The sequence below is a fragment of the Pseudomonas sp. NFR09 genome (assembly GCF_900111535.1).
Taxonomy (GTDB): domain Bacteria; phylum Pseudomonadota; class Gammaproteobacteria; order Pseudomonadales; family Pseudomonadaceae; genus Aquipseudomonas; species Aquipseudomonas extremorientalis.
Window position 1 is genome coordinate 56294 of record NZ_FOIH01000002.1, and the last position, 115343, is coordinate 171636.

The 115343-nt window shown below is 60.7% G+C and carries 103 protein-coding genes and 1 pseudogene (2 of these 104 running past the window's edge); 54 read left to right on the top strand and 50 right to left on the bottom strand.

Features of this window, described 5'->3' with window-relative positions:
* The 3 genes from BMX59_RS04230 to coxB form a co-directional block, all read right to left on the bottom strand.
* On the bottom strand, positions 1 to 429 hold the 5' portion of the coding sequence (locus BMX59_RS04230) for a cytochrome c oxidase assembly protein (protein WP_071490934.1). The gene continues 123 nt to the left of window position 1, outside the view; only the first 429 of its 552 coding nucleotides appear in the window; its start codon is at positions 427 to 429; its stop codon lies beyond the left edge, outside the window.
* A 147-nt stretch (positions 430 to 576) separates the two neighbouring features.
* Positions 577 to 2163, bottom strand: a complete 1587-nt coding sequence (gene ctaD, locus BMX59_RS04235) for a cytochrome c oxidase subunit I (RefSeq protein WP_016978771.1) — start codon at positions 2161 to 2163, stop codon at positions 577 to 579.
* A 58-nt stretch (positions 2164 to 2221) separates the two neighbouring features.
* Positions 2222 to 3349 (bottom strand): cytochrome c oxidase subunit II, encoded by a 1128-nt coding sequence (gene coxB / locus BMX59_RS04240; protein ID WP_093120150.1) that lies wholly within the window; start codon positions 3347 to 3349, stop codon positions 2222 to 2224.
* A 367-nt stretch (positions 3350 to 3716) separates the two neighbouring features.
* On the opposite strand from coxB, the gene BMX59_RS04245 reads away from it, so the two are divergent.
* The gene (locus BMX59_RS04245; protein WP_058424413.1) at positions 3717 to 4364 is read left to right on the top strand and encodes a hypothetical protein; all 648 of its coding nucleotides are present in this window, start codon (positions 3717 to 3719) and stop codon (positions 4362 to 4364) included.
* A 52-nt stretch (positions 4365 to 4416) separates the two neighbouring features.
* On the opposite strand, the gene BMX59_RS04250 is transcribed toward BMX59_RS04245, so the two are convergent.
* The 6 genes and pseudogenes from BMX59_RS04250 to BMX59_RS04275 all read right to left on the bottom strand — a co-directional run bounded on the left by BMX59_RS04250 (position 4417) and on the right by BMX59_RS04275 (position 11993).
* Positions 4417 to 5958 (bottom strand): SulP family inorganic anion transporter, encoded by a 1542-nt coding sequence (locus tag BMX59_RS04250; protein WP_071490930.1) that lies wholly within the window; start codon positions 5956 to 5958, stop codon positions 4417 to 4419.
* Between the two features lie 85 nt (positions 5959 to 6043).
* Positions 6044 to 6775: a carbonic anhydrase gene (locus BMX59_RS04255; RefSeq protein WP_071490929.1), complete on the bottom strand. Its 732-nt coding sequence runs from the start codon at positions 6773 to 6775 to the stop codon at positions 6044 to 6046.
* Between the two features lie 227 nt (positions 6776 to 7002).
* Positions 7003 to 8061: a PA0069 family radical SAM protein gene (locus BMX59_RS04260; RefSeq protein WP_093120153.1), complete on the bottom strand. Its 1059-nt coding sequence runs from the start codon at positions 8059 to 8061 to the stop codon at positions 7003 to 7005.
* Positions 8062 to 8131: 70 nt separating this feature from the next.
* Positions 8132 to 9447: pseudogene (locus tag BMX59_RS04265) on the bottom strand (c-type cytochrome).
* A gap of 6 nt (positions 9448 to 9453) precedes the next feature.
* A complete protein-coding gene (locus BMX59_RS04270; protein WP_092241449.1) occupies positions 9454 to 11238 on the bottom strand; it encodes a GMC family oxidoreductase in 1785 nt (594 codons plus the stop codon).
* Positions 11239 to 11240: 2 nt separating this feature from the next.
* A complete protein-coding gene (locus BMX59_RS04275; RefSeq protein WP_093120160.1) occupies positions 11241 to 11993 on the bottom strand; it encodes a gluconate 2-dehydrogenase subunit 3 family protein in 753 nt (250 codons plus the stop codon).
* Between the two features lie 226 nt (positions 11994 to 12219).
* Between BMX59_RS04275 and BMX59_RS04280 the strand changes: the two genes are divergently transcribed.
* Positions 12220 to 12870 (top strand): phosphatase domain-containing protein, encoded by a 651-nt coding sequence (locus tag BMX59_RS04280; protein ID WP_093120163.1) that lies wholly within the window; start codon positions 12220 to 12222, stop codon positions 12868 to 12870.
* A gap of 43 nt (positions 12871 to 12913) precedes the next feature.
* Here the strand turns inward: BMX59_RS04280 and BMX59_RS04285 are convergent, their stop codons facing one another.
* Positions 12914 to 13189, bottom strand: a complete 276-nt coding sequence (locus BMX59_RS04285; RefSeq protein ID WP_003187322.1) for a YheV family putative zinc ribbon protein — start codon at positions 13187 to 13189, stop codon at positions 12914 to 12916.
* On the bottom strand, positions 13186 to 15237 hold the full coding sequence (prlC, locus tag BMX59_RS04290; protein WP_093120165.1) for an oligopeptidase A: 2052 nt from the start codon (positions 15235 to 15237) through the stop codon (positions 13186 to 13188). The genes BMX59_RS04285 and prlC overlap by 4 nt, the downstream gene beginning before the upstream one ends.
* Positions 15238 to 15339: 102 nt before the next feature.
* Between prlC and BMX59_RS04295 the strand changes: the two genes are divergently transcribed.
* Positions 15340 to 15882, top strand: coding sequence for a gamma carbonic anhydrase family protein (locus BMX59_RS04295; protein ID WP_092241455.1), 543 nt, complete (start codon positions 15340 to 15342; stop codon positions 15880 to 15882).
* Positions 15879 to 16538: an HAD family hydrolase gene (locus tag BMX59_RS04300; protein ID WP_092241457.1), complete on the top strand. Its 660-nt coding sequence runs from the start codon at positions 15879 to 15881 to the stop codon at positions 16536 to 16538. Before BMX59_RS04295 ends, BMX59_RS04300 begins: the two co-directional genes overlap by 4 nt.
* Before the next feature lie 41 nt (positions 16539 to 16579).
* Here BMX59_RS04300 and BMX59_RS04305 read toward each other — a convergent pair whose 3' ends face one another.
* Complete coding sequence (locus tag BMX59_RS04305) at positions 16580 to 17665, bottom strand: aminopeptidase (RefSeq protein ID WP_093120170.1); 1086 nt, start codon at positions 17663 to 17665, stop codon at positions 16580 to 16582.
* A gap of 141 nt (positions 17666 to 17806) precedes the next feature.
* On the opposite strand from BMX59_RS04305, the gene BMX59_RS04310 reads away from it, so the two are divergent.
* Positions 17807 to 18229, top strand: a complete 423-nt coding sequence (locus tag BMX59_RS04310) for a PA0061/PA0062 family lipoprotein (protein ID WP_071490919.1) — start codon at positions 17807 to 17809, stop codon at positions 18227 to 18229.
* Here BMX59_RS04310 and BMX59_RS04315 read toward each other — a convergent pair whose 3' ends face one another.
* Together BMX59_RS04315 and BMX59_RS04320 are read right to left on the bottom strand one after the other, a co-directional pair.
* A complete protein-coding gene (locus tag BMX59_RS04315) occupies positions 18230 to 18469 on the bottom strand; it encodes a DUF1161 domain-containing protein (RefSeq protein ID WP_092241461.1) in 240 nt (79 codons plus the stop codon). It lies immediately after the preceding gene.
* Positions 18470 to 18615: 146 nt separating this feature from the next.
* Positions 18616 to 19047 (bottom strand): OsmC family protein, encoded by a 432-nt coding sequence (locus tag BMX59_RS04320; RefSeq protein ID WP_017253980.1) that lies wholly within the window; start codon positions 19045 to 19047, stop codon positions 18616 to 18618.
* A gap of 218 nt (positions 19048 to 19265) precedes the next feature.
* Here BMX59_RS04320 and BMX59_RS04325 point away from each other — a divergent pair, with 218 nt between their 5' ends.
* Positions 19266 to 20267, top strand: a complete 1002-nt coding sequence (locus BMX59_RS04325; protein WP_071490918.1) for an LLM class flavin-dependent oxidoreductase — start codon at positions 19266 to 19268, stop codon at positions 20265 to 20267.
* A gap of 61 nt (positions 20268 to 20328) precedes the next feature.
* Here the strand turns inward: BMX59_RS04325 and BMX59_RS04330 are convergent, their stop codons facing one another.
* Together BMX59_RS04330 and BMX59_RS04335 are read right to left on the bottom strand one after the other, a co-directional pair.
* The gene (locus tag BMX59_RS04330; protein WP_012721486.1) at positions 20329 to 20556 is read right to left on the bottom strand and encodes a DUF1161 domain-containing protein; all 228 of its coding nucleotides are present in this window, start codon (positions 20554 to 20556) and stop codon (positions 20329 to 20331) included.
* 115 nt (positions 20557 to 20671) lie between these two features.
* Positions 20672 to 20887: a dodecin gene (locus tag BMX59_RS04335; protein ID WP_032885105.1), complete on the bottom strand. Its 216-nt coding sequence runs from the start codon at positions 20885 to 20887 to the stop codon at positions 20672 to 20674.
* A gap of 156 nt (positions 20888 to 21043) precedes the next feature.
* Between BMX59_RS04335 and BMX59_RS04340 the strand changes: the two genes are divergently transcribed.
* Complete coding sequence (locus BMX59_RS04340) at positions 21044 to 21370, top strand: ElaB/YgaM/YqjD family protein (RefSeq protein ID WP_003170746.1); 327 nt, start codon at positions 21044 to 21046, stop codon at positions 21368 to 21370.
* Here BMX59_RS04340 and BMX59_RS04345 read toward each other — a convergent pair.
* Positions 21367 to 22263 (bottom strand): LysR family transcriptional regulator, encoded by an 897-nt coding sequence (locus tag BMX59_RS04345; protein ID WP_093120173.1) that lies wholly within the window; start codon positions 22261 to 22263, stop codon positions 21367 to 21369. The two genes, BMX59_RS04340 and BMX59_RS04345, sit on opposite strands and share 4 nt — an antisense overlap.
* Positions 22264 to 22373: 110 nt before the next feature.
* Here BMX59_RS04345 and trpB point away from each other — a divergent pair, with 110 nt between their 5' ends.
* The 3 genes from trpB (at position 22374) to BMX59_RS04360 (ending at position 26241) form a co-directional block, all read left to right on the top strand.
* Positions 22374 to 23600 (top strand): tryptophan synthase subunit beta, encoded by a 1227-nt coding sequence (trpB, locus tag BMX59_RS04350; RefSeq protein ID WP_092241468.1) that lies wholly within the window; start codon positions 22374 to 22376, stop codon positions 23598 to 23600.
* Positions 23600 to 24409, top strand: a complete 810-nt coding sequence (gene trpA / locus BMX59_RS04355) for a tryptophan synthase subunit alpha (protein WP_092241470.1) — start codon at positions 23600 to 23602, stop codon at positions 24407 to 24409. The genes trpB and trpA overlap by 1 nt, the downstream gene beginning before the upstream one ends.
* 173 nt (positions 24410 to 24582) lie before the next feature.
* Positions 24583 to 26241, top strand: a complete 1659-nt coding sequence (locus BMX59_RS04360; protein WP_093120177.1) for a BBE domain-containing protein — start codon at positions 24583 to 24585, stop codon at positions 26239 to 26241.
* 39 nt (positions 26242 to 26280) lie between these two features.
* On the opposite strand, the gene BMX59_RS04365 is transcribed toward BMX59_RS04360, so the two are convergent.
* From BMX59_RS04365 to BMX59_RS04390, 6 genes are all read right to left on the bottom strand, one after another.
* Entirely contained in the window at positions 26281 to 27585 is a 1305-nt protein-coding gene (locus BMX59_RS04365; RefSeq protein WP_092241474.1) for an MFS transporter, read from the bottom strand.
* Between the two features lie 67 nt (positions 27586 to 27652).
* The gene (dgoD, locus tag BMX59_RS04370; protein ID WP_003170741.1) at positions 27653 to 28801 is read right to left on the bottom strand and encodes a galactonate dehydratase; all 1149 of its coding nucleotides are present in this window, start codon (positions 28799 to 28801) and stop codon (positions 27653 to 27655) included.
* 47 nt (positions 28802 to 28848) lie between these two features.
* Positions 28849 to 29469, bottom strand: a complete 621-nt coding sequence (locus BMX59_RS04375) for a 2-dehydro-3-deoxy-6-phosphogalactonate aldolase (protein ID WP_092241476.1) — start codon at positions 29467 to 29469, stop codon at positions 28849 to 28851.
* Position 29470: 1 nt separating this feature from the next.
* On the bottom strand, positions 29471 to 30430 hold the full coding sequence (locus BMX59_RS04380) for a 2-dehydro-3-deoxygalactonokinase (protein WP_092241478.1): 960 nt from the start codon (positions 30428 to 30430) through the stop codon (positions 29471 to 29473).
* Between the two features lie 96 nt (positions 30431 to 30526).
* On the bottom strand, positions 30527 to 30856 hold the full coding sequence (locus BMX59_RS04385) for a DOPA 4,5-dioxygenase family protein (protein ID WP_058424390.1): 330 nt from the start codon (positions 30854 to 30856) through the stop codon (positions 30527 to 30529).
* Positions 30857 to 30887: 31 nt separating this feature from the next.
* Entirely contained in the window at positions 30888 to 31838 is a 951-nt protein-coding gene (locus tag BMX59_RS04390; RefSeq protein ID WP_093120181.1) for a choline sulfate utilization transcriptional regulator, read from the bottom strand.
* Positions 31839 to 31941: 103 nt separating this feature from the next.
* On the opposite strand from BMX59_RS04390, the gene betC reads away from it, so the two are divergent.
* The 3 genes from betC (at position 31942) to BMX59_RS04405 (ending at position 36116) form a co-directional block, all read left to right on the top strand.
* The gene (gene betC / locus BMX59_RS04395; protein WP_071490909.1) at positions 31942 to 33456 is read left to right on the top strand and encodes a choline-sulfatase; all 1515 of its coding nucleotides are present in this window, start codon (positions 31942 to 31944) and stop codon (positions 33454 to 33456) included.
* Between the two features lie 16 nt (positions 33457 to 33472).
* Complete coding sequence (gene choX, locus BMX59_RS04400; protein WP_092241482.1) at positions 33473 to 34387, top strand: choline ABC transporter substrate-binding protein; 915 nt, start codon at positions 33473 to 33475, stop codon at positions 34385 to 34387.
* 160 nt (positions 34388 to 34547) lie between these two features.
* Positions 34548 to 36116, top strand: a complete 1569-nt coding sequence (locus tag BMX59_RS04405; RefSeq protein ID WP_093120894.1) for a SulP family inorganic anion transporter — start codon at positions 34548 to 34550, stop codon at positions 36114 to 36116.
* Between the two features lie 114 nt (positions 36117 to 36230).
* Here the strand turns inward: BMX59_RS04405 and aroE are convergent, their stop codons facing one another.
* A complete protein-coding gene (aroE, locus tag BMX59_RS04410; RefSeq protein WP_092241484.1) occupies positions 36231 to 37049 on the bottom strand; it encodes a shikimate dehydrogenase in 819 nt (272 codons plus the stop codon).
* Positions 37049 to 37981: an oxygen-dependent coproporphyrinogen oxidase gene (gene hemF, locus BMX59_RS04415; RefSeq protein ID WP_092241486.1), complete on the bottom strand. Its 933-nt coding sequence runs from the start codon at positions 37979 to 37981 to the stop codon at positions 37049 to 37051. The genes aroE and hemF overlap by 1 nt, the downstream gene beginning before the upstream one ends.
* Positions 37982 to 38140: 159 nt before the next feature.
* Between hemF and BMX59_RS04420 the strand changes: the two genes are divergently transcribed.
* Positions 38141 to 39118, top strand: coding sequence for a quinone oxidoreductase family protein (locus BMX59_RS04420; protein WP_093120187.1), 978 nt, complete (start codon positions 38141 to 38143; stop codon positions 39116 to 39118).
* A gap of 131 nt (positions 39119 to 39249) precedes the next feature.
* Here the strand turns inward: BMX59_RS04420 and BMX59_RS04425 are convergent, their stop codons facing one another.
* The 3 genes from BMX59_RS04425 to BMX59_RS04435 all read right to left on the bottom strand — a co-directional run bounded on the left by BMX59_RS04425 (position 39250) and on the right by BMX59_RS04435 (position 41796).
* On the bottom strand, positions 39250 to 39807 hold the full coding sequence (locus tag BMX59_RS04425; protein WP_071490904.1) for an L-threonylcarbamoyladenylate synthase type 1 TsaC: 558 nt from the start codon (positions 39805 to 39807) through the stop codon (positions 39250 to 39252).
* A gap of 54 nt (positions 39808 to 39861) precedes the next feature.
* The gene (gene dprA / locus BMX59_RS04430; RefSeq protein WP_093120190.1) at positions 39862 to 40956 is read right to left on the bottom strand and encodes a DNA-processing protein DprA; all 1095 of its coding nucleotides are present in this window, start codon (positions 40954 to 40956) and stop codon (positions 39862 to 39864) included.
* 63 nt (positions 40957 to 41019) lie between these two features.
* Entirely contained in the window at positions 41020 to 41796 is a 777-nt protein-coding gene (locus BMX59_RS04435; RefSeq protein WP_092241490.1) for a peptidoglycan-binding protein, read from the bottom strand.
* Positions 41797 to 41931: 135 nt separating this feature from the next.
* On the opposite strand from BMX59_RS04435, the gene def reads away from it, so the two are divergent.
* The 5 genes from def to BMX59_RS04460 all read left to right on the top strand — a co-directional run bounded on the left by def (position 41932) and on the right by BMX59_RS04460 (position 46491).
* The gene (gene def / locus BMX59_RS04440; RefSeq protein WP_029290229.1) at positions 41932 to 42438 is read left to right on the top strand and encodes a peptide deformylase; all 507 of its coding nucleotides are present in this window, start codon (positions 41932 to 41934) and stop codon (positions 42436 to 42438) included.
* A 69-nt stretch (positions 42439 to 42507) separates the two neighbouring features.
* Positions 42508 to 43458, top strand: coding sequence for a methionyl-tRNA formyltransferase (gene fmt / locus BMX59_RS04445; RefSeq protein WP_092241492.1), 951 nt, complete (start codon positions 42508 to 42510; stop codon positions 43456 to 43458).
* On the top strand, positions 43455 to 44765 hold the full coding sequence (gene rsmB, locus BMX59_RS04450) for a 16S rRNA (cytosine(967)-C(5))-methyltransferase RsmB (RefSeq protein WP_093120196.1): 1311 nt from the start codon (positions 43455 to 43457) through the stop codon (positions 44763 to 44765). The genes fmt and rsmB overlap by 4 nt, the downstream gene beginning before the upstream one ends.
* Positions 44766 to 44787: 22 nt before the next feature.
* Positions 44788 to 46161 (top strand): Trk system potassium transporter TrkA, encoded by a 1374-nt coding sequence (gene trkA, locus BMX59_RS04455; RefSeq protein ID WP_071490899.1) that lies wholly within the window; start codon positions 44788 to 44790, stop codon positions 46159 to 46161.
* Between the two features lie 18 nt (positions 46162 to 46179).
* Positions 46180 to 46491, top strand: a complete 312-nt coding sequence (locus BMX59_RS04460) for a hypothetical protein (RefSeq protein ID WP_093120199.1) — start codon at positions 46180 to 46182, stop codon at positions 46489 to 46491.
* 62 nt (positions 46492 to 46553) lie between these two features.
* On the opposite strand, the gene BMX59_RS04465 is transcribed toward BMX59_RS04460, so the two are convergent.
* Positions 46554 to 47441, bottom strand: coding sequence for a lysophospholipid acyltransferase (locus BMX59_RS04465; protein WP_071490897.1), 888 nt, complete (start codon positions 47439 to 47441; stop codon positions 46554 to 46556).
* Between the two features lie 40 nt (positions 47442 to 47481).
* On the bottom strand, positions 47482 to 48039 hold the full coding sequence (locus BMX59_RS04470; RefSeq protein WP_071490896.1) for a DNA-3-methyladenine glycosylase I: 558 nt from the start codon (positions 48037 to 48039) through the stop codon (positions 47482 to 47484).
* Positions 48040 to 48120: 81 nt separating this feature from the next.
* Here BMX59_RS04470 and glyQ point away from each other — a divergent pair, with 81 nt between their 5' ends.
* From glyQ to BMX59_RS04490, 4 genes are all read left to right on the top strand, one after another.
* Positions 48121 to 49074 (top strand): glycine--tRNA ligase subunit alpha, encoded by a 954-nt coding sequence (glyQ, locus tag BMX59_RS04475; RefSeq protein WP_093120202.1) that lies wholly within the window; start codon positions 48121 to 48123, stop codon positions 49072 to 49074.
* Entirely contained in the window at positions 49071 to 51125 is a 2055-nt protein-coding gene (gene glyS, locus BMX59_RS04480; protein WP_071490895.1) for a glycine--tRNA ligase subunit beta, read from the top strand. Before glyQ ends, glyS begins: the two co-directional genes overlap by 4 nt.
* A 2-nt stretch (positions 51126 to 51127) precedes the next feature.
* Positions 51128 to 51664, top strand: coding sequence for a D-glycero-beta-D-manno-heptose 1,7-bisphosphate 7-phosphatase (gene gmhB, locus BMX59_RS04485; protein WP_170856039.1), 537 nt, complete (start codon positions 51128 to 51130; stop codon positions 51662 to 51664).
* Positions 51665 to 51746: 82 nt separating this feature from the next.
* A complete protein-coding gene (locus BMX59_RS04490; RefSeq protein ID WP_093120205.1) occupies positions 51747 to 52517 on the top strand; it encodes a lysophospholipid acyltransferase family protein in 771 nt (256 codons plus the stop codon).
* Positions 52518 to 52698: 181 nt separating this feature from the next.
* Here BMX59_RS04490 and BMX59_RS04495 read toward each other — a convergent pair whose 3' ends face one another.
* Positions 52699 to 54978, bottom strand: coding sequence for a CHASE2 domain-containing protein (locus BMX59_RS04495; protein ID WP_093120207.1), 2280 nt, complete (start codon positions 54976 to 54978; stop codon positions 52699 to 52701).
* Between the two features lie 3 nt (positions 54979 to 54981).
* Positions 54982 to 55914, bottom strand: coding sequence for a FecR family protein (locus BMX59_RS04500; RefSeq protein ID WP_093120209.1), 933 nt, complete (start codon positions 55912 to 55914; stop codon positions 54982 to 54984).
* 287 nt (positions 55915 to 56201) lie between these two features.
* On the opposite strand from BMX59_RS04500, the gene BMX59_RS04505 reads away from it, so the two are divergent.
* Positions 56202 to 56927: a response regulator transcription factor gene (locus BMX59_RS04505; protein ID WP_071490891.1), complete on the top strand. Its 726-nt coding sequence runs from the start codon at positions 56202 to 56204 to the stop codon at positions 56925 to 56927.
* 105 nt (positions 56928 to 57032) lie between these two features.
* On the opposite strand, the gene gyrB is transcribed toward BMX59_RS04505, so the two are convergent.
* The 4 genes from gyrB to dnaA are packed head-to-tail and all read right to left on the bottom strand — an operon-like array spanning position 57033 to position 63238.
* The gene (gene gyrB, locus BMX59_RS04510) at positions 57033 to 59450 is read right to left on the bottom strand and encodes a DNA topoisomerase (ATP-hydrolyzing) subunit B (RefSeq protein ID WP_025854386.1); all 2418 of its coding nucleotides are present in this window, start codon (positions 59448 to 59450) and stop codon (positions 57033 to 57035) included.
* A gap of 4 nt (positions 59451 to 59454) precedes the next feature.
* The gene (gene recF / locus BMX59_RS04515) at positions 59455 to 60558 is read right to left on the bottom strand and encodes a DNA replication/repair protein RecF (protein WP_058424369.1); all 1104 of its coding nucleotides are present in this window, start codon (positions 60556 to 60558) and stop codon (positions 59455 to 59457) included.
* A 20-nt stretch (positions 60559 to 60578) separates the two neighbouring features.
* Positions 60579 to 61682 (bottom strand): DNA polymerase III subunit beta, encoded by a 1104-nt coding sequence (gene dnaN / locus BMX59_RS04520; protein ID WP_058424368.1) that lies wholly within the window; start codon positions 61680 to 61682, stop codon positions 60579 to 60581.
* Positions 61683 to 61720: 38 nt separating this feature from the next.
* The gene (gene dnaA / locus BMX59_RS04525) at positions 61721 to 63238 is read right to left on the bottom strand and encodes a chromosomal replication initiator protein DnaA (RefSeq protein WP_092241502.1); all 1518 of its coding nucleotides are present in this window, start codon (positions 63236 to 63238) and stop codon (positions 61721 to 61723) included.
* Between the two features lie 585 nt (positions 63239 to 63823).
* Between dnaA and rpmH the strand changes: the two genes are divergently transcribed.
* The 5 genes from rpmH (at position 63824) to mnmE (ending at position 67752) form a co-directional block, all read left to right on the top strand.
* Entirely contained in the window at positions 63824 to 63958 is a 135-nt protein-coding gene (gene rpmH / locus BMX59_RS04530) for a 50S ribosomal protein L34 (RefSeq protein WP_003213577.1), read from the top strand.
* A gap of 13 nt (positions 63959 to 63971) precedes the next feature.
* The gene (gene rnpA, locus BMX59_RS04535) at positions 63972 to 64379 is read left to right on the top strand and encodes a ribonuclease P protein component (RefSeq protein ID WP_020302575.1); all 408 of its coding nucleotides are present in this window, start codon (positions 63972 to 63974) and stop codon (positions 64377 to 64379) included.
* Entirely contained in the window at positions 64372 to 64617 is a 246-nt protein-coding gene (gene yidD, locus BMX59_RS04540; RefSeq protein ID WP_003213574.1) for a membrane protein insertion efficiency factor YidD, read from the top strand. The genes rnpA and yidD overlap by 8 nt, the downstream gene beginning before the upstream one ends.
* A gap of 2 nt (positions 64618 to 64619) precedes the next feature.
* On the top strand, positions 64620 to 66302 hold the full coding sequence (gene yidC, locus BMX59_RS04545; RefSeq protein ID WP_071490889.1) for a membrane protein insertase YidC: 1683 nt from the start codon (positions 64620 to 64622) through the stop codon (positions 66300 to 66302).
* A 79-nt stretch (positions 66303 to 66381) separates the two neighbouring features.
* The gene (mnmE, locus tag BMX59_RS04550) at positions 66382 to 67752 is read left to right on the top strand and encodes a tRNA uridine-5-carboxymethylaminomethyl(34) synthesis GTPase MnmE (protein WP_093120213.1); all 1371 of its coding nucleotides are present in this window, start codon (positions 66382 to 66384) and stop codon (positions 67750 to 67752) included.
* 19 nt (positions 67753 to 67771) lie between these two features.
* Here mnmE and BMX59_RS04555 read toward each other — a convergent pair whose 3' ends face one another.
* From BMX59_RS04555 to BMX59_RS04565, 3 genes are all read right to left on the bottom strand, one after another.
* A complete protein-coding gene (locus tag BMX59_RS04555) occupies positions 67772 to 70210 on the bottom strand; it encodes a TonB-dependent siderophore receptor (RefSeq protein ID WP_093120215.1) in 2439 nt (812 codons plus the stop codon).
* 91 nt (positions 70211 to 70301) lie between these two features.
* Positions 70302 to 71246, bottom strand: a complete 945-nt coding sequence (locus BMX59_RS04560; protein ID WP_092241510.1) for a FecR domain-containing protein — start codon at positions 71244 to 71246, stop codon at positions 70302 to 70304.
* On the bottom strand, positions 71246 to 71752 hold the full coding sequence (locus tag BMX59_RS04565) for a sigma-70 family RNA polymerase sigma factor (RefSeq protein WP_092241513.1): 507 nt from the start codon (positions 71750 to 71752) through the stop codon (positions 71246 to 71248). The genes BMX59_RS04560 and BMX59_RS04565 overlap by 1 nt, the downstream gene beginning before the upstream one ends.
* 564 nt (positions 71753 to 72316) lie before the next feature.
* Here BMX59_RS04565 and mnmG point away from each other — a divergent pair.
* The 16 genes from mnmG (at position 72317) to glmS (ending at position 88131) form a co-directional block, all read left to right on the top strand.
* Complete coding sequence (gene mnmG, locus BMX59_RS04570; protein WP_025854394.1) at positions 72317 to 74209, top strand: tRNA uridine-5-carboxymethylaminomethyl(34) synthesis enzyme MnmG; 1893 nt, start codon at positions 72317 to 72319, stop codon at positions 74207 to 74209.
* Positions 74206 to 74850: a 16S rRNA (guanine(527)-N(7))-methyltransferase RsmG gene (rsmG, locus tag BMX59_RS04575; RefSeq protein ID WP_092241515.1), complete on the top strand. Its 645-nt coding sequence runs from the start codon at positions 74206 to 74208 to the stop codon at positions 74848 to 74850. The genes mnmG and rsmG overlap by 4 nt, the downstream gene beginning before the upstream one ends.
* 18 nt (positions 74851 to 74868) lie before the next feature.
* Positions 74869 to 75666: a ParA family protein gene (locus BMX59_RS04580; protein WP_010207696.1), complete on the top strand. Its 798-nt coding sequence runs from the start codon at positions 74869 to 74871 to the stop codon at positions 75664 to 75666.
* Between the two features lie 9 nt (positions 75667 to 75675).
* On the top strand, positions 75676 to 76548 hold the full coding sequence (locus BMX59_RS04585) for a ParB/RepB/Spo0J family partition protein (RefSeq protein ID WP_016970690.1): 873 nt from the start codon (positions 75676 to 75678) through the stop codon (positions 76546 to 76548).
* 148 nt (positions 76549 to 76696) lie between these two features.
* Complete coding sequence (locus tag BMX59_RS04590) at positions 76697 to 77104, top strand: F0F1 ATP synthase subunit I (RefSeq protein ID WP_010565865.1); 408 nt, start codon at positions 76697 to 76699, stop codon at positions 77102 to 77104.
* A gap of 16 nt (positions 77105 to 77120) precedes the next feature.
* Positions 77121 to 77990 carry a F0F1 ATP synthase subunit A gene (atpB, locus tag BMX59_RS04595; RefSeq protein ID WP_016970691.1) on the top strand — a complete coding sequence of 290 codons (870 nt, stop codon included), beginning with the start codon at positions 77121 to 77123 and terminating at the stop codon, positions 77988 to 77990.
* 134 nt (positions 77991 to 78124) lie between these two features.
* Positions 78125 to 78382: a F0F1 ATP synthase subunit C gene (atpE, locus tag BMX59_RS04600; RefSeq protein WP_002555987.1), complete on the top strand. Its 258-nt coding sequence runs from the start codon at positions 78125 to 78127 to the stop codon at positions 78380 to 78382.
* Positions 78383 to 78440: 58 nt separating this feature from the next.
* Positions 78441 to 78911 (top strand): F0F1 ATP synthase subunit B, encoded by a 471-nt coding sequence (locus BMX59_RS04605; protein WP_071490883.1) that lies wholly within the window; start codon positions 78441 to 78443, stop codon positions 78909 to 78911.
* 12 nt (positions 78912 to 78923) lie between these two features.
* Complete coding sequence (locus tag BMX59_RS04610; RefSeq protein WP_003195833.1) at positions 78924 to 79460, top strand: F0F1 ATP synthase subunit delta; 537 nt, start codon at positions 78924 to 78926, stop codon at positions 79458 to 79460.
* Between the two features lie 21 nt (positions 79461 to 79481).
* A complete protein-coding gene (gene atpA / locus BMX59_RS04615; protein WP_003177064.1) occupies positions 79482 to 81026 on the top strand; it encodes a F0F1 ATP synthase subunit alpha in 1545 nt (514 codons plus the stop codon).
* 50 nt (positions 81027 to 81076) lie between these two features.
* Entirely contained in the window at positions 81077 to 81937 is an 861-nt protein-coding gene (gene atpG, locus BMX59_RS04620) for a F0F1 ATP synthase subunit gamma (RefSeq protein WP_003233565.1), read from the top strand.
* A gap of 27 nt (positions 81938 to 81964) precedes the next feature.
* Entirely contained in the window at positions 81965 to 83341 is a 1377-nt protein-coding gene (gene atpD, locus BMX59_RS04625) for a F0F1 ATP synthase subunit beta (protein ID WP_015886645.1), read from the top strand.
* A 44-nt stretch (positions 83342 to 83385) separates the two neighbouring features.
* Positions 83386 to 83802, top strand: coding sequence for a F0F1 ATP synthase subunit epsilon (locus BMX59_RS04630; RefSeq protein WP_058424358.1), 417 nt, complete (start codon positions 83386 to 83388; stop codon positions 83800 to 83802).
* Positions 83803 to 83925: 123 nt separating this feature from the next.
* A complete protein-coding gene (glmU, locus tag BMX59_RS04635) occupies positions 83926 to 85293 on the top strand; it encodes a bifunctional UDP-N-acetylglucosamine diphosphorylase/glucosamine-1-phosphate N-acetyltransferase GlmU (RefSeq protein WP_092241517.1) in 1368 nt (455 codons plus the stop codon).
* 227 nt (positions 85294 to 85520) lie between these two features.
* Entirely contained in the window at positions 85521 to 86288 is a 768-nt protein-coding gene (locus tag BMX59_RS04640; RefSeq protein WP_093120221.1) for a DeoR/GlpR family DNA-binding transcription regulator, read from the top strand.
* Positions 86289 to 86298: 10 nt separating this feature from the next.
* Positions 86299 to 88131 (top strand): glutamine--fructose-6-phosphate transaminase (isomerizing), encoded by a 1833-nt coding sequence (glmS, locus tag BMX59_RS04645; RefSeq protein ID WP_092241519.1) that lies wholly within the window; start codon positions 86299 to 86301, stop codon positions 88129 to 88131.
* An 86-nt stretch (positions 88132 to 88217) separates the two neighbouring features.
* On the opposite strand, the gene pbpC is transcribed toward glmS, so the two are convergent.
* From pbpC to BMX59_RS04685, 8 genes are all read right to left on the bottom strand, one after another.
* Positions 88218 to 90518, bottom strand: coding sequence for a penicillin-binding protein 1C (gene pbpC / locus BMX59_RS04650; protein WP_093120225.1), 2301 nt, complete (start codon positions 90516 to 90518; stop codon positions 88218 to 88220).
* On the bottom strand, positions 90499 to 96303 hold the full coding sequence (locus tag BMX59_RS04655) for an MG2 domain-containing protein (protein ID WP_093120228.1): 5805 nt from the start codon (positions 96301 to 96303) through the stop codon (positions 90499 to 90501). The genes pbpC and BMX59_RS04655 overlap by 20 nt, the downstream gene beginning before the upstream one ends.
* Before the next feature lie 225 nt (positions 96304 to 96528).
* Positions 96529 to 97461 carry a phosphatidate cytidylyltransferase gene (locus BMX59_RS04660; protein ID WP_017528659.1) on the bottom strand — a complete coding sequence of 311 codons (933 nt, stop codon included), beginning with the start codon at positions 97459 to 97461 and terminating at the stop codon, positions 96529 to 96531.
* A 1-nt stretch (position 97462) separates the two neighbouring features.
* Positions 97463 to 98083 carry a lysophospholipid acyltransferase family protein gene (locus BMX59_RS04665; protein WP_071490877.1) on the bottom strand — a complete coding sequence of 207 codons (621 nt, stop codon included), beginning with the start codon at positions 98081 to 98083 and terminating at the stop codon, positions 97463 to 97465.
* 9 nt (positions 98084 to 98092) lie between these two features.
* Positions 98093 to 98536, bottom strand: a complete 444-nt coding sequence (locus tag BMX59_RS04670; protein WP_071490876.1) for a hypothetical protein — start codon at positions 98534 to 98536, stop codon at positions 98093 to 98095.
* Positions 98526 to 99824 (bottom strand): phosphatase PAP2/dual specificity phosphatase family protein, encoded by a 1299-nt coding sequence (locus BMX59_RS04675; protein ID WP_093120231.1) that lies wholly within the window; start codon positions 99822 to 99824, stop codon positions 98526 to 98528. Before BMX59_RS04675 ends, BMX59_RS04670 begins: the two co-directional genes overlap by 11 nt.
* Positions 99825 to 99826: 2 nt before the next feature.
* Complete coding sequence (locus tag BMX59_RS04680; RefSeq protein ID WP_093120233.1) at positions 99827 to 101575, bottom strand: bifunctional alpha/beta hydrolase/class I SAM-dependent methyltransferase; 1749 nt, start codon at positions 101573 to 101575, stop codon at positions 99827 to 99829.
* Between the two features lie 11 nt (positions 101576 to 101586).
* Positions 101587 to 102210 carry a CDP-alcohol phosphatidyltransferase family protein gene (locus BMX59_RS04685; protein ID WP_071490873.1) on the bottom strand — a complete coding sequence of 208 codons (624 nt, stop codon included), beginning with the start codon at positions 102208 to 102210 and terminating at the stop codon, positions 101587 to 101589.
* Positions 102211 to 102530: 320 nt separating this feature from the next.
* On the opposite strand from BMX59_RS04685, the gene hflK (BMX59_RS04690) reads away from it, so the two are divergent.
* The 8 genes from hflK (BMX59_RS04690) (at position 102531) to cfaB (ending at position 111683) form a co-directional block, all read left to right on the top strand.
* Entirely contained in the window at positions 102531 to 104435 is a 1905-nt protein-coding gene (gene hflK, locus BMX59_RS04690) for a protease modulator HflK (RefSeq protein WP_093120235.1), read from the top strand.
* Between the two features lie 12 nt (positions 104436 to 104447).
* Positions 104448 to 105437, top strand: a complete 990-nt coding sequence (gene hflC, locus BMX59_RS04695) for a protease modulator HflC (RefSeq protein WP_071490871.1) — start codon at positions 104448 to 104450, stop codon at positions 105435 to 105437.
* Positions 105434 to 106468 carry a protease modulator HflK gene (gene hflK, locus BMX59_RS04700; protein WP_092241533.1) on the top strand — a complete coding sequence of 345 codons (1035 nt, stop codon included), beginning with the start codon at positions 105434 to 105436 and terminating at the stop codon, positions 106466 to 106468. The genes hflC and hflK (BMX59_RS04700) overlap by 4 nt, the downstream gene beginning before the upstream one ends.
* Entirely contained in the window at positions 106465 to 108351 is a 1887-nt protein-coding gene (locus BMX59_RS04705) for a cation-translocating P-type ATPase (RefSeq protein WP_093120238.1), read from the top strand. The genes hflK (BMX59_RS04700) and BMX59_RS04705 overlap by 4 nt, the downstream gene beginning before the upstream one ends.
* 118 nt (positions 108352 to 108469) lie before the next feature.
* A complete protein-coding gene (locus tag BMX59_RS04710) occupies positions 108470 to 108721 on the top strand; it encodes a BufA2 family periplasmic bufferin-type metallophore (protein WP_071490868.1) in 252 nt (83 codons plus the stop codon).
* A 65-nt stretch (positions 108722 to 108786) separates the two neighbouring features.
* The gene (locus tag BMX59_RS04715) at positions 108787 to 109632 is read left to right on the top strand and encodes an MNIO family bufferin maturase (protein WP_092241537.1); all 846 of its coding nucleotides are present in this window, start codon (positions 108787 to 108789) and stop codon (positions 109630 to 109632) included.
* Positions 109623 to 110411, top strand: a complete 789-nt coding sequence (locus BMX59_RS04720) for an HvfC/BufC N-terminal domain-containing protein (protein WP_093120240.1) — start codon at positions 109623 to 109625, stop codon at positions 110409 to 110411. The genes BMX59_RS04715 and BMX59_RS04720 overlap by 10 nt, the downstream gene beginning before the upstream one ends.
* 87 nt (positions 110412 to 110498) lie before the next feature.
* Positions 110499 to 111683: a C17 cyclopropane fatty acid synthase CfaB gene (gene cfaB / locus BMX59_RS04725; protein WP_093120242.1), complete on the top strand. Its 1185-nt coding sequence runs from the start codon at positions 110499 to 110501 to the stop codon at positions 111681 to 111683.
* 74 nt (positions 111684 to 111757) lie between these two features.
* On the opposite strand, the gene cls is transcribed toward cfaB, so the two are convergent.
* Complete coding sequence (gene cls, locus BMX59_RS04730) at positions 111758 to 113197, bottom strand: cardiolipin synthase (RefSeq protein ID WP_092241543.1); 1440 nt, start codon at positions 113195 to 113197, stop codon at positions 111758 to 111760.
* A gap of 131 nt (positions 113198 to 113328) precedes the next feature.
* Here cls and BMX59_RS04735 point away from each other — a divergent pair, with 131 nt between their 5' ends.
* Complete coding sequence (locus BMX59_RS04735) at positions 113329 to 113850, top strand: DUF3617 domain-containing protein (protein WP_092241545.1); 522 nt, start codon at positions 113329 to 113331, stop codon at positions 113848 to 113850.
* Here the strand turns inward: BMX59_RS04735 and BMX59_RS04740 are convergent.
* Together BMX59_RS04740 and BMX59_RS04745 are read right to left on the bottom strand one after the other, a co-directional pair.
* Complete coding sequence (locus tag BMX59_RS04740; protein WP_093120245.1) at positions 113847 to 115184, bottom strand: dihydroorotase; 1338 nt, start codon at positions 115182 to 115184, stop codon at positions 113847 to 113849. The two genes, BMX59_RS04735 and BMX59_RS04740, sit on opposite strands and share 4 nt — an antisense overlap.
* A 3-nt stretch (positions 115185 to 115187) precedes the next feature.
* Positions 115188 to 115343, bottom strand: partial view of a gamma carbonic anhydrase family protein gene (locus tag BMX59_RS04745; RefSeq protein ID WP_093120247.1) — the end only. It continues 405 nt past the right edge of the window; 156 of the gene's 561 nt are visible here — the last part of the coding sequence; the start codon falls outside the window, past its right edge — the gene reads right to left on this strand; the stop codon is at positions 115188 to 115190.

The window sequence follows — 115343 nt, forward strand, 5'->3', positions numbered from 1 at the left end:
TTCGATCCGCTGGCCCGGCTGCAGCACTTGCTGGGTGAAGCAAAAGCATTCGGTCTTGTGGAAATACATCGCCGCTTCGGCCGGGGAAATGCTCGGTACGGCCTGGGCAGTCATCGGCTTGTCGGTCGGGTTGTGGGCCACGAACAGCATCTCGGTCACCGCGCCCGGGTTGACCACCACTTCGTCCGCCTTGGCATAGAAGTCCCAGACCATGTCGATGGCATTGGTAGACAGGAACTGCACGCGCACCTGGCGCGTCGGGTCGACAACCTGCTCGCCCTCATACTGCCCGGCGGTCTTACCGTTGATGCCGAACGCCTTGCACATCACGTCGTAGATCGGCACCAGCGCAAAGCCGAAGGCGAACATCGCCACCACCAGGATCAGCAGCCGTGTGACCAGGCGCTTGATCGGCAAGTATTCAGCCATGACGCCCACCCAATGTGAATGAGGCCATTGTGGGAGGGGGCTTGCCCCCGATAGCTGTTTTACAGCCAATCATGATGTCGGCTGACACACCGCCATCGGGGGCAAGCCCTCTCCCACATTGGCCGTGTAAGCAGTGCCAAGGCGTGTTCATTTGACCTCCGGCGGCGTGGTGAAGGTGTGGTATGGCGCCGGCGAAGGGATGCTCCACTCCAGGCCTTCAGCGCCATCCCAAGGCTTGGCCGGCGCCGGCGGGCCGCCACGGATGCACTTGATCACGATAAACAGGAAGAAGATCTGCGTGGCGCCGAACATGAACGCGCCGATCGACGAGACCATGTTGAAGTCAGCGAACTGCAGGTTGTAGTCCGGCACCCGGCGCGGCATGCCCGCCAGCCCGACAAAATGCATCGGGAAAAACGCCATGTTCATGCCCACGAAAGACAGCCAGAAGTGCAGCTTGCCGAGGGTTTCGTCGTACATGTGGCCGGTCCATTTCGGCAGCCAGTAGTAGGCCGAGGCGAAGATGCCGAAGATCGCGCCGGGCACCAGTACGTAATGGAAATGCGCCACCACGAAATAGGTGTCGTGGTACTGGAAGTCCGCCGGGGCAATCGCCAGCATCAGCCCGGAGAAACCGCCAATGGTGAACAGGATCACGAAGGCCACGGCGAACAGCATCGGCGTTTCGAAGGTCAGCGAGCCCTGCCACATGGTGCTGACCCAGTTGAACACCTTCACCCCGGTGGGCACGGCAATCAGCAGGGTGGCGTACATGAAGAACAACTCGCCCACCAACGGGATGCCCACCACGAACATGTGGTGCGCCCACACGATGAACGACAGGAATGCAATGCTCGCCGTGGCGTAGACCATCGAGGTGTAGCCGAACAACGGCTTGCGCGAAAAGGTCGGGATGATCGAGCTGACGGCGCCGAAGGCCGGCAGGATCATGATGTACACCTCGGGGTGGCCGAAAAACCAGAACACGTGCTGGAACAGCACCGGGTCACCGCCGCCGGCCGCGCTGAAGAAGCTGGTACCGAAGTGGATGTCCATCAGCATCATGGTCACACACCCGGCCAGCACCGGCATGACCGCGATCAGCAGGAACGCGGTGATCAGCCAGGTCCACACGAACAGCGGCATTTTCATCAAGGTCATGCCCGGGGCACGCAGGTTGAGGATGGTGGCGACCACGTTGATCGCGCCCATGATCGAGCTGATACCCATCAGGTGGATGGCGAAGATAAAGAACGTCACGCTTTCCGGCGCGTAGGTGGTGGAGAGCGGCGCGTAGAAGGTCCAGCCAAAGTTCGGCCCGCCGCCTGGCGTGAACAGCGTCGAGACCAGCAGCAGGAAGGCCGCCGGCAACAGCCAGAAACTGAAGTTGTTCATGCGCGGCAGGGCCATGTCGGGCGCGCCGATCATCAACGGGATCATCCAGTTGGCCAGGCCGACAAACGCCGGCATCACTGCGCCGAACACCATGATCAGACCGTGCATGGTGGTCATCTGGTTGAAGAACGCCGGCTGCACGATCTGCAGGCCGGGCTGGAACAGCTCGGCCCGGATCACCATGGCGAACGAGCCGCCGAGCAAGAACATGGCAAAGGCGAACCACAGGTACATGGTGCCGATGTCTTTGTGGTTGGTGGTCAGCACCCAGCGCATCAGGCCCTTGGCGGGGCCGTGGGCATGGTCGGCGTGACCATGGTCGTCGATCACAGCGCTCATGGTCGTTCTCCTGCAAGCGAGTGGGCGGGGCGGGTCGCGGTCAATGCCATGAGAGAGGTCATTTGCTTTCCGCCTGCTTGATGGCCAGCACGTCTTTAGGCGTGACCATGTCGCCTTTGTTGTTACCCCAGGCATTACGCTCGTAGGTCACCACGGCGGCGATATCCACTTCCGAGAGCTGCTTGCCGAACGCCGCCATCGCGGTGCCGGGCTTGCCGTGGTACACGAGGCTCAGGTGATCGGCGGCGGGACCGGTGGCGATCTTGGAACCCTTGAGCGCCGGGAACATCGGCGGCAGGCCCTGGCCTTCGGCCTGGTGACAGGCCACGCAGGTGGTGTGGTAGACCTTGTCGCCACGGGCCACCAGCTCTTCCAGGGTCCACTCTTTGGAGGTCAGCTCCTTGAGCTTGGCGGCCTCTGCCTTGCGCTCGCCGAGCCAGGTGTCGTAGTCGGCCCTGGACTTGACCTCGACCACGATGGGCATGAAGCCGTGGTCCTTGCCGCACAGCTCGGCGCACTGGCCACGGTAGATGCCGGGCTTCTCGACACGGGTCCAGGCCTCGTTGACGAAGCCGGGAATCGCGTCGCGCTTGACCGCAAACGCCGGCACCCACCAGGAGTGGATCACATCGGCGGCGGTCACCAGGAAGCGCACCTTGGCCCCCACCGGCAACACCAGCGGCTGGTCGACTTCCAGCAGGTAGTGTTCGCCCTTGGTCGCCTGGTTGTGGATCTGTTCGGCGGGCGTGGCCAGGTTGCTGAAGAACTCCACATCCTGGCCCAGGTATTTGTAATGCCATTTCCACTGGTAGCCGGTGACCTGGATATCGATATCCGACTCACTGCTGTCGTAGATATTGATCAGGGTCTTGGTGGCCGGAATGGCCATCGCGATCAGGATCAGCAAGGGCACGACGGTCCAGAGGATCTCCACGGTAGTGCTCTCGTGGAACTTGGCCGCGACCTGGCCCGTAGACCGGCGATGAACGATCATCGACCAGAACATCGCGCCAAACACGATGATGCCGATCACCACACAGATCCAGAATATGGTCATGTGCAGGTCGAACACAGCGTGACTGACTTCTGTCGCCCCTGGCGCCATATTCGTTGTCCAGGCGGCATGTGCCTGGCCGAATACCGACCACAACAGGAGGCCCATCCAAACATGTGGATGTCGCATCATTGCGGGTTCCCCTTATCGTTCTTGTTATCCCGCCGGTTTGCACCTGCGTCGAAGGGAGCGGCTTCCATACTGCTTACAACCGCCTGGCCTTGCCTGCTTATGCAGTCTGGCGTCATCAGCTAATCGCGTACAAATCCGAGTATAGACAGGCTCTGCAACCCCGCAATGTGTAGGGGCAAATGAGTAGAAATGACTGGCTGGAGTCAATAGAACCGGGCACGGAATCGTTTATCCGACGAACGATGGCAATTCGATATAACGCGGGCGCATAACCATGAAATAATTATGACAAATGCGTCTGAGGCGCTCGTATAAACGAGCTACCTTATCTTCTCCCTTTTCCTACGCCTGCATCACTGGAGCTTTCATGAACACCGCCGCATTGCGCGAGCAGATTTCCCGTGCCCATCAACACGAAGCCAGCACTGGCCAGCTTGCCCTGCAACTGGAAAAACAATTGCCGCACCTGCATTCGGCCATCTCCCTGGCTGACGGTGATCGCAACATTGTCATGACCCGCTTTGTCACCGCCTACATCGACTTGGTCCCGGACTTGCTGGACGCCGCCAACGACGTGGCCCGCGAGGCCGGTATCGAAAGCCAGATCAAACCGGTACTGAAAATCGCCGAGCACTTCTTCCTGCAACCGCCTGCCATCCTGGCCGGCCATGAAGGTCTCGATGGCCTGCTGGATGAGGCCTACCTGGCTCATCGCCTGGTCGAAGAGGTCAACGATCTGTATATCAAGCACTTCGGCCAGCCGTTGATTCCGGCCGATACCACGGTGGCCAATGTCATTGCCCATCAGCTGATCGGCGAAACCTTCGCCAACCAGCTGGATGAAGCGGTACACCACGCAGTGGATGAAATGCTCAACGAAGAAAGCTTTGCGCTGGAGTCCGTGGAGGCTTATCGCGAACAGCTCAAGAGCCCCGACACGGAAGCCGCGTGGAAGCGCTGGCCATGCCTGTCGCGACAGCTGGGGGTTGAGTTGGCGCTGGATCAGCCGGCCTGATCCCGCCTTGTAGGAGCTGGCTTGCCGGCTCCTACAGGCGTTGTTTTGCTGTTCAGGCTGGCGCGGAGCCTATCCCCGTCGTCGTCCTCACCCGGCCTTCCAGCCGACGCTTCAACCCGCGCGCCTCGATCACCAACGTCGAGCCCTTGGCCGCATTGGCCCGCCCCCATTCCTCCAGCAGTTCCAGGCAGGAATGGTCGATGTAACTCAGGTTGCTCAGCGGAACATGCACGGTCGTCCCGGCAGGCACCGTCGACAATACTTGAGTCAACGCCGGCACTTTCAGAAAGGTCGCCGCACCGGTCAGGCGCAGCTCCATCTCACCGTCCTGAGGCAGGTCGATCAGGCTGACCTTCAACCGCGAAGCCTTGAACGCCAGCTTGACCAACGTCAGCCCGAAGCCCACCAATACGCCGGTCAGCAGGTCGGTAAAGATGATCGCCAGCGCCGTGGCCGCGTAGGTAAACATCGGCATCCGCCCATAGCGTCCCAGCGCCTTGAAGGCCTTGATGTCCACCAGCTTGATACCGGTGTACACCAGCACACCCGCCAGGCTCGCCACCGGGATGCTTTGCAGCACACTCGACAGCAACAGCACGAACGCCAGCAGCCACAGGCCATGGAACATCGCCGACAAGCGCGTGGTTGCACCGGCCTGCACGTTGGCCGAGCTGCGCACGATCACGCCGGTCATCGGCAAGGCGCCGACCAGGCCGCAGAGCATGTTGCCCACCCCTTGAGCAGACAACTCCTTGTCGAAATCCGAACGCTGACCGCTGTGCATGCGGTCGACCGCCGCCGCAGACAGCAGCGTTTCAGCGCTCGCGATAAACGCCACGGCAAATGCGGCGATCAACAGTTGGGGATCGGCAAGGTTCAGCAGGTCGCTGGGGCGTAGCCAGTCGATGGCATCGGCGAGGTTTTCCGGGACTTCGACACGCTTGACCTGCAACGCCAGCACCAGGCTGACAACCGTGGCCAGGCCCACGCCCAGCAAAGCACCGGGCACAAAGCGCAGTTGCTGCGGGCGCAATTTGTCCCAGGCGTACATCACCAGCATCGTCGACAAACCGAGCAACCCGGCCTGCCAGCCCAGGCCACCGCCCAGGGTCGGGATTGCGTCGGCCAGTGCCGCCGGGAAGCCTGCCAGATTGTCGAGCCCCGAAGGCTTGGGCGCGCCGTCGAGCATCACGTGGATCTGCGACAGTACAATCAGCACGCCAATCCCCGCCAACATGCCGTACACCACCGCCGGTGCCGTGACGCGAAACCAGCAGCCCAGGCGCAAACGCCCGGCAACCAGTTGCAGGAATCCCGCCAGCAGCAGGATCGGCCCGAGCATCAGCATGCCGTGCTGGCGCACCAACTCGAACACCAGCACCGCCAGGCCCGCCGCCGGGCCACTGACTTGCAACGGCGAGCCCGCCAACCAGCCCACCACCAGGCCTCCGATAATCCCGGTAATCAGGCCTTTGGCCGGCGGCATGCCAGAGGCGATCGCAATCCCCATGCACAAGGGCAGGGCGACCAGAAACACAACCACGGAAGCGAGCAGCTCCCTTGGCAATACAGCTTTCAATTGAGCAGCACGCATGATGACTCTCCCGAGGCATTCGCCGGGCGCGGTAAAGCCTGGCTGCGTCCATGGCAGCCACCGCTTTACCCGGCAGGGAAGTGTGTTAGAAGCGCGCTTTAGGCGTCGCGCAAGGGATCGGTCCGTCGCCGCTCAACGGTCGGAACGTCGACTGGTCGGCATCGTAGGCGCGGATTTCACTGGTCTCGATGTTGTAGATCCAACCGTGGATAAACAAATGACCATTGGCCATGCGCGAAGCCACGGAGGGGTGGGTGCGCAAATGTTGCAGTTGGGCGATGACGTTTTCTTCGGTGAGCACTTTCATGCTCTCGCCTTCATTGGCGCAGTCGCAGTTGTCATGGACCATGGTCTTGGCAACCTCAGCATGCCGCAGCCAGGCCTTGACCGTCGGCATCTTCTCCAGGCTGTCAGGGTTGAGCACCGCGCGCATGGCGCCACAATCGGAGTGCCCGCAGACGATAATGTGCTGCACGCCAAGGGCGAGTACCGCGTACTCGATGGCCGTGGAAACACCGCCGTTCATCTGGCCGTAAGGCGGTACGACGTTGCCGACGTTACGCGTCACGAACAGATCGCCAGGAGAGCTCTGGGTGATCAGCTCAGGCACGATGCGCGAGTCGGCGCAGGTAATGAACATCGCCCGTGGGCTCTGGGCCGTGGCGAGTTTTTTGAAGAGTTCTTCCTGCTGGGGGAAGACGTCGTGATGGAAATGCAAAAAGCCGTCAACGATATGCTTCAGCGCTGCATCGGCGGTTTCAGCCACCTGAGGGGCAGAAGCCGACGCAGCCAACGGCTGTTTATCCTTGTCACTCATGATTCATCCTCTTGATTAATGCAGGGGAGTTTTCAGGTCAGTTGGACGCTTGGCCAGTGGATTAGTTGTAAAACGCCAGGGGCCACAGTGCCGACTCATCAGTCACTCGCTGAACAAGGTAACCGCCGAAACTTAACTCAAACTGAATGAACCGCTCTAGATCGCGGGTTTCAGTGATGTCAAAACGCGACCACTCCTACAGGAACGGTGCGTTCTGCCCTGTCAGTCTACAACAATGCCATCTGTCTGCCCGGAGGACAGAACGCCGTGCAATCCAGGTCAAACCCTTCCCGCCGGTTGAGCCCCAGCCGCTTGATGGCTTTGCTGAAGCGCTGCGCCAGCAAGTCGGCAAACGGCCCTTCGCCACGCATGCGTACGCCGAAGCGGCTGTCATACACCTCGCCGCCACGCACCTGGCGCACCAGGCTAATCACATGGGCCGCACGCTGCGGGTAATGCGCCGCCAGCCACTCCTCGAACAACGGCGCCACCTCCAGCGGCAGGCGCAGCATCATGTACGCCGCACTTTGCGCGCCCGCAGCGTGAGCTTCGGTCAGCAGGCTTTCCAGCTCACTGTCATTGATCATCGGAATCATCGGCGAGCACAGCACGCCCACCGGGATCCCAGCCTCACGCATCACCCGGATCGCGCGCAGGCGCGCCTTGGGCGCCGCCGTGCGTGGCTCCAGGATCCGCTTGAGTTCGTCGTCCAGGCTGGTGAGGCTGATCATCACGGCGACCAGCCGCTGGCGCGCCAACTCGGTGAGCAGGTCCAGATCGCGCAATATCAGCGAGCCCTTGGTGATGATGGTCACCGGATGGCGATAGCGCAGCAGCACTTGCAGAGTTTGCCGGGTGATCTTGTACTCGCGCTCGATCGGTTGGTACGGGTCGGTGTTGGACCCAAGGTTGATCGGCGCGCACACGTAACCCGGTTTCGACAACTGCTGTTCCAGCACATCGGCAGCGTTGGTCTTGGCGATCAGTCTGGTTTCGAAATCCAGCCCCGGCGACATGTCCCAATAGGCATGGCTCGGCCGCGCGTAGCAGTAGATACAGCCGTGCTCACAGCCACGGTAGGGGTTGATCGAACGATCGAACGGCAAGTCCGGCGAGTTGTTGCGGGTGATGATGGTCTTGGCCGTTTCGATGCGCACTTCAGTGCCCTGGGTCGGCGGCACTTCCTGGAACCAGCCGTCATCCTCGACCACGCTGACAGTCGGTGCGAAGCGGTTGTGCAGGTTGGTGGCCGTGCCCCGGCCACGGGGCGGCAACGGAGTAGACATGAAAACGCCTCGATACTGTTTTTATATACAGTATCGAGGCGCAGGGCTTCTGACCAGTGCCGTTTGGCGGTCAGCCAGGGATCAGTGCCGTTGCGTGACCTGGCCCAGGTCATCGCCCGAGGTGGTGCGCATATCGTTCTTGCGCAGGTCCGCCACTTCGTTGGCTTTCACCGGCGCACCTTTATTGCCCCAACTGCCCCGAATGAAACTGACCACATCCGCCACTTCCTGATCCGACAGACGCCAGGCGAACGCCGGCATGGTGAAGGTCGAGGGCGCCGCGTGGGTAGCCGGCAAGGTGCCGCCATTCAACACGATGTTGATCAACGACGTGGCATCCGCCGTCTGCACTACGGGGTTGCCCGCCAGCGCCGGGAACACCCGCGTGTAGCCATGCCCATCAGTACGGTGGCAGGCCGCGCAGTTGTCGATGTATACCGACGCGCCCGGCTTGCGGTCATCGCCTTTCCACAGCGCCTCGGCCACCTGCTTGTCGTACTGATGCGGTTGGTCGTTGGGGTCCACCGCCGGCAAGCTCTTGAGGTAACGGGCGATAGCCGTCAGGTCATCCTCCGACATGTACTGCATGCTGTGGACGACAACGTCGCTCATGCCACCAAACACCGCGCTGCGATCACTGCGGCCGGTCTTGAGGAATTGCACCAACTGCTCCTCACTCCAACTGCCGAGGCCGTCCTTGTGGTCACCGCGCAGGCTTTTGGCGATCCAGCCCTCCAGCGGCGCACTGCCGGACAGGAAGGCGTTGCCGTCAGAGGCACTCAGGGCTTTTTCCTGCATGGTCAGGGCCCGTGGCGTGTGACATGCGCCGCAATGGCCAAGGCCTTCCACCAGGTAGGCGCCACGGCTGACCACCGGGTCGGCGGCGGCTTGCGCCTGATGCGCTTCGACAGCCGGCGCAAACATCCAACGCCACGCCGCCAGCGGCCAGCGCATGCTCAAGGGCCACGGAATATCGCTGTCCTTGTTCTGCTGAGCGACCGGCTCGACACCCTTCATGAAATACGCATACAACGCCTGCATATCGCTGTCGCTGACACGCGCATAAGACGGGTAGGGCATCGCCGGGTAAAGCGTACTACCGCTCTTGGCGACGCCATGGCGCACGGCCTTGTCGAAGTCTTCGAAGCTGTAGTCGCCCAGGCCGGTCTTGTCCGGGGTGATGTTGGTGGAATAGATCACGCCGATCGGCGTTTCCATCGGCAGCCCGCCGGCGAAGGGCTTGCCGCCTTTGGCGGTGTGGCAGGCCACGCAATCACCGGCGCGGGCCAGGTATTCACCTTGCTTGATCAAATCGGTTTCAGCCGCACTTACAGAGCAGCTGCTGAACAGGGCGAAGGTGGCGATAACAAGTGCTTTCATGATCATCGCTCCTTATGCCTGAACCAGTGGGCCGGGATTTTTAAGGTATTGCTCGCGAATGGCCCGCGCCGACCAGTAGGTCAGCGCCGCCACCAGGCCGGTAGGGTTGTAGCCCAGGCCTTGTGGGAAAGCGGACGCACCTGGGACAAACACGTTGTGCACATCCCAGCACTGCAGGTAGCGGTTCAACGCGCTGGTTTTCGGGTCGGTGCCCATGATCGCGCCGCCATTGAGGTGGGTGGTCTGGTAGGACGCCGTATTGAAATGCTCACCGACCTTTTTGCCGAGCAGGGCAATCGCCTTGGGGTTCATCGCCTCGGCGACCTTGCTCATTTTCTCGACCATGAAGCGGTTCATCTTGATGTCGTTTTCCTGCCAGTCGAACGTCATCCGCAGCAGCGGCAGGCCGTAGGCATCGCGATAAACAGGGTCCAGATCCAGGTAGTTGCCCCGGTAGGATTGATGGGCACCGTGGGCATCCATCGACACCTGGTGGGTGTAGTAATCAGCGGTGGCGCGTTTCCACGCGCTGCCCCAGGCCGGTGTGCCTGGCGGGTTGGACGTACCGGCAATCGGCCGGCTGCCGGCCTGGTTGACCCACATCGGCGAGCCACCCACGAAGCCATGGGGGCCGTGGTCGAAGTTGTCGGCGTTGAAGTCATCGATGGCCACGCCATTGCCGCCTGCACCGATGAAGTTGTTGGTATGAGTGTCTTTGTCGAAGAAAGCCTTGATGGTGGCCATGTTCTGGTAGGCGAAGTTCCTGCCCACCACGCCCTCATTGGTTATCGGGTCGTAGGGCTTGCCGATGCCCGACAACAGCATCAAACGCACGTTGTGGAACTGGAAGGCGCCGAGAATCACCAGATCTGCCGGCTGTTCGCATTCCCGGCCCTGGGCGTCGATGTAGGTCACGCCGGTGGCCTTGCTCTTGGTGCTGTCGAGGTTGACCTTGAGTACGTGGGAATTGGGCCGCAGCTCAAAGTTCGGTACCTGGCGCAACGCCGGCAGGATGTTCACGTTCGGCGAGGCCTTGGAATACATGTAGCAGACATAGCCGCTGCAGAAACCGCAGAAGTTGCACGGCCCCATCTGCGCACCGTAGGGGTTGGTATAGGGCCCCGAGGTATTGGCGGACGGCAGGTTGTAGGGTTTGTAACCCACCTCGGCAGCCGCTTTCTGAAACAGCTGTGCGGAGACCGTATTCTTCTGCGCTTCCAACGGGAACGGATTGGAACGGTCCGGTGCATACGGGTTGCCGCCACGGCCTTCGCCTACCAGCTGACCTTTTACGGTCCAGGCCTGGCCGGAGGTGCCGAAGACTTTTTCCGCGTAGTCGAAAAACGGCTCCAGCTCTTCATAGCTCACGCCGAAGTCCTGGATGGTCATGTCCTTGGGGATGAAGTTTTTGCCGTAGCGTTCCTCATAGTGGCTGCGCATGCGCAGCTCGATCGGGTCGACACGGAAATGCACCCCCGACCAATGCAGGCCCGCGCCGCCCACACCGTTGCCCGGCAGGAACGCGCCCAACTGACGGTTGGGCAGGGCGACGTCATTCACGCTATGGCGAATGGTCACGGTCTCTTTGGAAATGTCCTGGAAGAGTTTTTTACGCACGCTGTAGGTCAGTTCGTCGATGACCTGGGGATAGTTGCCGTCCGGGTAGGTGTCCTGCATCGGGCCACGCTCCAGCGCAACCACGTTGAGGCCTGCTTCCGTCAGCTCCTTGGCCATGATCGCGCCGGTCCAGCCGAAGCCTACGATCACTGCATCCACTTTCTTCATGATGGTCGCCACATTTATGCCCTCTCACCGCGGATGGAAACTGCCGGGAAGGGGTATTGCTCGTTGCGTTCAACCCAGTCCATGAAATCGGCACGAGCGCCAGGGAAGCCGATCATGGTCCAGCCGACCATGCCTTTGTTGCCACCGTGGATGGGGTCGCAAAAGAACCCTTCCTTGGTGTTTTGCAGCAACAGGTTGAAGAACATCTTGGGCGGCACCGCTTCAAAATGCGCCGTCACTTCACTGCCGCCAGCCTCCAGACGACGCAACATATCGTCTCGGGTAGCGCTGTCTTGCGCAGCAAAAGCTTTACCGTTGAAGGCTTTCGACCAGGCATCCGTCGCGGCAATGCCCAGGCGATAGATGTCCTTGGGCACCAGTTTGGACTGCCAGCCCATCTCTGGAGCGGCATCCGCGTTGAACGGGCCTTGCATGAACCACAGCGCGCCGCTGGCGTACGGGGTGTTCATCTGACGGTCGATATATTCCGGCGCACCGGCTTCCAGGGCGCCCGGGCCTTGCTCATCGGCGGGAATCAGGCGCTCGACGGCGGCGTTGATAAACGCCCACTCCTCAGCCGTGAAGTAAGCAGGCTCGTAGGCCTTTTCACTTACCGCAGGCTTGGCGGGAGCGGCCTGCGCCGGTTCAGGCGTTGCCATCAACATCGAGCCGCCAAGGCCAGTGCTGGCAACCGTGACCACCGGGATCAAGGTCAAGGATTTGCGCAAAAAGTCACGCCGGGGGTTGTCTTGATCTTGATCAGACATGGTGGCACCTCATCATGTGGTCACGGGAATATCGGCCGGCTTCTAGTGAGCGGCTTGGCCTTTTAGGCAATCAATAGTTACAAATGATAGCAGGCTATGAATTCACAGAACCGTTTCAGCGACTAAAGACTGAGGATTCACGATTCTTTGACGGCCTCCTCACGCCTCATTGACCCCCTCTGGACGAACCTGAGCACCACCCACTCCTTGCTCGGTTATGTCACCCATGCTCAAGAATCAATGGTTGTCGGGCCTCGGCCTCGCGATCATCGCGATGTTCACCTGCGCTTACGCTCAAGCCGACGACACCGTCTCCATCCGTTCACCGGAGTGGGCCCAGCCTGTGGGTAATCAATACAACTTGCACCAGATGACGCCCACCCTCTACCGCAGCGCACTACCGGATCGCAACGCCGGGCCGCTGTTGGAACAGCTGAAGATCGGCACCGTGATCAACTTCCTGCCGGAGTCGGATGCCGACTGGCTCAAATCGCCTGGCATCCGTCAGGTTCAACTGACGTATCGCACCAACCATGTAGATGATACGGACGTGTTGGCGGCGCTGAGGTCCATCCGGGAAGCCGAAGCCAACGGCCCGGTGCTGATGCATTGCAAGCACGGCTCTGACCGCACTGGCCTGATGGCGGCGATGTATCGGGTAGTGATTCAGGGATGGAGCAAGGAAGACGCGCTGAACGAAATGACCTTGGGCGGGTTTGGCACCAGTAATGGCTTCAAGGACGGCGTTCGCTACATGATGAGGGCCGATATCGACAAGTTACGCACGGCCTTGGCGAATGGCGATTGCAGCACCAGCGCGTTCGCGTTGTGCTCGATGAAGGATTGGATCACGACGACGGGAAAAGACGAGAAATAACTGCAGGAGCCCGGCTGGCCGAACTCCTACAGAGGGCCGCCCGTCAGTCTTTTTTCAACTTCGGATTAGGAAAGAACTGCACCGCCTGCACCTTCGGGTCCGCCGGAGCTTTCAACGCCGTGGTATTGACCCGCGTACCCAATTCCTTGGGCACCGACAACCCTTGATCATTCAGCGTGTCGGTATAGCCGCAGGCCACGCACTCACGGTGCGGCACGTTGTCCTCGGTCCACATCTTCAGCTTGTCCGGCTCACTGCATGCCGGGCAGACCGCCCCGGCGATAAATTGCTTTTTGGTAATCACAGGCCCTTCACTCATGCTGCCGCGTCCTCACTCAGGCCGCTGTGGCGCAAGAGTGCGTCAATCGACGGCGCGCGTCCGCGGAAGTCGACGAACAGCACCATCGGCTCCTGGGAGCCGCCACGCGCCAGGATCGCTTCGCGGAAGGCACGGCCGGTCTCGGCGTTGAGCACGCCGTCTTCTTCGAACTTGGAGAAGGCATCCGCCGACAACACTTCGGCCCACTTGTAGCTGTAATAACCCGCCGCATAACCGCCCGCGAAGATGTGCGCAAAGCTGTTGGGGAAGCGGTTGTAGGCCGGCGGACGCATCACCGACACTTCATCGCGCACTCCTTCCAGCACCTGCGCCACGCTGCGACCATCGCCGTGGGTGGCGTGCAATTCAAAGTCGAACAGCGAGAACTCCAGTTGGCGCACCATCATCAGGCCGGACTGGAAATTCTTCGCCGCGAGCATTTTTTCCAGCAGGTCCTGGGGCAGCGGCTCGCCGGTTTCATAGTGGCCGGAGATCAGCGCCAGGCCTTCCGGCTCCCAGCACCAGTTCTCCATGAACTGGCTCGGCAGTTCCACCGCATCCCAGGCCACGCCATTGATGCCGGACACGCCTGCGTGTTCTACGCGGGTCAGCAGGTGATGCAAGCCGTGGCCGAATTCGTGGAACAACGTGGTGACTTCATCGTGGGTCAGCAGGGCAGGCTTGCCGCTGTCGGCCGGGGTGAAGTTGCACACCAGGTTGGCCACCGGGCTTTGCAGCACACCGTCGATGGTGCGACGACGGTCGCGGGCACCGTCCATCCAGGCACCGCCGCGCTTGTTGGCGCGGGCATACAGGTCAAAGAAGAAGCGGCCCACGTGTTGGCCGTTTTCCTTGATTTCGAACAGGCGGACATCCGGGTGCCAGGTGTCGAAGCCTTTCTGCTCGGCGATCTCGATGCCGTACAGGCGCTGCACGATGGCGAACAGGCCGCCCAGCACTTTGTCGATCGGGAAGTAGGCGCGCAGGGCTTCCTGGGACACGCTGTAGCGCTGCTCGCGGAGTTTTTCGCCGTAGAAACCGCTGTCCCAGCTTTGCAGGTCGGCGCAGCCTTGTTCGGCGGCGTAGGCCTTGAGCTGTTGCAGGTCCTGGGCGGCAAACGGCTTGCTGCGCTTGGCCAGGTCACGCAGGAAGCTCAGCACCTGGTCACTGGACTCGGCCATCTTGGTGGCCAGGCTCAGTTCGGAGAACGACGCATAACCCAGCAACTGGGCCAGTTCCTGGCGCAGGTCGAGGATCTGTTCCATCACCGGGCCGTTATCGTTCTGACCGGCATTCGGGCCTTGGTCCGACGCGCGGGTGCAGTAGGCCGCGTAGACTTCTTCACGCAGGGCACGGTCCTGAGCGTAAGTCATGACGGCGTAGTAGCTAGGGAATTCGAGGGTGATCAGCCAGCCGTCGAGACCTTTGGCCTGGGCGGCGGCGGCCATTTGCGCCTTGGCCGAGTCGGTCAGCCCGGCGAGGGTGGCTTCATCGGTGACGTGCCTGGTCCAGGCCTGGGTGGCGTCCAGCAACTGGTTGGAGAACTTGCTGCCCAGTTCCGACAGCTTGCTCTGCACTTCAGCGTAGCGTTTTTGCTGCTCCGACGGCAGATCGATGCCCGACAGGCGGAAGTCACGCAGGGAGTGTTCCAGGATGGTTTTCTGCGCCACGTCGAAACCGGCGGCTTCCGGGCTGTTAGCCAGGGCTTCGAAGGCCTGGAACAGCGCACGGTTCTGGCCCATCTCGGTGGAGTAGGCGCTCAATGCCGGCAGGCAGCCTTCGTAGGCTTCGCGCAGTTCGGCGCTGTTGCACACGGCGTTGAGGTGGCTGACCGGGCTCCACGCGGCGCCCAGACGATCATTCAGCTCGTCCATGGCCAGCACCAGGCCGGCCCATGTCGGATTTTTGCCCTGGCTTTGCAGGATGCCTTCGATGGCAACGCGGTTGTCGGCGAGGATCTGTTCGATGGCCGGCTGGACGTGCTCGGCACGGATCGCCGAGAACGGCGGCAGGTCGTAGGACTGCAGAAGAGGGTTGTTCGCGCTCACGGTTGGCACCTTGGCTGAAGAAACATGTAAGAACAAAGATGGGGCCATCTTAATTACAATCAACACCCACCGCAGCTATCAGCAGAAGAGAGAGAGGCTATCGTGACCCTTCGCACCTATCAGAACCACACGCCGGCCCTGGGCGCCGGGGCTTTTGTCGATATTTCGGCGGTGGTGATCGGCGATGTCGAAATCGGCGCCGACAGCTCGGTCTGGCCGCTGACCGTGATCCGTGGCGACATGCACCGCATCCGTATCGGTGCGCGCACCAGCGTGCAGGATGGCTGTGTGCTGCACATCACTCACGCCGGGCCGTTCAACCCGAACGGTTTCCCGCTGCTGATCGGCGACGACGTGACCATCGCCCACAAGGTCATGCTGCATGGCTGCACAGTCGGCAATCGCATCCTGATCGGCATGGGCAGCATCGTGATGGATGGCGCCGTGGTCGAGGACGACGTGATCATCGGCGCCGGCAGCCTGGTGCCGCCGGGCAAGAAACTTGAAAGCGGCTTCCTGTATGTCGGCAGCCCGGTCAAACAGATTCGCCCGTTGACTGACAAGGAACGCGCCTTTTTCACCTACAGCGCCGCGAATTACGTGAAGCTCAAAGACCTGCACCTGGCTGAAGGATTCGACCGATGACCCTGCCTTACCAAACCGTCCTGTTCGACCTGGACGGCACGCTCACCGACCCACGCGAGGGCATTACCCGCTCGATCCAGTACGCCCTCGGCAAGTTGGGTATCGACGAGCCGGACCTGACCAAACTCGAACACTTCATCGGCCCGCCCTTGCTGCAGGCGTTCATGCAGTTCTACGGCTTCGACGAGGCCAAGGCCTGGGAAGCGGTGAATTTCTATCGCGAGCGTTTCAAGGTCACCGGCCTGTACGAAAACCGTGTGTTCGACGGCGTGATGCCGCTGCTGGAAGCATTGAACGATCAAGGCCGCCAGCTCTACGTCGCCACTTCCAAGCCCTGGGTGTTTGCCCGCGAAATCGCCCGGCATTTCGACTTTGCCAAGCACTTCAAGGTGATCTACGGCAGCGAGCTGGACGGGACGCGCACCAACAAAGTCGAACTGATCGCCCACCTGATGAGCGAGGAAGGCCTGGACCCGGCCACCACCTTGATGATTGGTGATCGCAAGCATGACCTGATCGGCGCGCACAAGAATGGGCTGGATTCGGCGGCGGTGGGGTATGGGTTCGGCAGTTTCGAGGAGCTGGATGCCGAGGCGCCGACCTGGCATTTCGAGACGTTGGCGCAGATGCACCAGGCATTTTTGCAGCGCACTTGAGGACGCTATCGGGGCAAGCCCCCTCCCACAGTGGAGTGTGTTCACAAATTAGCATGTGGGAGGGGCTTGCCCCCGATGAGGCCCTGAAGGCCAATACCTTGCAACTGCCTCAACGCCGTCTTGCGCTGCTCCATCGGCAATCCGCCCAGCTTCTCCACCGCCGCATAAAACCTCAGCCAATCCCCACCTTCCTGCGCAAACAACGCCGCAAACACAGGCACCCACTGGTCATACAGCCCGAACGGTAACAACCTCGCATTGTTCATGGGTTGATTGATCCACGCGTCATACCGTTTGTCCCCGCCCCACTGGCTGTCGCGCAGCTGCCGGTAATCGCGACGCAGACGCTCGAACTCGGCCGCCTTCGCCTGGCGCATCACATCAGTGGCCAAGGGTTGGGCATAGAGTTTTTCCAATCGTTGGCGGGTATCGAGGATCAGCTGAATGAACTCATCACGCTGCTTCGACGCCGACAGGCTCTGCGGCGCCAAGCCACGTGCAGCGCGCCACTGACGCGTACCTTCCTGCTCGACGAAATTGGCAAACGACTCATTGAACTCGGTGTCGTCCTTCACATAGAAACGCTGATGCGCCAGTTCGTGGAAGATCAACGTGGCCAGCCGCTCATCACCCCAGTTCATCATCGAATTCATGATCGGGTCATTGAACCAGCCCAAGGTGGAATAGGCCTCGACACCGCCGATCGACACGTCCATGCCTCGCTGCTTCAACAACGCCGCCTCACCACGCGCCGCACCCTGGTTGTAGTAACCGCGATAGGCCACACAGCCCGCAATGGGGAAGCAATGGGTTTCAGGAGACAGGGAAAACTCCTGCGTGGCGAAGACGTTCCAGACCACATAGGGTCGGCCAATGTCGGCGTACAACCTGTAACTCTGGTTGTCAGGCAGATGCAGGTGTTCACTGGCGAACGTACGCGCCTTTTGCGATTGCGCCAGGTGTTCGCGCAACAGCGGTGGGCGGGAAGGGTCGGCGATCACCTGCGCCACCGGCTCCCGGGCCCGCAGCAATTGCCACTGACCGCTGGCCAACTGGCTGTAATAGCTGACACTGGAACAGCCGCTGAGCAGCACAACCATCAACCCTGGAAGAAAACGCCTGACCATGCCCCGACCGCTCCTGGGTAATTTGCTCGCCAGACTATCGCGCCCAGGCAGAATTTTTCCATGGCGCGACGTGTTTATACTCATGAGAGGTCTGCCGCCGTCGCAGCAGGCTCAATTCTATCTTCCCGTTGAGTGCCTGCCATGCGCCAGCTCTTGTTACCCGTCGCCGCTTTGTTCCTCAGCGCCTGCACGACAACACCCGTACCACCGATGGATCCGCAACAGGCGTGGGTCGATTTCACTACGCCGACGCCGGGCTCCAAGCTGGTCATGGCGCAGCGCCTGGACGGCAAGAACCTGGACGACGGACGTTTCTTCCAAATGCCACCCGGCCATCATGAACTGATGGTGCGCTTCGACTTTGAAGTCCCGGCCGGCGGCGGTTTGGGTGGGCTCAGCCAGATGATGTATCGCACCTGCTTCATGACCCTGGAATATGACCACTTCCAGGCTGGCCAGCGTTATGTGCTGGAAGGACGCTCGCTGGCCTTCACGCCGAATATCCGGTTGTACGATTCGGCGCGTCAGTTGCTCGCGGAGGAACGCAGCGTCAACTGCATCTGATCAGTTGTTGTTTTTCTGGTAGATGATGCGCTTGGTGCCGTTTTCGCACGAACCGACAATCATCGCACTGTCGTGATTCTTGGCTTCTTCGGCGGTGATGATTTCCAGGGTGTACGAAGGAATCGCCTTGGCCTGGATCTTCACTTCAATCTCTTTCCTGAGCTCTTCGCAGTCTTTTGGCGCGGCCACAGCCGATGTGGCCAATACACCGCAGATGATCGCCAAGGCAAAACGTTTCATGTGTGAAGCTCCCTGAATGCATTGCGCACGGGTGTGCGCCTAGGCTGCATGGTAATAGGACCACACTTACAAAACACGAGTTCTGATCTAACGCAGGGCTAAATGTGGAAGGGGGCTTGCCCCCCTCCCACATTGGACGGGCTGTGTCAGCTGACCAAGGTGGCATCCAGGCTGATTTTTGCGTTCAGCACTTTGGACACCGGGCACCCTTCCTTGGCTTTTTTGCTCAGTTCATCGAACTGCGCCTGACTCGCGCCCGGAATCTTGGCCTTGAGGATCAGGTGCACAGCGGTGATCGCAAAACCACCGTCAACCTGGTCCAGAGTCACTTCGGCCTGGGTATCAATGCTGTCAGCCTTGAGCCCGGCATCGCCGAGAATCATGGAAAACGCCATGGAGAAACAGCCGGCGTGGGCCGCACCGATCAGTTCTTCCGGGTTGGTGCCCTTGCCGCCCTCGAAACGGGCCTTGAAGCCGTAGGGCGCTTCACGCAGTACGCCGGTTTCCGTGGAAATAGAGCCCAGGCCAGTCTTCAGGTCACCTTCCCAATGCGCGGATGCTTTTTTAACGATACTCATAGCGGTCTCCTCGAACGGTGGTTTTGCGTCAGTAAGGGTTCTGAGGATAGTCGGCCCGGCAAAGTTCATCTTGTGAGAAAAACCTAGCGATTCAGTAGGAAATTTCCTGGCCTGCTATTGAATCTCGGGTATATGCCCTCATTGCATAGAGCATGCACATGAAGCGGCAGGTTTTGGTTCGTCTAAAAAGCCTGCGGCCCCTTTGGAGAAGCAGGCTTATGAAATCGCTGTCCGACGTAAAGTTCTCGACCCTCGACCTGGTGCCCGTGCGCGCCAACGGCAGTCCGGCGCAGTCACTGCGCAATTCCCTGGACCTGGCCCAGCATGTAGAAAAGTTTGGCTACACCCGTTTCTGGGTGGCTGAACACCACAACATGGACGGTATCGCCAGTTCGGCCACCTCGGTGCTGCTGGGTTACCTGGCCGGTGGCACCTCGACGATCCGCGTCGGCTCTGGCGGCGTGATGCTGCCCAACCATGCGCCGCTGGTGATCGCCGAACAGTTCGGCACCCTGGAAAGCCTCTACCCCGGCCGTATCGACCTGGGCCTGGGCCGCGCACCCGGCTCCGACCAGATGACCGCCCGCGCCCTGCGCCGTGAGCGCTCCGGCAGTGCCGACGATTTCCCCGAAGATGTGGCGGAGCTGATGGCCTACCTCGGCCCACGCACCCCCGACCAACGGGTAATCGCCGTCCCCGGTACCGGCACCAACGTACCGGTCTGGCTGCTGGGCTCCAGCCTGTTCAGCGCGCAATTGGCAGGTGAACGCGGTCTGCCTTACGCCTTCGCCTCGCATTTCGCACCGCGCCTGATGCATGAGGCGATTCGCGTGTATCGCAATCACTTCAAGCCTTCGGCCGTGCTGGACAAGCCTTACGTGATGCTTGGCATTCCGCTGGTCGCTGCAGATACGGATGAACAGGCTGAATACCTCGCCACCTCGGTCTATCAGCGCATCCTCGCGCTGATGCGCGGGCAAAGCCTGGTGCAGCGCCCACCGGTGAAAACCATGGACGGCCTGTGGCTGCCCCATGAAAAAGACGCGGTCGGCAGCTTCCTCGGCCTGGCCATGGTCGGTAGCCCGGCGAAGATCCGCGCCAAGCTGGAGGTGCTGATCGAACAAACCGGCGCCGATGAGCTGATCTTTACCTGCGACCTGTACGAGCACGCCGATCGGATTCATTCCTACGAACTGCTGGCGCAAGTGATGAAGGGCTAAAACCCTCAGGCGAAAAAAAACCGACGCACTCGCGTCGGTTTTTTACGTCTGCAACACGGGATTAACCGCGCTTGTAGGCGATTTCCTTGGTACCGGCTTCGCAGCTGCCGACTACCGTGTAGCCATCGGCTGCAGCGCCTTTATCCACAACTTCCAACGAATAACCCGAAGCGCCCTTGGCGTCGATTTTCGCCGCAATCTCGCTTTTCAGCTCTTCACAAGGCTTGCCTGCCGCCAGGGCTGTGCCTGCAATGCTCAACAAACCTACCGCTAACAGGAACTTCTTCATCCGTTACTTTCCTTGCGCTGATCAAAAAGAGCGTGCCGACGCTTGCGGCATCGGCACCCATTGGTTGTAGCGCAGGTTATGGCAATCGGCCAGTCAGCAAGTTCAACCGCTGCGATCAACTACTGGCAATTCGGAACCCTACCTTGAGGGTGACCTGATAGTGCGCAACCTTGCCATTCTCGATATGGCCACGTGTTTCAGTCACTTCAAACCACTCGAGATGCTTGATGCTCTTGTTGGCTTCAGCGATGGCATTGTTGATCGCGTCTTCGATGCTGGTGGTCGACGAGCCAACCAATTCGACTTTCTTGTAGGTGTGATGATCACTCATGGCAGTTCTCCTAAGGGTCGTTAAGCAAGCGTAGCAGTCAATGTTCGTACTGCTTCTGGCGACCGTTCCTACCTGAAAGTTCAGATTAACTGCACTTTCTGAAACGGCCGCAGTCGGTATCTACACACGCCACTCAATCACTTCAGGAGAGTCCACATGGCCAACACTTCTTTACGCAAAGCGTCGCTGGAAAGCATGGAAGCCGAGATTTCGAGCCTGCTCAAGTCTCTGGAAAGCCTCAAGGACGATGCGTCTGACGAATCGCGCAAAACCTTGAAGGCCCTGAAAAGCAATGCCGAGAATGCCCTCAAGCACTCCCGCCACCTGATCAGCGATGCCTACGAAGAAAGCAAAGTCAAAATTCGCGAAACCGGTGTTGCAACCCGGGACTACGCACAAGAACACCCATGGACTACAGCCGGTGTTGCCGTAGGCGCACTGGGCCTGCTGGCCGCCTACCTGCTGTGCAAGCGCGGTGACTAATCTGGCTGGCGCAACAGCTCAGCCTTGAGCCACTGCGCCAGTTGCCCGGCGCGTCCGTCCGCGGCGCGCTTGGGTAGCCACAATGCCAGGTGCGCCGGGGTTTCACTGAAACCCCATGGCGCCACCAGGCGACCCGCGCGCAAGTCTTCGACCACCAGCGGTTCTGGCGCAATCGCAACGCCCAGCCCGGCCACTGCGGCCTCCAGCAAATAATACAAATGCTCAAACCCCTGGCCGTGTTTCAACGCGCCGGGTTCGATGCCGTGTTGCCGCGCCCAACTGGGCCAGGCTTGCGGACGTGAGGTGGTGTGCAACAGCGCTTCACCACACAATGCCGACGCGGGTGCCCGGCGCAGCCGCTCGTAGCCGGCGAAACGCGGGCTCATCACCGGGCCGATGCGTTCGCTGGCCAGTTCATACACCTGCATATCCGCAGGCCAGGGTGGCTCGGCGAACACCAACAGGGCATCCAGGCCGGGGCGGCGCGGGTCAAGGTCACCGTCACCCGCCGACAGGTGCAGACGCAGGTCCGGCAGGTCCGCGTTCAAGCGCCCCAGGCGCGGGATCAGCCAGCGCGCCAGCAAGCTGCCCGAGCAACCCAGCACGAACGGTGCGTCGGCACTGCTCTGGGTCAGTTCGGCGCACACGTCCCTTAGCCGCTCGAACGCCTCGGCGCTGGCGTCACGCAAACGAGTACCGGCATCTGTGAGTTTAAGGCCGCGCCCCTCCTTGACGAACAAACTCACGCCCAAGTGCTCCTCCAGCACTTTCAACTGCCGGCTGACAGCCCCATGGGTCACATACAATTGCTCGGCTGCCTGGCTGACGCTGTTCAAACGGGCGGTGGCTTCAAAGGCACGCAAGGCATTGAGGGGTGGAAGGTCTCGACTCATCTGTGAGTTTTCCTGACAGGTTGCGGCGATCTTATCGGTTTTCAGCGCAGGACGTCAGGGGTAGAGTGGCCCTCATTGCTTCCTACACCCATTCTCTCCTGGAGCGTCCCATGACTCAGTCCCAGACCGATCTACGCAACGGCCCAGACGTCAACGGCCTGTTCGGCGCGTTCGGCGGCCGTTACGTCGCTGAAACCCTGATGCCGTTGATCCTAGACCTGGCCCGAGAATACGAAGCGGCCAAGATCGATCCGGCGTTCAACGAGGAATTGGCCTACTTCCAACGTGACTACGTCGGTCGTCCAAGCCCGTTGTATTTTGCCGAGCGCCTGACCGAGTTCTGCGGCGGCGCCAAGATCTACCTCAAGCGCGAAGAGCTGAACCACACCGGCGCACACAAGATCAACAACTGCATCGGCCAGATCCTGCTGGCGCGGCGCATGGGCAAGAAACGCATCATCGCCGAGACCGGCGCCGGCATGCACGGCGTGGCGACTGCCACCGTGGCTGCGCGCTTTGGCCTGCAATGCGTGATCTACATGGGCACCACTGATATCGAGCGCCAACAGGCCAACGTGTTCCGCATGAAGCTGCTGGGCGCCGAAGTGATCCCGGTGGTCGCCGGCACCGGCACCCTCAAGGACGCGATGAACGAAGCCCTGCGTGACTGGGTAACCAACGTCGACAGCACCTTCTACCTGATCGGCACCGTGGCCGGCCCGCACCCGTACCCGGCCATGGTGCGCGACTTCCAGGCCGTGATCGGCAAGGAAACCCGCGACCAACTGCAAGCCCAGGAAGGCCGCCTGCCGGACAGCCTGGTGGCGTGCATCGGCGGGGGGTCCAACGCCATGGGTCTGTTCCACCCGTTCCTGGATGACACGAGCGTGGAGATCATCGGCGTGGAAGCTGCCGGCCACGGCATCGAAACCGGCAAGCACGCCGCCAGCCTCAACGGTGGCGTACCTGGCGTACTGCACGGCAACCGTACTTTCCTGCTGCAGGACGACGATGGCCAGATCATCGACGCCCACTCCATCTCTGCCGGCCTGGATTACCCCGGCATCGGCCCGGAACACGCCTGGTTGCATGACATCGGCCGCGTCCAGTACACCTCGGTGACCGATGACGAAGCCCTCGACGCCTTCCACAAATGCTGCCGCCTGGAAGGGATCATTCCGGCCCTGGAAAGCGCCCACGCCCTGGCCGAAGTGTTCAAGCGCGCCCCGACCCTGCCGCAGGATCACCTGATGGTGGTCAACCTGTCGGGGCGTGGCGATAAAGATATGCAAACCGTCATGCACCATATGGAACAGTCGCAGCAGGAGAAACACTGATGAGCCGCCTGCACACCCGCTTCGCCCAGCTGAAAGAACAGAACCGTGCCGCCCTGGTAACCTTCGTCACCGCTGGCGACCCTGGCTATGACACCTCCCTGGCGATCCTCAAAGGCCTGCCGGCCGCCGGTGCCGATGTGATCGAGCTGGGCATGCCCTTCACTGATCCGATGGCGGACGGCCCGGCCATTCAGCTGGCCAACATCCGTGCGTTGAATGCCAGGCAGAACCTGGTGAAAACCCTGCAGATGGTCCGCGAGTTCCGCCAGGACAACAACGACACGCCGCTGGTGTTGATGGGCTACTTCAACCCGATCCACAAATACGGCGTACCGAAGTTCATCGCCGACGCCAAGGAAGCCGGGGTCGACGGCCTGATCGTGGTCGACATGCCGCCCGAGCATAACGGCGAGCTGTGCGACCCGGCCCAGGCCGCAGGCATCGACTTTATCCGCCTGACCACACCGACCACCGACGACGTACGCCTGCCTACCGTGCTCAACGGCAGCTCAGGCTTCGTGTATTACGTTTCGGTCGCCGGCGTGACCGGTGCCGGTGCGGCGACCCTGGAACACGTCGAAGAAGCCGTGACCCGTCTGCGCCGCCACACCGACCTGCCGATCAGCATCGGCTTTGGTATCCGCACACCGGAACAAGCGGCGGCCATCGCCCGGCTGGCCGACGGTGTGGTGGTGGGTTCGGCGCTGATCGATCACATCGCCAATGCCAAGAACGACCAGCAAGCCATCGACGGCGTGTTGAGCCTGTGTGCGGCGCTGTCGGAAGGCGTGCGTAACGCCCGTAAGTAAGCGCCCGGCGCTTTCAGCTTTTTCCGCTAGGCTTGAGGGTGGACATTGCGTCCTCCCTCAACGCACTTCATGCCTATTGCCGTCTAACCGCCTGCGCAAGCCCCGCATTCCTTGCCCTCCCGGTCGTTAAGTTAGTCGCATCAGAAGTCATTCTTGGCTCTTTGGAGTACATCATGGCATTTGATCTCATTACCGCTGCGGATCGTCGTCATTCAACGCTGCAAAAAGGTTTCAACCTGCGCTGGCCGCTGGGCAATGTGCAGGGTGAATCGTCGTCGAACGGCGCCAACTTGATTTATCTCTGTTACAGCCCCCAGGACATCATCGACGCCGCCGCCCAGGCGTTGGCGATCCCCGATGGCCGGATTACGGTGCGCAGCGGTGGCCACTGCTATGAGGGTTTTGTCGCGAACAAAATGCCCGACAGTCCCAACGAAGTGCTCTCGATCATCGATATCAGCCAACTGAACCAAGTGGTCTACGACGCCACGGGGCAGATTGCCTCACAACTGGTGCCCGCCTCGCCTCATCGCTACAGCTACCGCCTGGAAGCGGGCGGCCAGAACTGGGATGCCTATGTGGCGCTGTACAAACTGGCCAACACGAGCTTGCCCGGCGGCTCGTGCTATTCGGTCGGGCTGGGTGGGCATATTTGCGGCGGTGGCTACGGGCTGCTGTCACGCAAGGATGGCCTGGTGTGCGATTGGTTGAGCGGCGTCGACATCCTGGTGCCGAACGCCCAGGGCAACGGCCTGGTCCCTGTGCATGTCGCCCGCAATAGCACCCAACAGGACGAACTGGATCTGTTCGCCGCCTGCTGCGGCGCAGGCGGCGGGCAGTTCGGGATTATCACCAGTTACTACTTCGAACGTTTGCCACAAGCCCCCAAGGAAGTGCTGTGGCTGGTACTGGAATGGGACTGGTCCCTGCTGACCAAGCCAGCCCTCGACAGATTGCTGGCGGCCTATCAGGGCTGGTTTGCCCGCAACCAGGCCAACCCGGACACCTGGGGCCTGGCGACCAAACTTGAGATGCGCCATCAGAACACTGGCAACGTCACGATGGATGTTCATTACGTGGACAAGCAGGGCGAGCTGAATGATCAAGCGCCTTTTGAAGACTTTGTTAGCTCGATGCTCAATGCCATCGGCATTCCCGCGACCGAATGCCTGAGTCCTTCGCCGACGACCCACCTGCCACACAGCAACCCGCCAGGGCCGACGATCAATTCACTGGCGTCTGCCCTGGCGGCGACCCGTCGAATGGATTGGCTGCATTGCCAGCAGACACTCAACGGCTCAGGGCCCAACCAGCGTGGCCGGTATAAGTCGGCCTACCAGAAGGGTATTTTCACCGCCACTGTGCTGCAGGCGATCTGGGACACGCTGACGTGGGACGATCCCGATAAACGGCTGACTCAAAGCCTGATCCAGATCCAGTCCTTCGGCGGGCAAATCAATCAGGCCAGCGCCGCCGTGCGGCGGGAATCATCGGTTGCACAGCGTTCGTCCTACTTGAAGTGGCAACCACAATGCTACTGGCGTGACGAAAGCAGCGCTTCGGATCAAGCCCATGCGCAATGGATCCAGGGACTGTTTTTCGCAGCATTTGCCAGTGACAACGGCGTTCCAGTCAATGCCCAGTTCGAAGGGTGCTACATCAATTACCCCGACCGCGACATGCTGTTTATCGACGGCGATCCCAGCAAGGGACCCAACCCGCAGTGGTACAAGATCTTCTTCCCTGACCTGATGATCGAAAGCCGCCTGCGCCGCACCAAGCAGCGCTGGGACCCGCTGAATGTGTTCCGTAACGAGATGTCGGTGCCCTGAGCCAAAAGGAAAAAGGGCGACCGCAAGGGTCGCCCTTTTTTACAACTCGATCCGCTCGACTTTACCGACCAGCAACACGTAGGAAAGCGCCCCGAGCAAGGCCAGCACCGCGATGTAGGTAATCGCCGGCGCAAACGAATCACCGCTGGCCAAAAAGCCGATCACAATCGGCGTGGCAATCGCCGACAGGTTGCCGATGAAGTTGAACACCCCACCGGTCAGCCCCAACAGGCGGGCCGGTGCCAGGGTCGACACCAGCGACCAGGTAATCGACGCCAGGCCATTGCCAAAGAACGCCACCGCCAGGAACGCAATCACCCAGGCCGTCGAGTCCACATAGTTGGCGCCGATGATCGCCGTGGAAATCAGCAGCCCGCCAATGATCGGCAACTTGCGCGCAAACCCCACCGACGCACCGCGACGAATCAGCCAGTCGGAAAAGATCCCGGAACACAGCACGCCGACAAACGCCGCCAGGAACGGCAACGATGCCAGCAGGCCGGACTTGATGAAGTCCATCCCGCGATATTTCACCAGGTAGGTGGGGAACCACGTCAGGAAAAACCACAGCGTGGAGTTCAGGCAGAACTGCCCCAGGTAGATGCCCCAGAGTTTGCGCTTGCTCAGCACGATCCCCAGGTCGACCCAGCTGAACGGGGCCTTGGCGGTTTTTTCCTGCATGTCCACCAGGCCGCCGCCTTCGCGGATCAGCTCGATTTCAGCGGCGTTGGCGCCTTTGAAATCCTTCGGCTCGCGATACACCGCGTACCAGATGATCCCCCACAGGATGCCAACGCCACCGGTGACGACAAACACCATGTGCCAACCGAAGGCGTGTTGCAGCCAGGCCAGTACCGGCGTGAGGAATGCCAGCCCGACAAACTGCCCGGAGGTATAGAAGCCAATCGCCGTGGCGCGTTCGCGCTCGGGAAACCAGGTGGTGACCACGCGGCTGTTGATCGGATACGCCGGGGCTTCCAGGGCACCCACCGCCATGCGCAGCACGAACAACGCGATAAAGCTGGCAGCGAAGCCGAGCATCACGGTGGCGATGGACCACAAGATCAGCGCGGCGGTATAGAGAATGCGCGGCGGCACGCGGTCCACCAGCCAGCCGCCAGGGATCTGCATGGCTGCGTAGGTCCAGCCGAACGCGGAGAAAATCAGCCCGACCTGAACCGGGTCGATGCCCAGTTCGCTGGTCAGCGCCGGGGCTGCAATCGACAGGTTGCTGCGGTCGAGGTAATTGATCACCACGGTGATGAACAGCAGCACCATGATGAAAAAACGCTTTTTGGTAGGCGTGACTAAAGAAGCCTGCCCGGTGAAGGATTCAGGGTGCATGGGGGTTGCCTCTTCTTATGCTTATTGAGGGCTTGCAGGAGCCGGCATCCCGGCTCCTACAGGGTGCTTACCACTCGGCGAAGCTGCCGTCGGCATGCCGCCAGATCGGGTTGCGCCAGCGGTGGCCGATGGCCGCGCGCTCGATCACGTATTCCTCATTGATCTCGATGCCCAGCCCCGGCCCGTTGGGGATCTTCACGAAGCCCTGGTCATAGTCGAACACACCGGGGTCGCGCACATAGTCGAGCAGGTCGTTGCTCTCGTTGTAGTGAATGCCCAGGCTTTGCTCCTGGATAAACGCGTTGTAGCAGACCGCATCCAGTTGCAAACACGCCGCCAGGGCAATCGGACCCAGCGGGCAGTGCAGTGCCAGGGCCACGTCATAGGCCTCGGCCATGTTGGCGATCTTGCGGGTTTCGGTGATGCCACCCGCGTGGGAAGCATCGGGCTGGATGATGTCGACATAGCCTTCGCTGAGCACACGCTTGAAGTCCCAGCGCGAGAACAGGCGCTCGCCCAGGGCAATCGGGGTGCTGGTCAGCGGCGCGAGTTCCTTGAGCGCTTCGTAGTTTTCGCTGAGCACCGGCTCTTCGATAAACATCAGCTTGTACGGATCCAGCTCCTTCATCAGCACCTTGGCCATGGGCTTGTGCACACGGCCATGGAAGTCGACGCCGATGCCGACGTTGGGGCCGACCGCATCACGCACAGCGGCGACGTTTGCCAGGGCCAGGTCGACCTTTTCGAAGCTGTCGACGAATTGCAGTTCTTCGGTGCCATTCATCTTCACCGCGGTGAAGCCTCGAGCCACAGCCTCTTTGGCAGCGCGGGCGGTGTCGGCTGGGCGGTCACCACCGATCCACGAGTACACGCGGATCTTGTCGCGCACCTGGCCGCCGAGCAAGTCGCTGACGGACACGCCGAGGGCCTTGCCCTTGATGTCCCACAGCGCCTGGTCGATACCGGCGAGGGCGCTCATGTGCACCGCACCGCCGCGGTAGAAGCCGCCGCGATAGAGCACGGTCCAGATGTCTTCGATGTTGCGCGGGTCTTTGCCGATCAGGTAGTCGGACAGTTCTTCGACGGCAGCCGCCACGGTATGGGCGCGGCCTTCGACCACGGGCTCACCCCAGCCGGTCACGCCCTGGTCGGTCTCGACCTTGAGGAAGCACCAGCGCGGCGGGACGATAAAGGTCGTCAGTTTGGTGATTTTCATCTCTTGTCTCTCTTATAGATGCAGCGCCAGGGGCGCGGAACTTGATGTCAGCTCAGGACTTTCCAGGCGGCGACATAAGCCTGGGCACGGCTCGCTACCTGATCCACTGTCATACCCGGTTTGAACAACCCGGAACCCAGCCCGAACCCTTTGGCGCCGGCATCGACAAACACCTGCATGTTGTCCGGGGTAATGCCGCCGACCGGCAGCAGCAAGGTGCCTGCCGGCAGTACCGCCAGCCACGCCTTGATCACCGCCGGGCCCATCTGCTCGGCGGGGAACAGCTTCAGCACGTCAGCACCTTCGGCCAGGGCGGCGAAAGCTTCGGTCGGTGTCGCCACACCTGGCGACAGGAACAGGCCTGCGGCTTTCGCCGCTCGCAGCACCTTGGCATCGCTGTGGGGCATCACGATCACCTGGCCACCGGCCGCCTTCACCTGCTCGACCTGCTCAGGCAGCAACACCGTGCCGGCGCCGATCAGGCAATCGGCGGGCAGGCTGTCGCGCAGGGTGCGGATGCTGGTGTAAGGATCGGGCGAATTCAGCGGGACTTCGATCACACGAAACCCGGCCTCGTACAACACCTGGCCGACGGCCTGGGCTTCGTCCGGACGGATGCCGCGCAGAATCGCGATCAAACCGTTTTGTGCGAGTGCGTGCTTGAGCATGTCAGGCCTCCAATACAGGTTGAGTGAGCCCGGATGCCACCGCCAATTGCCACAGTCCGCGCTCGGTGGCCTCCTGCGCCAGACTGACGTGGGCGAAGCCGCAGAGGGCGAGGGCGCGTTGATAGCGGGCGCAGAGGGGCGCGGCGCCGACCAGGATGATCGGCTTGTGCCGGGCACTGCCGGGCAGGCCGGCGAGTTCATGGCCGATGAGCAAGCCGGAGAGGTAATCGGGCTGCTGCTCGGCAGTGAGTTCAGCGGTGAGGCCCAGGGTGCGCGCACTGAAAAGCGTCGACAGCACGCCGCGCTCGCCGTCTTTGGACAGCGCCACCTGCACGCCGCGGTCAAAGGCGTCAGCCTGGAATTGCGCGGATTGTTGCTGGGTACGCCCGAGGATGCTGTGCTTGCTCAACACCGCAAACAGCTCGCCGGTCATGAAGGTGTCGAAGTGAGTGATGCAGCCATCGACCACCTCGACCCACTTGGAATGGCTGCCGGGCAGGCCGATCAACCCATTGGTGCTCAGCCCTTGAAGCACGCCCAGCACTTGGGTTTCTTCGCCGCGCATCACGTTGGGCAAGCCGATCTGCTCGATCACGCCCGGCACGATATGCACATCCACGCCACGCAGGCTGCGCACCTTGTGCAGCGCCTGGCCAAGGCTGGCGACATCGACAGGGGTGTTGCGATAAGCCGCCTCGCTCCAGCCCTGGGCACTGCCGACCATGCCGCAGGCAATCACCGGCAAACCGGGCTCGGCGTCGAGCCAGTCACCACACGCCGCATCGAATGCCAACTCGAAGCCATCGCTGCAACGCACGCCAGCAATGTCCCGGGGTTCATTGGGCAAATGCATGATGCCCCACGCCAGCGAGCGCTGTTCCAGCACTGCGCCGACGGGGCCGAGTTTATAAGCACGAAGGGAACTGGTACCCCAATCGAGCGCGATCAATTGCGCCTGCATCGCTTCACCTGAGTTCTGAGCGGATGCAGCGAATATAAACCTACGGCGCAGAAAGTCTCAATATATAAATATCAATCCCATATTTAGGGATTTAATTTAAGAAAAGGCTGACAAGTTCAGCTCCCGCATTGCCCCCATCCAGACGGCATAGTCAGTGTGGTCCTTCAGGTCATCGCCGGTATCGGGGTGCAGGAACACCACCAGGCCATTGCGATGGATCACCAGCCACGGCAACACCACACCGATGTATTCCGGGTCGAACGCCAACTGGCAGCTCCAGTCCGGGTGCGGCCCTACAGGCCGCTCGTGCACACGGCCCATGCGCAGCGGGAACAGTTTGGCAGCGTCTTCACACAAGGTGCGCGCCTGTTCGATAGTGTTCGCGTCGAAGTAGATATGGGCGTGATAGCCCTTGATACGTTGCATGACGGACTCCGGATCCAATATGCGCCAGATGCTAGACCGCAATCGATGGCAGGGCCAGTCCGGTCAGCGACTGCGCGCTGCTGGCCTGCTCGGCCACCAGCCAGTCGACAAACCGCTCCACCAACTGCCCTCGGCGTTTGCGCTGGGGTTGCACCACGTAATAGCCGAAACGCGAGATCACCGTGTCGTGGATCGGTCGGCACAGCCAGTTCTGCTCCAGCAGGTTGTCCACTAGATGGCGCCAGCCGATGGCCACGCCCTGGCCGGCAATCGCAGCCTGGATCAACAGGGTGTAGTTATCGAAGCGCAGCTGGCCGGGAGTAGGCGCAGTGGTGATGCCCAGTTCGCGAAACACGCCACTCCAGTCGAACCACTGGCTGTTGTTTTCCTGGCGCAGGTGCAACAACGGAAAATCGTGCAAATTTTGCTTAGTCAGTGGCGTGGCCTGTTCTTTGAGCCACTGCGGGCTGCACACCGGGAACACTTCCTCGTTGAACAGCCACAGGCTATCGCCCTGCTTGAAACGGCCGTCGCCAAACAGTACCGCCACATCAATATCGCTGCGCAAGGTCGCGTGGTTGCGTTCGCTAGTCACCAGGCTGACGTCCACCTGGGGGTTGGCCTGGTGGAAGCGGTGCAAACGCGGCATCAACCAATAAGCGGCGAAGGCGAAGTCGGTCGCCACTTGCAGCACTTCATGCTGATCCTGCTGGGTAATCAGGCTCAGTCCCTGGTTGATGCCCTGCAAACCGCCCTGCACATGCTCGAACAACAGGGCGCCGGCATCGGTCAACTCAATGCCACGGTAGATGCGATCAAACAGGCGGATCGCCAGTTGTTCCTCCAGGCGCTTGATCTGCTGGCTGATCGCGGGCTGGGTGGTGCCCTGTTCCATGGCAGCGGCGGTAAAACTGCGGTGGCGCGCCGCTGCTTCGAACGCGCGCAGCAGATCGAGGGACAGGTCGCCAAGGGCTTCATACATAAGCGGTGCTTATCCTAGACATTGCTTTTCATGGGCTTTACCCCATTTTCCATGGGCTGCATGCTCATTCGCATAAACACCGCCTATGGAATGCCGATAGATCATGAAGCGCAAGAACATTCTTTTCATCATGGCCGATCAAATGGCCGCGCCGATGTTGCCGTTCTACGGACCTTCCCCCATCAAATTGCCCAACCTGAGCCGCCTCGCCGCACAGGGCGTGGTGTTCGATGCCGCGTACTGCAACAGCCCGCTGTGCGCACCGTCGCGCTTTACCCTGGTCAGTGGCCAGTTGCCGAGCAAGATCGGCGCCTACGACAACGCCGCCGATTTCCCCGCCGACGTGCCGACCTACGCTCACTACCTGCGCCGCCTCGGCTACCGCACCGCGCTGTCGGGCAAGATGCACTTCTGCGGTCCCGACCAACTGCACGGTTACGAAGAACGCCTGACCAGTGACATCTACCCCGCCGACTATGGCTGGGCGGTGAACTGGGACGAGCCGCACGTGCGCCCCACCTGGTACCACAACATGTCGTCGGTGCTGCAAGCCGGCCCGTGCGTGCGCACCAACCAGCTGGATTTCGACGAAGAGGTGGTGTTCAAGGCCCGGCAATACCTGTTCGACCATATCCGCGAAGACGGCGAACGACCGTTCTGCCTGACGGTATCGATGACCCACCCGCACGACCCGTACACCATTCCCAAGCCGTTCTGGGACCTGTACGACGACGCCGACATCCCCCTGCCTGCAACGCCTGCCCAGGCTGATCTCGACCCCCACTCCCAGCGCCTGCTCAAGGTCTACGACCTGTGGGACAAACCGCTGCCCGTGGATAAGATCCGCGATGCGCGCCGCGCCTACTTCGGCGCGTGCAGCTACATCGACAGCAATGTCGGCAAGCTGCTGCAGACCCTGGAAGACACCGGCCTGGCCGATGACACCATCATCATCTTCTCCGGCGACCACGGTGACATGCTCGGCGAGCGCGGGCTCTGGTACAAAATGCACTGGTTCGAAATGGCCGCGCGCGTACCGCTGCTGGTCAGTGCGCCGGGGCAATTCGCGGCGGGCCGAGTGACGCAAGCCGTGTCCACCGCCGACCTGCTGCCGACCCTGGTGGAACTGGCCGGCGGCGAACTGGACCCGCGCCTGCCGCTGGACGGCCGCTCGCTGGTCCCGCACTTGCAAGGGCAGGGCGGGCACGACGAAGTGTTCGGCGAATACATGGCCGAAGGCACCATCAGCCCGCTGATGATGATTCGCCGAGGCGCCTACAAATTCATCTACAGCGAAGACGACCCTTGTCTACTGTTCGATGTGCACAACGACCCGCACGAGCGGGAGAACCTCAGCCAGTCACCGGAACACCGGCCACTGTTCGAGGCGTTTTTGAGTGAGGCGCGGGCCAAATGGGACATCCCGGCGATCCACCAGCAGGTGCTCGCCAGCCAACGCCGTCGTCGCCTGGTATTCGAGGCACTCACCCAGGGCAAGCTGAAGAGCTGGGATCACCAGCCACTGGTGGACGCCAGTCAGCAATACATGCGCAACCATATCGACCTCGACGACCTGGAGCGCAAGGCACGTTATCCACAACCCTGCCAAAACCAATAAATACAGAGGGAAGGCCATGCAAAAGTTGACTGTGATGTTGAGCCTGTTGGTACTGACCAGCGCCAACGTGTACGCGGACGCCAGTTGTGAAACGGTAAAAATGGCCGATCCGGGCTGGAGCGATATCGCAGCCACCAACGCCATCGCCGGTTTCCTGCTGACCGGCATGGGCTACAAACCGAAGGTGGATACCCTGGCGGTGCCAATCACCTTCGGCGGGCTCAAGGACGGCCAGGTGGACGTGTTCCTCGGCAACTGGATGCCGGCACAGCAGGGCTTCTACGACAAGTTCGTGGCCAATGGCGATGTGGTGCAACTGGCGAAAAACCTCGACGGCACCGAGTTCACTCTCGCTGTGCCCGACTATGTGTGGGACGCCGGGGTGCATGATTTTGCCGACCTGAACAAGTTTGCCGACAAGTTCGACAAGAAGATCTACGGCATCGGCTCCGGCGCGCCGGCAAATATCTCGTTGCAGGAAATCATCAAGAAGAACGACTTCGACCTGGGCCAGTGGAAGCTGGTCGAGTCCAGCGAACAGGCGATGCTGGCCGAAGTGTCGCGAGCGGTGAAGAAACAGAAATTCGTCACCTTCCTCGGCTGGACCCCGCATCCGATGAACGTGCAGTTGAAAATGCGCTACCTCAAGGGTGGCGAGAAATACTTTGGTGACACTGGCAGCGTGTATACCTTGACCCGCAAGGGTTACGCACAGGCCTGCCCGAACGTAGGAAAACTGCTGACCAACCTGAGTTTTACCCAGGAGATGGAGAACGGCATCATGGCCGAGGTCGCCAACAACAAGGTCAGCAACGCCGATGCGGCGAAGGCGTGGATCAAGGCCAATCCGGCGGTATTGGATAAGTGGCTTGAGGGTGTAAAAACACTGGACGGTAAAGACGCACTCCCTGCAGTTAAAGCCAGACTCTGAGGCCTGATGCAATTCAAATGTGGGAGGGGGCTTGCCCCCGATAGCGGTGTCTCAGCCATGGATGTATCAACTGACACTCCCTCATCGGGGGCAAGCCCCCTCCCACATAGGCCCTGTGTGTACTGATACTCTGATGCAAACCTTCCGATCCGAGTCCGCGATGCCCCGGCCCAACCGCCACACACTCTTTCCCTTCCTCAGCTGGCTCCCGCGCCAAACCCGTGCCAGCGTCGGCCGGGATGCAATCGTCGGCCTCAGTGGCGCAGTCCTCGCCCTGCCACAGTCGATTGCCTACGCGCTGATTGCCGGTCTCCCACCCGAGTACGGCCTGTACGCCGCGATCATCCCGGTACTGATCGCTTGCCTCTGGGGTTCGTCCTGGCACTTGATCTGCGGGCCCACGGCGGCGATTTCCATTGTGCTGTACGCCAGCGTCAGTCCATTGGCCGTGCCGGGGTCACAGGACTACATCACCCTGATCCTGCTGCTGACCTTCCTCGCCGGCGTTTTCCAGTGGCTGTTGGGCATGCTGCGCTTCGGCGCGTTGGTAAATTTTGTATCGCACTCGGTGGTGCTCGGGTTCACCTTGGGTGCCGCCGTGGTGATCGCCCTCGGCCAGTTGCCCAACCTGATGGGGCTGGATCTGCCAAGCCAGGCCACCGCCATCAATAGCTTGTTGGCACTGATTCATCACAGCGGCGAATGGGACCACGCGTCCCTCTTACTGGGGTTTGGCACGTTGCTGGTCGGCGCGCTGCTCAAGTACCTGGTGCCTCGCTGGCCAACGCTGTTGATTGCGCTGGCACTGGGCAGCCTGGTGGCGTGGCTGTGGCCAGCGATGTTCGGGCACGTAGCGCTGGTCAGTTCGTTTGTGGGCAAACTGCCGCCGTTCAGCCCGTTGCCGATGGACCTGGACATGCTCCTGCGCCTGCTGCCGAGCGCCGTGGCGGTGGGCATGCTCGGGTTGGTGACCAGCCTGTCGATTGCCCGCTCGTTGTCGGCGCGCTCACAGCAATTGCTCGACGCCAACCAGGAAGTCCGTGCACAGGGTCTATCCAATATCGTGGGCGGATTTTTCTCCGGCTACCTGTCAGCCGGCTCGTTCACACGTTCCGGCCTCAGCTACGAGGCGGGCGCCTGCTCGCCGTTGGCCGGGGTGTTTTCCGCGTTATGGGTGGCGTTGTTCGCGTTATTTGGCGCGGCCCTGATCGCCCATATCCCGATCCCGAGCATGGCCGCGAGCATCTTGCTGATCAGTTGGGGGCTGGTGGACCGTCGCGGCATTCGTGCGCTGTTCCGCGTCAGTCGCGCCGAGTTTGTGGTGATGAGCTTGACGTGTGTGGCCACCTTGTTGCTGGAGCTGCAAACCGCCATTTATGCAGGGGTGCTGGCGTCGCTGTTTTTCTACCTCAAGCGCACCTCCCAGCCACGGGTACAACAGTGGCGAGATGGCGATGAGGATGTGCTGCGCGTGGGCGGCTCGATCTTTTTCGGCGCCAGCCATTACCTGCAAGTGCGTCTGCAAAGCCTGCAGGGCGAGCGGGTGGTGATCGAGGCGCAGCAGATCAACTTTATCGACTATTCAGGGGTGGAGATGCTGCACCAGGAGGCTCGGCGCTTGCGTGGGCTGGGCCGCAGTTTGACGCTGCGCCGGGCCAGGCCGCAGGTGGTGGAAGAGTTGAGAAAGCTGGAAGGGGCCGACAATTGCCCCATCCAGTTCCAAGACTGAAAACGATCAACAATGTGGAAGGGGGCTTGCCCCCGATAGCGGTGTGTCAGCCATGGATGTATCAACTGACACTCCCTCATCGGGGGCAAGCCCCCTCCCACATTTGGATCAGTGTCAGATCAACTGGCGGCGAAGTTCAGCCAATACAGGCGCCGAATCCGGGCGCACGCCGCGCCACAGGTAGAAGGCTTCCGCCGCCTGTTCCACCAGCATGCCCAGGCCATCCATCGCCACCGCTGCACCGTGCTCCGTCGCCCAACGGCAGAACGCGGTCGGTTCCTTGGCGTACATCATGTCGTAGCAAAAGGTCTTGCCCGGCTCGATCAGGCTACCCGCAATCGGCGGTACATCGCCTGACAGGCTGGCGGACGTGGCGTTGATGATCACGTCCACCGGCTCACGCAGCCAGTCGAAACCGCTGGCAGATACCGGGCCCAGGTCGTCGAACAGCTCGGCGAGCAATTCGGCCTTTTCCACGGTGCGGTTGGCGATGATCAGCGAGCCCGGCTGCTCGGCCAGCAACGGTTCCAGCGCGCCACGCACCGCACCACCCGCGCCCAGCAGCAGGATGCGTTTGCCTTGCAGGCTCAGCCCGGCGTTGATGGTGAGATCGCGCACCAGGCCGGCGCCATCGGTGTTGTCGCCCAACAGGCTGCCGTCTGCCAGCTTGCTCAAGGTATTCACCGCACCGGCACGTTGGGCGCGCTCGGTCAGGGTGTCGGCCAGTCGGTAGGCGTCTTCCTTGAACGGCACGGTGACATTGGCGCCACGGCCCTGCAGAAAGAACTCACGGGCACAGCCGGTGAAATCATCCAAGGGCGCCAGCAGTGTGCTGTAGTCCAGTTGCTCGCCGGTCTGCTCGGCGAACATGCGGTGGATCAGCGGCGACTTGCTGTGGCCGATGGGGTTGCCGAAGACGACATAACGGTCCATCAGACAGCCGCCTTGGGTGCGTCAAGGCCAAGCCAGTCGCGGTCTTGCAGGAAGTAGTCGGTGAGGCGTGCTTCTTCGCTGCCGGCCTCGGCCTTCCAGTCGTAGCTCCAGCGCACTTGCGGCGGCAGCGACATCAGGATCGACTCGGTACGCCCGCCCGATTGCAACCCGAACAAGGTGCCACGGTCGTAGACCAGGTTGAATTCAACGTAGCGGCCTCGGCGGAATTCTTGGAATTCGCGCTGTTGCTCGGTGTAGGCGATGGCCTTGCGGCGCTGCACGATCGGCAGGTAGGCGTCGAGGTAGGCATCGCCGATGGCACGGATGAAGGCGAAGCAGGTGTCGAAGCCCCACTCGTTCAGGTCATCGAAAAACAGGCCGCCGATACCGCGCGGTTCGTTGCGGTGCTTGATGTGGAAGTAAGTGTCGCACCAGGCTTTGTAGCGCGAATACACGTCAGGACCGAACGGCGCACAGGCCTGCTCGGCCACCCGGTGCCAGTGGATGCAGTCTTCTTCGTTGCCGTAGTAAGGCGTGAGGTCGAAGCCACCGCCGAACCACCACACCGGTTCTTCGCCTTCTTTTTCTGCGATGAAAAACCGCACGTTGGCGTGGGACGTCGGCACATGAGGATTGTGCGGGTGGATCACCAGCGACACGCCCAGGGCCTCGAAACCGCGACCGGCCAGCTCGGGCCGATGCGCACTGGCAGAAGGAGGGAGGCCGCTGCCAAACACATGGGAAAAGTTAACGCCGCCTTTTTCGATCACCGTACCGTTCTCGATCACACGGGTGCGACCGCCGCCGCCGGCAGGCCGGGTCCAGGCGTCTTCGATAAAGCGAGTGTCCGTCTCGAAGGTTTCCAGGGCGCTGCAAATGCGGTCTTGCAGGTCAAGCAGGTAGGCCTTTACAGCCTCGGTGCGGGTAGTCATGGCATCACCTTGAATCGGGCAAAGCTACGCGAGGCCATTGGGCGTCGGCGGCAAATGGGCGCACAGGATAACACCGCACCCATGTGCGTCGCAGTTGACGAAGATCAAGCTTAGGAGTCCGATAGGGGGCTACGCGATTCGAACCCAGGAGAAGTGCAGATGGCCAAACGTATCCAGTTCAGCGCCCATGGCGGCCCCGAAGTGCTTGAGTATGTGGACTACACGCCGGCCGAGCCTGGCCCGCAGCAGGTTCGCGTGCGTAACGAGGCGATCGGCCTGAACTTCATCGACACCTATTTCCGCAGCGGCCTGTACGCGCCGCCGGCCTTGCCATCGGGGCTGGGCGCAGAAGGCGCCGGCGTGGTCGATGCCGTCGGCAGTGAAGTCACCCAATTCAAAGTCGGCGATCGCGTGGCCTACGGCAGTGGCCCGCTGGGCGCCTACAGCCAACTACATGTGTTGCCCGCCGCCAACCTGGTGCACCTGCCGGACGATATCAGCTTCGAACAGGCCGCCGGCGCCATGCTCAAGGGCCTGACCGTGCAGTATCTGCTGCGACAGACCTATGAACTCAAAGGCGGTGAAACCATCTTGTTCCACGCAGCTGCCGGCGGCGTAGGCTCCCTGGCGTGCCAGTGGGCGAAGGCCCTGGGCGTCAAGCTGATCGGTACGGTGAGCTCGCCGGAAAAGGCCGCCCTGGCCAAATCCCTCGGTGCCTGGGAAACCATCGATTACAGCAAGGAAAACGTCGCCCAGCGCGTGCTGGAGTTGACCGACGGCAAAAAAGTCCCGGTGGTGTATGACGGCGTCGGCAAGGACACCTGGCTGACCTCGCTGGACAGCGTAGCGCCCCGCGGGCTGGTGGTGAGTTTCGGCAATGCGTCGGGCGCGGTGGATGGGGTGAACCTGGGGATCCTGTCGGCCAAGGGTTCGCTGTACGTCACCCGGCCGACCTTGGCGACCTATGCCAATAACCCGCAGAACCTGCAGGCGATGGCCGATGACCTGTTCTCGATGATCAAGAGCGGCAAGGTGCGCATTGATATCAACCAGCGGTACTCGCTGGCAGAGGCAGCCAAGGCGCAGACTGAGTTGTCGGCACGGCGCACGACGGGGTCGACCGTTCTGCTGCCGTAAGGCAACCGATATCTGGAGTCTGTAAGGGCCTCATCGCGGGCAAGCCCGGCTCCCACATTTGACCGCGTTGTCATGAAAGACGCGGATCAGGTGTGGGAGCCGGGCTTGCTCGCGATGGCCGCACCTCGGTCTCAGGAAGGCCGCACAACCTCGCCGGTCACCAGGTCGCGAATCAGGCTGGGGTTCTTGCGCCCCCCCAGGGCGCCGCCCAACACCAGGTCCACCTGGCCACGGAAGTACTGCTCCACGCGAATCCGCGTACGCGCAGCCGGGCGACCCTGAGGGTTGGCCGAGGTGGAAATCAACGGCCCCACCAGCGAGCACAAGTCCCGCACCAGCGGATGGTCCGTCACCCGCAGCGCCACCGTGTCATGCACACCTGTCACCCATTCCGGCAGCAAGTCCTGATGGGGCACCAGCCAGGTATTCGGCCCGGGCCAGGTGGCGGCCATGCGGTCGATCCATTCCTGCGGGAAGTCTTCGAAGAGAAAGTCGAACTGGCGGATGCTGTCCGCCACCAGGATCAGGCCCTTGTCCACCGAGCGATTCTTGATGGCGAGCAAACGGTCCACTGCTTCTTCGTTCCACGGGTCGCAGCCCAGGCCCCAAACCGCTTCGGTTGGGTAGGCAATCACCGCGCCTGCGCGAATTTCTCGTGCGGTTTCCAGCACACGCCACCGGTTGACCATTGTTCACTCTCCAGTCTAAAGCTCTGCGCAGTTTACCGATCTTCGTTACAAAACCTAGCAGCGCGCAAGCCAGCGCCCGCTTTCGCAGATGACCTGGCCTTCAAGCTCCAGCTCCGTAAGCGTCGCCAACACCTGGGACAACGGCCGCCCGCTGGCAATCGCCAGCGCTTCACTGGTGTGCGGCGCCGCGTGCAGCAGCGCTACCAGCGGATGGGTCACCGGCATCGGCGCCGGACGGGACAGCGCCTGCCAGCCGCGCAAGCCTTCAAGAATGTGCTCGATGGTCTCCACCAATACCGCACCGTCGCGAATCAACTGATGGCAACCCTTGGCGCCGGGATGATGGATGGAGCCCGGAATCGCGTACACCTCGCGTCCCTGCTCGGCCGCCAGCTTGGCCGTAATCAGCGAACCACTGGCCATGCTCGCCTCCACCACCAATACGCCAAGGGACAGCCCGCTGATGATGCGGTTACGCCTGGGAAAGTTGCCGGCCTGAGGCGGGGCGTCCAGCGGAAACTCGGAAACCACGGCGCTGCCCTGGTCAATCATCGCCGCCGCCAGCCGTCGGTGGCGCTGTGGATAAAAATTTTCGAGCCCGGTGCCGAGGACGCCGATTGTCTGGCCGCCCACGTCCAATGCGGCTTGATGGGCGGCGCCGTCAATACCCAAGGCCAGGCCGCTGGTGATGACAAAACCCGCGCTCGCCAGGCTGCGGGAAAATGCAGCGGCGGTGTCCATGCCAGGACGGGATGCGCGGCGGCTTCCCACCATCGCCAGTTGCGGTTTTTCCAGGATCAGAGGGTCACCCGCGACGAACAACAGCGGCGGCGCGTCGTCAATCTGGGCGAGCAGTGCGGGGTACTCCGGTTGGTCCCACATCAGCAAATGCTGGGTAGGGCACCCCAGCCAGGCCAATGCCGCGCTGGCGCCCTCGCGGATTTCATGGCTGCGCCGGGCATCGGCGCTGATGGCCGGCAACCCGAGCGAACGCCAGGCACTGGCGGGAGCACTGATGGCCTTTGACGCAGAGCCGAACGCTTCGATCAATAAGCGAAAACGCTTGGGGCCCAGTTCCGGCAGCCTGTGCAAGCGTAGTCGGGCTTCCAGTTCTGACGGGGATATTTCATGACTGTTTATCGGATTCATTTGATCATCCTTGACCGGAACAAGCTGTGGATAACTCTGTTGGTAACTTATTTAGCAACCTATTCATTGTGTTTGATGCGCAGTCTCGAAACGGTCCATCACCGCCAGTGGTCGCGAGGCATTGAGGATCAGGCCGTAACTGAGCTTTTCGTAGGTGCGAAATACCAGCAGGGTGCCGGCACGTTCATCGGGGAGTCGGGTCGGCGTGCCGGTGAGGCTGTCGCGCACGGTGGCGCCAGCCTTGATCACGCTGAGCAGTTGGCCTTCGACCAGGCCGTCACGGCGGCCTTTGTTCAGGGTGACAGCATCGAGCACGCCGATCTGGGTGACACCCTTGGGGATATCGATGATGTGCCCTTCGATGAAGGGTGCCGTTGAAATAACCTCAAGGATGGCCGGATCGACAGGAGATTGCGCGCGTAGCAAGCGGTCACCCGGGCGCACCTCCTGGGTCACTCGCTGCACGGCCAGGGTGGTGAGGTCGCCAGCCGTGACGAAACGGGCAGTGCCGATATCGTCGGCGTTGATGCCCAGTAGTTCTTGGGTCTGCGGGTCGGTGTAGACCTTGCCGCGTCGGAATATTCCGTAATGGGGTTGGGAAGGATCCAGGTTGCCCCTGGCATGCACCCGCTCACCGTTGCCCCCCAGCACTCGACCCGCATCAGCGGCAACAATGTACGGCGCGCTGTCCAGATCCTGTGGCGAATCAAGAATGCGGTTGTGGAGTAAAAAGCGCTGGATGGCCTGTTGTGTCGATTGATCCAGGCGCTGGACGGGCTGGGGCAGCAGGGCCATGGCAAACGGGGCCCACAGCAGCAAGACGAGTAGCGATTTCCTCATGGGGTGAATCTCCTTTATTATGTGCGTTCGCGTGAAATGCCAGGGCCTTCGCGGCTTCGGGGCGTTTCACACCGGCTGTCTGGGTCCATCCCAACGCCGATTTGCCTTTACCTCACATGTGCAGCAATTACGCTTATGGCTATTTTGAACATCCTCGAATTTCCCGACTCGCGTTTGCGCACGATCGCCAAGCCGGTGGCCGTAGTGGACGACAAGGTTCGTCAGTTGGTCGATGACATGTTTGAAACAATGTATGAAGCCCCGGGCATCGGCCTCGCCGCGACCCAGGTCAACGTACACCTGCGTGTCGTGGTCATGGACCTGTCGGAAGATCGCAGCGAACCGATGGTGTACATCAACCCCGAGTTCGAACCGCTGACCGACGAGATGGGCGAGTATCAGGAAGGCTGCCTGTCGGTGCCCGAGTTCTACGAGAACGTCGAGCGCCCGCTGCGCGTGAAGATCAAGGCTCTGGACCGCGACGGCAAGCCGTTCGAGCTGATTGCCGAAGGCCTGCTGGCGGTGTGCATCCAGCACGAATGCGACCACCTCAACGGCAAGCTGTTTGTCGATTACCTGTCCACGCTCAAGCGCGACCGGATCAAGAAGAAGCTGGAAAAAAAGCATCGCCAGCAAGCTTGATGCCCTTCTTCCAAAGGCTTGCTGCGGCAAGCCTTTTTCTTTTGTGACTGCTTTTAACCGAGACCTCCCATGACCGAGCCACTGCGCATTGTTTTTGCCGGCACTCCAGAATTCGCCGCCGAACACCTCAAGGCCCTGCTTGCCAGCCCTTATGACATCGTCGCGGTGTACACCCAGCCGGATCGCCCGGCCGGTCGCGGGCAAAAACTGATGCCAAGCCCGGTCAAGCAGCTGGCGCTGGAGCACAATATTCCCGTGCTGCAGCCGCCGACCCTGCGTAATACCGAAGCCCAAGCCGAGCTGGCAGCACTGAAGCCTGACCTGTTGGTGGTCGTAGCCTACGGCTTGATCCTGCCGCAAGTGGTGCTGGATATCCCGCGCCTGGGCTGCATCAACAGCCATGCCTCGCTGCTGCCACGCTGGCGCGGTGCGGCGCCGATCCAACGTGCCGTGGAAGCCGGCGACAGCGAAAGCGGCGTGACCGTGATGCGCATGGAGGCGGGCTTGGACACCGGCCCGATGCTGCTCAAGGTCACCACCCCGATCACCGGCGAAGACACCGGCGGCAGCCTGCACGACCGCCTCGCCGAACTGGGCCCGCCCGCCGTGATCCAGGCCATCGCCGGCCTGGCCGCCGGCACCCTGGAGGGCGAAGTCCAGGACGACAGCCTGGCCACCTACGCCCACAAACTGAACAAAGACGAAGCGCGTATCGACTGGAGCCGCCCGGCCGTGGAGCTGGAACGCCTGGTACGCGCCTTCAACCCCTGGCCGGTCTGCCACAGCACCCTCAATGGCGAAGCCGTAAAAGTGTTGGCCGCCAAACTCGCCGAGGGCAAAGGCGCTCCAGGTGAAATCATCGGCGCCAGCAAGGACGGCCTGCTGGTCGCATGCGGCGAGCAGGCGCTGTGCCTGACCCGTCTGCAATTGCCGGGTGGCAAGGCGCTTAATTTCAGTGATTTGTTCAACAGCCGTCGTGAGAAATTTGCTGTAGGCACCATCCTCGGGACAGCCCAATGAACCCACGTCTGGCTGCCGCCAAGGCTCTCGCCGCCGTCCTCAACGGCAAGGCGTCGCTGAACAGTTCATTGCCGACCCAGTTGGACAAGGTCGAAGACCGCGATCGCGGTTTCACCCAGGACCTGGCCTTCGGCACCGCGCGCTGGCAGCCACGCCTGTCGGCACTGGCGACCAAGTTGCTGCAGAAGCCGTTCAAGGCCGCCGATGCCGATGTGGAAGCGCTGCTGCTGGTGGGCCTCTATCAGTTGCTCTACACCCGTGTGCCGGCCCACGCAGCCATCGGCGAGACGGTCGGTTGCGCCGACAAACTGAAAAAGCCCTGGGCCAAGGCTCTGCTCAACGCCGTGCTGCGCCGCGCCCAGCGCGAAACCGAAGCGCTGCTGGCCGAGCTGGAACATGACCCGGTGGTGCGTACCGCTCACCCGCGCTGGCTGCAAAAATCCCTGAAGGCGTTCTGGCCCGAACAGTGGGAAGCCATCTGCGCGGCTAACAATGCGCATCCGCCGATGATCCTGCGGGTCAACCGCCGTCACCACAGCCGTGATGCCTACCTGCAATTGCTCACTACCGCCGGCATCAATGCCACGCCCTGCGTGTACAGCGTCGACGGCATCGTGCTCGAAGCGGCCACCGATGTGCGCAACCTGCCGGGCTTTGCCGAAGGCTGGATCAGCGTGCAGGACGAGGCCGCACAACTGGCTGCCGACCTGCTCGACCTGGCACCGGGCCAACGCGTCCTCGACGCCTGCTGCGCGCCAGGCGGTAAGACGTGTCACATTCTGGAGGTCGAAAAGGACTTGGCCGGTGTCGTCGCCGTCGACCTGGAAGCCAAGCGCCTGGTGCGCGTGCGTGAAAACCTGGCGCGCCTGGGCCTCAGCGCCGAGCTGATTGCCGCCGACGGCCGTGACACCGCTACGTGGTGGGACGGCAAACCCTTCCAGCGCATCCTGCTCGATGCACCCTGTTCCGCCACCGGCGTAATCCGTCGCCACCCGGACATCAAGCTCACCCGCCAACCCGATGACATCGCCGCCCTGGCCGTGCTGCAGGGCGAGTTGCTCGACGCGATGTGGCCGACCCTGGAAGTCGGCGGCATCCTGCTCTACGCCACCTGCTCCACCTTGCCGACGGAAAACACCGAGGTGATCGAAGCCTTCCTCGCCCGCACCAGCGGCGCACGGGAGCTGGACCTCGCCACCGCCGCTGGCATCAAGCAGCCCCACGGCCGCCAGTTGCTCGCGCAAGAAGGCGGACACGATGGCTTCTACTACGCCAAACTGATCAAGATCGCCGCCGCGCGCGGCTGAACGGGTTAAAGGGAGTGACCGGATGAAAATCATCATCCTTGGGGCAGGGCAGGTTGGTGGCACCTTGGCCGAACATTTGGCCAGCGAAGCCAACGACATCACCGTGGTCGACACCGACAGCGAGCGCCTGCGCAACCTCGGCGACCGCCTCGACATCCGCACCGTCCAAGGCCGCGCCTCGTTCCCGACCGTGCTGCGCCAGGCCGGTGCGGATGACGCCGACATGCTGGTGGCCGTGACCAACAGTGACGAAACCAACATGGTCGCCTGCCAGGTGGCCCACACCCTGTTCCACACGCCGACCAAGATCGCCCGCGTACGCGAAGCGGCTTACCTGACTCGCGCCGGGCTGTTCGACAACGATGCGATTCCGGTAGACGTACTGATCAGTCCGGAGCAGGTGGTAACCCACTACATCAAGCGCCTGATCGAAATCCCGGGTGCTCTGCAAGTGATCGACTTTGCCGGCGGCAAGGCGCAACTGGTCGCGGTAAAGGCCTACTACGGCGGCCCGCTGGTGGGCCAGCAACTGCGCCAGTTGCGCGAGCATATGCCGAATGTGGAAACCCGCGTCGCGGCGATTTTCCGGCGTGACCGTCCGATCCTGCCCCAGGGCGATACGGTGATCGAGGCCGACGACGAAGTGTTTTTCATCGCCGCCAAGGCGAATATTCGCGCGGTGATGAGCGAAATGCGCCGTCTCGATGAGACCTACAAGCGCATCGTCATCGCCGGCGGTGGGCAGATCGGTGAGCGTCTGGCCGAAGCCATCGAAAGCCGCTACCAGGTGAAGATCATCGAGATGAGCCCGGCACGTTGCCGGCATTTGTCCGACACCCTGGACAGCACCGTCGTACTGCAAGGCAGCGCCTCGGACCGCGACCTGCTGATGGAAGAAAACATCGCCGACGCCGACATCTTCCTGGCACTGACCAACGATGACGAAGCCAACATCATGTCGTCGTTGCTGGCCAAGCGGCTGGGCGCAAAGAAGGTGATGACCATCATCAACAACCCGGCCTACGTGGACCTGATCCAGGGCGGTGATATCGACATCGCCATCAGCCCGCAACTGGCCACCATCGGCACCTTGCTCGCCCACGTACGCCGTGGCGATATCGTCAGCGTGCACTCCCTGCGCCGTGGTGCGGCGGAAGCCATCGAGGCGATTGCCCATGGCGACTCCAAGTCGAGCAAGGTGATCGGCAAGGCCATCCGCGATATCGGCTTGCCGCCGGGTACCACCATTGGCGCGATCATCCGTGACGAAGAGGTGATCATTGCCCACGACGATACGGTGATCCAAACCGGGGACCATGTGATTCTGTTCCTGGTGGACAAGAAACATATCCGCGATGTGGAGAAGCTGTTCCACGTGGGGTTGAGCTTTTTCTGATCGAATGGAGTGAACGGCATGCTCGAATCCCTGGAGAAAATGCTCGCCAAGGGTGTGGATAACGCCCTGCTGCGGTTTGGCTTGGGCAAGGGTTATCTGGATCTGAAGGACAACGCCAAGGCGGCGGAGCATTTGAGCAAGTGCGTCGAGTTCGACCCGAAGTATTCGGCGGCGTGGAAGTTGTTGGGCAAGGCGCTGTTGGGGTTGGAAGATCGTGCAGCGTCGCGGCTGGCGTGGGAGAAGGGGATAGAAGCGGCGCTTGCTCACGGCGACAAGCAGGCAGAGAAAGAGATGACCGTGTTCCTGAAAAAACTCGATCGCCAAGCCTGAGCAGGACTTAAATGTGGGAGGGGGCAAGCCCCCTCCCACATTGGTTTTGCGTTGATCTTGAATCAGTACCAGCGCTCTTCACCCGGCGGGCGTTTCTTGAAGCGCTTCATGCTCCACATGTACTGGCTCGGGTAGGCACCGACGTAACGTTCCACCACCTTGCTCATCGCCGCGCAGGACGTGGCGGTATCGGTGCTGTACATGTCTTCCGGCGCCGCTTCCAGAATCACCTTGTAGCCCGAGCCATCCGGCAGCCGCAGTGCATGCAGGAACACGCCCACCGCCTTGTGGCCAGCAAGCATGTTCGGCACGAACTTGCTGGTGAGCGCCTGGGTGGCGAAGAACGGCACGAAGATCCCGGCGGATTCGGCCGGCTCCGGGTCGGCGGGAATCCCCACCTGGCCGCCCTTGCGCACTTCCTTGATCACGCTGAGGATGCCTTCCTTGGTCGACGCGGCCACGCGGTTACCCAGTTGCACGCGCTGCTTGCGCAGCAGTTCATCCACCGCCTTGAGCTTGGGCGGGCGGTAGAAAATGATCGGCTTGCACTGGCTGCAATAGAAGTGGTTGAGCACTTCCCAGTTGCCCAGATGGCTGGTGATGCCGACCACGCCTTTGCCCGAGGCCAGGGCTTCGTGCAGCACTTCCAGGCCTTCGACTTCACGTACCAGGTCGATGGAGCGCTGGGCCGGCCAGATCCAGGCGCAGGCGCTTTCGGTGAGGGACTTGCCGATGTCCATCAGGCTCTGGCCGACCAGGCGCTCACGGGCAGCCGGGTCCATGTCCGGGAAGCACTTGGAGAGGTTGATCCGCACCGTGTCACGGGAGCGGTTGGGGGTTTTCCACATGATCCAGCCGATGGCCGTGCCAACCGCCTGGACCGCGCGCCAGGGCAGCAGGGCAAACAACCGCAGAGCGCCTACCAGCAAGGCGCCTTTAAACTTTTCCACAGGTCACTCCTGATCGTGTGTGGTGCGCAAATCGCGCATTCTAACCGGCGTTGGCCAAGTCCGCGTAACGGTCGCAATCCTGAGTGTGGTCCATGACCATGCCCGAGGCCTGCATGAAGGCGTAGCAAATGGTCGGCCCGACGAAGGTGAAACCGGCTTTTTTCAGGGCCTTGCTCATGGCTTCGGCTTCGGGCGTGATCGCCGGGACTTCGCTGCGGTCCTTGAAGTGATTGACCTTGGGTTTGCCGCCGACGAAGGACCAGAGCAAACCCACCGGGTCCTCCAGCGCCAGCCAGGCAGCGGCGTTGCGCCGAGTGGCGTTGAGCTTCAGGCGGTTGCGCACGATGCCCGGATCGAGCATCAGCGCGTCTATCTCGGCGTCGCTCAGTTGGGCCAAGCGCTGCGCATCAAACCCGAACAAGACCTTCCGATAATGCTCGCGTTTGCGTAAAACGGTGATCCAGGACAGGCCCGCCTGGAACCCTTCGAGCAAAAGCAACTCGAACAAACCCTGCGCATCGCGCAGCGGCGTTCCCCACTCCTGATCGTGATAAGCCATGTACAGCGGATCTTCAGAACACCAAAAGCAGCGTGGCATAAGGCTCCAGGGAGTGGTGGCGGGGCCGAATCGGGTATACTCCCGCTCTTTAAATCGCAGCCCAAGTAACAGGTGAATTTCGTGAGCCAGCCTACGCCAGCCGTGCGTACCTTCCAAGACTTGATCCTCGCCCTCCAGCAATACTGGGCCGAGCAAGGTTGTGTGGTACTTCAGCCCTACGATATGGAAGTAGGCGCCGGCACTTTCCACACCGCTACGTTCCTGCGGGCCATCGGCCCGGAAACCTGGAACGCCGCTTATGTGCAGCCCAGTCGTCGCCCGACTGACGGCCGCTACGGCGAAAACCCGAACCGTCTGCAGCACTACTACCAGTTCCAGGTGGTATTGAAGCCGAACCCGGACAACTTCCAGGAACTCTACCTGGGCTCGCTCAAGCATGTGGGCCTGGACCCATTGGTCCACGACATCCGTTTCGTCGAAGACAACTGGGAATCGCCGACCCTGGGCGCCTGGGGCCTGGGCTGGGAAGTCTGGCTCAACGGCATGGAAGTGACGCAGTTCACTTACTTCCAGCAGGCCGGTGGTATCGAGTGCTACCCGGTGACCGGCGAGATCACCTACGGTCTCGAGCGCCTGGCCATGTACCTGCAGGGCGTGGACTCGGTCTACGACCTGGTGTGGGCTGACGGCCCGTTCGGCAAGGTCACCTACGGCGACGTGTTCCACCAGAACGAAGTGGAGCAGTCCACCTACAACTTCGAACACGCCAACGTCGACAAGCTGTTCGAACTGTTCGATTTCTACGAAAGCGAAGCCAAGCGCCTGATCGAGCTCGACCAGCCGCTGCCGTTGCCAAGCTATGAAATGGTGTTGAAGGCCTCCCATACCTTCAACCTGCTGGACGCGCGCCGTGCCATCTCGGTAACCGCGCGCCAGCAATACATCCTGCGTGTACGCACCCTGGCGCGTTGCGTCGCCCAAGCCTACCTGCTGGCTCGCGCCAAGCTGGGCTTCCCGATGGCCACCCCGGACCTGCGTGATGAAGTGTTGGCTAAGCTGGAGGCTGCACAATGAGTGTTCAAGATTTCCTGGTTGAACTGGGCACCGAAGAGCTGCCACCCAAGGCACTGAACACCCTGGCCGATGCGTTCCTGGCCGGTATCGAAAAGGGCCTGCAAACCGCCGGCCTGAAGTTCGCCGCGAAAAAAGTCTACGCCGCGCCGCGCCGCCTGGCCGTGTTGCTGACCGCACTGGAAACCCAGCAGCCGGACCGCAGCATCAACCTCGACGGCCCACCGCGCCAGGCCGCTTTCGACGCCGAAGGCAACCCGACCCAGGCTGCCCTGGGTTTCGCCAAGAAGTGTGGCGTGGAACTGAGTGAGATCGACCAGAGCGGCCCGAAACTGCGGTTCAGCCAGGTCATCACGGGCAAGCCGACCGCCAGCCTGCTGCCAACCATCGTCGAAGATTCGTTGAACGACCTGCCGATCCCCAAGCGTATGCGCTGGGGTGCACGCAAGGAAGAGTTCGTACGCCCAACCCAATGGCTGGTGATGCTGCTCGGTGACCAGGTCATCGACTGCACCATCCTCGCCCAGAAGGCCGGCCGTGACTCCCGTGGCCACCGCTTCCATCATCCGCAAGCGGTACGTATCACTTCGCCGGCCAACTACCTCAACGATCTGCGCGCTGCCTATGTGCTGGCTGATGCCAACGAGCGTCGCGAGCTGATCAGCAAGCGCACCGAAGAACTGGCCCGCCTGCAGGAGGGCACCGCCATCGTGCCGCCAAGCCTGCTCGACGAAGTGACCGCGCTGGTTGAATGGCCAGTGCCGCTGGTGTGCTCGTTCGAGGAGCGTTTCCTCGACGTGCCGCAGGAAGCCCTGATCACCACCATGCAGGACAACCAGAAGTACTTCTGCCTGCTGGACGTGGACGGCAAATTGCTGCCGCGCTTTATCACCGTGGCCAACATCGAGAGCAAGGACCCGCAGCAGATCATCGCCGGTAACGAGAAAGTCGTGCGCCCGCGCCTGACCGACGCCGAGTTCTTCTTCAAGCAAGACAAGAAACAGAAGCTGGAAGACTTCAACCTGCGCCTGCAGAACGTGGTGTTCCAGGAAAAACTCGGCAGCGTCTACGACAAAGCTGTGCGGGTTTCCAAGCTGGCCGCCTACATTGCGCCGCGCATTGGTGGTGACTCCGCCTGGGCTGCCCGCGCTGGCCTGCTGTCCAAGTGCGACCTGGCCACCGAGATGGTCGGCGAGTTCCCGGAGATGCAAGGCGTAGCCGGTTACTACTACGCCCTCAACGACGGCGAGCCGGACGACGTGGCACTGGCCCTGAACGAGCAGTACATGCCGCGCGGTGCCGGCGCTGAATTGCCAAGCACCCTGACCGGTGCAGCCGTGGCCATCGCCGACAAGCTGGACACCCTGGTGGGTATCTTCGGTATCGGCATGTTGCCAACCGGCAGCAAAGACCCGTATGCCCTGCGCCGTGCGGCCCTGGGCGTGCTGCGTATCCTGATCGACAAAAAGCTGGACCTCGACCTGACCCAGGCCGTGGTGTTCGCGGTCGGCCAGTTCGGTGCCAAGGTCAAACAGGCCGGCCTGGCCGAGCAAGTGCTGGAGTTTGTGTTCGACCGCCTGCGTGCGCGTTACGAAGACGAAGGCGTGGACGTGTCGGTGTACTTGTCGGTACGTGCCCTGCAGCCGGGTTCGGCGCTGGACTTCGACCAGCGCGTACAAGCCGTGCAGGCGTTCCGCAAACTGCCGGAAGCTGACGCCCTGGCCGCCGTGAACAAGCGCGTGTCGAACCTGCTGAGCAAGGCCGAAGGCCTGGGCAACGCTGACGTCGACCCTGGCCTGTTTGCCGATGCCAAGGAGTTCTCGCTGAACTCGGCCATCGCCAAGGCGGAAAACGCGGTGAAGCCGCTGATCGCTGAGCGCAACTACGCCGAAGCATTGGCGCGCCTGGCCACCTTGCGTGAGCCGGTGGATGCGTTCTTCGAAGCGGTGATGATCAATGCCGACGATGCCGGCGTGCGGAAAAACCGCTACGCCATGCTGGCGCGCCTGCGTGGCTTGTTCGTCAACATCGCTGACATTTCGACGCTGAGCTGACCATGTTGAAACTGCTGATTCTCGATCGGGACGGGGTGATCAACTACGACTCCGACGCTTACATCAAGTCGGTGGCGGAATGGATTCCACTGCCCGGCTCCATCGAGGCCATCGCGCAGTTGAGCAAAGCCGGCTGGACGGTGGCGATCGCCACCAACCAGTCCGGAATTGCTCGCGGGTACTACGACATCGCCACCCTGGACGCCATGCACGCACGCCTGCGTGCACTGGTGGCCGAGCAGGGCGGTGAGGTGGGGCTGGTGGTGTACTGCCCCCACGGGCCGGATGAGGGCTGCGATTGCCGCAAACCCAAGCCTGGCATGTTGAAAACCATTGCAGAACATTACAAGGTGCCCTTGGCTGGGCTATGGTTCGTCGGGGACAGCCTCGGTGACCTGGAGGCGGCCAAAGCCGTCGACTCTCAGCCAGTTTTGGTCAAGACCGGGAAAGGCGAAAAGACCCAGGCGAAAAACCTGCCGGTAGGCACCTTGATTTTTGACGATCTGGCGGCCGTTGCCGCAGAACTTATCAACAACTAGCCGCCCTCGACTTCCTGACCAAGGACTGTTCGGGAGTGCGCTTTTAACAGGCGGGCGTTGTCCCGCAACGGTAAATGCCGCCATGTCGATTTTGCAGGCCATCAGAACCTTTTTCTTTTACCTGCTGTTGGGCACCAGTTCGTTTCTCTGGTGCACCCTGAGCTTTTTTATTGCGCCCTTCTTGCCGTTCAAGGCGCGCTACCGCTTCATCAACGTTTACTGGTGCCGCTGCGCGTTGTGGCTGACCAAGGTGTTCCTGAACATCCGCTTCGAGATCAGGGGCGCGGAAAATGTCCCGGACCAGCCGTGCGTGATTCTGTCGAACCATCAGAGCACTTGGGAGACGTTCTTTCTCTCGGCGTACTTCTCGCCGTTGAGCCAGGTGCTCAAGCGTGAGTTGCTGTATGTGCCGTTCTTCGGCTGGGCCATGGCCATGTTGCGTCCGATCGCCATCGACCGCGACAATCCCAAGGCAGCGCTCAAGCACGTGGCCAAGAAGGGCGATGAACTGCTCAAGGATAACGTGTGGGTACTGATCTTCCCGGAAGGGACTCGCGTGCCCTACGGCACCGTAGGCAAGTTCTCACGCGGGGGTACGGCTTTGGCAGTCAACGCCAACTTGCCCGTGCTGCCGATTGCCCATAACGCCGGCAAGTTCTGGCCAAAGACCGGATGGGCCAAGCGCGAAGGCACCATCACCGTGGTGATTGGCGAACCGATGTACGCAGAAGGTGAAGGCCCACGTGCCATTGCAGCGCTGAATGACCGCGCTCAGGCGTGGAATGAAGCGCAGCAACGGGCAATGGGTTCGCTGCCGCCAGAGCCTGTTGTGGTCGACACTCCGGTGACCTGAGCATCTGTGGATAACCTGTGTACGGTTTGTTGGCGAATTGTGCTTTTTTAATCATAACATCTTGATTTTATTGCATATTTCCCAATCTCATAAAATCGCGGAAAAGGTGCATAAGTTTTTCCGCATAAAAAAACCGGTCCTTGCGACCGGTTTTTCATGCACAGCAGAAAAGTACGTTTTTTCAGTCTTCCAGCAGCGGTAGTTGCAGGCTGAACGTGGTGCCTTTGCCTACCACGCTTTCGCAACGGATATGTCCACCGTGGCGCTCGATTACCGCCTTGACCATGGTCAACCCCAACCCTAATCCTTCACTACCCTGAGCGGACTCAAAGCGCCGGTATTGGCTGAATAGCTCCGGCAAATCCTCTGCCGCAATCCCCGGCCCCTGGTCGCTGATACGGCATTCCAACCAGCCCTGCGCACTGCTGTGCCGCAACCTGACGGTGGTACCGGAAGAGGAGTATTTGATCGCGTTCTCCAGCACATTGAACAACGCACGAGTGAGCAGCGACTGGTCAGCGGAGACCATGCCCTCGTCGGCCTCATCCAGATCATGAACCAGGTGGATCCCCTTGAGCTGGGCGATCAGCGCCACTTGATCAAAGGCGTCCATCACCAACATCGCAAATAGCGTCGGCTGGAACTGGTAACCGTCAGCTTCGGCCTTCGCCAGTTGCACGAAGGATTCGGTAAGGCCCAGGGCGCGGCGAACCTGTTGTTCTATCTGGGCGAAGACTGGGGACTCGCCGTTATGCACATCCAGCAGCGCGAGGATCGCCGAGTGCGGTGCACGCAAGTCATGAGAGAGGAAACGCAACATGGTTTCGCGGTGCTGTTGCGCATCACGCTCCTTGCTCAAATCCGTCAGGCTCAACAGCCAGCCCAGTGCAACATCACCTTCAGCCGGCAGCAAGGGTGCCAATTCCATGCGCAGGCTGCGTTGATGGATGTCGCGGAACTCGACCAGCTCCAGCGCCGAGAGGGCGGGGCGCACACCATTGTGCAGCGGCGGGTAGCCCAGGTCGGCCAATTGTTCCAGCAGGTTTTCGGTGACCAGGTCATTGCCGAACACCTCGCGGGCAATGCGGTTGGCCAGCAGGATGTTACCCGTGGGGTCGGTAATCAGCGTCGCTACCGGCAGGCACTCCAGGCCATCGGCCATGAAGCGCCGCGTATCCCGCGTGCGGCTTACGGCCTGTTCCAGGGCAAAGATACGCGCTTGCAGCACGTCGCCTTTGCTGGCGGGCGCACGGCGGCGTTCGGGCAGGACTTTGGGTTCGTTATCCAGGCGCGCCAATTCCCAGCCGAAGTAGGCGAGGATCACGCTCAGGCGACGCCAGTTCCAGATCAGGTAGCTGAGCAGCAAACCAATCAGACACGCGGCGGGCGACCACCAGTGGCCCAGGCGCAACAAGGCCCAGGCGCCGAGCAACGCAGCGATCATGCAGCCCAGTGTCATCCACAGTGCATAGCGCGGGCGATAGAGCAGCAGGCCCAGCAACAAAGCCACCAGGGAGGTCGCCATCAGCGCCGCGAGCCAGCCCGGCAGGTCGACAATGCTGCGACCTTGCAGCAAGCCGTTGAGCACGTTGGCCTGGATTTCCACGCCTGCCGTTGTACCGACCGTGGAGGAGAGGGGGGTGACGAACCGATCCCCCATACCGGAAGCCGTTGAACCCACCAGGATCAGGCGCCCTCGTAGCTGCTCGGGAGGAACCTCACCGCGCAATACGCTGACGTAGGACACGCTGGGGAAATGGGTATGGGGTGCGATAAACGGGATGCGGATGGCGTGTTCACGGTGCCAGTGTTGTGCGGTCGCCTGCTGCGGCTCGCCCGGCATGTCCGATAGCTCGCCGCTCATCTCATAGGCCAGCCAGGCCAGTTGCGGTGCCGTCGTCTCGGGAGGGCCTTCACGTAGATACAGGCTGCGGACCACGCCGTCGCTGTCCGCTTCGACATTGATGTGGCCCACGCCCTTGGCGCACTTATGCAACGCCAGCATCTGACCACCGGGCTGGCTATAACTTGAAGTGCCCTCACGTACCAGAGGCAGCAAGACGTTGCCTGCATTGCATACCGCTTCGGCCAAGCGTATGTCATTGGCGGGATCGCCGGGCTCACTGAAGATCACATCGAAGAGGATACCCGCCGGTTGACCGGCGCTGAGGCGGTCGATCAGGTCGGCGTGCAAGCTGCGTGGCCAGGGCCACTGGCCAAGCTTTTTCAGGCTGGCGTCATCAATGGTAACCAGCAGGATGCGCGGGTCTACAGGAAGCGGGGTAAGGCGCCGAAGGCTGTCGTACAGCGGATTATTCAACGCCAGGCCTGGGCTCAACGACAGATAGACGGTAACAGGCAGCAACAGCAAACCGATCCACAACCACTCGCGCACCAGACCATGAAACAGGCGCTGGGCATGGGTGGGCTGGCGTTTCTCGGTCTTGCCCCAGAGCTTCATAGGTCAATGTGCCTGGGTGGTGGGTGGGTAGTAAAAGATGTCATAGACCCCGGTTTCTCCCTCCAGCCCGTTTTCATCGTAGGCCGAAAGGCGCACGTGGTAGAACGAGGCTTTGAGCCCAGTGAAGCTCATTTTCGGCGCACTGGAAAAGTTTTCCTGCTTGATGTCCATGAAGGCTTTGTCGGTAGCGACCTGTGCCCGGTATCGCTGGGCTCCGGGCAAAGGCCGCAGGTACAGGCTCCAGACCGGCGCATCACCTTTCTGGCCGTCCTGACCCACGAGCTTCGGTGCAGCAAGTAGCTCAACCGGTTTCAGGTCTCCCTGCTTCTTGAACAGCAGACCTTGCCGGGCACCGATTTTTACCTCCTGTTCCATCGGCTGGTTTTTTGCCTCGCGGCTGACGGCAACCTGCCCATCCAACACTTCGAGCACCGATTGCTCTGCGTCGTTACGCACCCGGAAATGCGTGCCGCGTACGCCCAACACCCCCACGGGGGTCACGATCTGAAAACGATCATGGTCGCTGGCACGCTTGATCACATACGCTTCCGCCTGGCCCTGTTCGAGTACAACCTGGGGAATCGACAGCTTGCGCTCCAGATGCAATCGAACCTGTGAACTTGCGGGCAACACCACGCGGGATCCGTCACCGAGCAACAGGCTGACGAACGCGGACGCCGAGGTCTTCACGCCTTCCTGTTCATCAATGGTCATGCCTTCCAGCAAAAGGCTCGCCTGGCCCTTGGTATCAATTTTCCAGGCTTCCCCGGTGAGATGCTGAACCACCGCCGGCAGGGGCTGGGGGCGGCACAGCATGTGATCATCAATGTAAGGCGTGCGCGTCTTGCCAACCGCCCCTGCAGAGCCTACAGCCATGATCAACAATGAGGGGAGGGCACGGCACAGGCGGTTCGAAGAAAGGATCATGGTGCTCATCAAGATTGGGTTCCAGAAGGTATCTGACACCAGCACGCAGGAGTGTACGGCAGCGCATGCGTCGGCTGATCCTTTTCCTTATGGGCGGGAGCCGGTATCTTTCCCACATCGGTATCAAGGACTTTCAATGGGTTAATCGCACATTGATGCCAGCGTACCGAGAGATCCAAGGGGTCGACGGATCTGAACACAATTCTTCAGATTCAGAGACCGGCATCTGCGCAGTACGTGCCCATCACTAACCCGGCTGACGGCTGCCGTATTTTTCAAGAAGAAAGGACCCACCCATGCGTGTCGCAATACTGGATGACGAACCCGCGGAACTGCGACGGGTGGAACAGACACTGCGACAAATCCCCAGCACCGCCGAACAACCCTGGACCCTGCACTGCTTCGAACGCGGTGAAGACCTGCTACGCCAATTGCGCCGGGAAACCTTCGACCTGTTGATACTCGATTGGCAATTGCCGGATATCAGCGGTATTGCTCTGTTGCGCTGGACCCGTGAACACATGGAGTCGCCGCCTGCGGTCATCATGCTGACCAGCCGCGATGCAGAGAGCGATATCGTCACTGCGCTGAACAGTGGTGCCGATGATTACGTCAGCAAGCCCTTCCGTCCCAATGAACTGAAGGCGAGGGTGACGGCGGTTCTACGTCGCCACGGCCTGCAGAAATCAGCCAACCATGAAGTGCAGAGCTTCAACGACCTGACCTTTGATGATGCGGAGTTGACCGTGACCCGGGCGGGAAAACCGATCAACCTCACCGAACGCGAGTACCGTCTGGCCAGTTGCTTGTTTGCCAACCTGGCCCGACCGCTTTCCCGAGAGTATCTCTATGAGCGATTTTGGACCCACGAAGAAATGGTGTCGTCGCGGCCGCTCGATACGCACATCTATCGACTGCGTAATAAGTTGGGACTGACCGCGGATAGGGGGTGGCAGCTGTTGACGATCTATGGGTACGGTTACCGATTGGAAAGTGTAGCGGTGCCCTCGCAACAGGGCTGAAAACCAGAATGTTCCACGTGGAGCATTCAGCAGACAGCCGATATTCACCCAATAAAAAAGGCCAACGCATAGCGTTGGCCTTTTGGGTTCAGCAGACTATCAGAATCAGAAGTCCAGGTTGGAGACCGCCAGGGCATTACTTTCAATGAAGTCACGACGAGGCTCCACCGCATCACCCATCAGGGTGTTGAAGATCTGGTCCGCGCCAATGGCGTCCTCGATGGTCACGCGCAGCATGCGACGCTGAGCAGGGTCCATGGTGGTTTCCCACAGCTGATCCGGGTTCATTTCACCCAGACCTTTGTAGCGCTGGATGGTATGGCGCTTGGTGCTTTCGGCCATCAGCCAGTCGAGGGCTTCCTTGAATTCCTTGACCTGCTTCTTGCGTTCGCCACGTTGAATATAAGCGCCGTCGTCCAACAGGGTGCTCAGTTGTGCGCCCAGCGTTACTACGGTCTTGTAGTCATTGCTGCCGAAGAAGTCGCGGTTGAATGTGACGTAGTTCGACAGGCCGTGGGAGATCAGTTCGACCTCCGGCAGCCATACGTTACGTTCACGGTCTTCACGCAGGCTGGCTTTGTACACCAGGCCGGACTTCTCGACAGTGCGCAGACGCACTTCGTACTGGGCCAGCCAATCCTGCATGTGCGCGTGGTCGCCCAGTTGCTCCAGGCTTACGGCTGGCAGGTAGATGAAGTGCTCGGTCAACTCCTGAGGGTAAAGGCGCGACAGACGCTTGAGGGTCTTCATCACCATGCGGAAGTCGTTAACCAGACGCTCCAACGCTTCACCGGAGATGCCCGGAGCCTCATCGTTCAAGTGCAGGCTGGCATCTTCCAGGGCCGACTGCGTCATGTACTCTTCCATGGCGTCGTCGTCTTTGATGTATTGCTCTTGCTTGCCTTTTTTGACTTTGTACAACGGCGGCTGGGCGATGTAGATGTAGCCACGCTCGATCAGCTCCGGCAACTGACGGAAGAAGAAGGTCAGCAGCAGGGTCCGGATGTGCGAACCGTCGACGTCAGCATCGGTCATGATGATGATGTTGTGGTAGCGCAGCTTGTCGATGTTGTACTCGTCGCGGCCGATACCGCAGCCCAACGCTGTGATCAAGGTGCCAACTTCCTGGGAAGAAATCATCTTGTCGAAGCGCGCCTTCTCGACGTTGAGGATCTTACCCTTCAACGGCAGGATGGCCTGGGTGCGACGGTTACGACCCTGCTTGGCGGAACCGCCAGCAGAGTCACCTTCCACCAGGTACAGTTCGGAGAGGGCAGGGTCCTTCTCCTGGCAGTCAGCCAGTTTGCCTGGCAGGCCAGCGATATCCAGCGCACCTTTACGACGGGTCATCTCACGTGCCTTACGCGCCGCTTCACGGGCACGTGCAGCGTCGATCATCTTGCCAACGACCAGCTTGGCTTCGTTCGGGTTCTCCAGCAGGAAGTCGGAGAAATACTTGCCCATTTCCTGTTCAACGGCAGTCTTCACTTCGGAAGACACCAGCTTGTCTTTGGTCTGGGAGCTGAACTTGGGATCCGGCACTTTCACCGAAATAATCGCGGTCAGGCCTTCACGCGCATCATCACCGGTGGTGGCGACTTTGTGCTTCTTGGCCAGGCCTTCGGCCTCGATATAGGTATTCAGGTTACGCGTCAGTGCGGAACGGAAACCCACCAGGTGAGTACCGCCGTCGCGCTGAGGAATGTTGTTGGTGAAGCACAACAGGTTCTCGTTGAAACTGTCGTTCCACTGAAGGGCGATTTCCACGCCAATGCCGTCTTCACGCTGGATGTTGAAGTGGAACACCTGGTTGACCGCAGTCTTGTTGGTGTTCAGGTATTCAACGAACGCACGCAAGCCGCCTTCGTACTTGAACAGCTCTTCCTTGCCGCTGCGCTCGTCCTTGAGGACGATACCCACGCCGGAGTTAAGGAACGACAGTTCACGAATCCGTTTGGCCAGGATGTCCCAGCTGAAGTGGATATTCTTGAAGGTTTCAGCCGATGGCTTGAAGTGGATCTGCGTACCGGTGGTTTCACTGTCGCCGACGATTTTCATCGGTTCTTGTGGAACACCGTGGACGTAGGTCTGTTCCCAGATCTTGCCGCTACGGCGCACGGTCAGGATCAGCTCTTCGGACAGTGCGTTCACTACCGAAACGCCCACACCGTGCAAACCACCGGAGACCTTATAGGAGTTGTCGTCGAACTTACCGCCGGCGTGGAGCACGGTCATGATGACCTCCGCCGCCGAGACGCCTTCTTCTTTGTGCACGTCTACTGGAATACCGCGACCGTTGTCACGCACGGTAATAGACTCATCCGGGTGGATGATGATGCTGATGTCGTCGCAGTGACCGGCCAAAGCTTCGTCGATGGAGTTGTCGACCACCTCGAACACCATGTGGTGCAGACCGCTACCGTCATCAGTGTCGCCAATGTACATACCGGGACGTTTGCGTACGGCATCCAAACCTTTCAGCACTTTAATGCTGGTCGAGTCGTACGTGTTTTCTTCGCTCATGCCTTCACTCCCGATGGTCGTGGGTCTGGGTGATACGGCCTTGTTCCACGTGGAACAAAGCGACTGGCGTTTCCGTCTGCCAGCCTTCCCTCAATAATTCGTGGTCTACACAAGTGATAAACACCTGGCAGCGTAATTCTTCCAACAAGCGGCATAGCGCGTGGCGGTGCTGCTCGTCGAGTTCCGACGGCAAGTCGTCCACCAGATAAATACACTGACCGCGCCGGGCTTGGCTCACCAAGTGGCCCTGGGCAATCCGCAGTGCGCACACCACCAACTTCTGCTGGCCACGGGACAAGATGTCCGCAGCATTGTGAGCGCCTAATCTAAGGCGCAAATCAGCCCGTTGTGGTCCGGCCTGGGTATGACCAATTTGCTGATCCCGCTGCAGGGACGTCGCGAGCACTGCGCTCAGCTCACGCTCTTTGTCCCAACCACGGTAGTAGCTCAGCGTCAGCCCTTCGAGGTCCAACAACTCACTCAAGGTCTGCTCAAAGACTGGTTTCAAGGCTTTGATATAGGCGCGGCGGTATTCATCTATTTCGTCGCTGGCCAGGCACAGTTCACGGTCCCAGGCCGCTTGCGAAGCGGCGTCAAGTGTACCATGCCGCAGCCATGAGTTCCGCTGCCGCAGGGCCTTCTGCAAGCGCTGCCACGTGGCCATGAAACGTGGTTCCACGTGGAACACTCCCCAATCGAGGAATTGCCTGCGGATTTTCGGGGCACCTTCCAACAAACGAAAACTGTCGGGGTTGATCAATTGCAGCGGCAGAATTTCCGCCAGCTGCGCGGCACTGCGAGCATTTTGCCCGTCAATGCGGATTTGGAACTCTCCACCGCGATCTCGGGATATGCCCAGGCTGCTGTGCCCGCCTTCAGCCAATTCGACCTGGCCAAACACCGTGCACGCCAATTGTTCGTACTGGATGACGGGTAACAGGCGAGCGCTGCGAAAGGAACGGGCAAGCCCCAACAGATGAATGGCTTCCAGCACGCTGGTTTTGCCACTGCCGTTGGCGCCGTGGAGGATATTGATGCGGGGAGAGGGGGAGAAGGTCACCGGGTGCAGATTGCGCACCGCGGTGACCGAGACGCGACTGAGGGACATCTAGCTTCTGCTGAGCATGGTTACAGGCGCATCGGCATGACAACGTAAGCCGAGTCATCGTTGTCGGATTCCTGCACCAGGGCGCTGCTGTTGGAGTCCGACAGAATCAGACGAACCTGTTCGGTGGTCATCACACCCAGTACGTCCAACAGATAGCTAACGTTGAAGCCGATTTCCAGTGAACCGCCGTTGTAGTCAACGCCCACTTCTTCTTCCGCTTCTTCCTGCTCCGGGTTGTTCGCCTGGATTTTCAACTGACCGTTGGCCAGTTGCAGACGGATACCACGGTACTTCTCGTTGGACAGGATCGCGGTACGGCTGAACGCTTCACGCAGCGCTTGGCGATCGCCCAGCACCAGCTTGTCGCCACCTTTAGGCAACACTCGCTCGTAATCCGGGAACTTGCCGTCAACCAGCTTGGAAGTGAAAGTGAATTCGCCGGTAGTCGCGCGGATATGGTGCTGCCCCAGCACGATGCTGACGTTGCCTTCCGGCTCTGTAAGCAGACGCGCCAGCTCAAGGATACCCTTGCGCGGCACGATCACCTGGTGACGATCCGGTTGGCCGATATCGGCACGCATCGAACACATCGCCAGACGGTGACCGTCGGTGGCCACCGCGCGGATAATACCTTCCGACACTTCCAACAGCATGCCATTGAGGTAGTAGCGTACATCCTGCTGGGCCATGGCGAAGCTGGTGCGCTCGATCAAGCGACGCAGCTTGCTCTGATCCAGGCTGCACGTCAGAGAACCCGGGCCTTCTTCAACCGTCGGGAAATCATTTGCCGGCAAGGTGGACAAGGTGAAGCGGCTGCGGCCGGCCTTGACGACCAACTTCGCTTCATCAACCTTGATGTCGATCAACGCATCGTTCGGCAGGCTTTTGCAGATGTCCATCAGCTTGCGCGCCGGCACGGTGATCTCGCCAGGCTCGGCGGGTTCTTCCAGCTGTACACGACCGACCAGCTCGACTTCCAGGTCGGTACCGGTCAGGGACAATTGCTGGCCTTCGACGACCAGCAATACGTTAGAGAGCACCGGCAAGGTCTGTCGGCGCTCGACGACGCCTGCGACCAGTTGCAGGGGTTTCAACAGGGCTTCGCGTTGAATGGTGAAATGCATGGTCTAGTCCCTTGCCTTAATAAGCTGCGCTGGTGTCATCAAGTAGTCAGTGTACGCAGCAGGTTCTTGTAGTCCTCGCGAATATCCGCGTCGGATTCCTTAAGTTCGTTGATCTTGCGGCACGCGTGCAAGACCGTGGTGTGGTCGCGTCCGCCAAACACATCACCGATTTCCGGCAGGCTGTGGTTGGTCAACTCCTTGGAGAGCGCCATGGCCACCTGACGGGGACGTGCAACCGAGCGCGAACGGCGCTTGGACAGCAGGTCGGAAATCTTGATCTTGTAGTACTCGGCCACGGTGCGCTGGATGTTATCCACACTCACCAGTTTGTCCTGCAGCGCCAACAAGTCTTTGAGGGATTCGCGAATCAACTCGATGGTGATATCGCGGCCCATGAAGTGTGAGTGCGCGATGACCCGCTTGAGTGCACCTTCGAGCTCACGCACGTTGGAGCGGATGCGTTGGGCGATAAAGAAGGCGGCATCGTGTGGCAGGTCGACTTTGGCCTGATCGGCCTTTTTCATCAGGATCGCGACGCGGGTTTCAAGCTCCGGCGGCTCTACCGCAACAGTCAGGCCCCAGCCGAAGCGCGACTTCAAGCGTTCTTCCAGGCCTTCGATTTCCTTCGGATAACGGTCGCTGGTCAAGATGACCTGCTGGCCACCTTCGAGCAGGGCGTTGAAGGTGTGGAAAAACTCTTCCTGGGAACGCTCTTTACGGGCAAAGAATTGAATGTCATCGATCAGCAACGCATCAACCGAGCGGTAGAACCGCTTGAACTCGTTGATCGCGTTGAGCTGCAGGGCCTTGACCATGTCTGCCACGAAACGCTCCGAATGCAGGTACACGACCTTGGCATTCGGGTTCTTCTTTAACAGGTGGTTACCCACAGCGTGCATCAAGTGAGTCTTACCCAAGCCAACGCCACCATAAAGGAAGAGCGGGTTGTAGCCATGCTTGGGGTTATCGGCGACCTGCCAGGCGGCTGCGCGAGCCAACTGGTTGGATTTACCTTCGACAAAGTTCTCGAAGGTGAACGTACGGTTCAGGTAGCTGGTGTGCTTGAGCGCGCCTTCGACCTGGACGGTGCGCTGTTCGGCGCGGACCGGGGCTTGCTGGGACGCGGCGCCTGCCATCGGGTCAAAGCTGTCGCGGGACGGCTCTTCATTTTCTGGCGCGCTTTTTCTCGCAGACGATTTGGATGATGCCGGTGCAGGAGCAGGCGCACTGGCGGCCGGTGCGGCGGCTGCCTGGGCTTGCGACGCCGCAGCAGCCAATGGCGCATTCGGCGCAGCGCGAGGTGCAGAGCTGCGTTTGCTGCCTATTAATAAGGAGAGCACGGGCGCGAGGCCGTTGCCATGTTCATCGAGCAATTCGAGAACGCGGCTCAGGTACTTCTCGTTGACCCAATCGAGAACAAAACGATTGGGTGCGTAGACACGCAACTCGTCGCCTTCGGCTTCGACCTGTAGCGGACGGATCCAGGTGTTGAATTGCTGGGCAGGCAGCTCATCGCGCAAAAGCTCCACGCACTGCTGCCAAAGTTCCACTGACACGGATATCCCCTAAGTTAAAAGCCGGTGAGGCAAAAACAGCCGCCATTGTAGCGGCGAGCCGTCCACTTATCCACATGTAGCTTGATCACAGGCCAGCCAAAATCAACGTCTTAACAGCAATAAAGGCGACCAATGGTCTGTGCATAAGCTCTGTGGATAAGCGGCCCTGAGATCGTTGCACAAGTAGGGGCGAAAGTCTGTGGGTAACCAGCCTGTGGATAACAGCCCATTCCACACACAGCTTATCCGACAGCGCAGCACAGGCAGAGCACCGTTTCTCCCCCGTGTTGTCATTCTCTGTACATCACGTGGTATATGACCTAAAGGCAGTTATCCACAGCTGAATGCCTGTCTAGCTTTTATAAGCTTTACAGAAAAGCTTTAAATAACTTCCTTCTTTATTTTTATATCTATCCCATGAGCACTGGAAGCCAAGCGGACAGAAAAGAGCCGATGGCCTGTGGAGATCTAATTAAAGGAAAAGCTGGTTGGAAATTGACCTAGAGGCTTGCTTTCACTAGAATCGCCGGTCTCTTAAAACGGGGGCCATTCCGGCCCGTTGTGGACGAACCAGGTAACAACGCCATGAAACGTACTTTCCAACCAAGCACCATCAAACGCGCCCGCACCCACGGCTTCCGTGCTCGCATGGCTACCAAGAACGGCCGTGCTGTCCTGTCGCGTCGTCGCGCCAAAGGTCGTGCGCGTCTGGCAGTTTGATAATCCGGTACTGGTGGTGAGTCAGGACTTCAGTCGGGAAAAGCGTCTGCTAACCCCCCGGCATTTCAAGGCAGTCTTTGACTCCCCCACCGGCAAGGTTCCGGGGAAAAATCTCCTGCTCCTTGCGCGTAACAACGATCTGGATCACCCCCGACTCGGGTTGGTGATCGGCAAGAAGAGCGTAAAGCTCTCCGTTGAGCGCAATCGCCTCAAGCGTCTGATGCGCGAATCGTTTCGCCTCCACCAGGACACTCTGGTTGGTTGGGATATTGTTATCGTCGCGCGCAAAGGCTTGGGGGATGTAGAAAACCCCGAATTGATTCAGCATTTCGGCAAGCTCTGGAAACGTTTGGCGCGTACCCACAAGCCAGCACCAGCAGTCAGCACCGAAACTGTAGGGGTAGACAGCCTTGATGCGTAAACTGGCCCTCGTTCCGATCCAGTTTTATCGCTATGCCATTAGTCCTCTGATGGCCAACCACTGTCGTTTCTACCCCAGTTGTTCCTGCTACGCGTTAGAGGCCATAGAAAACCATGGTCTTCTGCGCGGTGGCTGGCTGACCTTTCGTCGTTTAGGTCGCTGTCATCCGTGGAATCCCGGTGGTTATGACCCGGTTCCACCTATCCCTACCTCCCGTTCTTCTTCGATGGCCGAGTAATCATGGATATTAAACGCACGATCCTGATCGTCGCCCTGGCAATCGTGTCCTACGTCATGGTTCTTCAGTGGAACCAGGACTATGGCCAGGCTGCCCTGCCGACTCAGAATGTTGCTACCAACCAGGCTGCGCCGGCTATTCCGGACACCCCGCTGGGTAACAATGCGTCCGCGAGTGCCGATGTTCCCAGCGCGAATGGCGAGACAAGCGCCCCGTTAGAAACGCCAGTGGTCACCAACAAAGACCTCATCCACGTGAAAACGGATGTGCTCGACCTGGCTATCGACCCACAAGGTGGTGATATCGCGCAGTTGAAACTGCCGCTGTATCCACGTCGCCAAGACCATCCGGATGTTCCGTTCCAACTGTTCGATAACGGTGGTGAGCGTACTTATCTGGCGCAAAGCGGCCTGACCGGCACCAATGGTCCGGATGCACGTGCTACCGGTCGTCCGATTTACTCGACCGAGCAGAAGACTTATCAACTGGCTGATGGCCAGAACCAGTTGAACGTCGACCTGAAATTCAGCCTCGACGGCGTCAACTACATCAAGCGCTTCAGCTTCACCCGTGGTTTGTACGACTTGAAGGTCACTTACCTGATCGACAACGAAAGCGACAAACCATGGAGCGGCAACCTGTTTGCCCAGCTCAAGCGTGACGCCAGCTCCGATCCTTCTTCCAGCACTGCCACCGGCACCGCGACTTACCTGGGCGCCGCCCTGTGGACAAGTAGCGAACCGTACAAAAAAGTGTCGATGAAAGATATCGACAAGGGCTCGCTGAAAGAAACCGTGCAAGGCGGCTGGGTTGCCTGGCTGCAGCACTACTTCGTGACCGCCTGGATCCCGAACAAGGGTGAGGCCAACCTGGTTCAAACCCGCAAGGACAGCCAGGGTAACTACATCATTGGCTTCACTGGCCCGGCGTTGACCGTCGCACCCGGCGCCAAGGCTGAAACCAGCGCTATCCTGTACGCCGGCCCGAAAAGCCAGGCTGTGCTGAAAGAGTTGTCCCCAGGTCTTGAGCTGACTGTGGATTACGGCTTCCTGTGGTTCATCGCCCAGCCGATTTTCTGGTTGCTGCAACATATCCACAGCATTGTGGGTAACTGGGGCTTCTCGATCATCTTCCTGACCATGCTGATCAAGGGGATCTTCTTCCCGCTGTCGGCAGCCAGCTACAAGTCGATGGCGCGCATGCGTGCCGTGGCTCCGAAACTGGCGGCGCTGAAAGAACAACATGGCGATGACCGGCAGAAAATGTCGCAGGCCATGATGGAGCTGTACAAGAAAGAGAAGATCAACCCGCTGGGTGGATGCTTGCCGATTCTGGTGCAGATGCCGGTGTTCCTGTCGCTGTACTGGGTGCTTCTGGAAAGCGTGGAAATGCGCCAGGCGCCGTTCATCCTGTGGATAACCGACCTGTCGATCAAAGACCCGTTCTTTATCCTGCCGATCATCATGGGCGCGACGATGTTCATCCAGCAGCGCCTGAACCCGACTCCGCCGGATCCGATGCAGGCAAAAGTGATGAAAATGATGCCGATCATCTTCACCTTCTTCTTCCTGTGGTTCCCAGCTGGTCTGGTGCTGTACTGGGTGGTCAACAACGTGTTGTCTATCTCCCAACAGTGGTACATCACACGCAAGATCGAAGCGGCTACCGCAAAAGCCTCTGCGTAACTTACTCTGTGGATAACCACTCAAGACGCCCCCTAGTGGGGCGTTTTGCTTTCTGTCACTTTTGGTCTGGAACCTGTTGATGAGCGCTCCTCGTGAAACCATCGCTGCTGTCGCTACCGCTCAAGGTCGCGGCGGTGTCGGCATCGTTAGAATTTCCGGGCCGCTTGCGAGTGTGGCAGCCAAGGCCATGAGTGGCCGTGAGTTGAAGGCGCGTTATGCGCATTACGGCCCGTTCCTGGATGCTGACGGCAACGTGCTGGACGAGGGGTTAGCACTTTATTTCCCTGGGCCGAATTCATTCACCGGGGAAGACGTCCTGGAGTTGCAGGGACACGGCGGTCCGGTTGTGTTGGATATGTTGCTGCAACGCTGCCTGCAATTGGGCTGCCGCCTGGCACGTCCAGGGGAATTCAGCGAGCGGGCATTTTTGAATGACAAGCTGGATCTGGCCCAGGCCGAAGCAATTGCCGACCTGATTGAAGCCAGTTCTGCACAAGCGGCACGTAATGCATTGCGCTCCCTGCAGGGTGCGTTCTCCCTGCGTGTGCATAACTTGACCGAGCAGTTGATCAGCCTGCGTATCTACGTCGAGGCGGCGATTGATTTTCCGGAAGAAGAAATCGACTTTCTCGCCGATGGCCACGTACTGGCGATGCTGGATAAAGTTCGCGATGAGTTATCCACAGTGCTGCGTGAAGCCGGGCAGGGGGCTTTGCTGCGAGACGGCATGACCGTTGTGATCGCGGGGCGGCCCAATGCGGGAAAATCCAGCCTGCTCAATGCCCTGGCGGGGCGTGAAGCCGCCATCGTCACTGAGATTGCCGGCACCACACGGGACATCCTGCGCGAACATATCCACATCGACGGCATGCCGTTGCACGTTGTAGACACCGCCGGTTTGCGCGACACCGACGACCAGGTGGAAAAGATCGGTGTGGAACGCGCGCTCAAAGCCATCGGCGAAGCGGATCGGGTGCTGCTGGTGGTGGACGCAACGGCGCCCGAGGCTATGGATCCTTTCGCCCTGTGGCCGGAATTCCTCGAGCACCGGCCGGACCCGGCCAAGGTCACCTTGATTCGCAACAAGGCTGACTTGACGGGAGAGGACATTGCGCTGGAAACCAGCGCGGATGGCCACGTCACGATCAGCCTGAGTGCGAAGTCGGCCGGTGAAGGCCTGGAACTGCTGCGCGAGCACCTCAAAGCCTGTATGGGCTACGAGCAGACCTCGGAAAGCAGCTTCAGTGCGCGCCGTCGGCACCTGGAGGCGTTGCGCCATGCGAGCGCAGCATTGGAGCACGGTCGGGCGCAGTTGACCCTGGCGGGCGCCGGGGAGCTGCTGGCGGAAGATCTGCGTCAGGCGCAGCAGCTGTTAGGCGAAATCACCGGCGCGTTCAGCTCCGATGATTTGTTGGGGCGGATCTTTTCCAGCTTCTGCATCGGTAAATAACCGAGTTATCCACAGCGTCCTACCAATTGTAAGACACCGTACCGAGCAGGGTACGGCTGTCACCCCAATAGCAGCGGCCCGCATCGTTGCAACCAGATACATATTCCTTGTCGAACAGGTTCTTGGCGTTCACATCTACAGACCAGTGTTTGTCGATCTGATAGCCAACGGCTGCGTCCACTAAGGTGACGCTTCCTGCATCCAACTTTCCATACAGCGTGGGTGCGGTGTAGGAAAATGTACTGTCGAAATAACGCACGCCACCGCCCAGGGACAAGCCCTTGAGTTGGCCATCGAAGAAGCGGTACTTGCCCCACACTGAGGCCTGGTTACGCGGAACCCCGGTCATCTGGTGGCCCTCGACCAACGACGTCGCCGAATCCTTGGTAATTCTCGCGTCAGTGTAGGTATAGGCTGCGGTGACATTCAGGTTGGGCGTGAGATTGCTGTTGACCTCTACCTCAGCGCCCTTGGCCCGGCTTTCGCCTACCTGGCGATAGCTATTGGTGGTGGCATCAAGGTAAGTGTCGTCTTCCTTGCGCAAGTCATACACCGACACCGTCATTGCCGTATCCCAGCCGATCGGCTCGTACTTCACGCCCACTTCGTACTGGCTGCTGGTGATCGGTTTCAAGGGCGAGCCGGCGTTGGAGATCTGCTGCACGGGGACAAAGGCAGTGGAGTAGCTGACATACGGCGTCAGGCCGTTGTCGAACTGGTACATCACCCCGCCCTGATAGGTGAACTTGCGGTCTTCGGACCCGGTATTGCCGGCCTTGTTCACCTTGTCACGGAAATCGCTGTCGACCCAGTCCTGACGGCCGCCGAGCAGGAACAGCCAGTGATCGTATTTGCTCTGGATCTGTGCATAAACGCCTTTCATCTGCTGCTCGAGCAGGGTGTTTTGCACCGCCACCGGCGTCAACGGGTCACGCAGGTACACCGGGTTATACACATTGATGGTGCCGGCAAACCCCGCATCCCAATCCTGATTGAACGAGGTGCGGTCATAACTGGCGCCAAACAGCACCGTGTTTTCCAGGCCACCGACCTGGAATTTGCCTTCCAGCTGGTTATCCATCGAATAGACCATCGACTTGTTGTAGCGGTCATAGGCGGTCATGTTCAGTTGAGTGCCAAAGCCGCGGTTATTCAGGGCACTGGGCCAGGTTTCATGGCGGTTGATGCGTGACTGCATGTAGCGCGAGTTCTGACGGAACTGCCAGTCATCGTTGAAGCTGTGGCTGAACTCGTAACCGGTACTCCAGGTTTCGCGTTCGAACGTATTCCAATCCGGGTCGCCGAGCATGGTGTGCTTGGAGAGCTTGCCATTGGGATTTGTAAGCAAGGTGCCGGCAGCCGGTAGGCCGAGTTCCAGATTAGTGTGGTCTTTCTGGTAATTGGCCAACAGGGTGAGGGTGTTGTAGTCGTCGAAATTCAGGGTCAGTGATGGCGCGATGTACAGGCGATCGTCTGGCACATGGTCGGTCTGCGTATCGGATTTGCGACCGAGCATCACAACCCGGCCGAGGATATTGCCGCTGTCATTGAGCGGCCCAGAGATATCCACACCCAACTGACGCCGATTATTGGAGCCATAACCCAACTGCACTTCACCTTGTGGCGTAGCAGTAGGGTGTTTGCTCACCAGATTCACCAGACCGCCAGGCGCATTTTCACCGTAGAGCAGGGAAGAGGGGCCGCGGAAGATTTCGACCCGCTCCAGGCCATAGGGCTCACTGGTGGTGTCGTACCGATTACCTTGTACGCGCAGGCCATCTCGCAGCAGGCCGTAGCCGTAATCCGTGGCATTGAAACCGCGAATGAAGAACAGATCGCCCGCCAGCCCATCACCTGCGGCAAAGGGCGGTGCAAAGATACCGGGCACGTAACCCAACACTTCGGTCAGGGTTTGCGACTTCTGGTCCTTGATACGCTGGCCGGTGACGACCGATACCGAACGTGGTGTTTCCGACAGCGGCGTACTGGTCTTTGTACCGACCCTGCTGTTCTGCGCCTTGTAGCCCACATCCCCAGCAATCTCCTGATTGAAACCGCCCTGTTGATAAGTGCTGACTGTGGTGGGCGCGAGGGTGAGTTCGCCGGTGGAAGCGGCCTGCAGGACATAACTGCCAGGCGCCTGGACTACCGCCTGTAAACCGGAGTTTTGCAGCAGCAGCGCAAAACCTTGGTCCACGGAGTAGTCACCTTCCAAGCCTGCTGTGTTTAAACGTGTGGTTTGTTGAGGTGAAAAAGACAGGATCACATTCGCCTTGGCGGCAAATTGGCTCAAGGCGTTATCCAGGGGGCCGGCCGCAATAACGTAGTGTTGCACCGCGCTGGCGGCCTGGGCGCCCGTGGATAACAACACACTGACAGTGGTGGCCGTGCCGAGCAGCAGGCTGCATGTCATACCGTGGTAGGAAAGTCGCTGGCGGAGCTTGGTGGGAACGCGCATAGGTGAGTAAGCCCTGAAGGTGGCATCGTGATTACCTGTAGGGCCGTGTCAGGTAAAACAAAGATAACCCCGCGTGCAGATATTTTTTCGATCAACCGATTCGCTTCACCGAAACCCAATAGCGAGTGAAGTATTTCACCTGAATCGGCAGGGTGGCCTGCAGATTGGCCAGCACTGCGTCGGTGGAATCCAGGCGAAAGGTCCCGGAAACACGCAGATGTGCCGAGGCCAGGTCGCATTGCAGGACACCTGGACGATAGCGGGCGAGCTCTTCGATAACATCACCGAGGCGTGCATCCAATACAATCAGTTGGCCATCGACCCAGGCGGCCTGGGATGTGCGGTAAACGGTGTCTGGCTGCACTTTTTGGCGATCGAAGTCTGCGCTTTCGCCGGCACTGAGCAGCCGGGCCTGGAGGGGCTGGTCACCAGGCGACACATTCACCCGATCCTCCAGAACGCCAACGCGGGTTGAGTCCTGCAACTGGCGTACGGTAAACCGAGTACCCAATGCCTGGACGCGGCCTTGGCGGGTTTCGACATAAAAGGGCGTCTGCACACCCAGCTTGCCGGTGTGAATAAGTACTTCACCTTCGCGCAAGCGGATCAAACGCTGGCGCTCATCAAATAGCACATCAATCGCCGTGCCGGTATTCAGGTCAATCCGCGTGCCGTCGGCCAATTCAATACGCCGGCGTTCACCTACGACCGTGCGGTAATCGGCCCACAGATTACCCAGGGGCGTGTGTTGCTGAACATTCCACCCCAGGTACCCGGTGCCGCCCAGCACCAACATCCACTTGAGTACCTGGCGACGTTGCTGTGTGGCCGACAATGCGCGGCGGGTGAAATCCGGAGGCAGGGCGCCGAGACTGCGCTGCAACTGTTCCATCTGATTCCATGCGGCCTGATGGGAGGGATCGCCGTTGAGCCATTGTTGCCAGGCTTGGCGCTCGTCGGCGGTAGGCGTCTGGGATTGAAACTGTACGTACCAACTGGCAGCAGCCTCAAAGGTTTTGCGATCGGGCGCCGCCATTACAGGCTGGCCATGATCAGTGAGCATTCAGTCAATACACGGATCATGTGCTTCTTCACCGTGGTCAGTGAAACCTGAAGCTGATCGGCAATCTGTTGATAAGTCAGCCCCTCGACCTGGGACAGCATGAATATCCGCCGTGCTCGCTCGCCGAGTGCAGACAAGGCTTTATCCACAGCCACCAACGTCTCGATGATGATGGCTTTGTCTTCTTCACTGATGGTTATGGCTTCAGGCCGTTCGGCCAGGGTTTGTTTGTAGGCCTGTTCGATGGCGTGTCGACGGTAACGATCAATCACAAGGCCCCTGGCGATGGTCGCCAGGTAGTCACGTGGTTCAACGATCTGTGCCGCATGCCGCCCGCCCAGAATGCGCACGAACGTATCGTGCGCCACATCGGCCGCATCACAGGCGTTATGTAGCTTCCCTTTGAGCCACCCGCGCAGCCAGGAGTGGTGCTGCTCATAAATGTGCTGGACCGCAGCCGTGTGTGAAGAAGAGGACATAGGGCATGACAAGATAGGTTAATGATAATCGCTATTATTAACTGCCCCGCCGTTTTCTCACAACAGATCTCTTTTTGCTGTGCTCACCACCGAGTGAAAGGTTTCGGTTGGCGTTGTGGCGGACTGAATACAGACAGATTTGCCGATTTCTGTGGATTAAGCTCTGTGAATAACCGTCCCTGTGCCCAGTTGATAACAGGCCCTGAAACCTGAGTAAAAAGGCCTCTGTGGATAACCGTCTGTTTAATCCACAGGCTTAAAGGACTTATCCAAGGGCCTCATTGGCACATGACCACAGACTTTTTAATCTCTGTACACGCCGTAAATAAAGGCCTGTGTAGATCTATCCACAGAAAGTATGCTCAGTAGAAATAAACATAAAAACAAAAATTTAATAAATTTCTCTCTTTTAATTTCTATTGTCTGTGATTCATCCACAGCTGGTTAAATTTTGTGCAAAGGGTTCTTTAGGAAGGGCTAAGTCCCTATACTTGCCGCCAAAGCTCTAAAACTCTTTCAACAATCAATTCCTGATTACCTACATAAGCAGGCACGAGGTGCGTGGTGGATTTCCCTTCCCGTTTTGAAGTGATCGTCATCGGCGGCGGTCATGCCGGTACCGAGGCAGCACTGGCGTCAGCACGAATGGGCGTAAAAACCCTGTTGTTGACGCATAACGTGGAAACTCTCGGCGCCATGAGTTGCAACCCCGCCATCGGTGGGATCGGTAAAAGCCATCTGGTCAAGGAAATCGACGCCCTTGGCGGCGTGATGGCCATGGCTACCGATAAAGGTGGCATCCAATTTCGCGTGCTCAACAGCCGCAAAGGCCCGGCCGTAAGGGCTACCCGGGCTCAGGCAGACCGCATCCTGTACAAGGCTGCAGTCCGCGAAACCCTGGAAAACCAGCCGAACCTGTGGATATTTCAACAAGCAGCAGATGACCTGATCGTCGAACAGGACCAGGTGCGCGGAGTTGTCACCCAAATGGGTCTGCGTTTCTTCGCAGAATCCGTGGTGTTGACCACTGGTACATTCCTCGGCGGACTTATCCACATTGGCATGCAGAACTATTCCGGTGGCCGTGCCGGTGATCCACCGTCGATTGCCCTGGCAAAGCGTCTGCGTGAACTGCCGCTGCGTGTCGGTCGGCTGAAAACCGGGACCCCGCCGCGTATTGACGGGCGTTCCGTAGATTTCTCGGTGATGACCGAGCAAGCAGGCGATACACCGATCCCGGTCATGTCGTTCATGGGCTCCAAGGAACAGCATCCGAAACAGGTGAGCTGCTGGATCACCCACACCAATGCGCGCACCCACGAAATCATTGCCGCGAACCTCGACCGTTCGCCGATGTACTCCGGGGTGATCGAAGGCATCGGCCCGCGTTATTGCCCGTCGATCGAAGACAAGATCCACCGCTTTGCCGACAAGGAAAGCCACCAGGTTTTTATCGAGCCCGAAGGCTTGACCACTCATGAGCTGTACCCGAACGGTATCTCCACTTCCCTGCCGTTTGACGTGCAAATTCAGATCGTGCAATCAATTCGCGGCATGGAAAACGCGCACATCGTGCGTCCGGGCTACGCCATCGAGTACGACTACTTCGACCCGCGTGACCTCAAGTACAGCCTGGAAACCAAAGTGATCGGCGGTTTGTTCTTTGCCGGGCAAATCAACGGCACCACCGGTTACGAAGAAGCAGGTGCCCAAGGTTTGCTGGCCGGAACCAATGCTGCACTGCGCGCGCAGGGCAAAGACAGCTGGTGCCCGCGTCGCGATGAGGCGTACATCGGTGTGTTGGTCGACGACCTGATTACCCTGGGTACCCAGGAACCGTACCGGATGTTCACATCCCGGGCGGAATACCGCTTGATCCTGCGCGAAGACAACGCCGATCTGCGTCTGACCGAGAAAGGTCGCGAACTGGGCCTGGTCGACGACGCACGGTGGGCTGCCTTCTGCAAAAAACGCGAAAGCATCGCGTTGGAAGAACAGCGGCTGAAAAGCACTTGGGTCCGCCCGGGCACCGAACAGGGCGATGCGATTGCCGAAAAATTCGGTACGCCGTTGACCCACGAATACAACTTGCTCAACCTGCTGTCGCGTCCGGAAATCGACTACGCTGGTCTGGTCGAAGTGACCGGGCAGGGTGCAGAAGACCCACAGGTCGCCGAGCAGGTCGAAATCAAGACCAAATACGCCGGTTACATTGACCGCCAGCAGGATGAAATCGCCCGCCTGCGCGCCAGTGAAGACACCAAGCTGCCTGTGGATATCGACTACACCGGGATTTCCGGGCTGTCGAAAGAAATCCAAAGCAAGCTGGGGATAACTCGGCCAGAGACCCTGGGCCAGGCTTCACGTATCCCCGGCGTAACCCCGGCAGCGATTTCGCTGTTGATGATTCATTTGAAAAAACGCGGCGCGGGCCGTCAGTTGGAGCAAAGCGCTTGAGTTCGTTGGTCACCTCGCAACACGCCGAAGAGTTATCCACAGGTGCGCGCCAGTTGGGCGTCGACCTGACCCCGGCCCAGCACGAATTGCTGTTGGGCTACCTGGCCCTGTTGATCAAATGGAACAAGGCTTACAACCTGACCGCGGTGCGTGATCCCGACGAAATGGTGTCCCGTCACTTGCTCGACAGCTTGAGCGTGATGCCATTCATCGAAAACGGTCGCTGGCTCGACGTCGGCAGTGGGGGCGGCATGCCAGGCATCCCACTGGCCATTCTGTTTCCCGGGTCGCAAGTGACCTGCCTGGACAGCAACGGCAAGAAGACCCGCTTCCTGACCCAGGTCAAACTCGAACTCAAGCTGGATAACCTGCAAGTTATCCACAGTCGCGTCGAAGCCTTCACGCCTGAACAGCCATTCAACGGAATCGTTTCCCGGGCGTTCAGCAGCATGGAGAACTTCAGCAACTGGACCCGCCATCTGGGCGACCGCGACACCCGCTGGCTGGCAATGAAGGGCGTCCATCCAAGCGATGAGCTGTTAGCATTGCCGGCAGACTTCCACCTCGATAGCGAACACGCCTTGGCCGTACCCGGTTGCCAAGGCCAACGCCATCTGCTGATACTGCGCCGCACGGCATGATTGGGAACACAAGCAAGAATGGCTAAGGTATTCGCGATAGCGAACCAGAAAGGTGGCGTGGGCAAAACCACCACCTGCATCAACCTCGCAGCATCCCTGGTCGCAACCAAGCGCCGGGTGCTGTTGATCGATCTCGATCCACAGGGCAACGCCACCATGGGGAGCGGTGTGGATAAACACGGCCTGGAAAACTCGGTCTACGACTTGCTGATTGGCGAGTGCGACCTGGCCCAGGCCATGCACTACTCCGAACATGGTGGTTATCAACTGCTGCCGGCCAACCGCGATTTGACTGCGGCGGAAGTGGTGCTGCTGGAAATGCAGATGAAAGAAAGCCGTCTGCGCAGCGCCCTGGCGCCAATCCGCGAGAATTACGACTACATCCTGATCGACTGCCCACCGTCGCTGTCGATGCTGACACTGAACGCGCTGGTGGCCGCCGATGGGGTGATTATCCCCATGCAGTGCGAGTACTACGCGTTGGAAGGGTTGAGCGACCTTGTGGATAACATCAAGCGCATTGCCGAATTGCTCAACCCGAACCTGCAGATCGAAGGCTTGCTGCGGACCATGTTCGATCCGCGCCTGAGCCTGATGAACGATGTATCGGCGCAGCTCAAGGAACACTTCGGTGACCAGCTGTACGACACGGTGATCCCGCGCAACATCCGTTTGGCCGAAGCCCCGAGCTACGGCATGCCGGCTTTGGCCTATGACAAACAATCCCGTGGTGCCATTGCCTACCTGGCGCTGGCCGGCGAGATGGTTCGCCGTCAGCGCCGCAATTCACGCACCGCTGCAGCCCAGCCAACTTAAGGAATCCCCATGGCCGTCAAGAAACGAGGTCTCGGACGTGGACTGGATGCACTGTTGAGTGGTCCGACCGTCACATCGCTTGAAGAACAGGCGGTGCAGGCCGACGAGCGCGAGCTGCAACACCTGCCGCTGGACCTGATCCAGCGCGGCAAATACCAGCCACGCCGGGACATGGACCCCCAGGCGCTGGAAGAACTGGCCAATTCGATCAAGGCCCAGGGTGTGATGCAACCGATCGTGGTGCGTCCGATTGGCGGCGGCCGTTTTGAAATCATCGCCGGTGAACGCCGCTGGCGCGCGAGCCAGCAGGCCGGCAAGGAAACCATCCCGGCGATGGTGCGCGATGTGCCGGATGAAACCGCCATCGCCATGGCGTTGATCGAGAATATCCAGCGCGAAGACCTCAACCCGATCGAAGAAGCCATTGCCCTGCAGCGCTTGCAGCAGGAATTCCAGCTGACCCAGCAACAAGTGGCCGAGGCGGTGGGTAAATCCCGTGTGACCGTGTCCAACTTGCTGCGTCTGATCGCGTTGCCGGAAGTCATCAAGACCATGTTGTCCCACGGCGACCTGGAAATGGGTCACGCCCGTGCATTGCTCGGTTTGCCGGAAAATCAACAGGTTGAAGGGGCGCGACACGTTGTCGCACGGGGGCTCACCGTTCGTCAGACCGAGGCCCTGGTTCGCCAATGGCTCAGCGGCAAACCTGCACCGGTCGAAACGGCCAAACCTGATCCGGATATCGCCCGCCTCGAGCAGCGCCTGGCCGAGCGCCTGGGCTCTGCGGTGCAAATTCGCCACGGGAAAAAAGGCAAAGGCCAATTGGTTATCGGATATAACTCCCTCGATGAGCTTCAGGGCGTCCTTGCCCACATCCGCTGAAACATTTGCTTATGTAGCGCGTGATCGGAAATCACTACCCGGCAGTTGAATAGGGGCAGAACCGCCCCTATACTCTGCGCGCATTTTGTCGGCACAAATTATGCCAAGTTATTGATTTCCGGCAGCCGACCATTGAGGAGCAAGAGTGATGGAAACCCGCACGCCAAACACGTTGCCGTTCCATCGCTTGGCCGTTTTTCCGGTTTTATTGGCTCAATTTGTCATCTTGCTGATCGCCGCATTGGCGCTTTGGTACTGGCATGGAGTCGTAGCCGGATATTCAGGACTCTGCGGAGGCCTGATAGCCTTGCTGCCCAATATGTATTTCGCTCACAGGGCCTTTCGGTTTTCCGGCGCCCGAGCAGCCCAGGCTATCGTCCGGTCATTTTATGCCGGCGAGGCAGGGAAACTGATTTTGACGGCAGTGCTGTTTGCACTGACCTTTGCAGGTGTGAAGCCATTGGCGCCGCTGGCTGTATTCGGCGTCTTCGTGTTGACCCAACTGGTCAGCTGGTTCGCTCCCCTGCTAATGAAAACAAGACTTTCGAAACCTTAGGGCGTTTGAGGCAACCATGGCAGAAACAACCGCTTCGGGCTATATCCAGCACCACTTGCAGAACCTGACCTTCGGTCAGCTTCCTAATGGCGGCTGGGGCTTTGCCCACTCCGCAGCAGAGGCCAAAGAAATGGGCTTCTGGGCTTTCCACCTGGATACTCTGGGCTGGTCGGTCGCATTGGGTCTGATCTTCGTCCTGATTTTCCGCATGGCGGCAAAGAAGGCGACTTCCGGTCAGCCAGGTGCTTTGCAGAACTTCGTTGAAGTACTGGTCGAATTCGTCGATGGCAGCGTGAAAGACAGCTTCCATGGTCGCAGCCCGGTGATCGCACCGCTGGCACTGACTATCTTCGTCTGGGTGTTCCTGATGAACGCCGTCGACCTGATCCCGGTCGACTGGATTCCTCAGCTGGCCATCCTGATCTCCGGCGATCACCACATTCCATTCCGTGCGGTTTCCACCACGGACCCTAACGCCACCCTGGGCATGGCCCTGTCGGTGTTCGCGTTGATCATTTTCTACAGCATCAAGGTCAAGGGCATCGGCGGTTTCATCGGCGAACTGACCCTGCACCCGTTCGGCAGCAAGAACATCTTCGTTCAAGCCCTGCTGATCCCGGTGAACTTCCTGCTGGAGTTCGTGACCCTGGTCGCCAAGCCTATCTCCCTGGCCCTGCGACTGTTCGGCAACATGTATGCCGGCGAGCTGGTGTTCATTCTGATCGCTGTGATGTTCGGCAGTGGTCTGCTCTGGCTTAGCGGCCTGGGCGTGGTTCTGCAGTGGGCGTGGGCTGTGTTCCACATCCTGATCATCACCCTGCAGGCCTTCATCTTCATGATGCTGACCATCGTCTACCTGTCGATGGCGCACGAAGAGAACCATTAAGACCAGTCTCGACTAGTCTGATGTCCTTCCCGGTGAAACGGGAAGGTAGGCCCCACCGGGCTATGAAACGATTTGTTTTACCGCTTTAAAATCTAAAAAACCTAAACCATACGACGTAAAAGTCGGGAGGAAAGATGGAAACTGTAGTTGGTCTAACCGCTATCGCTGTTGCACTGTTGATCGGCCTGGGCGCCCTGGGTACTGCCATTGGTTTCGGCCTGCTGGGCGGCAAATTCCTGGAAGGCGCAGCGCGTCAGCCAGAAATGGTCCCAATGCTGCAAGTTAAAATGTTCATCGTCGCCGGCCTGCTCGACGCCGTGACCATGATCGGCGTTGGTATCGCTCTGTTCTTCACCTTCGCGAACCCCTTCGTTGGTCAACTCGCTGGCTAATCACTCGAACTTTTCGAGTTGATTGGAGTGATGGACAACGAATGAGCGAGGTGTTGGCGTGAACATTAATGCAACCCTGATTGGCCAATCCGTTGCGTTCTTCATTTTTGTAGTGTTTTGCATGAAGTTCGTGTGGCCTCCGGTCATCGCGGCTTTGCACGAACGTCAGAAGAAGATCGCTGATGGCTTGGACGCTGCCAACCGTGCAGCTCGCGACCTGGAGTTGGCCCAAGAGAAAGCGGGTCATCAACTGCGCGATGCTAAGGCACAGGCAGCTGAAATCATTGAGCAAGCCAAGAAGCGCGGTAACCAGATCGTCGAAGAGGCTGTTGAAAAAGCCCGCGTCGAAGCTGACCGTGTGAAGGCTTCGGCTCATGCCGAGATCGAACAGGAACTGAACGGCGTCAAAGACGCGCTGCGTGCCCAACTGGGTGCTCTGGCGGTCGGCGGTGCTGAGAAGATCCTCGGTGCCACAATCGATCAAAACGCGCACGCGGAGCTGGTTAACAAACTGGCTGCTGAAATTTAAGCGAGGGCGATCATGGCAGAACTGACCACGTTGGCCCGACCTTACGCTAAGGCAGCCTTCGAGCACGCCCAGGCCCACCAGCAGCTGGCCTCTTGGTCAGCCATGCTCGGCCTGGCTGCAGCAGTGTCGCAAGACGACACCATGCAGCGCGTGCTCAAGGCCCCGCGCCTGACGAGCGCAGACAAGGCCGCCACTTTTATTGAAGTGTGCGGCGACAAGTTTGATGTGAAAGTGCAGAACTTCATTCACGTCATTGCCGAAAACGACCGTCTCCCGCTGTTGCCGGAGATCGCCGCTCTGTTCGACCTGTACAAGGCCGAAGCAGAGAAGTCGGTAGACGTTGAAGTGACCAGTGCTTTTGCATTGAACCAAGAACAGCAAGACAAACTCGCCAAGGTTCTCAGTGCACGACTCAATCGGGAAGTGCGCCTGCAAGCTTCGGAGGACGCATCCCTGATTGGTGGTGTTGTTATCCGTGCCGGCGACCTGGTTATCGATGGCTCGATTCGCGGAAAAATCGCGAAACTTGCCGAAGCATTGAAATCTTGAGTTTGAAGGGGCAGCAGAGCAATGCAGCAACTCAATCCTTCCGAAATAAGTGAAATTATCAAGGGCCGCATCGACAAGCTCGATGTGACCTCCCAAGCCCGTAACGAAGGCACTGTCGTCAGCGTATCTGACGGCATCGTGCGGATTCACGGTCTGGCCGACGTCATGTACGGCGAGATGATCGAGTTTCCGGGCGGCGTCTACGGTATGGCCCTCAACCTGGAGCAAGACTCCGTAGGTGCCGTTGTATTGGGCGCTTACACCAGTCTGGCTGAAGGCATGAGCGCCAAGTGCACAGGCCGCATCCTGGAAGTTCCGGTTGGTAAGGAACTGCTGGGTCGCGTAGTCGACGCACTGGGTAACCCTGTTGACGGTAAAGGTCCACTGGGCAACACCGAGACCGACGCGGTCGAGAAAGTTGCTCCAGGCGTGATCTGGCGTAAGTCGGTAGACCAGCCTGTACAGACTGGCTACAAGGCTGTCGATGCCATGATCCCAGTCGGCCGTGGCCAGCGTGAGCTGATCATCGGTGACCGTCAGATCGGTAAGACCGCTCTGGCGATCGACGCGATCATCAACCAGAAGAACAGCGGCATTTTCTGCGTCTACGTAGCTATCGGTCAGAAACAATCGACCATTGCCAACGTGGTTCGCAAGCTGGAAGAAAACGGCGCCCTGGCCAACACGATCATCGTGGCTGCCAGTGCTTCGGAATCTCCTGCGCTGCAATTCCTGGCACCGTACTCCGGTTGCACCATGGGTGAATTCTTCCGCGACCGCGGTGAAGACGCGCTGATCGTTTATGACGATCTGTCCAAGCAAGCAGTGGCTTACCGCCAGATTTCCCTGCTGCTGCGCCGTCCACCAGGCCGTGAAGCCTACCCAGGCGACGTGTTCTATCTCCACTCCCGTCTGCTGGAGCGCGCATCCCGCGTTTCGGAAGAGTACGTAGAGAAGTTCACCAACGGCGCAGTGACCGGCAAAACCGGTTCCCTGACCGCACTGCCGATCATCGAAACCCAGGCTGGCGACGTTTCCGCGTTCGTTCCGACCAACGTGATTTCCATCACCGACGGTCAGATCTTCCTGGAATCGGCCATGTTCAACTCGGGCATCCGCCCTGCAGTGAACGCCGGTGTTTCGGTATCCCGTGTGGGTGGTGCCGCTCAGACCAAGATCATCAAGAAGCTGTCCGGTGGTATCCGTACCGCTCTGGCTCAGTACCGTGAACTGGCGGCATTCGCCCAGTTCGCTTCTGACCTGGACGAAGCGACCCGTAAGCAACTTGAGCATGGTCAGCGCGTTACCGAGCTGATGAAGCAGAAGCAATACGCCCCTATGTCGATCGCTGACATGGCGTTGTCGCTGTATGCCGCTGAGCGTGGGTTCCTGACCGACGTTGAAATCGCCAAGGTCGGCAGCTTTGAACAAGCGCTGATTGCTTACTTCAACCGCGATCACGCCGAATTGATGGCGAAGATCAACGTGAAGGGTGACTTCAATGACGATATCGACGCTGGCATGAAAGCCGGTATCGAGAAGTTCAAGGCCACCCAAACCTGGTAAGCCGCAGCGGGAGCCGCAAGGCTCCCGCTTGCTAACCTGATAGGTGTTACATGGCAGGCGCAAAAGAGATTCGCAGTAAGATTGCGAGCATCAAAAGCACGCAAAAAATTACCAGCGCCATGGAAAAAGTGGCGGTCAGCAAAATGCGCAAGGCACAAATGCGCATGGCTGCTAGCCGTCCTTATGCGGAGCGTATCCGCCAGGTAATTGGGCATCTGGCCAACGCCAACCCGGAATACCGCCACCCGTTCATGATCGACCGCGCAGTCAAGCGTGTGGGTTATGTGGTTGTGAGCAGTGACCGTGGTTTGTGCGGTGGTCTGAATACCAACCTGTTCAAGGCCCTGGTCAAGGACATGGCGGTAAACCGCGAAAACGGCGTCGAGATCGATCTGTGTGTCGTTGGTAGCAAGGGTGCGGCCTTTTTCCGCAACTTCGGCGGTAACGTCGTTGCAGCTATCAGCCACCTGGGTGAAGAGCCGTCGATCAATGATTTGATCGGCAGTGTGAAGGTGATGCTGGATGCGTACCTGGAAGGCCGGATTGACCGCCTGTCCGTGGTATCCAACAAGTTCATCAACACCATGACCCAGCAGCCAACCGTGGAGCAGTTGATTCCACTGGTGGCGACTCCGGATCAGGAACTCAAGCACCACTGGGACTACCTCTACGAACCGGACGCCAAAGAGCTGCTTGACGGCTTGATGGTGCGCTACGTGGAGTCGCAGGTGTACCAGGCGGTGGTCGAGAACAACGCAGCTGAACAAGCGGCGCGGATGATCGCGATGAAAAACGCTACCGATAACGCCGGTGATCTGATCAGCGATTTGCAGCTGATCTACAACAAGGCGCGTCAGGCTGCGATCACCCAAGAGATCTCGGAAATCGTCGGCGGCGCTGCCGCGGTTTAACGGTTCAAATATTCAGAGGATCCAGCTATGAGTAGCGGACGTATCGTTCAAATCATCGGCGCCGTTATCGACGTGGAATTTCCACGCGACAGCGTACCGAGCATCTACAACGCGCTGAAAGTACAAGGCGCGGAAACTACTCTGGAAGTTCAGCAGCAGCTGGGCGACGGCGTAGTTCGTACCATTGCGATGGGTTCCACCGAAGGCTTGAAGCGCGGTCTGGACGTTGTCGACACTGGCGCTGCCATCTCCGTACCGGTCGGTAAAGCGACCCTGGGCCGGATCATGGACGTACTGGGCAACCCGATTGACGAAGCTGGCCCTATCGACACCGAAGAGCGCTGGGGCATTCACCGTCCAGCACCTTCGTTCGCCGAACAAGCTGGCGGCAACGACCTGCTGGAAACCGGCATCAAGGTTATCGACCTGGTTTGCCCGTTCGCCAAGGGCGGTAAAGTGGGTCTGTTCGGTGGTGCCGGTGTAGGCAAGACCGTAAACATGATGGAACTGATCCGTAACATCGCCATCGAGCACAGCGGTTATTCCGTGTTCGCCGGTGTGGGTGAGCGTACTCGTGAGGGTAACGACTTCTACCACGAGATGAAGGACTCCAACGTTCTGGACAAAGTGGCACTGGTTTACGGTCAGATGAACGAGCCGCCGGGAAACCGTCTGCGCGTAGCACTGACTGGCCTGACCATGGCCGAGAAGTTCCGTGACGAAGGTAACGACGTTCTGCTGTTCGTCGACAACATCTACCGTTACACCCTGGCCGGTACTGAAGTATCCGCACTGCTGGGCCGTATGCCTTCGGCAGTAGGTTACCAGCCGACCCTGGCTGAAGAGATGGGCGTTCTGCAAGAACGTATCACTTCGACCAAGGAAGGTTCGATCACTTCGATCCAAGCGGTATACGTACCTGCGGATGACTTGACCGACCCGTCGCCAGCGACCACCTTCGCCCACTTGGACGCCACCGTCGTACTGTCCCGTGACATCGCTTCCCTGGGTATCTACCCAGCGGTCGATCCACTCGACTCGACTTCGCGCCAGCTGGACCCGAACGTGATCGGCCAGGAGCACTACGACACTGCTCGCGGCGTTCAGTACGTGCTGCAGCGTTACAAAGAGCTGAAGGACATCATTGCGATCCTGGGTATGGACGAGCTGTCGGAAACCGACAAGCAGTTGGTATCCCGCGCTCGTAAGATCCAGCGCTTCTTGTCGCAGCCGTTCTTCGTGGCTGAAGTCTTCACCGGTGCATCGGGTAAATACGTTTCCCTGAAAGACACCATTGCTGGCTTCAAAGGCATCCTCAACGGTGACTACGACCACCTGCCAGAACAAGCGTTCTACATGGTCGGCGGCATCGAAGAAGCGATCGAGAAAGCCAAGAAACTGTAATCCAGGCGCCCGGAAACGGGCGCTCATCAGGTTGAGGCAATCAGATGGCTATGACAGTCCATTGCGATATCGTCAGCGCGGAAGGGGAAATCTTCTCCGGTCTGGTAGAGATGGTGATTGCACACGGCGAACTCGGTGACCTTGGCATTGCCATGGGGCACGCGCCGTTGATCACCAGCTTGAAGCCAGGTCCGATCACGCTGACCAAACAGGGCGGGGAAAAGGAGGTGTTTTACATCTCCGGTGGTTTCCTCGAGGTTCAGCCGAACATGGTCAAGGTACTTGCCGACACCGTGCAACGTGCTGGCGACCTGGATGAAGCCTCCGCTCAGGAAGCCGTCAAGGCTGCCGAGAAGGCCCTGAACGAAAAGGGTGCGGACTTCGACTACAGCGCTGCTGCTGTACGTCTGGCCGAGGCTGCAGCCCAGCTGCGCACGCTCCAGCAGTTGCGCAAGAAGTAAGCGGCCTAGCCGTCGTACATCATGCGCGATTGATTAAAAAGGGTAGCCTCGGCTACCCTTTTTCTTTTTCAGCAAAACACTTCTCTGGTCTGAAGCCGGACCGCCCAGGATTGGTAGCCACTCATGTCTCTTGAAATCGTTATTCTCGCCGCAGGCCAGGGCACCCGCATGCGTTCGGCCTTGCCCAAGGTGCTGCACCCGGTTGCCGGCAATTCCATGCTGGGCCATGTTATCCACAGCGCCCGGCAACTGGACCCCCAGCGCATTCACGTAGTGATCGGTCACGGTGCCGATGTGGTGCGTGAGCGTCTCGCCGCAGACGACTTGAATTTCGTTCTACAAGACAAGCAACTCGGTACCGGCCACGCCACCGCGCAGGCCGTGCCCTTCATCACGGCGGACACCGTGCTGATCCTGTATGGCGACGTGCCGCTGATCGAAGTCGAAACGCTGCAACGCCTGCTCAAGCATGTAGTCCCAGGCCAGATGGGCCTGTTGACCGTTGAACTGGAAGACCCCACCGGCTACGGGCGCATTGTGCGCAACGCCGATGGCAAGGTTGCCGCTATCGTTGAGCACAAGGATGCCAGCGAAGCCCAGCGCGCCATTACCGAAGGCAATACAGGGATCCTGGCAGTGCCTGCCAACAAGCTCGCCGACTGGATGAGCCGCCTGTCCAACAACAACGCCCAGGGCGAGTACTACCTCACTGACGTCATTGAAATGGCCGTGAGCGATGGCCTGCTGGTCGCCACCGAGCAACCCCATGACCCGATGGAGGTGCAGGGTGCAAACGACCGCAAGCAACTGGCCGAGCTGGAGCGTCATTACCAACTGCGCGAAGGCCGCCGCCTGATGGCGCAGGGCGTGACCCTGCGCGACCCGGCACGCTTCGATGTACGGGGTGAGGTCACCGTCGGCCGCGACGTGCTGATCGATATCAACGTGATCCTCGAAGGCCGTGTGGTCATCGAAGATGACGTGGTGATCGGCCCGAACTGCGTGATCAAGGACAGCACCCTGCGCAAGGGCGTGGTGATCAAGGCCAACACTCATATCGACGGTGCCGTGATGGGCGAGGGCAGTGACGCTGGCCCGTTTGCGCGGTTGCGTCCAGGTAGCGTGCTGGGCGCCAAGGCCCATGTGGGCAACTTTGTCGAATTGAAGAACGCCAAGTTGGACGCCGAAGCCAAAGTCGGCCACTTGACCTACTTGGGTGACGCCACCGTAGGCGCGCGAACCAACATCGGCGCGGGCACCATCACGTGTAACTATGACGGCGCCAATAAGCACCAGACCACCATTGGGGCGGACGTGTTTATCGGTTCCAATAATTCGTTGGTGGCCCCGGTCACCCTCGACGATGGCGCCAGCACAGCCGCCGGCTCAACCATCAACCAGGATGTGGATAAGTCTCAACTGGCAGTAGCCCGCGCCCGTCAACGCAACATCGACGGCTGGGAACGCCCGGTCAAAATCAAAAAGACCTGAGTTATCCACAGTCTCCTCAGCGACAAGTATTCAATGTGGGAGGGGGCTTGCCCCCGATTGCAGACTCTCAGCCAACATCCTTGTAGCTGATAGACATCAATCGGGGGCAAGCCCTCTCCCACATTTGCTCTGTGTCGTATAAAAATTTGCTGCGTCCCGCTTGACGACCTTTCGCCAATAGGTTTTGATTGCCTTCGTTATCTTTCGAAACGAAACTTGTCATTACCATGTCGAAACGAAATACACCCCAACGACGCCACAACATCCTGACCTTGCTCAATGAACAGGGCGAAGTCAGCGTGGACGAGTTGGCCAAGCGTTTCGAAACGTCGGAAGTTACGATTCGTAAAGATCTGGCTGCCCTGGAAAGCAACGGCCTGCTGCTGCGTCGCTACGGCGGCGCGATCACCATGCCCCAGGAACTGGTGGGCGACGCCACCCAACCCATCTCGGTGTACAAGCGCGCCATCGCCAGTGCGGCTGTGATGCGCCTGCGCGAACACGCCCGCATCATTATCGACAGCGGCAGCACTACCGCCGCGATGATCCCTGAACTGGGCCACCAGCCCGGCCTGGTGGTGATGACCAACTCCCTGCACGTGGCCAGTGCCTTGAGCGAACTGGAACACGAGCCGGTGCTGCTGATGACCGGCGGCACCTGGGACCCGCATTCGGATTCATTCCAGGGCCAGGTCGCCGAGCAAGTACTGCGTTCCTACGACTTCGACCAGCTTTTCATTGGGGCTGATGGCATCGACCTGGAGCGCGGCACCACCACCTTCAACGAATTGCTGGGCCTGAGCCGCGTCATGGCCGAGGTCGCCCGTGAAGTGGTGGTGATGGTCGAGTCCGACAAGATCGGCCGCAAGATTCCCAACCTGGAACTGCCGTGGAGCAGTGTCCATACCCTTATCACCGATGATCGCCTGCCGCTCGAGGCCCGCGACCAGATCCAAGCCCGCGGCATTACGCTGATATGCGCGGCAATCATCTAGGAGAAACACCATGTGTGGCATCGTAGGCGCAGTCGCTGAACGCAACATCACTCCCATCCTGCTCGAAGGCCTCAAGCGCCTTGAATACCGTGGCTATGACAGCGCCGGTGTGGCCGTCTTCACCAATGCCGGCAAACTTGAGCGCATGCGCCGCCCGGGCAAGGTCAGCGAGCTGGAGCAAGCGCTGCTTGGCGAGCCGCTGGTAGGCCGTCTGGGCATTGCCCACACCCGCTGGGCGACCCACGGTGCACCGTGCGAACGCAATGCCCACCCGCATTTCTCCGGCGACCTGGCCGTGGTCCACAACGGCATTATCGAAAACCACGAAGTACTGCGCGAACAACTCAAGGGCCTGGGCTACGTATTTACCTCGGACACCGACACCGAAGTCATTGCCCACCTGCTCAACCACAAGCTCAAGGACCTTGGTGACCTGACGGTTGCCCTCAAGGCCACGGTCAAGGAACTGCACGGCGCCTATGGCCTTGCCGTGGTCAGCGCCAGCCAGCCCGACCGCGTGGTTGCCGCGCGCAGTGGCAGCCCGCTGGTGATCGGCCTGGGCCTGGGCGAGAACTTCCTCGCCTCCGACCAACTGGCGCTACGCCAGGTCACCGACCGCTTCATGTACCTGGAAGAAGGCGATATTGCTGATATCCGCCGTGAAAGCGTGCAGATCTGGGACGTGAACGGTCAGTCCGTCGAGCGCGAAGCCGTGCAATACCGCGACGGTGCCGAAGCGGCCGACAAGGGCGAGTACCGCCACTTCATGCTCAAGGAAATCCACGAGCAACCCGCAGTGGTGCAACGCACCCTCGAAGGTCGCCTGAGCCAGCACCAGGTATTGGTCAATGCCTTCGGCCCACAAGCTGCCGAGCTGTTCGCCAAAGTGCGCAACGTGCAAATCGTCGCCTGCGGCACCAGCTACCACGCCGGTATGGTTGCCCGTTACTGGCTCGAAGAACTGGCCGGCATCCCGTGCCAAGTGGAAGTTGCCAGCGAGTTCCGCTACCGCAAAGTGGTGGTGCAGCCTGACACCCTGTTCGTGACCATCTCCCAGTCCGGTGAAACCGCCGACACCCTGGCCGCGCTGCGCAATGCCAAAGAGCTGGGCTTCCTCGCCAGCCTGGCCATCTGCAACGTCAGCATCAGCTCGCTGGTGCGTGAATCCGACCTGACCCTGCTGACCCAGGCCGGTCGTGAGATCGGCGTGGCGTCCACCAAAGCCTTCACCACCCAGCTGGTTGGCCTGCTGTTGCTGACCCTGTCCCTGGGCCAGGTTCGCGGCACCCTCGCCGAAGGCGTCGAATCCACCCTGGTCGAAGAACTGCGCCGCCTGCCAACCCGCCTGGGTGAAGCCCTGGCCATGGACAGCACCGTGGAAAAAGTCGCCGAGCTGTTCGCCGACAAGAACCACACCCTGTTCCTCGGCCGTGGCGCGCAATACCCGGTGGCGATGGAAGGCTCGCTCAAGCTCAAGGAAATCTCGTACATCCACGCCGAAGCCTACCCGGCCGGTGAGCTCAAGCATGGTCCATTGGCCCTGGTGGATGACGACATGCCCGTGGTCACCGTGGCGCCGAACAACGAACTGCTGGAGAAGCTCAAGTCCAACCTGCAGGAAGTCCGCGCTCGTGGCGGCCAACTGGTGGTGTTCGCCGACGAAAAGGCCGGCATGACCAACGGTGAAGGCACCCATGTCATCAACATGCCGCACATCCACGACACCCTGTCGCCGATTCTCTACACCATCCCGCTGCAATTGCTGTCGTACTACGTGGCCGTGCTTAAAGGCACCGACGTGGACCAGCCGCGTAACCTGGCGAAGTCGGTGACGGTGGAGTAACCCGCCACACCCTGGAGGCCCGATAGGGTCTCCAGCATCAACTCGGGGAAGAGGGGAATCAAACTACGTTAAGTGCGGCAGTCCCCCTAAGGTACAAACTCCACCTTCAACCCCCGGCTCGCACTGCGCCCCTGATCATCACTGACCCGCAACCGATACTCCCCCGACTTGCCCGGCCGCCAGTTCAGCGTGGTCTGCGGCGAACCCTGGCCGATCAAGGTTTGATCAGCAAACCAATACAGCGTCGCCGCATCGCTGGCCGCATTGGCATTCAGCGGGATGCTTTCCTGGGGTTGAGACAAGCGCAACTGGTAGCTCACCTGGGTCAGTGGCGAGCGGATCTGCGGCGCTTCACTCTGGTCACTCAGGCGGTTGGGCTGGCAGTTTTTCATCACACTGGGCGGCGTGCGCCGGGGCAGGCCGGCGGCGCGGTACAGGCGTTGCACGTCGCTGGGCCAGAATTCGAAGACTTCTTCGCGGGTGTACTGCGGATCGAACGGCGGGCAGGCGGCCTTGCCGGTGCGGGTGTCGATCAGCACCGGGCGGTGCAGGTTGGACACGCGAATCGGCGAGACGCCGGGGATGTACCAGGTCTTGCGGGTTTGCGGGCACCAACGGTTGGGCAGCTCGCCGGACGCGGCGCAGACGTCGATGCGCACCAGCCCGGCGGGCGGTTTGTCAGGCTTGATGACGGTGTTGGGCAAGGCCAGGGGCAGGGCGTCGGCGATGCGGAAGAACAGCGGCGCAGCGGTCTTGGCACCGATAAACGCCGGGTTCGGGTGGCCATCGAAGTTACCCACCCACACCACCAGCACGTAAGGGCCGACCAGCCCCGCGCTCCAGGCATCGTGAAAGCCCCAGGAGGTGCCGGTCTTCCAGGCGGTGCGCCAGTGGCGGCCGGGCAGGCCATCCGGGCGTGGGTTGCGACGCAGCATGTCGCGCACCATGAACGCGGCCTGGGGCGTGAGCAACGGCGCGCCGGTGGATTGCGGCTGTTCCTGCAAATAGCGCAACGGGCGCAGGTGCCCGTCACCGGCCAGCATCACATACAACCGCGCCAGTTCTTCCGGGGTCATCTCGCCGCCACCGAGGGCCAGGGCCAGGCCGTAGTGGCTCTCGTCGCGCAGGCCTTTGATGCCGGCGCGTTGCAGCAATCCGTATAGAGACGGGGACTTCACTTGGCTGGCGAGCCACACCGCCGGGATGTTCCGACTGCGGATCAACGCATCTCGCGCTGTCAGCGGGCCGACAAAACTGCCGTCGAAGTTTTCCGGTTGGAAGTAGCCGAAGTTACTGGGCAAGTCTTTAAGGATGCTCATGGGGTGGATGACCCCCTGGTCCAGCGCCAGCCCGTATAGAAAGGGTTTGAGCGTCGACCCCGGCGAGCGTCGCGACAGCACGCCATTCACCTGACCGTGCAGGTTTGTGGATAAGTAATCCGCCGAGCCCACCAGTGCCTTGACGCTCTGGTCGCGGCTGTCGATCAGGATCGCCGTGGCGTTTTCCACCCCTGTGCTGCGCCGCTCGGCGATAAACCCGGTGATCAGGCGTTCGAGCAGTTGCTGCAACGGCAGGTTGAGGGTGCTGTTCAATTCATTGCCGGCTTGGGAAGCCAGCAGCTGTTCACTCAGGTGCGGGGCGAGGAACGGGATCTGCTGGCGGTTGCGCGCTTCCAAAGGCAAATCGAGCAGGCTGCCGTTGCGCGGGTCCTGTGGATAAGTCTGGCGCCAGTCCGCCATCAAGCGCAGTCGCGCATCTTGCAGTGAGGGCCCGAAGCGCGCCCGCCGCCCCGGCTGTTGCGGAATCACCGCCAGCGCCAGCGCTTCGGACAGCGACAGCTGCGTCGCCGACTTGCCGAAGTAGATACGGCTTGCGGCTTCAGCCCCTTCGATATTGCCGCCCATGGGCGCCAGGTTCAGGTAGGCCTCAAGGATATCGTGCTTGCTGTAGCGTGCCTCCAGCCACAGCGCCAGCGCCATCTGCTGCAACTTGCCCGGCACCTGGCGGGTGTTCAGGTCCCACAGGCGCCGGGCCAGTTGCATGCTCAAGGTCGAGCCGCCCTGGCGCTGGCCACCGCTGTAGGTGGCCATGGCCGCCCGCAGCAACGCCGGGGGATTGATCCCCGGATGCCAGTAGAAATTGCGGTCTTCCTTGAGCAGCAAGGCTTGGACCAGCGAAGGAGAGATCCGCTCCAGCGGTAGCCACAGGCGGTATTGACCGTCATCCGCCAGCGTCATGCGCAGCAGTGAACCATCGTCGGCCAACACTACCCGCGATGAGCTGACAGCCTGTGCCAGCGGGGCATGGGGCCAGAGCCGCAGGCCCACCAGCACCGCCGCCGCTACGAGCAGCGGCGGCGCCAGGCGCTTAAGGCTTGGTAATTTCAAGCTGGCCTACTTTGCCGCGCCCTTGCAGGGTGGTCTCGTACATGCCTTCGGCGTAGGCCGGTGGCGTGTTGAAGGTGCCGGCGTTGGTGGCGCGTACACGGTAGACGAACGTGCCGACATCACGCAGCGCGGTACCGTACAACACCACGCGATCATCACGCACATCCACGTAGTCCGGCTGCCAGTTGCTCAGCTCGGTTTCGCCGATGGGGGCTTGCCAGCTCTGCTCTTCCTGGCTGTCTGCTTCCACGTACTCGGACTCTTCGCCCTCGTTTTCCTCCGTGCTGGCGGCTTCTGGCTCCGGCGGCAAGTTATACACAGGCTCGACGCCACCCGGCAGCAGGTCGACCACGGCCACTTGCTGTACCTGATCGCGGTCGGTAGCGCGCAGGCGCAGGCGCACCAGGAACTCATCACCCACCGCAACCTTGCTCACGGGCTCGCCCTTGAGGTCGAGGTATTCGTGGATGATGTCCAGGCCATTGTTGATCGGCTTGAGCTTGGCGCCCTTGTCGAAACCGGCTTCGCTGAGCATGTAGAACGCGGTCGGGCCGTCGGATTTTTCCATCACCAGCTTTTGCGTGTTGCCCGGCACGGCGGCGCGCGGCGGCTGGCCGGCCATCTCCAGCAATTGCTGTTGCTTGTCACCCAGCCAGGCGGTGGCCTTGAGGGTCATGTCGCTTTGCGCACGCTGGCCGTAGTTGTCCAGGGCACGCAGCAACAGGGCCGCCGACAGCGAGTTATAGCGCTGTTCGTTGAGACGTTTGCCGAGTTTATCCAACAGCGCTGTAGGCACATCGTCCATCAGCTCCGGGAAGTGTCGTGCCAATAGATGCAGGTGTTCGGCGTCGTGCACCAGCGGGTCGTAATACAGGCCGTCGCTGTCCCACTTATCCACAAGGGCGCGCCATGGCACCTTGCGGAACAGGGTATCGGCCTGGCGATCCTGCTTGAGCAGCTTGTAGCTGGCTGCCAGGTAAGCGGCGCCCAGGTCGTTCTGCCAGGTGTCCTTGAAGTAGCTTTCGTAGCGCTCGCGGATATCGCTCAGTGCACCACTCACCAGAATCCCCTGACGGCTCAGCAGGTAACTGGCGTAGGCGCGGTTGCGCAATTCCGACAGGCCTTCGCTGGGACCATTGGCCAGATCGGTCAGGTACGCATTCGAGCGCACCAGCAGGTCTTCCGGCACTGGCAGCCCGCGCTCCTTGGCTTCGATCAGAAAGTCGGTGGCGTAGAGGCTGGCGTAGGGCGCCACATCCGGGTTGGCCGCCCACAAGCCAAAGCCACCGGCCTGGTTCTGACGCTGGCGCAGCATGCGTACTGCACTGCCGAACGCTTGCTCGGCTTCCGGGGCGTTGCCGCCCCAGATCAATGCCGGCATGGCCTTGGACACCAGTTGCTCGGTGCAGGCGTAGCCGTAGTCGTCCAGGTAATGCTTGAGGCCGTTTGCCCACACCAGCGGCGAGGCGGCCACGCCCAGTTGCACATCGCGCAATTGGCTGAACAGTTCGCGGGCCGGTTTCAGCTCTTTGCTGGCGCTGTCGAAGCGACCCAGGCTCAGGGCGACGCGATGTTCGCTCAGCGGGCGGATCGAGGTGGTTTCGGCGACCTGGATGCGCTTGCCATCCGGCAACACCGCGACAAAGCGCAAATCCGCCGAACCAAGGGTGTCGCCGACCTTGATCTTGAACTCGGCCGTGCCTTCCTTGCGCGGTTGCAGGGACAGTGTGCTGCCCTTATCGCCTTGCACCACCAGACCGTCACTGGTCTGCACTTCAAACTTCACGTTCGCCGCTGCGTCGAGGTTGCTGAACACCCCGGCGCTGACGTTGAACACATCCCCCGGCGCCACAAAGGCCGGCACGTTCGGTGTGATCACGATCGGCCCGCGTACGTCGGTGCTGGCTTCGCTCACACCCACGCTGTCGCTGTCCACGGCCACCGCAAACAGGTGCAGCTTGCCGTTGAAGCTGTCCGGCACCTGGTAATGCAGCACGGTTTCGCCGGCCGGCAAGTCCACCAGCCCGGACCACCAGGCCACCGGCGGCTGGTGTTTACGCTTGAACGGGTTGAGGTGATTGGCCAGCGCACCTTCCGTATCGCCACCGGGCGCCGCCCCACTGAGCAGGCGGCTGAATTCCGGCAGGATCAGGTCAAGGATCTGGCTGGTGCCGACTTCCAGCGCACGCTTCTGGAAGAAGAAGCCCAGCGGATCCGGTGTCTGATAGCGCGCTACTTGCAGGATGCCTTCATCGACGGCGTATACCACGGCGCGGCCCGGGCGATCAGCGTTGACCTTGATATCCAGCGTCTGCCCCGGCTCGATCTTCGCCGGACCCTCCACCTTCAAGGCCATGCGCCGCGCATCCAGGTTGATGCTGAACGGCACCACGCCGTAGGACAGCGGGCTCATGTACACCTCGGCCGAGCCCATGTCGCGCACAAACTGCACGTTCACGTAGGCATTGCCCTCAAGCCCTGCGGGAACACGGATATGTTGCACGCTGTTGGTGCTGTCGGCCTTGAACCACTGCTGGGTGTAGACCTTGTCCCGTTCGATAGTGATCAAGCCGGCGCCGGTGTACGGGGCACGGATGCTGATGGCGATTTCATCACCGGTGGCATAGCTGCGTTTATCCAGGCGCAGTTGCAGCTCGGCATTGCGTTCCAGGGAGCGCGAGGTGTTGCCACGCCCGGCCACGCTGTAGTCGATCTGGTTGAGCAGGTTGCCGTTGGCGTCCTTCAACTGCAGGGTGAAATCGCCCGGTGTCGACGTGTTAAGCGTCTGCTTGGCGCCTTCTTTCGTCATCACCAACGGTGACGCCGGCTGGCTGATGTTCTTGATGCGTGACTCGTACTTGTAGGTGCCGTTGGACTGTTTCACCAGCACCGACACGTAACGGTGCTCGACCACTTCGCTGGTCAGGCCGTCCACCGCCAGTGGTGTCAGGTCCGGCGCGACGGCCAGCCATTGCACCTGGCGCGGTGCATCCTTGGCGACGTAAGACAGCGAATCCTGACTTTTCACACCCACCAGGTAGGGCGCGGACGACACCAGCAGGGCACTTTGCGCCGCCACGTTGCGACCGCCTTCGGCCTCGAACACTTGGGTCATCACCTGCAAGCGATAGGTGCTGTTGGCAAAGCGTTGCAGGTTGAGGTCGATCACGGCCTGGCCGTTGTCGTCGACGGTGGTTTCGGCCAGATCTTCGGTCGTGGCGTCTTCCAGGGAATCGTTAAGGCGGAAACGGTAGTCCGGGTAGCGATCAAATGCCGCGAGCGTCGGGCTCAGGGACATCTTCGCGGTGACACGACGGCCCGCAGCCGGAGCGCCGAACAGGTGCATGGCGGTGACCTTGGCCACCACTTGGTCCGGTGCAATCCAGCCCTGCACCGGTGTGTCATGCAGGCTCAGGCTGACTTTCATGCGGTCCGGCTCGAAGTCGCGGACCTTGAAGTTCACGCTGCCCAGGTCGGTGCGCGTCTGCTTCTGGCCGATCAACTGCAAGGTCGCGGTGTACTCCCCGGCGGGGGCGACTTCGCTGCTGGGGAAATCAAAGGTTTCAAAGCCGCTGGCGGACAGTTTCAACGGCTGGCGAATCACCTCCAGCCCACGCGGGTCGGTGATTTGCAGCTCCACCGGCAGGCCTTGCAGCATGCCCTTCCAGTTGCCACTGCGCACGATCATGCCCAGGTGCGCGGTTTCACCGGGCCGGTACAGGCCGCGGTCAGTAAACAGGTAGGCGCTGAGACGATCACTCGCACCGTCTTCTTCCAGGCCGCCTACGTCGAAACGCGACAAATCCAACTGCTGGGACTGGCGGGCGATCGGCAGGAACGACTGGTCATTGCCGCGGGTGACCACATACATCAATGGCGTTTTCTCACGACGCAGTTCATCCAGCTTGGCGAAGTGCGCGTGGCCTTCGGCGTCGGTGCGGCCGCTGCTCACCGGCAAACCGTTACGCCCGATGATGTCGACTTGCGCGTCGGACACTGGTGAACCATTGCCGATGGATTGCACGTACACGTCATGGCTGCCATCACTGGAACGCTTGGCGATGATGCCCAGGTCTGTCACCACGATGAAACGCAGGTCGCTGGTGCTGCTGCGCTCGTACTCGAATGTGCGCGTGGCCGGGTCGTCCTGGGGGCTGAGCTTGAGCACGAAAATGCCGCGCCGACCGCCGTTGGCGGTGAGGTAGTGGCTGAGGTCGACATTGTCGTAGACGGTTTTCGCCGGGTCATTGGAGGACAGCGGGATATCCAACGCCTGACGCTCGACCATGCGATCGAAATACTCATTGCCGAAATTCGGCCGGGCAAAGCTGCCGCTGCTCTGGTCCACCAGGTGTTGCAATTGGTTGGGCAGCAGGCGGGCGATTTCCACATGGGCGCCGGGCACGCCACGGGCCATGAAGCCCAGGCGTTTTTCGCCGTTGAGGCTGAGCAAGGCGCCGTCGGACAGGAACTGCAAGGTACGCGGATACGCCGGCATGCTGATCAGCGACGCCGTAGGATTTTTTGCCAGGTAGCCGCCGATGGCTTCCAGGTTGGCGGGCACTCGCACATACAGGGCGCGACCGGCCGGAGCCTTGAATTTGAAGGCGTGCAGGGTGTTCAGCGGCTCGACGCTGGGCACGTGGGTCAGGTTGACCTTGGTGCTGCGGGCGAGCAGGGCGTCATCGATGTCGTTGCTGCTATAGGGGCGCGTGTCGTCCTGGGCTTTTTCCGGCAGGAGCCAGGCCTGTACCTTGCCAGCGATGGTCTCATCGGCCACGGCGCTGGAACTGCTGAACATCAGCACGGGCTCCGGCTCACCACGTTGGTTGTCGACAAAGCTGACTTCGGCCCCGGTGAAGGTCAGGCGATAGCGACCGGGCACGGTGACTTCCGCCACCAGCGGCGCAGTGCTGGTGTTGCCGCCGTCGCGGGCCTTGATGCCTTCGTCGAGCCGGGCGCTGACTGGCGTGCTTTCCAGTGGCGTGGCCAGGGCGGCGGAGCGTACGTAGGCGTTGAGTTTCTTCTCGTCGAAGGTAATTTCCGGGCGGTTGGGCAACTGGGCGTCGCGGTAGGCCATGCCTTTGCCGAGGGTCACGCTCACCCGCTTGCGTAGGGTGTCTTCATCCACCGGGTGGGAAAAATGGAAGGTCGCCACCAGCTGTTTCAGCGTCGGGTTGGACGGGTCCTGATACAGCTCGTTTTGCGCCAGGGTGGCGCGGAACGGTTGGGTGGAAAACTGCGTGCTGTATTGGTCCAGCAATACGCCATCGGCCAGCAGGTTTTTCTTCGCCAGGTCGAGGGTGTAATGGGCGTCGATGGGCCAGTCGTTTTCCGGGACGAACAACAGGGTGCGGTCGTCCGCCCAGCGCCAGGTGCCTGCGACCGCAGGTTTCAGGGTGATACCCTCAGTGACCGGCTTGCCGATGGCCGCCAGCGGGGCCACGGATTCGCCGAAGCGCACCTGCAAGTTATCCACAACCGGCGTGGGCTGGGTGTAGTCGGTGAGGTTCGGTTTGTGCAGCGAATAGCTCGCGGTATGTGGTTGCGGCAGGTTGGAATACCAGTGCCAGCCATAGAAACCAGCGGCCGCCAGCAACGCCAGGCCTACTACGCCGGCACCGGTTTGACGTGGATAAGCGCGGGCTTGGCTGCCCAGGTTAGCCAGCCCACGGCCAACGGCACGCAGCCAGACCGGCGGATGCCACTGGCCAAAGACGGCCCCCACCACAGTCAATAACGCACCGAGAATACGGCGGCTGATCGCTTTGAACGAATCGAACATGGTGAGCATCCCTGGCTAAGTGCGGCGTATCTTACACGCGTCTTTGATACAAAAGATGACGCCGATACACCGTCCCGCCAGGCGTGTTGCACAAAAGTGAGGCGCACCTCACAACTGATACGCCGCGCCGCCGAGGCGCGGTTTGTCATGGGGCTGCTGCGCAGCCCAACGCGGGGCAAGCCCGCTCACCACCTGCCAGATCGTTATCTGGCTTTAGAGCGGACCTCAGGTCCACCAGTAGCGCACAAGGTGAAAGAAGATCGGCGCCGCAAAGCACACCGAATCCAACCGATCCAGCATCCCGCCGTGCCCTTCGATCATATGCCCCCAGTCCTTCACGCCCCGGTCGCGCTTGATCGCCGACATCACGATGCCGCCGGCAAAGCCGAGCAGGTTGATCAGCAGCGCAATCAGGAACGACTGCCACGGGTTGAACGGCGTGGTCCACCACAGGGCTGCGCCGATCAGGGATGACAGGAGAATCCCGCCGACGAAGCCTTCGACGGTTTTGGAGGGCGACAGGTTGGGTGCGATCTTGTGCTTCCCGAACAACTTCCCACACACGTACTGCAGCACGTCCGACAGTTGCACCACGATCACCAGGTAGGCAATCAGCAACAGGTTGCGGCCTTCGTAGCCAGGGATGTCGAGGGTGAGCAGGGCGGGCACGAAGGATACGCAGAACACTGCGATCATCAGGCCCCATTGCACTTTCGAGGCACGTTCGAGGAAGTGCGTGCTGTCGCCACCCAGGGAGGCGAGGATCGGCAGCAGCAGGAACACGTACACCGGGATGAAAATCGAGAACAGCCCGTACCAGTCCGAATAGATCAGCAGGTATTGCAGCGGCAGCGCCAGGTAGAACGCGGCGACCAGCGCGGGATAGTCGCTGCGGCGGGTGGGGGTGAGCGTGAGGAATTCGCGCAGGGCGTAGAACGAGACGGCGTAGAACAGCAAGATCACCGCGCCGGTGCCGAGCCAGAAGGCGATGCCGATGACCACCACCATCACCCACCAGGCGTTGATGCGGGCGTTGAGGTTGTCGATCACCGCGTTGGGCGTACCACGGGTGCGCAGTTTGAGGATCAGGCCGATCAGCGAGGCCAGCACCAGAATCGCGCCGATACCGCCGAACAACATCAGGGTTTGGCTATCCATGTCAGACGTGCTCCGGAGCAAGGGCGAGCAGAGCATCGCGGGTACGGGCCAGGAAGGCGGCTTTGTCTTCGCCGTCTTCCAATTGCAGCGGGGCGCCGAAGCTGGTGGTGCACAACAAAGGCAGCGGCAGCACGCGGCCCTTGGGCATGACGCGGTTGAGGTTGGCGATCCACACGGGGATCAACTCGGCCTGTGGGTAACTTTTCGCCAGGTGATAAAGGCCGCTTTTGAACGGCAGCAGGCCGTCTTCGAGGTTGCGCGTGCCTTCCGGGAAGATGATCAGCGAGTCGCCGCCTTCCAGGGCGTCGAGCATCGGCTGTAGAGGGTTATCCACAGGGTCCTTGCGTTCGCGGTCGATCAACACGCCGTTGAACACCCGGTTGATGATGTAGCGGCGCAGGGCGCTTTTGTTCCAGTAATCACTGCCGGCCACCGGGCGCGTGAATTTACGCAGGTTTTGCGGCAATGACGCCCAGAGCAACACAAAGTCGCCGTGGCTGCTGTGGTTGGCGAAGTAGATGCGTTGCACCGGCACCGGCGCGCACCCAAGCCACAGGCTGCGGGCGCCGGTGACGGTGCGGGCCATGGAGGTAATCAGCGTGGCGACCACGGGTTCGAACATGGGGATTCCTTATCCGGCGAAAGGCAGCCAAGGGCTGGCGAGGATCACGCCCAGGGTCAGCAGCGCTTGCGCGCCGAGCAGCCAGGCTTGTTTGCGCAACAGTTTGAGCGCGCCGCGACGGCGTTCAGCCCAGGGCCGGCCAATGCGCTTGGCCGATTGCAGGCCGAGCGTCACCAGGGCCTGGTCGAGGTCCGGCGTGCGCTCGATGTCGCGAGCCAGCAGGGCGAACAGGTCGGCGTCGAACGCCACGCGCAGCGCCCAGTACTTTTGCAGCAGCCCGAGGATAATCATCCACAGGCTGAGCAGCAGGCAGATGATCGAAATACTCGCCATCAACAACTGCGCCATGCCGAACAGCACACCGGCCAGCGTCAGGCCTGTGGATAACTGATCCAGCGAACGGCCACGACGCAGCAGGCTGGCGACCACCTGCAGTTCCATATCAGCGGGCATGGGGCAATCCCTCCAACGCTTCTCGGTGTGCGGGGCGCAGGACCACATCGGTCCGTGCTGTACGAATGATAGACAGCGCTTGCTCTACCGTCGCGGCGCGCCGGGTGTGCAGCAACCAGGCGGCGACGGCGGTAGCGCTGCGCGAGTAGCCGAGGGCGCAGCACACCAGCAAGGGGCCGCTGGCGCGCAGACGTTCGATGGCTTGGGCGGCTTGCAGGCATTCGGCAGGCGTGGGCGCGATCAGGTCGAGTACCGGGATGGATTGATAGGCCCGCCCCTGTGGATTAATCGGTAATTCGGCACACAGGTCGACGATGGCCTTGAAGGGCACTTGCTCGCTTGTGGCAGGAATACGCCCGAGCCAGACGTTATCCACAATCAGGTCGGGCTGTGGATGTTTGCGTGTCCACAGGCGCGAGTTGATCCAGGCGGCGGCCAGATAGGGTGCATATAGCCAGCGTGCAGCGGGCGTCTGTTGGCCGTCAGTGCGTTTCTGGAAGCCCGAAGCCCCCAGCACCAAGTAATTGGCCTTGATCAAGGCGAGGGAAACCGCCGGCCACAGTAGCCACAGCCACCAACCGCCCAGTACAAACGCTGGAATCGCCAACAGTACCGCGCCAAGCCCATAGCGCACGCCCAACCGCCAGCGCTTGGGATCTCGCGTCAGCCGTGCACTCAACAACGGGCTCGGATGTTCCACCGGCCACAGCCACACACAAATCCACCCGGCGAGGGCGCCTGTGGGTAAGTCGATAAAGTGGTGTTGATAAGTGGTCAGCACCGAAATACCGATCAACGCGAACCAGCCATGTACCAGCCAACGCCATACGCCTTGGGTGTGGCGCTGGTACATGACCCACAGGATCACCAGCAGCGCGATGTGCAGCGAGGGCGCCTGATTGAACGGTTTGTCGAACCCGGCCAACACCGCAAACAGCCAGCCAAACACACCATCCAGTTCCGGCCGTTCGAAGGTAAAGCGCAACGGCCAGAGCAGGAAGCAGCTCACGGCAATCACCTGGGCACTCAGCAAGCGCAGTGCATGTTGCTTCAGCTCATGCCGGGTGTTGGGCAACAACAACGAAAACCCATATAGCAGGTCGATGGACCAGTAAGGCACGATCGTCCATGCCCAGAACGGCATATGGGTTTCCCAGCCGAACACCAGCGTGCCGACGTCGCTGCGCTGGCTGGTGACCCAGGTGGCAAAGCCGTAGGTGCTGAAGAACAGCGGCGCCAATAGCAGCAGCCACAGCACCGCGGGTTTCAATAAACCGGGTTCGCGCATGTTCAGATCTTCTGTGCCAGGGACACGGTGAAAATGCCCCACTCATCCACACGCTGGGTGATTTTGCGGAAACCGGCCGCCTCCACCAGTTGATCCATTTCCGCCTGGCTGCGCCGGCGCATCACCCAGGCCTGGCCCTGGCGGTGGCTGGTCAGGGCACGGGCGATCAATTCCAACTGTGGGTGCCAGGGTTGGCCGGTGTAGACCAGGTAACCGCCGGGCTCGACTGCTTCGGCCAGCCCGGCCAGCGAACCGCCGACCATGCCGTTATCGGCAAACAACTCATACAGCCCGGACACCACCGCCAGGGTCGGCTTGGGGTCGAGTGCCGCCAGGTCCAGGCGATCAAACGCATCACCTTTGACGAACTGCGCGATATCCCCCAAACCCTTCTCGCGAATCAACGCGCCACCGTCGCGCACGTTGATGTCGCTGTAGTCGCGCAGCAGGATCGATTCCGGCAGCGGCGACACGCCCTGCAAGGCTTCCAGGATGTAGCGACCGTGGCCGGCGGCGATATCCACGATGCGCACTTCACGATCTTCACCGCGCAACTTGGCCATGGCCAGGCGCAGCAGTTCCTCCACATTCAGCTTGCGCTGGCGAATACCACGCCAGCCGATGGAGTTGAGGTAATTGGTGTCGATCATCCGCCCCAGCCCGCCTTTGCCGGTAGGCGTGTTGCGGTACACGTAGTCCAGAGTGCTGCCGGAGTCGAAACCGGTATCGAAGCCCAGTTTCACCCCGTCCGACAGGTTCTTGCCCAGGCCCATGCTGGCGCGGGTCATGCGCCAGTACAGGTCGCGCAGGGAGTTGCGCGGCAGCGGTGCGGCCAGGGCTTCGGATTCGGCGCAGGTGGCGCCGAGTTTGTCGGCGTCCAGCAGCGAAGCGCGATCCAGCGGGTGTTCGAAGTTCTGCAGGATGAAGCGCCGGGCGCTGCTCACAGCGGTGGCGCGATCACGTTCGCCGAGGGTGTCGTGGAAGAAACCGGGGAGAACGTGCAGCTCTTTTTTCAGGCTGCCCAGGCGGTCGAAGAACTGTTGCTGGGGCTTGCGGTGCACCACAAAGTCGGAGCCGGAGACCAGCAACTGGGTCGGCACCTGGATCGCCTGGGCATCGGCTACGACCCGGTCGGCGGCTTCGTACAGGCCCAGCAGCACATTGACCGAAATGGCCTTGGTGATCAGTGGGTCGCTGTCGTAGGACGCCACGCGTTCCGGGTCATGGCTGAGGAACCTGGCCTTTACGTAGCTGTTGACGAAAAAGTTGCCGCGAAACTTGCGCATCAACGCCAGGCCCGGCCGGGCGAAGGGCACGTAGAGCTTGACCTTGAACGCCGGGGAGGCAAGCACCAGCGCGCGGATTTTCGGTGCGTAATCATGCACCCAGGTCGCGGCAATCACCGCGCCGACGCTTTGCGCGACGACGGCAAAATTTTCTTCCTCGATGGCGTAAGTGGCGCCGATGTGGTCGCAGAAGGTCTGCACATCGCGGGCGCTGGTGGCGAAGCTGGGGCTGTCGCCGCGCTCGCCGGGGGATTGGCCGTGGCCGCGGGCGTCCCAGGCGAAGAAGTCGAATTGCGGCAGGTTCAGCTCATCCACCAGGTGGGCGATACGCCCGGAATGCTCGTGGCCGCGATGGAACAGCACGATGGCCTGGCGCTGACCGGTGGTTTCCGTGGCCGGCCAGTGGCGATAAAAAAGCTCGACGCCATCATGGGTACTGAAGGTGTGCTCTTGCTGTTCGCGCATCGCAAAAATCCTTATGCAATCGGTGAGGTTTCTTGTTGTTCTTTAAGGCCCTGGCGCACCCGGTTGACCAGGGTGTAGGCGAGCAGGGCGGCCACCAGCCACATCACCGCGTCGACCCAGCCGACGCCCAGCCAGCCCAGCGCCACGCCGGTGGCCAGTACGCCGAGCACAAAGGCACGATCACTCTTGCCCATCGGCCCGTCATAGCGGCGCGAAGCACCGACCATCGGACCGAGCACACCGGCGTACTCGCTGAACACCGCCAGCAGCGCCACCAGCAGCACCGGCACCAGGCTCACACCTGGGATCAGTGCGAATGGCAGGATCAGCGCGCTGTCGGCGATTACGTCGCACAGCTCATTCAGGTAGGCGCCCAGGCGCGATTGCTGGCCGAATTCCCTGGCGAGCATGCCGTCGATGGCGTTGAGCGCCATGCGCAGGATCATCCACAGCGGGATCAGCGCGAACAGCCACAGGTGGGTGGCGAAGCTGGCGATCAGCAGGCCGACCAGCAGCGAAATCACGCCGGCCAAAACGGTGATCTGATTGGCGGTGGTGCCGTTGTCGTAGAGGCGCTGCACCAGTGGACGCAGCAGGTTTTGAAAACGCGGCTTGAGCTGATAGATCGAAATCATGGGGGGTGACGCTTCCTTGTCTGTGAGCCCGCGAAAAACTGTTCTGGAGTGTGACGATAATTCGTTGCCGGCACTAGTGATGGCTCGCGTTTATGGGGGGTTAATCACGATCTTGACGATGCGGTAGATCAAATGTGGGAGGGGGCTTGCCCCCGATGGCGGTGGGCCAGTTGATACCGGTGTTGGATGACACACCGCTGTCGGGGACAAGCCCCCTCCCACACGGGAACGGTGTACCGCTTAAAGCAATGTTTTTCGAACAAAAATTTCACGCTCCGTGTTATATCGTAACGAATTATGTACACGTGAGCGTTGAGTGGATGCAAGTGGATCTGGAAGCTGACGGCGCTTCGGTGGAAGGCCTTCCGCGTTTTCAACAAGGGTCGTTTCATGCCCGTCGATTGCGCCAGGCTGGTATCAGCCTGACGGTGCTGGCCGTTGCCGGTTGGGTGCTGGCGCTGTTTGTCGCGCTGTTTGCGCCGCTGTCGATCTGGCCGGTTGTGTTGATCAACTGTGCGTCGGCGTTGCTGCTGCTGGTGGCCGGATTGCAATCGGCGTGGTGGGTGGCGGACTGGCGCGCCCAGGCGATGGAGCAACCCGCGGCTGAAGTGCCGCTTGAAGATCCCGGCCGCTATGCACGGCTGATGCAGCGTTTTGGCACGCAGATCGGCACGCCCGTGTTGTGGCTTGGCGGCTGGGCGTTGCTGGCGTTGATCAGCATTGTCGAGTTCTGGAACCTGGGGTTGCCCGCTGCACCGGTCGGCCAGTCGGCCAGCATCGGCGCCGCGCTGGCGTTGGCCCTGGCGTTTGGCTTGCTGGTATTTGAACGTCGCCTGGCCCAGGAAACCGTCGCGCAATGGCCGGAAGCCGGGCAGCTCGCGCAGTTGAGTCGGGTGGCGATTGTGTGCCTGGTAGTCAGCGCGATTTGCCTGTTGTTCGCTGGTGCCGAGTCCATCTGGCCATTGCGCCTGGCGGTGTTGATCGGCCTGCTGCCCGCGCTGGTCTCGCTGGAGTTTGTACTGAGGGCCGTGTTGTCGCTGTTCAGCCCACGCCAGCCCCGCCTTGAGCCCCGCCTGATGGCGCACAGTTTTATCGCCGGGCTGCTGCGCTGGCCGCCTCAACCCTTGCTCGCCTTGCAGCACGAATTGCATAACCGCTTCGGCATCGACCTGCGCCAGATCTGGGCGTTTACCTACATGCGCCGGGCGTTCCTGCCGGTGCTGCTGGTGGTGCTGGCAGTAGGTTGGGCACTGACCGGCGTGCATGAAGTGCCGCTGCAAGGCCGTGGGATTTATGAACGCTTCGGTAAACCCATCCAGGTATTCGGCCCCGGTTTGCATGCCGGCCTGCCCTGGCCGTTGGGCCGCGTGATCAGCGTCGAAAACGGCGTGGTGCACGAGCTGGCCACCAGTGTCAGCGACGCCGCCGCGCCGGCGTTGACGCCCGCCGAAGGCCCGGCGCCGCTGATCGCCAACCGCTTGTGGGACGCCAGCCATGTGAACGATAAGTCCCAGGTGATCGCCAGCAGCAGCGGCGACAAGCAGGGCTTCCAGATCGTCAACATGGACGTGCGTTTCGTCTACCGCATCGGCCTCAGCGACCAGGCCGCGCTCGCCGCCACTTATAACAGCGCGGACGTGCCGACCCTGATCCGCAGCACCGCCAGCCGCATCCTCGTACATGACTTTGCCTCGCGCACCCTCGACGAATTGCTCGGCGAACAACGCACCAGCCTGGCCGACGAAATCGGCCGCGCCGTACAGGCCGATCTGCAAAAACTCGACAGTGGCGTGGAAATCCTCGCCACGGTGGTCGAGGCGATCCACCCGCCGGCCGGTGCCGCCAACGCCTACCACGGCGTGCAAGCCGCGCAGATCGGCGCCCAGGCGCTGATCTCCCGCGAGCGCGGCGCGGCCAGCGAGCAAACCAACCAGGCCTTGTTGCAAGCCAGTACCGCCCGCGACCAGGCCACGGCCAGCGCCCGTGAAGTGAACGCTGGCGCCCAGGCGGCCGACCTGCGTTTTGCCGCTGAACAAAAGGCCTATGCCACCGCCGGGCAGGCGTTCGTGCTGGAACAGTACCTCGGTCTACTCAGCCAGGGCCTGGCCCACGCCAAGCTGCTTATCCTGGATCACCGCCTGGGCGCCGATGGCGCGCCGACGATCGATCTGCGTTCTTTTACCTTGCCGGCCGATCCTTCGCTGCCGCGTAAAGCCGTTCAATAAGGAGTCGGTCCGTTGAGCGCTCATTCCCACGATCACGGTCATCATCATGGCCATCACCACCATCATCATCACGGTGACGAGCACGCTGCCGGCCCATTCCCCTGGCGGCGCATGGCCTGGGCGGCGTTGCTGGTGCTGTTTGCAGTTGCAGCCGCCAGCCTGGTGCAGGTGCGGTCCGGCGAGGCCACGGTGATTACCCGGTTCGGCAACCCGGCGCGGGTGCTGCTGGAGCCCGGCCTGGGCTGGCGTTGGCCGGCACCGTTCGAAGCGGCGATCCCGGTGGATTTGCGCCTGCGCACCACCTCCAGCGGTCTGCAGGATGTGGGCACCCGCGATGGCCTGCGCATCATCGTGCAGGCCTACGTGGCGTGGCAGGTACAGGGCGATGCGGACAATGTGCAGCGCTTCATGCGTGCGGTGCAGAACCAGCCGGATGAAGCGGCGCGGCAGATCCGCACCTTCGTCGGCTCGGCGCTGGAAACCACGGCGGCCAGCTTCGACCTGTCGAGCCTGATCAACACCGACGCCAGCCAGGTGCGCATCGCTGATTTCGAAGCACAACTGCGCCAGCAGATTGATCAACAATTGCTCAATACTTACGGGGTGCGTGTGGTACAGGTCGGTATCGAACGGCTGACGCTGCCGTCGGTCACCCTGACGGCCACCGTCGACCGCATGCGTGCCGAGCGTGAAACCATCGCCACCGAACGCACCGCCGTGGGCAAGCGCGAGGCGGCGCAGATCCGCTCTGCCGCCGAGCGTGATGCGCGCATCATGCAGGCCGATGCCACGGTGAAAGCCGCCGATATCGAAGCGCAATCCCGGGTCGAAGCCGCGCAGATCTACGGCCGTGCCTACGCCGGCAATCCACAGCTGTATAACCTGCTGCGCTCGCTGGATACCCTGGGCACCGTGGTCACGCCGGGCACCAAGATCATCCTGCGCACCGACGCTGCGCCGTTCCGTGCCTTGGTAGACGGGCCGAAGGACATCCAGCCATGACCGAGCGTGAGAGCCCGGACAGCCCATGGATCCAGGCCGGGCGCCTGACGTTCCTGGCGCTGTACGCAGTGACGGTGCTGGCGGCACTGGCCTGGGCGTTTTCCAATGTGCGCCAGATCGACCCGCAGAACCGTGCCGTGGTGCTGCACTTCGGCGCCCTCGACCGCATCCAGAATGCCGGGCTGTTGCTGGCGTGGCCGCAGCCGTTCGAGCAGGTGGTGCTGTTGCCGGCGGCTGACCGGGTGATCGAGCGTCGGGTGGAGAACCTGTTGCGCTCCGATGCGGCGACCCAGGCCGACCGCGTAGCCAGTTTCGCCACGCCGCTGAGTGATGCACTGGCCGGCTCCGGGTACCTGCTGACCGGCGATGCCGGCGTGGTGCAACTGGATGTGCGGGTGTTCTACAAAGTCACCGAGCCTTACGCCTTTGTGTTGCAGGGTGAGCATGTGCTGCCCGCCCTGGATCGACTGGTGACCCGCAGCGCCGTGGCCCTGGCCGCCGCACGTGACCTGGACACGATCCTGGTGGCTCGCCCCGAACTGATCGGCACCGACAACGGCGCCGCCGAACGTCGCGAACGGCTGCGCGGCGACCTGGTGCAAGGCATCAACAAGCGCCTCGTGGAGCTAGCGTCCACAGGCTTGGGGTTGGGCATCGAAGTGACTCGCGTCGACGTGCAGTCGAGCCTGCCGGGCCCGGCGGTGAATGCCTTCAATGCGGTACTCACCGCCAGCCAGCAGGCCGACAAGGCGGTGGCCAATGCGCGCACCGACGCCGAGAAACTCACCCAGACCGCGACCCAGCAGGCCGACCGCCTGGTGCAAGTCGCCCATGCCCAGGCCAGTGAACGCCTGGCCAATGCCCAGGCGCAGACCGCCACCGTCGCCAGCCTGGCCCAGGTGAAAGACCCGGGCTTGCTGCTGCGCCTGTACCGCGAGCGCCTGCCGAAGATTCTCGGCCAGGCTGGTTCCGTGACCACGGTCGATCCGAAAGACGACGCTCGCTTGATCATCCAGGGAGCCGAACAATGAGCGCACCCATGCTGACCTCTGCAGAACAGCGCAGCGCTGCCCGGCAATTGACCCTGGCTATGTTGGCCCTGGGGTTGCTGGTGCTGGGCCTGGTGTGGCGCTGGCTGGCGCCGGACCAGAGCGGTGTGAGCCAGTTGCTGCTGGGTGTCGCATCGCTGTTGGTGGCAGTGCCGGTGATGCGTTCGGCGTGGTACAGCCTGCGATTCCCCAGCCTGCATGGCATCACCGACCAACTGATCGCCCTGGCCATGCTCGGCGCCTGGGCCACGGGTGACCTGCTGACCGCCGCGTTGCTGCCGATCATCATGATTTTTGGTCATGTGCTGGAAGAGCGCAGCGTGATCGGCTCCCAGGAGGCGATCCATGCCCTGGGCAAGCTGACCCGCAGCCATGCGCGTTTGGTGCAGGCCGATGGCAGCATCCGGGAAGTAGACAATGGCACGCTGAATACCGGTGACATCGTCGAGGTGCGTGCCGGCGACCGGGTGCCGGCGGATGGCGTGGTGCTGTCAGGCCAGGCGAGCCTGGACACGGCGCCGATTACCGGTGAGTCGGTGCCGTTGGAAGCCAGCGTGGGTGTGCAGGTGTTTGGTGGGGCGATCAACCTCGATGGGTTGCTGCGCCTGCAAGTGACCCGCACCGGTAACGAGTCCACCCTGGGCAAAGTCATCGCACTGATGCAGAACGCTGAGCGTTCCAAGCCGCCGATCACGCGGTTGCTGGAGCGGTACGCCGGCAGCTATATGGTGCTGGTGCTGCTGCTGGCGGCGGTGACCTGGTTTGTGACCAATGATGCCCAGGCGATGCTTGCCGTGCTGGTGGCGGCGTGTCCGTGTGCGTTGGTGCTGTCGGCGCCGGCCACGGCGATTGCCGGGATCGCCGTGGCGGCACGGCATGGGATTCTGATTCGCAGCTCGGCGTTCCTCGAAGAACTGGCGGACCTGACCTCCCTGGTGGTCGACAAGACCGGCACCCTGACCTATGGCGCTCTGCGTCTGCACGCCATCGACACCACGGCGCCGGACCGGCAGGTGTTGTTGAACCTGGCGGCGAGCCTGGGTTCGGCCAGCAGCCACCCGGTCAGCCGGGCGTTGGCGGGGTTGGCGACGCAGGAACACAGGCTGGCGCTGACGGATATCCGCGAACGCCAGGGCCTCGGCGTGGTGGCGCAGACCGATCAGGGCGAAGCGGCTCTGGGCCGCCCGGAATTGTTCGAGCAGTTGGGCATTGCGACCACGCCGGTGCCGAACCACGATGGGCCCATCGCCGGGCTGGCGTTGGACGGTCAGTTTCTGGCCTGGCTGTTGCTGGCCGATAGCGTCAAGCCGGAGGCCCGCCAGGCCCTGCAAGAGCTGCGCGACCTTGGCCTCGGTCGTCAACTGTTGCTCACCGGCGACCGCCAGAGCGTCGCCGACAGCCTGGCGCTGGATGTGGGCATCAGTGACGTCCAAGCCCAGGCCCTGCCGGAAGACAAGCTCAACCGCGTGCTGGGTGAAATCGGCAGCGGTTTCCGGCCGATGGTCGTGGGGGATGGCATCAATGATTCGCTGGCGCTCAAGGCCGGTGTGGTCGGCGTGGCCATGGGCGCGGGCGGGGCGGATATTGCCCTGGCATCGGCGGATGTGGTGTTGATCGGCAGCGACCTGCGGCGCCTGGGGACGTGCGTGCGCTTGAGCCGCCAGTGCCGGCAGACGTTGCAGGTCAACGTGATCATCGGTCTGGGCTGGACCTTGGCGATCGTTATATTCGCCGCGTTTGGCTGGTTGGGCGCTGCCGGGGCGATGATTGCTGCGGTGTTGCATAACCTCAGCACCTTGCTGGTCCTGGGTAATGCCGGGCGCTTGCTGCGCTTCCAAGAGCCCCTTTTGAAGCTTGAAGAATAATTTCAGAAATTTTTGCGCACCCCTGTAACGCGGATGAGGGGCCTCACTCTAGTGGTGTGTCGAGACTGAACAATCCGTTCAGCCCGACACCCCTACTGATCGTTGAGGAATACAAAAAATGAACATCAAAAATGCCGTTTCCGGTGCTGCCCTGGCTATCGCTGCCGCCACCATGTTCGCCGGTGTCGCTACCCAGGCACAGGCCGCCGACGCTACTGTTCATTGCTACGGCGTCACCTCCTGCAAAGGCATGAACGATTGCAAGACCGCTGAAAACGCTTGTAAAGGCCAGGCTGTCTGCAAAGGTCACGGTTTCAAGGCCATGACCAAGGCCGCCTGCGACGCCGCCGGCGGCAAGGTCGGCGAGTAATCGCAAGCCGAGTGCAACCGCAGCGAGCCTTCAAGCCGCTGCGGACACTTTTCCAGGAGTCCGCAATGGCCATGTCTCTTCCCTTCCTGGGTTACGGCCTGGGTTTACGCAACGAATACTACGAACAGATCCTTGAACAATCGCCGGCTGTGGATTGGTTCGAAGTGATCTCCGAGAATTACCTGGTCCAGGGCGGTAAAGCCTTGTACTACCTGGACGCGATAGCCGAGCGTTATCCGCTGGTGATGCATGGCGTGTCCCTGTCCATCGGCGGGCCCCATGCCCTCGACACCGACTATCTTAAGCAGATCAGACAGCTCGCCGAGCGTATCCAGCCGGCGTGGGTGTCCGATCATCTGTGCTGGAGCCGCGGCAGCGCCCACCAGTTGCACGACCTGCTGCCGTTGCCTTACACCGAAGAAAGCCTCTATCACGTAGCCGCCCGCGTGCGCCAAGTGCAGGACACATTGGAACGCCCGCTGGTGCTGGAAAACGTCTCCAGTTACGTGCGTTCCAAGGCCGATGAGTTCACCGAGTGGGAATTCCTCAACGCCCTGGCCCACCTGTCGGGGTGCCAGTTGTTGCTGGACGTCAACAATGTGTACGTCAGCTCGCGCAATCATGGCTTCGATGCCTGGACGTTTATCCGCAACCTGCCGCCGCAGAGCATCCGCCAGCTGCACCTGGCCGGGCACATGGACTACGGCGACTACGTGGTCGATACCCATGACCATCCGGTGTGTGACCCGGTGTGGGACCTCTATCAACAGACGCTGGAGCACCTGGGGCCGGTGTCGACCCTACTGGAGCGGGACGACCATTTCCCACCCTTCGAAGAGTTGCTTACCGAGCTCAGCAAAGCCCGTGAACTGGGCGCCATGGCGTTGGCCAGGAGATCGTTATGCGCCTGACCGATTGGCAGCTGGCCTTCGAACAGCACCTTTTATCCGAAACACCTGTCGCCAACAGTGGCTTCGCCGCGACCCTGCTGGGCGGGCCGACGCTGGATGTGGACACGGGCCTGGCGATTTATCACAACGCCTATATCTCGCGGTTGCAGGACGTCTTGCGGCATGACTTCAGCGCCATTCTCTATTGGCTGGGGGATGACGAGTTTGCCGCGCTGACCGAAGCCTATGTGCGGCGCTACCCCTCGGCCCATTACAGCCTGCGCTGGCTGGGCGAGCGTTTCCCGACGTTTATCCTTGAGTATCTGGTGGCGGAGCAAGGTGTGCCGCTGGCGGAGCTGGCGCGGTTGGAGTGGGCGTTTACCCTGGCATTCGACGCGCCGCAGGGCGAACCGCTGACCCTTCACGACATGGCAAGCCTGGCCCCTGAAGACTGGCCGGGCCTGCAGGTGACGCTGGCGCCCTCCGTGCAACAGGTCTTCTGCCGCTTCAATACCGTGGCGATCTGGCGAGCCAGCAAGGATGAGTCAGACTTCCCCCATAGCCAGACCCTGGATCCGGTGCAGATCTGTCTGGTATGGCGGCACCAGAATGTGTGCCACTACCGCAGCCTGGAACCTGCAGAAATCTGCGCCCTGGCAGGCATGGTGACCACCGGCTGGCGTTTTTCAGAACTGTGCGCGGAACTGGCAGTCACTTATGCAGAGGGTGCTCCACTGCAAGCCGTGACGTGGCTGAAACAGTGGGTCCAGGATGGTTTGCTCGAGCGCCGAGCCCCATAGAGGACCGCTATCAAATCGATAGCCTCCTACTTTGTCTTCGGATGGTCTACCCTCACAGCAGACGTCTGAAACAAGGGGGGACTACTCATGCTCGCGCAACTTCCACCGGCCTTACAGAATCTTCAGCTACCGCTGCGTCTTCGACTCTGGGATGGCCATGAATTCAACTTGGGCCCCGAGCCCAGTGTGACCATCGTGGTGAAGGACCCCACGGTTGTTAAGAAACTGACCCATCCCACGCTCGATTCATTGGGCGAAGCCTTCGTCGAGGGTAAATTGGAGCTGGAAGGCTCCATCTCCGAGGTCATCCGGGTGTGTGACGAATTGAGTCACGCCCTGATCGAAGACGACGAGGGGAGTCGTCCGGTGCGCTCGATCCACGACAAGGCCACTGACGCAGCGGCTATTTCCTACCATTACGACCTGTCCAACGAGTTCTACCAGCTGTGGCTGGACCAGGACATGGCGTACTCCTGCGGTTATTTCGAAACCGGCAGCGAATCCATCGACCAGGCGCAACAAGACAAATTCCGCCATCTGTGCCGCAAGCTGCGGCTGCAGCCGGGCGAGTATTTGCTCGACGTAGGTTGCGGTTGGGGTGGGTTGGCGCGGTTTGCTGCGCGGGAGTTCGGGGTCAAGGTGTTTGGTATCACCCTGAGCAAGGAGCAGTTGGCCCTGGCCCGGGAACGGGTGAAGGCCGAGGGCCTCGAAGACCAGGTGGACCTGCAATTGCTCGACTACCGCGACCTGCCGCAAGACGGCCGTTTCGACAAAGTGGTGAGCGTGGGCATGTTCGAACACGTCGGCCACGCCAACCTGGCGCAGTACTGCCAGACCCTGTTCGGCGCCGTGCGCGAAGGCGGCCTGGTGATGAACCACGGCATTACCGCCAAGCACACCGATGGCCGCCCGGTCGGTCGTGGCGCCGGGGAGTTCATCGAGCGTTATGTGTTCCCCAACGGTGAACTGCCGCACCTGGCAATGATGACCGCCGAGATCAGTGAAGTCGGGCTGGAAGTGGTCGACGTCGAAAGCCTGCGCCTGCACTACGCGCGTACCCTGGACCATTGGAGCGAGCGCCTGGAAGACAACCTGGAGGCGGCGGCGAAGATGGTGCCGGAGCAGGCGCTACGCATCTGGCGCCTGTACCTGGCCGGTTGCGCCTATGCGTTTGCCCGGGGCTGGATCAACCTGCACCAGATCCTGGCGGTGAAACCCCATGCCGATGGCAGCCATGACCTGCCGTGGACGCGGGAAGATATCTACCGCTAACCCCGTTTCTGCGAAAAATGAAGGTCCAAGTGTGGGAGGGGGCAAGCCCCTCCCACAGGGTTCAACGCAGTGTGTTAAAGAATCGGTGAAATAAGCCGCGCGACCCGCATGCCCAGTTGTTGCAGGCGGCGCGTCTCGCGGTTTTCTTGCTGGCTGACCTCATGGGCCAGGGCGAAGTCGTCCAGCAGCATCAGCTCCACTTCCCGGGCGAAGGCTTCGTCGACTGTCAGCAGCATCACTTCGAAATTCAGCCGGAACGAGCGGTTGTCCATGTTCGCACTGCCGATGGCGCTGATTTCGCTGTCCACCAGCACGACTTTCTGATGCAGGAAGCCCGGCGTGTAGCGGAACACCCGTACTCCGGCGCGCACGGCTTCGATCGCGTAAAGGCTTGATGCCGCGTAGACGATGCGATGGTCGGGCCGTGAGGGCAGCAACAGGCGTACATCGACCCCGCGCAGCACTGCCAGGCGCAGGGCGGCGAACACCGCTTCGTCGGGGATGAAGTAAGGGCTGGTGATCCATACGCGTTCGGTCGCCGCATGAATGGCCTCGACAAAAAACAATGAGCAGGTTTCATACGGGTCGGCGGGACCGCTGGCGAGCAATTGGCAGAGCACGCCGTCTTCCGGGTAGGCGTCCGGCAGGATCAGCGGCGGCAGCTCGCGTGCAGCCCAGAACCAGTCTTCGGCAAACGACTCTTGCAAACACGCCACCACCGGGCCGGTCACCTGCACATGGGTATCGCGCCACGGCGCCAGCGGTGGTTTCTTGCCCAGGTATTCATCGCCGACGTTATGCCCGCCGACAAACCCGGTGATGCCGTCCACCACCACGATCTTGCGGTGGTTGCGGAAATTGACCTGGAAGCGATTGAGCCAGCCGCCGCGGGTGGCGAACGCTTTGACTTTCACCCCGGCGTCCCGCAGCGATTGCACATATCGGTGGGGCAGGGCGTGGCTGCCGATGCGGTCATAGAGCACGTGGATGTCTATGCCTTCAGCCGCTTTTTCCTTCAACAGCGCGTGCAGTTGGCGGCCAAGCTCGTCGTCATGAATGATGAAGAACTGGAACAGCACCGCCGTCCTGGCGTTGCGAATGGCCTCGAAGATTGCGCTGAACGTGGCCTCGCCATTGATCAACAAGCGCACTTCATTGTTGGCCAGGCACGGCATGCGGCCCAGCTTGGGCATGGCGCGCAAAGAGGTGTACGCGCTGGAGTTGCGCGCCGCGAGGGCTTCCTCGACCCAGGGGCGCCAGTTCAGCGCGGTGATCGCGGTGTGCATTTCCTGGTTGGCCTGGCGGCGGGCCTGGATGTAGGCGTCGAACGTGCTGCGGCCGAAGATCAGGTAGGGGATCAACGTGAGGTAGGGCATGAACATCAGCGACAAGGCCCAGGCGATCGAGCCTTGGGCGGTCCTGACGGTCAGCACCGCGTGGATCGCGGCGAGAGTCCCGAGAAAGTGCAGCGTGGCGATGAAGTAGGCGAGCAGGTGCGGGCCAAAGAAATCCATGGACGACGGTACTCCAGGCAATCCAAGTACCTAACAGACCATGTCTGCTTACGAATGTCGCTATTTTATTTGCCGTGCAACACTGGCGCCCTGGCGGCGTCTAACGCCCAACATCAACCAGGAGTTACCCGATGAATGCACGTCTGCTGTCTTTAGCCATGGTTATGGGGTTGTCGCTGCCGGTGGCCGCACAGGCGCAGATGCTGGCGCCAGGCTTGTGGGAATTGACCACCAGCAATATGAAAGTCGATAACCAGGACCTGCCGGACCTGTCGCTGATCCTTGGTCAACTCAAGCAACAAATGACCCCCGAACAGCGCGCCATGCTGGAAAAACAAGGCATCACCATGGCCGGCAAAGGCGTGCAGGTGTGCCTGACACCGGCGCAGGTCGCCTCTGATTCTATCCCGTTGACCGACCCGCAATCGGGCTGCAAACAGCAAGTGACGGACAAGACCGGCAACCAGTGGAAATTCCGCTTCAGTTGCCCGAAAGCCCAGGGCACGGGCGTGGCGACCTTCCAGAGTCAGAAGGAATTCACCACCACCATCAACGGCACCTTCAATGCCACTGGTATTCAGCAAAAGGGCAGCCTCGACAGTCACGCCCAGTGGCTGGGCAACGATTGCGGTACGGTCAAGCCTCGCGCTTAACGCAGGAAATGCAATGGCAGGCCCTGGCAACTGTCGACTACCTGACCGTTGTGCCAGGCCAAGTGGCCGGAGACCAGCGTGGTGCCGACGCTATGACGAAAGCTGCGCTCGGCGAAGGGGGTCCAACCGCAGCGGGCCAGGATCGGCTCGCTGCTCACCGGCTTGCCGTGGGGCTCGGGTTTGATCAGCACCAGGTCGGCCCAATAGCCTTCGCGTAGGTAACCCCGATCCGGGATGGCGAACAGGTCGGCCACGCGATGACTGGTCTTCGCCACCAGCGTGGTCAGCGGCAGATGCCCGTCAGCCACCAGTTCCAACAGTGCCGGCAGCGCGTGTTGCACCAGCGGCAGTCCGGACGGCGCCTCTCGGTAACCCAATTGTTTTTGCCCCCAGGTGTGAGGCGCATGGTCGCTGCCAATCACGTCCAATCGATCACTCAGCAAGGCCTGGCGCAAGGCGTCGCGGTCGGCACGACTCTTGATCGCCGGATTGCATTTGATCTGGTGGCCGAGGCGGTGATAGTCGCGGTCGTCGAACAGCAGGTGGTGCAGGCAGACTTCGGCGGTGATGCGTTTTTCGGCCAGGGGCTTGTCGTCGAACAGCGCCAGTTCGCGGGCGCTGGTCAGGTGCAGCACATGCAGGCGCGTGCCATGGCGCCTGGCCAACTCCACGGCAAAAGATGAGGAGCGATAGCACGCCTCAGCATCGCGGATCAGTGGATGCGCGACGGCGGGAATATTGTCGCCGAAGCGCTCGCGCAGACGTTGTTCGTTGGCCTGGATACTCGGCGTGTGTTCGCAATGGGCCAGCAGGATGGTTGGCACTTCGGCGAACAGGCGCTCCAGGATCCGCGGGTCATCCACCAGCATATTGCCGGTGGACGCTCCCATGAATACTTTCACCCCGGCGACTTCACGCGGGTCGAGGGCGGCGACGGTGTCGAGATTTTCGTTGCTGACACCAAAGTGAAAGCCGTAGTTGGCCACCGAGTGCAGGGCGGCACGGCGTTTCTTGTCGGCCAGCGCTTGCAGGTTCAAGGTGGCCGGGTTGGTGTTGGGCATGTCCATGAAGCTGGTGATGCCGCCGGCCACGGCGGCGCGGGATTCGCTGTAGAAGCTGCCTTTGTCCGGCGCGCCGGGTTCGCGAAAGTGCACCTGGTCATCGATCATGCCCGGCAGCAGCCACTGGCCTTGGGCGTCGATTTCCACCGGCTCGTTATAGCCGTCAAGGCTGGCGGCGATCTTCTCGATACGGCCATTGGCGACCAGTACATCGGCGTCGAACTCCTGGCCTTCATTCACCAGGCGGGCATTGCGAATCAGCACGCGACTCATGGCTCAGAACTCGTTTTGCAGGGCTTTGTAGCCACGCACCAGATCGACGTTGGTACGCGCCACGTCTTCGGAAAACTCCGAGGCGCTTACGCTGACCGGCGGGAATTGCGACAGGTCGGTGGCGGGCCCGATGCGGGTGGTGGAGGGCACGTAGAAGGC

Coding starts and splice junctions, on each gene's coding strand:
- BMX59_RS04305 (WP_093120170.1), bottom strand. CDS start 17,665: ATGGTCAGGCGTTTTCTTCCAGGGTTGATGGTTGTGCTGCTCAGCGGC.
- rpmH (WP_003213577.1), top strand. CDS start 63,824: ATGAAACGTACTTTCCAACCAAGCACCATCAAACGCGCCCGCACCCAC.
- atpD (WP_015886645.1), top strand. CDS start 81,965: ATGAGTAGCGGACGTATCGTTCAAATCATCGGCGCCGTTATCGACGTG.
- BMX59_RS04275 (WP_093120160.1), bottom strand. CDS start 11,993: ATGTCTGATCAAGATCAAGACAACCCCCGGCGTGACTTTTTGCGCAAA.
- BMX59_RS04565 (WP_092241513.1), bottom strand. CDS start 71,752: ATGTCCTCTTCTTCACACACGGCTGCGGTCCAGCACATTTATGAGCAG.
- BMX59_RS04245 (WP_058424413.1), top strand. CDS start 3,717: ATGAACACCGCCGCATTGCGCGAGCAGATTTCCCGTGCCCATCAACAC.
- BMX59_RS04655 (WP_093120228.1), bottom strand. CDS start 96,303: ATGTTCGATTCGTTCAAAGCGATCAGCCGCCGTATTCTCGGTGCGTTA.
- def (WP_029290229.1), top strand. CDS start 41,932: ATGGCTATTTTGAACATCCTCGAATTTCCCGACTCGCGTTTGCGCACG.
- BMX59_RS04740 (WP_093120245.1), bottom strand. CDS start 115,184: ATGAGTCGCGTGCTGATTCGCAATGCCCGCCTGGTGAATGAAGGCCAG.
- BMX59_RS04630 (WP_058424358.1), top strand. CDS start 83,386: ATGGCTATGACAGTCCATTGCGATATCGTCAGCGCGGAAGGGGAAATC.
- BMX59_RS04490 (WP_093120205.1), top strand. CDS start 51,747: ATGTCGATTTTGCAGGCCATCAGAACCTTTTTCTTTTACCTGCTGTTG.
- BMX59_RS04345 (WP_093120173.1), bottom strand. CDS start 22,263: ATGAGTCGAGACCTTCCACCCCTCAATGCCTTGCGTGCCTTTGAAGCC.
- atpB (WP_016970691.1), top strand. CDS start 77,121: ATGGCAGAAACAACCGCTTCGGGCTATATCCAGCACCACTTGCAGAAC.
- BMX59_RS04435 (WP_092241490.1), bottom strand. CDS start 41,796: ATGAGGAAATCGCTACTCGTCTTGCTGCTGTGGGCCCCGTTTGCCATG.
- trpB (WP_092241468.1), top strand. CDS start 22,374: ATGACTCAGTCCCAGACCGATCTACGCAACGGCCCAGACGTCAACGGC.
- BMX59_RS04380 (WP_092241478.1), bottom strand. CDS start 30,430: ATGCAGGCGCAATTGATCGCGCTCGATTGGGGTACCAGTTCCCTTCGT.
- BMX59_RS04555 (WP_093120215.1), bottom strand. CDS start 70,210: ATGCGCGTTCCCACCAAGCTCCGCCAGCGACTTTCCTACCACGGTATG.
- BMX59_RS04460 (WP_093120199.1), top strand. CDS start 46,180: ATGCTCGAATCCCTGGAGAAAATGCTCGCCAAGGGTGTGGATAACGCC.
- BMX59_RS04495 (WP_093120207.1), bottom strand. CDS start 54,978: ATGAAGCTCTGGGGCAAGACCGAGAAACGCCAGCCCACCCATGCCCAG.
- BMX59_RS04735 (WP_092241545.1), top strand. CDS start 113,329: ATGAATGCACGTCTGCTGTCTTTAGCCATGGTTATGGGGTTGTCGCTG.
- rsmB (WP_093120196.1), top strand. CDS start 43,455: ATGAACCCACGTCTGGCTGCCGCCAAGGCTCTCGCCGCCGTCCTCAAC.
- BMX59_RS04660 (WP_017528659.1), bottom strand. CDS start 97,461: ATGGATAGCCAAACCCTGATGTTGTTCGGCGGTATCGGCGCGATTCTG.
- yidC (WP_071490889.1), top strand. CDS start 64,620: ATGGATATTAAACGCACGATCCTGATCGTCGCCCTGGCAATCGTGTCC.
- BMX59_RS04685 (WP_071490873.1), bottom strand. CDS start 102,210: ATGATTTCGATCTATCAGCTCAAGCCGCGTTTTCAAAACCTGCTGCGT.
- fmt (WP_092241492.1), top strand. CDS start 42,508: ATGACCGAGCCACTGCGCATTGTTTTTGCCGGCACTCCAGAATTCGCC.
- BMX59_RS04610 (WP_003195833.1), top strand. CDS start 78,924: ATGGCAGAACTGACCACGTTGGCCCGACCTTACGCTAAGGCAGCCTTC.
- BMX59_RS04260 (WP_093120153.1), bottom strand. CDS start 8,061: ATGTCTACTCCGTTGCCGCCCCGTGGCCGGGGCACGGCCACCAACCTG.
- cls (WP_092241543.1), bottom strand. CDS start 113,197: ATGGATTTCTTTGGCCCGCACCTGCTCGCCTACTTCATCGCCACGCTG.
- glmU (WP_092241517.1), top strand. CDS start 83,926: ATGTCTCTTGAAATCGTTATTCTCGCCGCAGGCCAGGGCACCCGCATG.
- dgoD (WP_003170741.1), bottom strand. CDS start 28,801: ATGAAAATCACCAAACTGACGACCTTTATCGTCCCGCCGCGCTGGTGC.
- BMX59_RS04335 (WP_032885105.1), bottom strand. CDS start 20,887: ATGAGTGATCATCACACCTACAAGAAAGTCGAATTGGTTGGCTCGTCG.
- BMX59_RS04280 (WP_093120163.1), top strand. CDS start 12,220: ATGCTCAAGAATCAATGGTTGTCGGGCCTCGGCCTCGCGATCATCGCG.
- BMX59_RS04675 (WP_093120231.1), bottom strand. CDS start 99,824: ATGCGCGAACCCGGTTTATTGAAACCCGCGGTGCTGTGGCTGCTGCTA.
- trpA (WP_092241470.1), top strand. CDS start 23,600: ATGAGCCGCCTGCACACCCGCTTCGCCCAGCTGAAAGAACAGAACCGT.
- BMX59_RS04640 (WP_093120221.1), top strand. CDS start 85,521: ATGTCGAAACGAAATACACCCCAACGACGCCACAACATCCTGACCTTG.
- BMX59_RS04405 (WP_093120894.1), top strand. CDS start 34,548: ATGCCCCGGCCCAACCGCCACACACTCTTTCCCTTCCTCAGCTGGCTC.
- dnaN (WP_058424368.1), bottom strand. CDS start 61,682: ATGCATTTCACCATTCAACGCGAAGCCCTGTTGAAACCCCTGCAACTG.
- coxB (WP_093120150.1), bottom strand. CDS start 3,349: ATGATGCGACATCCACATGTTTGGATGGGCCTCCTGTTGTGGTCGGTA.
- BMX59_RS04585 (WP_016970690.1), top strand. CDS start 75,676: ATGGCCGTCAAGAAACGAGGTCTCGGACGTGGACTGGATGCACTGTTG.
- glyS (WP_071490895.1), top strand. CDS start 49,071: ATGAGTGTTCAAGATTTCCTGGTTGAACTGGGCACCGAAGAGCTGCCA.
- betC (WP_071490909.1), top strand. CDS start 31,942: ATGAAGCGCAAGAACATTCTTTTCATCATGGCCGATCAAATGGCCGCG.
- BMX59_RS04300 (WP_092241457.1), top strand. CDS start 15,879: ATGACCCTGCCTTACCAAACCGTCCTGTTCGACCTGGACGGCACGCTC.
- trkA (WP_071490899.1), top strand. CDS start 44,788: ATGAAAATCATCATCCTTGGGGCAGGGCAGGTTGGTGGCACCTTGGCC.
- glmS (WP_092241519.1), top strand. CDS start 86,299: ATGTGTGGCATCGTAGGCGCAGTCGCTGAACGCAACATCACTCCCATC.
- gmhB (WP_170856039.1), top strand. CDS start 51,128: ATGTTGAAACTGCTGATTCTCGATCGGGACGGGGTGATCAACTACGAC.
- BMX59_RS04715 (WP_092241537.1), top strand. CDS start 108,787: ATGGCCATGTCTCTTCCCTTCCTGGGTTACGGCCTGGGTTTACGCAAC.
- BMX59_RS04720 (WP_093120240.1), top strand. CDS start 109,623: ATGCGCCTGACCGATTGGCAGCTGGCCTTCGAACAGCACCTTTTATCC.
- atpE (WP_002555987.1), top strand. CDS start 78,125: ATGGAAACTGTAGTTGGTCTAACCGCTATCGCTGTTGCACTGTTGATC.
- recF (WP_058424369.1), bottom strand. CDS start 60,558: ATGTCCCTCAGTCGCGTCTCGGTCACCGCGGTGCGCAATCTGCACCCG.
- BMX59_RS04315 (WP_092241461.1), bottom strand. CDS start 18,469: ATGAAACGTTTTGCCTTGGCGATCATCTGCGGTGTATTGGCCACATCG.
- BMX59_RS04285 (WP_003187322.1), bottom strand. CDS start 13,189: ATGAGTGAAGGGCCTGTGATTACCAAAAAGCAATTTATCGCCGGGGCG.
- ctaD (WP_016978771.1), bottom strand. CDS start 2,163: ATGAGCGCTGTGATCGACGACCATGGTCACGCCGACCATGCCCACGGC.
- hflK (WP_092241533.1), top strand. CDS start 105,434: ATGACCGAGCGTGAGAGCCCGGACAGCCCATGGATCCAGGCCGGGCGC.
- BMX59_RS04255 (WP_071490929.1), bottom strand. CDS start 6,775: ATGAGTGACAAGGATAAACAGCCGTTGGCTGCGTCGGCTTCTGCCCCT.
- aroE (WP_092241484.1), bottom strand. CDS start 37,049: ATGGACCGTTATGTCGTCTTCGGCAACCCCATCGGCCACAGCAAGTCG.
- BMX59_RS04420 (WP_093120187.1), top strand. CDS start 38,141: ATGGCCAAACGTATCCAGTTCAGCGCCCATGGCGGCCCCGAAGTGCTT.
- yidD (WP_003213574.1), top strand. CDS start 64,372: ATGCGTAAACTGGCCCTCGTTCCGATCCAGTTTTATCGCTATGCCATT.
- atpA (WP_003177064.1), top strand. CDS start 79,482: ATGCAGCAACTCAATCCTTCCGAAATAAGTGAAATTATCAAGGGCCGC.
- hemF (WP_092241486.1), bottom strand. CDS start 37,981: ATGACTACCCGCACCGAGGCTGTAAAGGCCTACCTGCTTGACCTGCAA.
- mnmE (WP_093120213.1), top strand. CDS start 66,382: ATGAGCGCTCCTCGTGAAACCATCGCTGCTGTCGCTACCGCTCAAGGT.
- BMX59_RS04560 (WP_092241510.1), bottom strand. CDS start 71,246: ATGGCGGCGCCCGATCGCAAAACCTTTGAGGCTGCTGCCAGTTGGTAC.
- BMX59_RS04310 (WP_071490919.1), top strand. CDS start 17,807: ATGCGCCAGCTCTTGTTACCCGTCGCCGCTTTGTTCCTCAGCGCCTGC.
- BMX59_RS04670 (WP_071490876.1), bottom strand. CDS start 98,536: ATGCCCGCTGATATGGAACTGCAGGTGGTCGCCAGCCTGCTGCGTCGT.
- BMX59_RS04680 (WP_093120233.1), bottom strand. CDS start 101,575: ATGCGCGAACAGCAAGAGCACACCTTCAGTACCCATGATGGCGTCGAG.
- BMX59_RS04505 (WP_071490891.1), top strand. CDS start 56,202: ATGCGTGTCGCAATACTGGATGACGAACCCGCGGAACTGCGACGGGTG.
- BMX59_RS04340 (WP_003170746.1), top strand. CDS start 21,044: ATGGCCAACACTTCTTTACGCAAAGCGTCGCTGGAAAGCATGGAAGCC.
- BMX59_RS04425 (WP_071490904.1), bottom strand. CDS start 39,807: ATGGTCAACCGGTGGCGTGTGCTGGAAACCGCACGAGAAATTCGCGCA.
- BMX59_RS04665 (WP_071490877.1), bottom strand. CDS start 98,083: ATGTTCGAACCCGTGGTCGCCACGCTGATTACCTCCATGGCCCGCACC.
- BMX59_RS04705 (WP_093120238.1), top strand. CDS start 106,465: ATGAGCGCACCCATGCTGACCTCTGCAGAACAGCGCAGCGCTGCCCGG.
- BMX59_RS04470 (WP_071490896.1), bottom strand. CDS start 48,039: ATGCCACGCTGCTTTTGGTGTTCTGAAGATCCGCTGTACATGGCTTAT.
- BMX59_RS04330 (WP_012721486.1), bottom strand. CDS start 20,556: ATGAAGAAGTTCCTGTTAGCGGTAGGTTTGTTGAGCATTGCAGGCACA.
- BMX59_RS04500 (WP_093120209.1), bottom strand. CDS start 55,914: ATGAGCACCATGATCCTTTCTTCGAACCGCCTGTGCCGTGCCCTCCCC.
- BMX59_RS04590 (WP_010565865.1), top strand. CDS start 76,697: ATGGAAACCCGCACGCCAAACACGTTGCCGTTCCATCGCTTGGCCGTT.
- gyrB (WP_025854386.1), bottom strand. CDS start 59,450: ATGAGCGAAGAAAACACGTACGACTCGACCAGCATTAAAGTGCTGAAA.
- BMX59_RS04360 (WP_093120177.1), top strand. CDS start 24,583: ATGGCATTTGATCTCATTACCGCTGCGGATCGTCGTCATTCAACGCTG.
- BMX59_RS04385 (WP_058424390.1), bottom strand. CDS start 30,856: ATGCAACGTATCAAGGGCTATCACGCCCATATCTACTTCGACGCGAAC.
- cfaB (WP_093120242.1), top strand. CDS start 110,499: ATGCTCGCGCAACTTCCACCGGCCTTACAGAATCTTCAGCTACCGCTG.
- BMX59_RS04365 (WP_092241474.1), bottom strand. CDS start 27,585: ATGCACCCTGAATCCTTCACCGGGCAGGCTTCTTTAGTCACGCCTACC.
- BMX59_RS04580 (WP_010207696.1), top strand. CDS start 74,869: ATGGCTAAGGTATTCGCGATAGCGAACCAGAAAGGTGGCGTGGGCAAA.
- atpG (WP_003233565.1), top strand. CDS start 81,077: ATGGCAGGCGCAAAAGAGATTCGCAGTAAGATTGCGAGCATCAAAAGC.
- BMX59_RS04250 (WP_071490930.1), bottom strand. CDS start 5,958: ATGCGTGCTGCTCAATTGAAAGCTGTATTGCCAAGGGAGCTGCTCGCT.
- dprA (WP_093120190.1), bottom strand. CDS start 40,956: ATGAATCCGATAAACAGTCATGAAATATCCCCGTCAGAACTGGAAGCC.
- BMX59_RS04375 (WP_092241476.1), bottom strand. CDS start 29,469: ATGCTCAAGCACGCACTCGCACAAAACGGTTTGATCGCGATTCTGCGC.
- hflK (WP_093120235.1), top strand. CDS start 102,531: ATGCAAGTGGATCTGGAAGCTGACGGCGCTTCGGTGGAAGGCCTTCCG.
- BMX59_RS04710 (WP_071490868.1), top strand. CDS start 108,470: ATGAACATCAAAAATGCCGTTTCCGGTGCTGCCCTGGCTATCGCTGCC.
- BMX59_RS04325 (WP_071490918.1), top strand. CDS start 19,266: ATGAAATCGCTGTCCGACGTAAAGTTCTCGACCCTCGACCTGGTGCCC.
- choX (WP_092241482.1), top strand. CDS start 33,473: ATGCAAAAGTTGACTGTGATGTTGAGCCTGTTGGTACTGACCAGCGCC.
- BMX59_RS04320 (WP_017253980.1), bottom strand. CDS start 19,047: ATGAGTATCGTTAAAAAAGCATCCGCGCATTGGGAAGGTGACCTGAAG.
- BMX59_RS04390 (WP_093120181.1), bottom strand. CDS start 31,838: ATGTATGAAGCCCTTGGCGACCTGTCCCTCGATCTGCTGCGCGCGTTC.